The following is a 103148-nucleotide window of genomic DNA, read 5'->3' as shown; positions in this document are numbered from 1 at the left end:
GGAAAGACCTCCGCGGGTGGAATCCACCCGCGGAGGTCTTTCCGCGTACCGGGGGTTTTCGCGATCGCCGGGAACCGCTTACCGGGCCGGCCCCGCGCCCTCTCGGTGAACTCCGGTGTCGTGGATGGTGAGGGATGTCCTGGGTAGGGGCTGAAAGATACCCCCGCATAGATATGAGCAGGTGGGGGATCGACATCGCCCTGGAGGTGGTCCCATGAAGGAGCAGCCAGGTACGCACGACCATCCGAAGAGCGCGCTGAACCTGCGGCTCGTTCTGGCGATCTTCGGCCTGGTGGTCTGCACGGTTCTGGCGGTGTTCGCGGCTCAGGGCGGATTCACCCTGCTCACCGTGGCCCTCGCCGTCCTGGCGGCCGTCGCGGCGGTGGACATCGTGGTGGTCGGGATCAGGATCGCCCGCAGGCGCCGACGCGGTGAGCGGCACACCCTGTTCGAATGAACCGTCCCCTCCGGCCTTCCCGGCCGGGCTCCCGTCTTCCTGGCGGGGTCCGTGGCGGAGGACGGATCCCCGAAGACGACGGAAGCCCGGCCGGGGCCGGGCTTAGCGGGGGACGGCGCTCTCAACCCGGTCCCTGGCCGGGTTGAGCAGCCGTCGCGCTGATCTCACATCCATCTGTCTATGGCCTGTTGGGATAGTCGGGCCTGTTGGGGTAGTCCGGCCGATTGGGCATGTCCGTTCGACCGGGCATGTCCGTCCTGTGGGAGCTGTCTCCTCGGTGGGACATGCTTCCCTTGTGTGACATTCCGGCCATCTTCTTGGTGCCCATCGCCACCGCTCCCAGACCGAGCAGGAGGATGACGATGCCGGTGACGACGTTGTTCCAGATGCTGCCCCTCGTCGCCGAGCCGGTGATCCAGGGAGCGATGATGGTCCAGATTCCGATCACCGGGGCGACCCAGCTGACCCCGTAGGTCCGGCCGTAGGCGGACGCGAAGGCCAGAGCCAGCGCGGCGACCGCGATACCGGTGACGAGGTTGCTCACCGAGAGCCTGGACAGGCCGTTGAAGCCGACCACCCAGGGTGAGATCGCCAGATACAGGCCCGCCAGAAGGCCCAGTCCTTCGATGGCCTGGGCCACCGAGCTGGAGCCCGCTCGTTCGTACCTCTCCCGCATCTCGATGAGATCGGGGTGATGTTCCAGGCTTGCGGGTCTCGTCATGACCCATGCCCCCTTCCGGTTTCACGCGAAATACGATCCGCTGTGAAAGCGAACTCTTACCGATATACCCGACATAAGCTCCAAACAGCCCAAAGGGCTACAAATCTAGATAATGAAATCCTTAGGCTAGGGAGATCCGACATAGCCCTCAGGTGCCCTGTCCAGGGCTTACACCACGATGTGTGTACGGATACGGGGAGCAGGGACATGGGCGATCGGAGGCCCATCCCGGGCGGGCTCCGGTCCTGCGCCAGAAGATGTGACGACCACGGCCGGTGGACTGCCCGTCGTCTCAGAGTCGCTGCGCCTGGCGCCTGCTGCGGGTGGCGGACACACACGTTAGGCGACACGGATATCGTCGCGGTGCGGGATCTCCACAAGCGGCTACGGATGTTTCGCCCCCCATCGACGTCCACGGCCGAGGCGCCACCACGTGACCAGATTCAACTTCCGCGCCAGAACCGTGAGTTCCCCCGTATCCCCATCGGCCGTCACGGACTCGACCCGCTCACCGCGGTGCGCTCGCTTCGTGCCGCGCTGGAGAGGCTCCGCGCGCTGCGGCCCGGTTTCCACCGGGCCAACGTGACGGCCCACCTGGAGCGGGGAGCGTTCTTCCCCGAGTCGTCCCCCGAGTCGAGCCCGCCGCCCGAGGACCTGCTCATCCATGACGAGGAAGCCGAGCCGCCCGCCGGTGCGGTCAGCCGCAGTCGCAGTTGCAGCACTCACAGCAGTCGCAGCACCCGGAACAGCCGTTGCAACACTGCCCGCAGGCGTCGCAGCCGGTGGGGTCGCAGCGCTCGCCGCACGACCGGTAGCGGTCCTCGTCCCACGGCGGCCGGTACAGTCCGCAGGTGCAGCAGGCCGCCGACATGCACAGCAGCGACAGCAGCCCGCCGGGATCCGGATTCAGTCGTGGGTCACGAGAGGGGGCCTCGGGGCTCTCCCGCTCGGCCTCGGTGAAGATCCGATCGACGGCACGGCCGGTTTCGGTGACCAGCAGGGCGTTGACCAGGCGTCGTCGTTCCAGGTCCAGTTCGGCCGTCGCGAGGCGCAGTCCGTGCGCGGCGTCGTCGCAGTGCCGCCGCGCGGTGGCGAGGTCGGTGCCCGAGGCCGTCAGCGGGTTGTAGGCTCCGCGCTCGTGGTCGCGGGCGAGGTCCTCGACGGCGTCCAGCAGGTGTGCCAGGCGGCCGAAGTAGCGTCCGGCCTCCTCCAGGGTCTCCCGGTTGTGCGGCTTGCCGGCCAGTACGGCGGTGTGCCCGAAGGCGGCGGCGACCGCGGCCTCGGTGGGGGCGGTGAGCTGGAGCAGGCTCGGGTCCGGCAGGCGTTCCAGCCGGGTCTGCTCCTCGACCGCGGCGAGGAGCGGGGCGGGATCGAATCCGAGGGCGGCGGCCGTACCCGATCCGGCGGCCGACCAGCGGGCGGCCACCCGCCCGGCGCCGGCCGCCACCAACCGGCGGGCGTAGACGCCGTCGCCGTCCTCGACGTGGTCCTTGACCTTCCCCGCGGCCAGGATCAGCGAGACCGCGGCGGCGAGCCGTACCCCCTCGGCCTGGGCGACGTCGGCGCCCTTGAACCCGCGCAGCGCGCAGGCGGCCGCACGCCGGTACGGGGAGGGGGCCGCTGCCTGTGCCTCGGTGAGCACGGACACCAGCAGGCCGTCGTAGTTGGTCACCAGCCGGGAGGCGTGCCCGTGCTCATCCCGCAGGGCCAGGCAGAGCCCGCACAGGTGCGCCATCCACTCCTTGAACAGCCCACCGCACATCCCGTGCCTGCATGGGCGAACGATCCCAAACATATGCCCCTCTTCCGCCTGCGACCGATGCCCAGCCTGACGGCCCCCACTTGTCGCACACTTGCGGATGGCGGGTCAGCCTGTCAGAGCGCCCATGCCGCTCCGGGATCTTGGACTCATTGTCGGGGCCGCGAAACGTACATTATCGGTCTGATGTTTCCGGTAAGCCGTTTTATCGGGCACCGCCGATCCCGGCGAGCAGGTTCCGGACGAGGGCCTCGGCGAACTCGTCGGTGAGAGGCTGGTCGGGGATGAGGAGACGGTGGTAGCAGGCGCCCCAGAGCTGGTCGACGACCACCTCGGGGTCGACGTCCTCGCGTAGCTGCCCGCGCCGCTTGGCGCGCTCCAGCGCCTCGACGGCGAGTGCTCTGCGCGGTGCCGAGTAGCGTTCGCGGAGCAGCGCCGACAGCTCGGGGTCGGTCTGGGCGTGGCCGACGAGCTCGGGCATCACGCGCCCGGCCTGGGTGTCGCGCATCAGGTGGACGAAGGCCCGCAACTGCGCGGTGAGGTCGGCGGCGATGTCCCCGGTGTCGGGGAAGGCCAGGGTGGGGCCGACGGCGGCGAAGTAGCCGTCCAGCGCGAGCGCCCCCTTGGACGGCCACCACTTGTAGAGCGTCACCCTGCTCGCGCCCGCCAGCGCCGCGACCCGTTCGATGGTGAAGGCGGCCATCCCCTCGGTGAGCAGGAGTTCGCCGGCCGCCCGCAGGATCTCACGGCGCACCTCGGCGGCCGGGCGGCGTCCGCGTCCGCGACGCTCGGGTGCGGGGGATTGCTGCGTCACCGTCCACCTCCGTGGAATATATGGACATTGTGTTTACATTCGTATATATACATAGTGTACATAAGTTCTTGGAGGAGTGACCGATCATGAGCAGCACAACAGCTCGCGTCGCCGTCGTCACCGGAGGCTCACGCGGCATCGGGCGCCAGGTCGTGGGCAGGCTCGCCGCCGACGGATACGCGGTCGTGGTCAACTACGCGAGCAACGACACCGAGGGCAAAGCCGTCGTCGCGGAGATCGCCGACGAGGGCGGCCGGGCGATCGCGGTCCGAGCCGACGTCGGTGACGAGCGGGCGGTCGCGGAGCTCTTCGACACGGCCGAGCGGACCTTCGGCGGCGTCGACGTCGTCGTGCACGCCGCCGGGATCATGAACCCGCCCACCCCGGTCGCCGAACTCGACCTGGACGTGCTGGACCGCGTGCTCCGCGTCAACGTACGCGGCACCTTCGCCGTGGCCCAGCAGGCCGCCAGGAGGCTGCGCGAGGGCGGCGCGCTGATCACCTTCTCCACCTCGGTGATCGGACTGGCCGCTCCCGGTTACGGCGCCTACGCCGCATCCAAGGGCGCCGTCGAGGGGCTGACCCTCATCCTCGCCCGCGAGCTGCGCGGCAGGGACGTCACGGTCAACACCGTCGCCCCCGGGCCCACCGCCACCGATCTCTTCCTGGAGGGCAAGGACGAGGAGACCGTCGCCAGGCTGGCCGCCCAGCCGCCGCTGGAACGGCTGGGCCTGCCCGCGGACATCGCCGAGGCGGTGGCCTTCCTCGCCGGCCCCGCCCGCTGGGTCAACGGCCAGGTGCTGCGGGTCAACGGCGGACTCGTCTGAGCCGAGACCGGCCAGGAAGGGGACCTGCCGCCTGTCGTACATCGATCCGGGGCGGAGACGACACCGCTCATCGCCGTGGTGGTCGTCGGCCGTGCCGGCTCACGGGGGCGCGCACGCGAGGCCGATGACGTCGGTGTTCCTCGCCCCCCGTTCGAAGGCCAGGGAGTATCCGCACGCCCCGAGCGCGTTCTTCATCAGCCGTTCGGCCTCGGCGTGGGCGTCGTGAAACGGCCGCAGGCCGATGAGCGCCACCCCGGTCGTACGCCGTAGCCGGTGCGCGGCGCCGAGCAACTCGGCGGCGCGGTCGTGACGGCCGGTGGCGGCGACGGTCCAGGCGAGTGTCTCAAGGCCCCACACCGGTCCCCAGCGGTCGTCGATGTCGTACTGGCGGCGCAGCGAGTCGCGGAACAGGGTGGCGGCCCGTACCGGGTCGCCGTGGCGCGACTCGGCGAGACCGAGGCCCCACAGCGCCCAGGAGTGGGCCCAGGTCCCGCCGAGGGCCTCGGCGTCGGCGAGGTAGGTCTCGGCGGCGGTGACGGCGAGCTCCCGGTCTCCGAGGAAGGCGCAGGCCATCGCCCAGAGCATGGTGGCCATGTGGGCGTCACCGATCGCGCCGTCGGCGAGGAACCGGTCTCTCGCCTGCGCCAGCAGCGGGATGGAGCGAGGGCTGCCGTGGACGAGCATCGCGTGGGCGCCCTCGACGCAGGTGACGGCGGCGGGGACGTCGGTGTCGGGGAGCTGTGCGGCGAGGCGGCGGCAGCGGGCCATGAAGGCGTCGGCACCCTGCCTGTCGCCCTGGCAGAGGGCGATCCAGGCGACCATGGCCACCGCGCCGACCTGGAGGGGATCCGGCCGGCGGGGGGAGAGCGCGAGCCCGCGCTCCAGCCAGTGACGGCCCTCGCCGATGGTGCTGTCGAAGAACCAGAACCGGGTCCTGGTGAGATTGACGGTGATCTCCAGACCGCTCCGCGCCTCGCCGGGCTCGGTGAGGCAGAAGTCCAGCGCCGCCCGCAGGTTGGGGAGCTCCTGCCGCAGTCGTGACAGCCATCCGACCTCGTGAGGGCCGCACCAGTCGGCCGCGGCCCGTGCGGCGGTGCTCCGAAAGTGGTCACGGTGACGCCGCCGCATCACGGTCTCCTGGCCGAGGTCGATCAGGCGCCGTCTGCCGTACCGGCGGATGGTCTCCAGCAGGCTGTAGCGCGTCCTGCCGTCCTGGCCGTTCACGACGAGGATCGACTTGTTCGCCAGGCCCGTGAGGAGGTCGAGGACGTCGTGGCGGTCGATGCCCGTCCCCGAGCACACCACCTCGGCCGCCTCCAGGTCGAACTCACCGGCGAAGACCGACAACCGGGCCCACAGCAGCCGTTCGTGTTCGGTGCACAGGTCGTGGCTCCAGTCGACGACGCCGCCCAGGGTCCGGTGGTGGCGTGGGGAGTTCTCGGCGTCGGTGTCGGCGAGCAGCCGGAAGCGGTCGTCCAGCCGGTCGAGTATCTCCTGGACGGAGAGCGTTCCCAGCCGGACCGCGGCCAGCTCGATCGCGAGTGGCACGCCGTCCAGCCGTCCGCACAGCTGCGCGACGACGTCGCGGTTGTGCCGCGTGATCTGGAAGTCCGGTGCCGAGGCCGCGGCGCGGTCGGCGAGCAGTCTCACCGCCTCGTAGTGGGTCAGCGCCGGCTCGGCGTCCGCGTCCGCCGATGTCGTGGGCGGTACGGAGAGGGGCGGCACCGGCAGGACGTGCTCGCCCTGGACGCCGAGCCGCTGCCGGCTGGTGGCGAGCACCCGCAGACCGGGCGCCGAGCGCAGGAGCGCGGTCACCAGCGTCGCGGCGGCGTTCACCAGGTGCTCGCAGTTGTCCAGCACCAGCAGTGTCCTGCTGTCGCTCAGGTGCTCGACGAGGATGTCCAGGCAGGGGCGCGCGGAGTGGTCGCGGATTCCGAGAGCCTGGGCCACGGTCCGGTCGAGCAGAGCGGGGTCGGTCAGCGGGGCGAGGTCGGCGAGCCACGCTCCGCCCGGGAAGGTGGGCGACACCTGCGCGGCCAGTCGCAGCGCCAGCCGGGTCTTGCCGACTCCGCCCACCCCGGTCAGCGTGACCAGGCGGCTGGTCTCCAGCAGCCGCGCGGCGTCGTCGAGCTGCCGCTGTCTGCCCACGAACGTGGTCATCTCGCCGGGGAGGTTGCCGGAAGATCTCCTGGCGGTGAGCGCGGGATCGTCGTCGAGAATCCGCTGGTGCAGTTTCCGCACCTCAGTGCCGGGGTCGACGCCGAGCTCCTCGGCGAGGACCTCGCTGAGGGATTGGTAGCAGCTCAGCGCCTCGGCCTGGCGTCCCGACCTGCACAGCGCGAGCATCCGCTGCGCCCAGAACCGCTCTCTGAGCGGATACGCGGCGGTCAGCCGGCGCAACTCGGCGAGCACCTCCTCGTGGCGGCCCAGTGCGAGGTCGGCCTCGATGCGGGACTGAAGCGCGTCCAGCCCGCGCTCGGCCAGCACGGGCACGACCTCCCGCCGCAGGGTCTCGGACGGCACGTCCTGCAGTGGCTCCCCGCGCCACAACCCCAGGGCCTCGGCCAGCAGCGCGGCGGCCCGCTCCGTCGCGTCCGCGGCGAAGGCGGCCCTGGCACGGAGGGTGAGGGCCTCGAAGCGGTGCAGGTCGAGCCGGTCGTCGGCCACCCTGAGCAGATAACCTCGCGGGCAGGTGAGCAGCGGACCCTCGTCCCCGGCGCACCCCAGCAGGCGCCTGATCCGCAACACGTAGTTCTGCAGGGTGTTTCTCGCCCCTCCGGGCGGGTCGTCTCCCCACAGATGGTTCGTCAACGTCTCGACGGAGACCGTCTTGTTGGCGTCGAGCAACAGCGAGACGAGCAACGTCCGGAGCTTGGCCGCCCGGATCGGCACCGGGACGCCGTCCCGCAGCACCTCGAACGGCCCCAGAATCCTGAACTCGAGATCCGAGCCTCTCGTTTCCATTACTCAATGTAATCATAAAATCGCCGTTCGTGATCAGGGGTGTACGTCAAATGCGCCTTGAATGCGCGGCAATCGCTTGGCGTGACAGGCTCCCGCGAAGGTCAACTGTGACTCTGGGTAATCGCGAAGTGACCGTCGAGTGAGTGGCCCGCGGAACGGTGTGTGACGGCGGGGCGACATGTCCCGCTGATCCTCACGCGACAGGAAGGGCATCTCATGTTCAAGCGCGTAACCGGGATCGTGGCGGCGGTGATCGCGGCGGCGGTGATGGTCACCGCCGCTCCCGCTCCCGCCGGCGCGACCTCGTTCTCCCGGGAGCTCGCGGCCGCGGCGCGGGCCGCGGGCGTCTCGGAGGCGACGGCCCGCTCCATGGCGATGTCGCTGGTGAGCAGCGACCCGCAGGACGAGTACCGCTTCCCCGACGAGGAGTTCCAGGACGCCCCCCGCTCCTGGAGCGCGATCGTGGCGTTCGTCAAGAGGTTCTGGCGCCAGATCGTCGACGCGGCGAAGGCCGCCGGCGAGTGGGTGTGGTGGAAGGCGGGCAGGTGCGCCACCGGTGCCGTGAGCGAGGTCTGGAACAGGTTCGGCACGGACCTGACCGACCCGCAGGCGGTGCTGGCCGTGGCCGTCTACGGATGCCTGAAGGGTCTGCGCGGCTGATCGTCCCGTCCCGTGGGCGGCGTCCCCGATCACCGGATCGGGGGTGCCGCCCCTGAGGTCGGGAAGTGGTGGGCGGCCTGCCGGGCCGGGTCTCGCTCGCTTGTCGGATGGTCCGGGGCTCGCCGTGCGCCCTGTGATGTCCCGGGGGCGCCCGGTTCCTGATCTCCCCGGAGGTGGTCGATTCACCGATATCTAGCTCGATAGATGTCGAAATTATCCTGATCAAGACAGGGTGCTCATCCATAGACATTTCGTACTTCCGACCCATAACATCAAGCCTTCTTGGGGCAGTCTTTACTGTCCCTTGAACTTTGGTCGGGGTTTTTTCCCGCCCCGAACTGATCGTTCTGGAAGGTTTTTGATGTCTGTACCACCTCTGGCGACGGGCCCTGGGGCGCCGGCCAACCTCCGCAGTTCGAGATCGACGCGTCGTGGCGCGGCGGCGCTGGGTCTCGCCGTCGCCATGACCCTGGCCGGGGTCGCGGCGCCCTCGGCCTCCGTCGGCGCGGCCGCCGACCCCTCCGTCGGACCGGTCTTCGTGGACGGCATGGCCCAGCCGGTGTTCTCGTCGAACCGCAACGACTGGATCCGCGAGGAGATGTGGGTCGAGACCTCGATCGACAGTGACGGCGACGGGCGGAACGACCGGGTACACGCCGAGGTCACCCGGCTGCGGGAGACGGAGACCGCCGGTCTGAAATCACCCGTCGTGTACGAGGTGAGCCCCTACTACGCGGGCGGCAACGCGGTCGCGAACCACAACGTCGACCACGAGCTCCACGAGGCGCTCCGCCCGGGCAAGGGCTGGATGAACCGCGGTGGTCCGACGAAGGACCCGGCGGCCGACGAGCGGCTCGCCGCCGCCGGCGTGGCCGAGGCGGCCAGGGGTGACGAGGCCGTCACCGGCACCGGGCCGCAGCCCGTCATCAGCACCAGCCACGAGGCCAACTGGCTGCCCCGCGGCTTCGCGGTGGTACACGCCGAGTCGCTGGGCAGCGGTAAGTCCGACGGCTGCCCCACCACCGGCGGACGCAACGAGACCATCGGCGCGAAAGCTGTCGTCGACTGGCTGAACGGCCGCGCGAAGGCGTACGACGCCGCGGGCAGGGAGGTCCATGCCACCTGGACGACCGGCAAGGTCGGCATGATCGGCACCTCGTACAACGGCACCCTGCCCAACGCGGTCGCGAGCACCGGCGTCGAGGGACTTGAGGCCATCGTGCCGATCTCGGCGATCTCCAGCTGGTACGACTACTACCGCGCGAACGGCGCCGTCGTCGCGCCGGGCGGCTACCAGGGCGAGGACGCCGACGTGCTCGCGGAGTACGTCTACACCCGCGCGGACAGGCAGGTCTGCCGAAGCGTCATCGAAGATCTCGCCAAGGAGCAGGACCGGGTCACCGGCGACTACAGCGCCTTCTGGGACGAGCGCAACTACCTGAACGACGTCGACAAGGTCCGCGCCGCGACGCTGGTCGCGCACGGGCTCAACGACTGGAACGTGAAGACCAAGCACGCCGCGCAGTGGTACGAGGCGCTCAAGGCGCGCGGAGTGCCGCACAAGATCTATCTGCACCAGGGCGGACACGGTGGCTCCCCGAGCGTCAACGTGCTCAACCGCTGGTTCACCCGCTACCTGTGGGGCCAGCAGAACGGCGTGGAGAACGACCAGCGGGCGCTGATCCAGCGCGAGAACAGGACGCTGGTGGAATACCCCGAGTGGCCGGAGCCGACCTCGGCGGACACCGAGCTCAACCTGGCGCCCAGCACGGACGGCACCGCCGGTGTCCTCACCGCCGACAAGACCCGCCAGGGCAAGCCGGTGACCGAGACGATCGTCGACGACGCCTCGAAGCGGGCGCTCGCCCTCGCCGACGCGGTGACGTCCCCCAACCGCCTGGCCTACAAGTCGGGGGCGCTGACCGACGCGGTCCGGCTCAGCGGCACGCCGCAGGTGTCCCTGCGGATGTCCTTCGGCCAGCCGGCCGCCAACGTCACGGCGCTGCTCGTCGACTACGACCAGAACGGCAAGGCGAAGATCATCACTCGCGGCTGGACGGACCCGCAGAACCGTAAGTCGATCTCGAAGACCGAGCCGGTCAAGCCGGGCAGCCCGTACCGCCTCGACTTCGACATGCAGCCGCACGACTACGTGTTCGCGGCGGGGCACCGCATCGGTGTCGTACTGCTGTCGAGCGACTACGAGTACACCATCCGGCCCACCCCCGGGGCGAAGCTGCACCTCGACACGACGAAGAGCACGGTCACGCTGCCGCTCGTCGGCGGGGCGACCGCGTTCACCGCGGCGAACGGCTGATCCGTCGCTCCCGTCGACAGGGCGGCCCCGCCCTGTCGACGGGAGCATGCCTCATGAGGTGGCGGGCCCCGGGCGTTCGGGGGCGGGCCGGCGGATGGGGGTGAAGAGCGCGACCGTCGCGAGCAGGAGGCAGGCGGTGCCCGCGAGCAGGCAGATCGCGGTGACGCCGTAGCCGCCCGCGCCCCAGGTCAGGACGGCCGCGCCCACCGGGCCCAGGGAGAAGTGGATCGTCCAGAACGCCGAGGTGACGCGGCCCAGCAGATGGTCGGGGGTCACCTGCTGGCGCAGGGACATCGAGCAGATCCCGGCCACGCTGACGCCGCAGAGATAGACGGCCATCAGGGCGGCGATCACCGGGACGCGGCCCGAGAGTCCGACGCCCGCCATCGCGAGCCCGCTCGTCGCGAGGGCGCCGATCCAGGTCACGCCGAAACCGAGCCTGCGGCGGACGGGCGCCACGAGCACGGCCCCGGCGATCGTGCCCACCGCGGCGACCGCGAGGACCGTGCCGACGGTGCCGTCGGAGCGGCCCAGGTCGTGCTTCAGGTAGTAGATCAGCACGTCGGTCATGCCGAGCGTGAAGAAGATGAAGAAGGAGAGCAGGATCGTCAGGGAGCGCAGCACCGGGTGCCGCCAGAGGAACCGGGCACCGGCCAGCATCTCCTGCCAGGGCCGCTGGCGCGGCGGCGCCGTCGCACCGGCCTCGGGCCGCCTGAACCGGACGAAGTACAGCCCCGCCGCCGACAGCGCGAAGCTCGCCGCGTTGATGGCGATCGCCGCGGTCGGGCCGAACTGCCCGGAGACCACTCCGGCGAGCAGCGGGCCGCCGACACCGGCCGCCGCCGCGGTCGCGTAGAGCCGCCCGTTCGCCTCGGTGATGCGGTCGCCCTCGACCAGGTTGCGCACCGCGGTCACGTAGGTGACCTGGAAGACCATCCCGATCGCCTCGCTGAGCGGCAGCACCACGTACAGCAGCCAGACCTGCGGGCCGAACGCCCAGACGAGCGGGATGAGCCCGTACAGCGCCAGGCGTGCGAGATCGCAGCAGATGAGCAGGGTGCGCCGGTCGAGCCGGTCGGCCAGGATGCCGGCGAAGATCCCGGCGAAGACCGACGCGGCGCCGGCCACACCGGTCAGCAGGCCCATCTGCGCGACCGACCCGGTCACGTTCAGCACCAGCAGCGGAATGGCGATGTAGGCGAACGAGTCCCCGGCGACGGAGAGCGTCTGGGAGCCCCAGAAGACGTTGAAGTTGCGGTCGCGCCACAGCGGGCGCCCGCCCCCGCCCTCCAGCCCTCCTGCCTGTGCCACGGGGTGACTATCGCGCATCCCGGGCGGGCTTTCCAATGATTAAAAGGGTGTATTAGGGGATTCGTCCAGCGCGAAGGAGAGGTAGCGGTCGGCGGAGCGGCGGACGGCCTCGGCGCCGTCGGCGCGTACGATCCGCTTCCACCAGCCGCCGTAGACGCGGTCGAAGGCGTACGGCTCCAGCAACGACAGGGCGCGGCGGACGGTCGCGGGGCGCTCGGGGATCAGGTTGGGATAGCTGTACATGAAACTGACCCAGCGGCGGTCCTGGACGACCTGGAGGATGTCGCCGGAGAACAGCGAGCCCCGGCCGTCCTCGGCGTCGCGCCAGTGCATGACCTGGCCGCCGTCGAAGTGCACGCCCGCGTTGACCAGCGTCACCCCTTCGAGGATCTCGTGGGTGTCGCCCTCCCAGAAGAGCACCGACTCGTCGGGGCGGGCCACCCAGTCGCGGTCGGCCGCGTGGATGTGGATCGGCGCGTCGAAGGCGTGCGCCCACTCGACCATCGAGCCGTAGAAGTGCGGGTGGCTGATCGCGATGGCGTCGATCCCGCCGAGCTCGCCGACCTGCCTGATCAGCTCGTCGTCGAGGTGGGTGACCATGTCCCACAGCACGTTGCCCGTGGGGGTGCGGACCAGCAGGGCGCGCTGCCCGATGGCGGTGGCGGGATCGGTGCCGATGCCGACGACCCCGGTGCCCTCCTCGGCGAGGTGCGCCCTGTGCCCGCTGTCGCGCAACTCGTTGAGGGAGGTCCAGCGCTGGCCCTCCCAGCCGACGTACTGCCGCTCGTCCTCGCAGATCGGGCAGTCGTCCCGCGTCTCGGCGTACTGGACCCCGCAGGTGACGCAGATGGGCAGATCGTTCACGATGTCCTCCGCCGACCGGCTGTTCGGGAGTGGTACGACCCGGCTGTTCGGGAATGGTACGGCGTCCTCCTGTGACAGCCGCCGTCGTTACGCCGCTCCGTGTGTCGCGGGGGAGGGGGTCGCGTTGTCCGGCTGCCTTGAGCCGCACGACACCGTTCAGGTCCGGGAGTTTCGCGCCTACCTGGACGGCGAGCTCGTCTCCTGAGGAGGTGTCCTGCGGTCCGGCGCGCATCGTTCCCGCAGGAAGGTCCGAGGGCGCCGGGAGCCGGACCGTCGGCCGTCGGACGAGGTCAGCGCTGGTAGACCTGTTCGCCGTCGAGGAAGGTCATCGCGACTTTGGTGCGCCAGATGTCGGACTCCGGTTCGGTGAACGGGTCGCGGTCAAGGACGACGAGGTCGGCGCGGTTGCCGGGGACGATGGTGCCGGCGTCGTCGTCGCGGTTGATCCTGGCCGAGCCCGCGGTGTAGGCGGTGAGCGCGGTGGCGAGGGTGAGTCTCTGGCCGGGCAGGAACGGGGTCTGCGCCGTCGGGTAGCCCGCGTGCAGCGAACCGCCGGGCTCTGTGCGGTTGACGGCCACGTGCATGCCCTGGATCGGGTCGGCCTCGGAGACCGGCCAGTCGCTGCCCGCGCAGAACAGGGTGCCGTGGCGCAGCAGGTCGGCGAACGGGTACTGCCAGCTGGAGCGCTCCTCGCCGAGGAAGGGGAGGGTGAGCTCGTCCATCTGGGCGTGGTGGGTGGCCCAGAGCGGCTGCAGGTTGGCGGTCACGCCGAGCTTGGCGAAGCGCGGCACGTCGGACGGCTCGACGATCTGCAGGTGCGCGATGTGGTGCCGGTTGGCCGGGTCGGTCCCCTCGAAGCTGTCCAGCGCCTCGCGGACGGCCCGCTCGCCGATGGCGTGGAAGTGCACCTGGAAGCCGTGCCGGTCCAGCTCGGCGACGCACTCCTTCAGCAGCACGGGGTCCACGTACGACAGGCCGGTGCCGCCGCAGCGGCAGTAGGGCTCGATCACCGCCGCGGTGAAGTTCTCGGCGATGCCGTCCTGCATGATCTTCACCGAGGTCGCGCGGAACCGCTCCAGTCCCTCGGCGGAGCGGCGCCGCTCCAGCAGCTCGGGGATCTGCTCGGCGCCGCGTGCCCGGTCCCACCACAGCGCGCCCACGACGCGGGCGCGCAGCGCGCCGGAGGCCGCCGCCGAGACGTACGTGGGCAGCTGGTCGTCGTAGCCCGCGTAGGAGCCGACGATGGCGTCCTGCCAGCCGGTGATACCGAGGGAGAACAGGTGGTCCTGGGCCGCGAGCAGCGCCTGGTGCATGTCCTGGGCGCTGGGACGGGGGGTGAGCAGGCCGACCAGGTCCATCGCGCCCTCGTGCAGCACGCCGCTCGGCGTGCCGTCGGCGTCGCGCTCGATCCTGCCGTCGGCGGGGTCGGGGGTGTCGCGGGTGATCCCGGCCAGCTCCAGGGCCCGGCTGTTCACCCAGGCGGCGTGGTGGTCGCGCTGGATCAGGTAGACCGGGCGGTCGACGACGTCGAGCTGGGAGCGGTGCGGCAGGCCGCCGGGGAATGCCGACATGTCCCAGCCGCCGCCGTCGATCCACTCGTGGCCGGGGTGGGAGTCGGCGTAGGCGGTGATCAGCTCCAGATACTCCGGCAGGCCGTAGACCCCGGACAGGTCGCACCTGGCCCGCTCCAGGCCCGCCTGGACCGGGTGGATGTGCGCGTCGGTGAACGCCGGGGTGAGCAGGCGGCCGTCCAGGTCGACCACCTCGTGGCCGGGGGCGGCGAGGCCCGCGACGTCGGCCTGCGTGCCGACGGCGGCGATCCGGCCGTCACGGACCAGCACCGCTTCGGCGAAGGCGTCCGCCGCGAGGAAGGCCCGGCCGCCCCGGAAGAGCAGGTCGCTCACTTTCGTACCATCCTTTTGCCGATGTCCCGAAGGCCGCTGAGGCCACGGAATGCCGCTTGATCACCACATTGCACGCTCGACCGGCCGAGGTCCAGCATGAGTTTTCTCCCGGCGTCGGCCGAGGTACGGAGACGTCGGCCCACACTCACCGACGGCCGCCGCCCCCTCCACCGCCCGTCGCTGCCCGTTCACCGACGTCCGCCGACACTCATCGACGTACGCCGACGTTCGGTGTTCGAGGGGCGGTGTCGTCCGGGGCCGCCCGAGGAGCGTCCGCCCCGCGTTCAGCGTCCGGTGATGGAGTCGGCGACGCGGGCCAGCACCGAGGTGCGGCCGAGTCCGGCCTTCTCCCTGGCGTCGGCCCGGCGGTAGAGGTCGTACATGGTGTGCACGCCGATCCACCGCAGCGGTTCCACCTCCCAGCCGCGCACCTTGCGGTCCACCCAGGGCAGGGAGGTCAGGTCGGTGTCCTCGCGCAGGACGAGGTCGCGCAGGGTACGGCCGGCGAGGTTGGTCGTGGTCACCCCGTGGCCGGTGTAGCCGCCCGCCCAGCCGATGCCGGTGGTGTGGTCGACGTGTACGGTGGCGCACCAGTCGCGGGGCACGCCGAGCACGCCGGACCAGGCGTGCGCGACGCGGGAGGCCCTGACCGCGGGGAACATCCCGGTGAGCAGCTCCCAGAGCGCCTCGATCGTCCACTCGTGGGTGCGGCCCCGGTCGTCCACGCGGGATCCGTACAGGTAGGGCTTGCCGCGCCCGCCGAACGCGATCCGGCCGTCGGCGGTGCGCTGGGCGTACATGTAGTAGTGCGCCATGTCGCCGAGCAGTTCGTTGCCCTCCCAGCCGATCTCGTCCCACAGCGTGCCCAGCGGCTCGGTGACGATCATGGAGCTGTTCATCGGCAGCCACGTCCGGTGATACTGCCTCAGCTCGGCGGTGAAGCCCTCGGTGGCGCGGATGACGTATTCGGCGCGGACCGTCCCCTGCGGCGTGCGGGCCTCGCGAGGGGCGATCTCGGTGACCGGGGTGCGCTCGAAGATCTCCACCCCGAGCCTCCTCACGGTCTCGGCCAGACCTCTGGCCAGCTTGGCGGGCTGGATCCTGGCGCAGTGCGGGCTCCAGATCGCACTGACCGCGCCGTTCACCCGCAGGCGCCCTTCCCGCTCGGCGGGGTCGAGCAGCCGCACGTCCTCCTCGGTCCAGCCCCAGTGGCGCTCGTGGGCGAGCAGCCGGTGCAGCCGCCGGTCCTGGGCGGCGTTGGTGGCGACCGTGGTGACACCGCCCTTGACGATCTCGGCGTCGATGTTCTCGTCCTTGGCGACGGCGACGACCTCGTCGATCGTGTCGAACATCACCCGCTGCAGCCGCCTGGCCGCGTCCGCGCCGTGCGTCTTGGCGTAGCGCTCGGGGGTGCCCGCCAGCTCGCCGACCAGCCAGCCGCCGTTGCGTCCGGAGGCGCCGTATCCGGCGAACTCCTTCTCCAGCACGACGATCCGCAGACCGGGGCTCGCCTTCTTCAGGTAGTAGGCGGTCCACAGGCCCGTGTATCCGGCGCCGACGATGGCGACGTCGGCGTCGAGGTCTCCGGTGAGAGGGGCGCCGGGGGAGGGGATGCCGAGGGAGCGATACCAGAAGGAGACGTCTCCGTTGACGAAGTCCCCGGCCAGGGGAACGCGCGTGCTCATGGCCTCACATTCTGCTGTATCCGTCTATCTTGGTGCACCTGTCAACGGAAACCGTTGCAGAAACGCCGTCCGGCCGCGTAATGAGTGATCTTCTCAGACGTAACGATGGGCTCACTCATGTGTAGCAGTCCCGTAACAGCTCCGGGACAGGCTATGCCCTGACGGAAGGGGCATTCTGATGGGGTTTCTGAGGATTCGTACGACCGTTGACGAGAGGCCGGGACGGCTGGCCTCGCTGACCGCCGCGCTCGCCGCCAAGGGCGGCAACATTCTGGGCCTGAGCGTGCAGACCGACGTGGACGGCACGGTCGACGAGTTCGTCACGGACATCCCCGCCGGAGCCGAGGCGGTACGCGAGGCGCTGGAGGCCGCCGGGGGACGGCAGGTCCAGGTCGTCGCCGCCACCGCCCACGAGCTGACCGACGAGCCCACCCGCGTCCTGCTGCTCGCCTCCCGGCTGCGCATGACGCCCTGGCGCCTGCCGGAGCTGCTGGGAGAGCTGCTGCGCGCCGACGACTCCCGCTGGGTCTACGGTGCGGAGATGAGTGATCTTCCGGACCCGACCCTGCTGACCGTGCCCGTGGCTCCGCGCCGCGCGATCAGGGTCCGCAGGGCCGAGCTGCCCTTCACGCTGACCGAGGCCGCCCGTGCGGCCTCCTTCGTCCGCCTGGCGCAGCCACCCGTGGAGGAGTCCGGGGCCGACCGCGACATCACGCTCTCCGACGGCGTCGAGGTCAACGTCCGCCCGCTCACCCGCCTCTACCGCGAGGCCGTACGCGACCTGCACGACCGCTGCTCGCCCGAGGCCCGCAGGTTCCGCTACTTCACCTCGGCGCCGGTACTGCCGCCGAAGGTCTTCGAGCGGCTCTGCGACCGGGCCCGGGGGCAGTCGGTCGTCGCCGGACACGACGGCCAGGTCGTCGGTCTCGCCAACCTGATGTTCACCTCCGACCCGGGCACCGCCGAGATGGCGTTCCTGATCGAGGACCGCTGGCAGGGCAGGGGGCTGGGAACGGCCCTGGCGGGAATGCTCGTCCGCCAGGCCCGCGACCTGGGCTTCGCCGAGGTCAGGGCGACGCTGCTGTCCGACAACATCCGCATGCGCAGGCTCCTGATCTCGCTCGGCGCGACCTTGAGCTACACCGAGGACCCCGGCGTGGTGGAAGCCAGGCTGGCCGTGGGCGTGATGGCGACGGCATCCCCGAGCTGAGCCCCATCACGCGACCTTCCCGTTTCGAGATCGCTCAGGGATCCCGAAGCGGGGAGGTCGCACCTTTCGGTTTCTCCGTGGAGCCACAGTCCTCCTCGGGAGAGGTCGGGGTGCGCGGCCTCGACCTCTCCCGGGGAAAGATGACATTTTAGTGTCAGCTTCGCGGTAAATGCCTTTCGCGGCCGGGGGCGGCGTGCGTAGGGTCCCCGCATGACGATCAACGCCTTCATCGAGGCTCTCCCCAAGGTCGAGCTCCACGTCCACCTGGTCGGCTCCGCCTCCGTCCCCACCGTGCTCGAACTCGCCCGCCGTCACCCCGGCGGCGGCGTCCCCACGGACGAGGAGGAGTTGCGCGCCTTCTACAGGTTCACCGACTTCCCGCACTTCGCCCGCATCTACCAGGCGATCAACGCCCTCGTCCGCGAGCCGGAGGACGTGGCCACCCTGGTGCTCGGCCTCGCCTCCGACCTCGCGGGGCAGAACGGCCGCTATGTCGAGCTGACCGTCACGCCGTACGCGCACCACGTCGTGGGCATGCCGATGCGGGAGGTCACCGAAGCGCTCGACCTCGCCGCCCGCCGCTCCCACGAGGAGCACGGGGTGCGGATGGCGTACGTGTTCGACATCCCCGGCGAGTACGGCGCCGAGGCGGCCCGCGTCACCCTGGACCACGCGCTTGGTGAACCTCCCCAGGCGCTGGTAGGTTTCGGGCTGGCCGGCATCGAACAGGACCGCCCGAAGTATCGGGACGCCTTCGCCGACGCCTTCCGCGCCGCCACCGCCGCGGGGCTGCGCAGCCTGCCGCACGCGGGCGAGATGAGCGGCCCGGAGACCATCTGGGAGGCCCTCGACCTCCTGGGCGCCGAGCGGATCGGCCACGGCATCGCCTGCATGGACGATCCCCGCCTCGTCGCCCACCTGCGCGAGACCCGGATCCCCCTGGAGGTCTGCCCCACCTCCAACGTCTGCACCGGCCAGGTCGCCCGCATCGAGGAGCACCCGCTGCCCCGCATGATCGAGGAGGGCCTGTTCGTCACCCTCAACAGCGACGACCCGCCCATGTTCGCCACCACGCTGAGCCGCGAGTATCGCGTCGCCGCCGACCACCTCGGCCTGGACCGCGCCACCCTCGCCACCCTGGCCCGCAACGCGGTCGAGGCCTCGTCCATGGATCCGGCGGGCAAGAAGGAGATCCTCGCCGAGATCGACACCGTCGCCGCTCGGCACTCCGAGACGGCACCCTGACGGCCGTCTCGAAGATCGTGGTCGTCAGGTCATGCCGATTCGCGACAGACGCGCTGCTCAGGGGGAGGAGGGGATCTTGGAGGCGGCGGCTCTGTCCAGCAGGAAGAGGGTGTTCCGGCTGCCTCGGGCGCCGGCCGCGGGGACCTGCATCGTCCCCGAGTCCGACAGCGCGAGTCGTACCGCTTCGGCCTTCTCCTCGCCGGCGGCGATCACCCACACCTCGCGGGCGCCCTGGATCACCGGCAGCGTGAGCGAGATACGGGTGGGCGGGGGCTTGGGGGAGTCGTGCACCGCCACCACGGGTCGGGTGTCGTGCAGGGCGGGCAGGCCGGGGAAGAGCGAGGCGACGTGGCCGTCGGGGCCCATGCCCAGCATCATGAGGTCGAAGGACGGGGCCTGGCCGTGGTCCTCGGGACGGGCGGCCTTGCGAAGCTCCTCGGCGTAGGCCTCGGCCGACTCCTCGGCGGTCATGCCCGAGTCGGGGCCGCGCATCACGTGGACCCGCGCGGGGTCGAGGTCAAGCTGGTCGAGCAGGGCCTCGCGGGCGCCGGTCTCGTTGCGCTCGGGGTCGCCGTCCGGCAGGAAACGCTCGTCACCCCACCAGATGTCCACCTTGCGCCAGTCGACGGCGTCCCTGGCGGGGGAGGCGGCGATCTCGGCGAGGGTGGCGATGCCGACACTCCCGCCGGTCAGGACCAGGTGGGCCGAGCCCTTGGCCGACTGGGCGTCGACGAGTCGGACGATCACCCGGGCGGCGACGGCCTTGGCGAGCACGTCGGCGTCGCGGTGGGTGATCACAGTGGGAACGCTCACGGGGCTTCTCTTTCGAAAGGAGGCGCCCCGCGGCGATCGCCGCGGGGCGCTCACGGCTCAGGACTTGTGGGTCCGGGCGAGTCGCTGGATCGCCGACGCGTAGATCTCGTCGGGGTCCAGCCGCCGCAGCTCCTCGGCGAGCAGCTCCGACGTCGGGCGCCGGGCCAGGGCGACCCTGCGGTCAGGCTGGCCGGGACGCGACAGCGTGCCCAGCCGGCCGTCGGGGCGGGTGATGGTGATGTCGCCGTCCGCCGCGATCAGCTTGACCATGGTCAGGCCGGGCCCGCTGGAGTCGGAGACCTTCACCGGGGCGTCGAGACGCTCGCCGAGCCAGGCCGCGAGCAGCAGGGCGCTGGCATGGCCGGGTACGGCCTCGATGGCGCCCCGCTTGACCTTGCCCACCGGCTGGTCGAACGCGGCGGCCAGCAGGCTCCGCCACGTCGTCAGCCGGGTCCAGGCAAGGTCGGTGTCGCCGGGCACGTAACCGCGGGCCCGGCCGACGATCGCCTTGACCGGGTCGGCCGCCGACCGCGCGTCGACGATGCGACGCTGGGCCAGCATGCCGATCGGGTCCTTGGACGGCACCTCGGGGCCGTCGGTGGGCCACCAGGCCACCACCGGGGTGTCGGTGAGCAGCAGCGGGCTGACGACCGAGTCGGCGTGCCTGGTCAGCTCCCCGTACAGGCGCAGCAGGATCACCTCGCCCGGGGTCGACTCACCGAACCGGATCTCGGCGTCGAGCCGGTTCGGCTCCTCGGAGTCGCGGGGAATGACGACCAGGATCCGGGAGGGGTGCTCCCTGGCGGCCTCGGTCGCGGCCCGGACCGCGTCGTACTGGTCGCTCTCGCCGCAGACCACCACGAGGGTCAGCACCATGCCGACCGCCGGGGTGCCCATCTGGTGGCGCAGGTGGGTGAGCTGCGAGGAGATCTTCGAGGCGGTCGTGCCGCTGAGCATGAAGCTGGTCATCTACAGCCGCCTCCAGACGCGCCCGTCGCGGGCCATCATCTCGTCGGCCGAGGCCGGCCCCCAGGTGCCCGAGGGATACTCCTCCGGCGGGCCCTGGGAGCTCCAGAAGTCCTCGATCGGGTCGAGGATCTTCCATGACAGCTCGACCTCGCGCTGGTGCGGGAAGAGCGGCGGGTCACCGATCAGCACGTCCAGCAGCAGCCGTTCGTAGGCCTCGGGGGAGGACTCCATGAACGACTCGCCGTAGGCGAAGTCCATCGAGACGTCCCGCACCTCCATCGCGGTGCCCGGCACCTTGGAGCCGAATCGCACCGTGATGCCCTCGTCCGGCTGAACCCGGATGACCAGTGCGTTCTGCCCCAGGATCTCGGTGTCGTCCTTGCTGAACGGCAGGTGCGGCGCCCGCTGGAACACCACGGCCACCTCGGTGACCCGGCGGCCGAGCCGCTTGCCGGTGCGCAGGTAGAACGGCACCCCGGCCCAGCGCCGGTTGGCGATCTCCAGCTTGATGGCCGCGTAGGTCTCGGTGATCGAGTCGGGCGGGATGCCCTCCTCCTGGGTGTAGCCGATCACCGGCTCGCCGCCCTGCCAGCCGGGCCCGTAGCGGCCGCGCGCGGTGGCCTGGGACAGGTCGGACGGCAGCCGCACCGCCTTGAGGACCTTCTCCTTCTCCCTGCGCAGCGAGTCGGCCCCGAACGACGTCGGATCCTCCATGCCGACCAGGGCGAGCAGCTGCAGCAGGTGGTTCTGGATCACGTCGCGGGCCGCGCCGATGCCGTCGTAGTAACCCGCCCGGCCTCCGATGCCGATGTCCTCGGCCATCGTGATCTGCACGTGGTCGACGTAACCGCGGTTCCAGATCGGCTCGAACAGGTTGTTGGCGAACCGCAGCGCCAGGATGTTCTGGACGGTCTCCTTGCCCAGGTAGTGGTCGATGCGGAACACCGAGCTCTCCGGGAAGACCGCGCTGGTGATCGCGTTGAGCTCCTGGGCGCTCCGCAGGTCGTGCCCGAAGGGCTTCTCGATCACCACCCGGCGCCAGGATCCGGGAGGGCCGTCGGCGAGGCCGGTCCGCTTCAGCTGCTGGACCACGACCGGGAAGAACTTCGGCGGCACCGAGAGGTAGAAGCCGTAGTTGCCGCCGGTGCCCCGGGTCTGGTCGATCTCCTTGAGCATCATCGCCAGCGTGTCGAACGCACCGTCGTCGGTGAACTCGCCACGGCAGAAGAAGATGCCCTCCGACAGCTGCTTCCAGACCTCCTCGCGAAACGGCGTCCGCGCGTGCTCCTTGACCGCGTCGTGGGTCAGCTGCGCGAAGTCCTGGTCCTTCCAGTCGCGGCGGGCGAAGCCGACCAGGGAGAAGCCAGGGGGCAGCAGCCCGCGGTTGGCGAGGTCGTAGATCGCCGGCAGCAGCTTCTTGCGCGCCAGGTCGCCGGTCACACCGAACAGCACCAGCACGCACGGCCCGGCCACGCGCGGCAGGCGCTTGTCGCTGGGGTCGCGCAGCGGGTTGGCCTCGATCATGGCCTCGGTGACACCGGCGGTCGCGACGTCGGTGGCCGTGATGGTCGTGGGCGTGTCGTCCCCCTGCGCGTCCGTCGCGGGGACGACCGTGTCGGCGGCCGACGCCGGGGCGCCGGCCGCGTCGCCCGCCCGGGAGCTCCCCTTGCTCATGCGAACCTCCGGCGATCCATCAGACCTCCCGCGAGGCGGCGAGCAGGCGCGCGACTCCGGCGGCGCGGTCGGTCAGGTGCAGCCGTACGGCGGGACGCCCGCGGCTGGCCAGCGCGCCCAGGTCGCCCAGGGCCTGGGCGAGCTGGAGCCGGCCCAGGGTGTAGGGCTTGCCGGGAACCTCGACGTCCTCCTCGACCGCGCCGGTGATCTGCAGGAACACCCCGTTCTGCGGGCCGCCCTTGTGGTACTGGCCGGTGGAGTGCAGGAAGCGGGGCCCCCAGCCGAAGGTGACCGGGCGGTCGGTGCGGACGGCGAGCAGTCCGCGCAGCGTCGCCGGGTCGGCGCCGCTCCACACGTCCGTCATCTCCTCGAACGAGGCGCCCTCGGCGTAGGGGGCGTCGAAGGCCGCCTCACGGTCGAGGTAGGCCATCACCGCGAGGTAGCCGCGCTCGGGGATCGCCTCCAGCAGCCGGGTGAACACGTCCGACAGGTCCTTGACGTCCTCGGAGCCGGGGAACTCGCCGTACACCTCCACCGGGCCGTCGACCAGGATCGGGGTGCCGACCGGCAGCTCGGCCTGGTCAAGCAGCTTGGCGGTGTTCTCCTTGGACTCGGCCACGTTCGGCTGGTTGAACGGGTCGATGCCGAGGACGCGGCCCGCGACGGCCGTGGCGTACTCCCAGACGAGGAACTGCGCGCCCAGCGGGCCGGCGACGGTCACGACGCCGTCGGTGTCGATCCCGGCGAGCAGTTCGTCGTCGGCGTCACCGGGGTCGGCGCCCACGACGGGCAGGATGCCCTTGCCGGACTTGCCGGTGGACTCGGCGACCAGCTGCTCGATCCAGTCGGGCAGTCCGTTGATCTCCGACAGGCTGTCCTCGATCACGAGCTTGTCGCGCCCGGCCGCGGCCGCGGCGCCCAGGGCCGCGCCGAGGTCGAGGCCGGGGTTGCCCTCGGTCCGCGACAGCAGCGGCGCCACCTCGGCCGCGTCGTCGAGCAACCGCTCGACGTCGGCGCCCGCCAGCGCGCTGGGCACCAGGCCGAACGCGGTCAGGGCGCTGTAGCGGCCGCCCACGTTCGGGTCGGCGAGGATCACCTGGTAGCCCGCCTCGCGGGCGCTCGCCTCCAGGGGCGAGCCGGGGTCGGTGACGACGACGATCCGCTTCGCCGGGTCGATCCCGGCGTCGCGGAAGGCCTTCTCGTAGATCCGCCGGTGGCTGTCGGTCTCGACCGTGCCGCCGCTCTTGCTCGCGACGACCAGGATCGTGCTCTCCAGCCGGTCCTCGAGCGCCCGGCGCACCTGGCCGGGGTCGGTGGTGTCGAGAACGGTGAGGGGCACGTCGGCGGAGGTGGTGATGACCTCGGGCGCGAGGGAGGAGCCGCCCATGCCGGCCAGGACCACGTGGTCCAGGCCCTCGGCGCGGGCCCGCTCCACCAGCGCGCCGATCTCGGGAAGCAGCTGCCTGCTCGTCAGCGGGAGGTTGAGCCAGCCGAGCCGGATCGCCGCCTCGGCCTCGGCCTCGGGACCCCACAGGGTGGGGTCGCCGGAGGCGAGGGCCTGGGGGACCCCCTCGGCGGCGAGCTGTCCTGCCGTCTCCGCGGCCTGCTCGGTGAAGTCGTCCTCGCTGAACGTCACGGACACTGACATATGGTCCTCACGCCTTCTTCAGCTCGGAGGAGACGGTCTCCAGCAGCTCTTTCCAGGAGGCCTCGAACTTGCTCAGGCCGTCCTCCTCCAGGAAGCGCACGACATCGTCGTAGTCGATGCCGGCGTCCTTGAGCGCCGCCATGGTGTTCCAGGAGTCCTCGTAGGAGGAGCGGACCGTGTCGCCGGTGATGTTGCCGTGGTCGCCCGTGGCGTCCAGGGTCTTCTCCGGCATCGTGTTGACCGTGCCGGAGGTGACCAGCTCGTCGACGTAGAGGGTGTCGGGGTAGTCGGGGTTCTTCGTCCCGGTGGAGGCCCACAGCGGACGCTGGGCCCGCGCACCGGCCGCGGCGAGCGCCTGCCAGCGCGAGGACGCGACGACCTCCTCGAAGGCGGCGAAGGCGAGGCGGGCGTTGGCGACCGCGGCCTTGCCCTTCAGCGCGAGCGCCTCGGGGGTGCCGATCTTGTCCAGGCGCTTGTCGATCTCGCCGTCCACGCGACTGACGAAGAACGAGGCGACCGACTCGATGGCCGACAGGTCCAGGCCGGCCTCCTTGGCCTTCTCCAGACCGGTCAGCCAGGCGTCCATCACGGCGCGGTAGCGCTCAAGGGAGAAGATCAGCGTGACGTTGACGCTGATGCCCTCGGAGATCGCCTGCGTGATGGCGGGCAGACCCTCGACGGTGGCGGGGATCTTGATGAACAGGTTGGGCCGGTCGACCATCCACCACAGCGCGCGCGCCTCGGCGACGGTCTTGTCGGTCTCCCTGGACAGGCGGGGGTCGACCTCGATCGACACCCGGCCGTCCACCTGGCCGGTGGCGTCGTAGACCGGCCGCAGAACGTCGGCGGCCCAGCGGATGTCGTAGGTGGTGATCGCCCGCACGGCCTCCTCCACGTCGACGCCGCGGATCTTCAGGTCGTGCAGCTGGCCGTCGTAGGCGTCGCCCTTGCTCAGCGCCGACGCGAAGATCGTCGGGTTGGAGGTGACACCGACCACGTGCTTGTCGTTGATCAGGGACTGCAGGTTGCCCGTGCGCAGGCGCTCGCGGCTGATGTCGTCCAGCCAGATGGAGACACCCTGCTCGGAGAGCTTCTTCAGGATCTCACTCATGATCAGTTTCCCGTCGTCTCGCCCTTGTCGGCTCCGGTCTTGGCGAGGCTCGCCTTGGCGGCGGCGGCCACGCGCTCGGCGGTCAGGCCGAACTGCTCGTAGAGGGTCTTGTAGGGGGCCGAGGCACCGAAGTGCTCCAGGCTCACCACCGCGCCCTCGTCTCCCACGAACTCCCGCCAGCCCAGCGCGATTCCCGCCTCGACCGCCACGCGCGCGCGCACCGCCGTGGGCAGCACCGTCTGCCGGTAGGCCGCGTCCTGGGCCTGGAACCACTCCACGCACGGCATCGACACGACCCGGGTGGCGATGCCCTCCGCCTCGAGGAGCTCGCGGGCCTCGACGGCGAGCTCGACCTCGGAGCCGGTACCGATCAGGATCACCGAGGGCTGCCCGTTGGAGGCGTCCCGCAGGACGTAGCCGCCGCGGGCGACCTTGTCCGCGTCGCGGGTGCCCTCGTAGACCGGAAGGTTCTGGCGGGTGAGCGCGAGCGCGGCCGGGCGGTCGTTGTGCTCCAGCACGACCTGCCAGGCGGCGGCCGTCTCGTTGGCGTCGGCCGGGCGGACCACGTCGAGACCGGGGATGGCGCGCAGCGCCCACAGGTGCTCGACGGGCTGGTGCGTCGGGCCGTCCTCGCCCAGGCCGATGGAGTCGTGCGTCCACACGTAGGTGACCGGCAGCTTCATCAGCGCGGCCAGCCGCACGGCCGGGCGCATGTAGTCGCTGAACACCAGGAACGTGCCACCGTAGGGGCGGGTGCCGCCGTGCAGCGCGATGCCGTTGAGAATCGCGCCCATGCCGTGCTCGCGGATGCCGAAGTGCAGCGTGCGGCCGTAGGGGCCGCCGGGGAAGTCCTTGGTCTGGAACTCCTCGGGGATGAAGGACGGCTCGCCCTTCATCGTGGTGTTGTTGGACTCGGCGAGGTCGGCCGAGCCGCCCCACAGCTCGGGCAGCACCGGCGCGAGGGCGCTGAGCACCTCACCGGAGGCCTTGCGGGTGGCGACGGAGGAGCCGATCTCGAAGGTCGGCAGCGCCCCGGTCCAGTCGGCGGGAAGCCGTCGCGCGGAGATGCGGTCGAACTCGGCGGCGCGCTCGGGGTTGGCCTCGCGCCAGCTCTGGTAGAGCTTGTCCCACTCCGCCCGCGCGGCCCGGCCGCGCTCGACGACCTCGCGGGCGTGCTCCAGGACCTCGGAGGGGACGTCGAAGCTCTTCTCGACGTCGAAGCCCATGACCTTCTTGGTGGCGGCGACCTCGTCGGCGCCCAGCGCCGAGCCGTGGATCTTGCCGGTGTTCTGCTTGTTGGGCGCGGGCCAGCCGATGATCGTGCGCAGCCGGATGAACGACGGCCTGCCGGTCTCGGCGCGGGCGGCCTCCAGGGCCTCGTACAGCGCTTGGACGTCCTCGACGTACTCGCCCGTCCGCGTCCAGTCGACCGTCTGGGTGTGCCACCCGTACGCCTCGTAGCGCGCGACGATGTCCTCGCTCAGCGCGATCTGGGTGTCGTCCTCGATCGAGATGTGGTTGCTGTCGAAGACGACGGTGAGGTTGCCCAGCCTCTGGTGGGCGGCGAGTGCGCTCACCTCGTGGCTGACGCCCTCCTCGATGTCACCCTCGGAGGCGATGCACCAGATGTTGTGGTCGAACGGGCTCGCGCCCGGAGCGGCGTCCGGGTCGAACAGGCCGCGCTCGCGGCGGGCGGCCATCGCCATGCCGACCGCGTTGCCCAGGCCCTGGCCGAGCGGGCCCGTGGTGGTCTCGACGCCGACGGTGTGGCCGTGCTCGGGGTGGCCGGGCGTGAGGCTCTCCCACTGGCGGAGCCCCTTGATGTCGTCCAGGCTCAGGCCGTAGCCGGAGAGGAAGAGCTGGATGTAGAGGGTCAGGCTGCTGTGACCAGCCGAAAGGACGAAGCGGTCACGGCCCGCCCACGAGGGGTCTGACGGGTCATGTCGCATCACCTGCTGGAACAGCAGGTAAGCGGCCGGCGCCAGGCTCATCGCGGTGCCGGGGTGACCCGATCCCGCCTTCTCTACCGCGTCCATGGCCAGGGTGCGTACGACGTCGACCGCGCGGCGGTCCAGGTCGCTCCATTCGAGGGCTGGCACGAGTTCAGTGCTCAAGTGCTCGATCTCCGGATCTAATCGTGTGATGGTGGCGCCGGTCTGGTATTTCCCGCCCACACCGGACCCTAACGGGTTCGACCTGGCTACCGGGGCGTAGGTCGGCCCGAGGCGGGTCCGGGGGTCGGCAGGCGGCGCGCCTCCCCCGCGGGGAGTCCCCTCGCGCCGCTTCCGCACCCCGTGCCGGGACCGGCCTCCCCTGCAACTACAGTGAGTCCTCAGGGCCGGCTGGTGCCCGCATTCACGGATCCGCTCTAATCAGAGGTTACGCGTTGACCCCGCACGTGCTGGAAGCACCTTAGATGGTGCTCACCGACAAGCAATCGACGGCCCCGCCCGAGGCGGGCACGGCCACCGAGGCCGCGCCGCGCTCCTTCGGCGACGTCGTGAAGGCCTACGTCGCCCTCACGAAGCCGCGGATCATCGAGCTGCTGCTGATCACGACGCTGCCGGTGATGTTCCTGGCCGCCAAGGGGCTGCCGCCGCTGTGGATCGCGGTCAACACCCTGGTGTTCGGCACCCTGTCGGCCGGCAGCGCGAACGCGCTGAACTGCTACATCGACCGCGACATCGACGCCGCCATGCGCCGCACCCGGCGCCGCCCGCTCGCCCGCGACCTGGTGCCGCCGACGAACGCGCTGATCTTCGGGCTCATCCTCGGCGTGGTGTCCACCGTTGGGCTCGGCCTGGCGGTGAACTGGCTCGCCGCCGGCCTGTCGCTGGCCGCGAACCTGTTCTACGTGCTCGTCTACTCGATGATCCTCAAGCGCCGGACCTCGCAGAACGTGGTGTGGGGAGGCCTCGCCGGCTGCATGCCCGTGCTGATCGGCTGGGCGGGTGTCACCGGCCGCCTCGACTGGGCCCCCGTGGTGCTCTTCGGCGTGGTGTTCTTCTGGACGCCGCCGCACACCTGGACCCTCGCGATGCGCTACCGGGAGGACTACGCGGCGGCGAAGGTGCCCATGCTCCCCGTGGTCGCCACCGAGCGCCGCGTGGTGCTGGAGAGCATCGTCTACACCTGGGCCACGGTGTTGTGCTCGCTGCTGCTGTGGCCGGTGGCCGGGACCACCCTTCTCTACCCCGCGGTGGCCGTCGTCCTCGGCGCCGCCTGCCTGTGGGAGGTCCACCGCCTCCTGGCCCGGGTCAACGCGGGCAAGACCGGTGTCGACCTGCGCCCGATGCGCTTCTTCCACTGGTCCAACGCCTATCTGGCGCTGCTCTTCCTGGCCGTCGCCATCGACTCGATGCTCGTCTGAGACCCGGATCGTCTCGCGCGGTCTCCTCGGACGGTGCCCGTTTCCGTGCCCCGGCGACGGGGGAGACGTCTCCCGGGGGAAGATGTTCTCTTGACCGGCCTGGGGTGGGCCTGACCGTGGGGAGGGTGTTTCGTGGTCTTCGGTAAATCCCGGGAGCCTGATTCCGGTTCCGGCCGCGAGCGCGGCTCATCGCCCGGCACGGTCCACGGATTCGAGGTTCCCGTCCGGCCTCGTCCGTTTCTTGGCGGGGGGCGGCCGAGGGGTGGCGGGGCGAGGTGTGGCAACCTTCGGCCGATAATCTCCCGATTCGAGTCGTGGGGTGGACACCAAGGGTTACGGTGGCCACATGGCCGGCCGTGACCCCCGCTGGGTGCTCAGGGACCGTCCGTCGGTCGGACTGATCGTCGGGCTCGTCCTCACCGGGGTGTGCGCCCTGGTGTCGTTCTCCTTCGACGTGCTGAACGGCGATCCGGTCTACTTCTTCATCGCCCTGTGCCTCGCGCTGGCGCCCGTCCCGGTGCTGCTGGCCGCGGTGCTGGCGCTCGACCGCATCGAGCCCGAGCCGCGCGGCAACCTGATCTTCGCGTTCGCCTGGGGCGCGGGGGTCGCGGTCCTGGTCGCCGGAGTGATCAACTCCTTCAACCTCGTCTACATCGAGAACACCGTCCAGCTGGGCTACGACTACGCGCGCAACATCGCCGCCACCTTCGGCGCGCCCGTGGTCGAGGAGACGATGAAGGGCCTGGTCCTGCTGGGCCTGCTCAGGTTCAGGCGCGCCGAGCTGGACGGGCCCACCGACGGCATCATCTACGCCAGCATGGTCGGCCTCGGCTTCGCCATGAGCGAGAACGTCAGCTACTACGTGGCCGCGCTCAACGAGCTGGGCGCACAGGGCCTGGCGGTGACCGTGGTGCTGCGCGGCGTCCTCTCGCCGTTCGCCCACCCGCTGTTCACCTCCATGATCGGTGTCGCGGTGGCCTACGCGGCGCAGCGCCGGGGGCCCGGGCGGCTCTTCGTCATCGCGGCCGGGTGGGTCGGCGCGATGCTGCTGCACGGCATCTGGAACGGCTTCGTCTCCTACGCCGGCCTCGGCGGCCTGGCCGTCGCCTACCTGCTGCTGATGGTCGTGCTGTTCGTGCTGATCTGGATCATCTTCCGCGACCGCAAGCGCATCATCGGGCTCATCCAGACCTACCTGCCCGCCTACTGGGCGACGGGGCTGGTGTCCGCGGGCGACGTGGTGATGCTCTCCTCCCTGCAGGGGCGCCGCCACGCCCGGCAGTGGGCCAAGCAGCACGGGGGCAGGACGGCTCTGCGGGCGATGAGCGACTACCAGCTCGCGGCCACCGAGCTCGGTCTGCTCCACGAGCGGGCCAGGGGCCACGTGATCGACGAGCCCACCTTCAACGAGGAGCAGCGGGCGCTGCTGGAGTGCATGGCCGGTGCCCGCGCCCAGTTTTCCGGGCCGCCCGTCACGGGGAACGCTCCGGCCGGCCACGCCTCCGGCCCGTCCTACCCGCAGGACGGCCCTCCTCATCCGCAGGGTGGCCTCCCCGGTCATCCTCAGGGGGGTCCCGGTCGCCCGCCGCCGGGCGGGCCGTTCCACTAGTTCCACCGGGCTGGTTCCACCGGGCGTGTTCGCACCCGCGACATCCGTCCTGTCGTCGCGGGTCGGTGGCCGCGTCCGATCCGGTGTGGAGGATCACCTTTCCCGCACCGGATCGGAGCGCGGGGCCGGGCCTCGGACCGGCTCGGACGCGGGCGCGCGTCACGGTCGGCTCATGCGCGGGGAGATGGGGGACGCGGCCCTCGTCCGCGGGGGCGCGTCACGTCCGCGTCACGTCCGCGTCACAGGGCCTCAGACGCGGACGGCGTCGAGCTCGCCGGTGACCGCCTCCGAGGCGTCCCGCGGCCCGGGTGAGCCGGTCGCGAAGACCACCCGCAGCGTGCAGACCCAGACCAGGGTCGCGCCGAGCACGTGCAGGTTGACCAGGGCCGCGGGCACGCCCAGGAAGTACTGGACGTATCCGATGACGCCCTGCGCGGCCTCCACGCCCAGCAGCGTCCACGCGGCCCGCCGGGCGTACCCGGGCGCGTCGGTGATGTGCAGCGCGAACGCCAGCGCGAAGGTGAGGCCGATCACCACGTAGGCGACGTCGGCGTGGATCCTCGCCACGGTCTCGATGTCGAAGCCGAACCTGGAGGCCATCTCGTCGCCCGAGTGCGGCCCGGTGCCGGTCACCACCACGCCCACCACAAGCAGGGTGAACACGGCGGCGACGAGCCCGAAGACGAGCGTGCGGACATGGCGGTGGATCCGCTGCCGGGGTGGGGAGCCGTCGCCCGGGCTCTCGCTGCGGCCGGTGCGGGCGTACAGCGCGTACGCCGCGGCGATCATGCCGACGGAGGCGAGGAAGTGCACGCTCACGGTGACCGGGTTGAGCGCGCTGCGCACGACCAGGCCGCCCCAGAGTCCCTGGAAGGCCACGCCGATCGGCTGCAGCCAGGCCAGCCTCACCAGGTCGGGGCGGCGGGCCGGTAGCCGCAGGGCGGCGATCAGGCAGGCCACGCCGACCGCGAGCACCAGGAAGGTGAGCAGCCGGTTGCCGAACTCGATCGCCATGTTCAGCGGTGAGATCTCGTCGTGGGCCACCGGGATGAAGCTCTCCGGCGTGCACCGTGGCCAGGTGGGACAGCCCAGGCCGGATCCGCTGACCCGCACCGCGGCGCCCGTCACCGTGATCCCGACGTTGACGACGACCGCCGCCAGCGCCCAGCGGCGCAGGGTGAGGAAGGTCGGCGGCCCCACGATTCGCGCCGATCCGGCGGCATACCGGCGAGCCTGGTCAAGGAGGTGGTTCACGGCTCACATGCTAGGCGGCGAGGGGGGTGGTCCCACCGTGGCCCCCGGCGGACCCCGGGTGGCGGCCACCGGGCGCGAGGCGCGTACCACGGGACGGCGTGCCGTACGCCCCTGAGGGTAGAGGTGGGCTTGAGCCGAAGTTTTGCGCGTGATGTCCGTTTAGGTGTATTGATCCGTTTAAAGGTATGTGACATAGTACTGACGGGCCCGAGGTGCGGGAACGAGGTGAGAGATGCCGGACGTCGTGGTCGTCGGTGCCGGGGTCGTGGGGGCCGCCTGCGCCTACTACGCCGCCCGCGCGGGCCTGGACGTCGTGGTCGTCGACCGGGGGGCGGTGGCGGGCGGTACGACCGGTGCGGGCGAGGGCAACATCCTGGTCTCCGACAAGGAGCCGGGACCCGAACTCGACCTGGCACTGCTCTCCAACCGGCTCTGGCGTGACCTGGCGGGGGCCGCGCCAGAGGGCGGGGCCCGAAACGGCGCGTCGGGGGACGAGCGCGTCGACGCCGGACCGGGCGGTGCGGGAGCGGGCGTCGTGGACCGGCCCGTCACGGGCGGCGGGTTCGAGTTCGAGGCCAAGGGCGGCCTGGTGGTGGCCGAGACGGACGAGATCCTGGCGGCGCTCACCGACCTGGCCGGAAAACAGGGGGTCGAGCACGTCGCCGTCGCCGCGGGGGAACTCGGCGACTACGAGCCCCACCTGGCGAAAGGGCTCGCCGGTGGCGTGTTCTACCCGCAGGACGCCCAGGTCCAGCCCATGCTGGCGGCGGCCTCCCTCATCCGGAGAGGCGCGGAACGGTTCGGCCGCGGCGCCCTGATGCTGCGCACAGGCGTCACGGTGACGGGCTTCGTCACGGGCGGCGACCGGATCGCCGGGGTCACCACCGACCACGGTGACATCCTCGCCGGAGCCGTCGTCAACGCCGCGGGCACCTGGGGCGGCGAACTCGCCGCGCTCGCCGGCGCGCACGTCCCGATCCTGCCCAGGCGCGGCTTCGTCCTGGTCACCGAGCCGCTCGCCGGGCCGTTGATCAGGCACAAGGTCTACACCGCCGCCTACGTCACCGCGGTGGCCAGCGACTCGGAGGGGCTCCAGACGTCCGCCGTCGTGGAGAGCACCCCGGCGGGGCCCGTGCTCATCGGCGCCAGCCGCGAGCGGGTCGGCTTCGACCGCACGATGTCGGTCCCGGTGCTCGAACGTCTCGCCCGTCAGGCCGTGGAGCTGTTCCCCGCCCTGGCGGCATACCGGGTGATCCGCGCCTACTGCGGTTTCCGCCCCTACTGCCCGGACCATCTCCCGGTGATCGGGGAGGATCCCCGAGTTCGGGGGCTCTACCACGCCTGCGGTCACGAGGGGGCGGGCATCGGCCTGGCCCCGGCCACCGGCCACCTGATCGCCCAGCTCCTGATCGGCCTCGGCCCCGACCTGGACCTCACCCCCTTCCGCCCCGACCGCTTCACCCGGGAGGCGTCTTGACCTGCTCCCCGAGCCTGGACCGGAACCCGAGCCGAGGTCCGGAGCCGGAGCGGAGCCCGAACCCGAACCGGAGCCACCACCGGGATCCCTCCCACGGAGGTGCCCGATGAGGGATCCGTACCGTCTGGTGGGGGCGCGGCCCGAGCCGGAGTTCGAGATCAGCGTGGACGGGGTTCCCGTCCCGGTGATCCCCGGCCAGAGCCTCGGCGCCGCCATGCACGGCGCGGGCATCCGCTCCTGGCGCACCACCAGGTTCGCCGGGCGAGCGCGCGGGCTGTTCTGCGGCATCGGGGTCTGTTTCGACTGCCTGGTCACGGTGAACGGAACCCCCTCCCTGCGCGCCTGCCTGACCGAGGCGCTCCCGGGAGACCGGGTGACCACCGGCGGTCCTCCATCGCCGTCCCAGGGCGCGCAGGAGGCCCCGCGAGACCCCGGGCAAGAAGCCGGAGCCGGACCGGGGGAGCGGGCGTACACTCCGGATGCGGACGTCTCCCATGATTCCGGCACCTCCGGCACAGAGGAGGACGTCCCGGGCGCGCACCCTCCTCGTGCTCCCGGCGTCTCCGACACGCGGAGGGAGGGATGAGCGGCCGATGACGCGGATTCACGATCTCGCCGTGATCGGTGCCGGTCCCGCCGGGGTCGCGGGCGCGCTCACCGCGGCCCTCTCAGGGCTGGACGTCGTACTGGTCGACGGGGCCGCCAGGCCGGGCGGCCAGTACTTCCGGCACCCCGCCGAGGGCTTCCGCGCCGAGCGGCCCGGCGCGCTGCACCGCGGGCTCGACAGGTTCACCCGCCAGTGGGAGACGCTTCGCGAGCGCGCCGAGGTGCTCCTGCGCCACCGGGTCTGGGCGGTCGAGCGCGCGGACGGCGCGATCACCGTACGGTGCCTGGAGGGAGACCGCGAGGAGCGGCCCCGCACGGTGACCGCGCGAGGGTTGCTGATCGCCACCGGCGCGTACGACCGGCCGCTGCCGTTCCCCGGCTGGGACCTGCCGGGGGTGCTCACCGCGGGCGGCGCGCAGGCACTGCTCAAGGGCGACCTGGTCGGTGCGGGAAGCAGGGTCGTGGTCGCCGGTACCGGCCCGTTCCTGTTGCCCGTCGCCGCGGGCCTGGCGGACGCCGGGGCGCGGGTGCTCGGCGTCCACGAGGCGAACGGCGGGTTCGGGCTCGCCAGGCACCCGCTGCTCGCCGCGGGCCGGGTGGGGGAGGCCCTCGGGTACGGGGCGCGCCTGGCCCGCCACCGGATCCCGTACCGCCGCCGCGAGGCGGTGGTCGCCGCGCACGGCGACACCGCGCTGACCCACGTCACGGTGGCGAGCCTGGACGGCGACTGGCGGCCGACGGCGACGAGGACCGTCGAGTGCGACACCCTCGCCTGCGGCTACGGATTCGTCCCCCAGCTCGACCTGCCGGTCCAGCTGGACTGCGCCACCCGCCGCGACCCCGACGGCAGCCCGGTCGTCGCGGTGGACGCGGGCATGCGCACCAGCGTGCCCGGCGTCTACGCGGCGGGGGAGTCCACCGGTGTCGGCGGGGCCGTGCTCGCCGAGGTGGAGGGACGCGTCGCGGGCCGGTCCGCCGCCGCCGACCTGGGCCGCCCGGTTCCTCCGGATCCGGCCCTGACCCGGCGCGCGGCCAGGCTCTCCGCCTTCGCGCACGCCCTGCAGGAGGCCTACCCGGTACGGGCCGGCTGGCAGGACTGGCTCCGCGACGACACCCTCGTGTGCCGCTGCGAGGAGGTGCCCCTGTCGGCCGTACGCCGGGCACAGGCCATGGGGGCCGCCGACGCGCGCTCCGTCAAGCTTCTCGCGCGCCCGGGGATGGGGTGGTGCCAGGGCAGGATGTGCGGCTACGCGGTCGCGTGCCTCGCCGGGGAGGACCCCGCGCCGCCCCGGCGCCCGATCGCCCAGCCCGTCAGGCTCGGCGACCTCGCCGCGGCGACGTCCGCCTCCCCCGGCCGAGGGGAGGCCCTGCCGGCTCCGGAGGAGGCGGAGAGCTTGGCGGAGACGGGCGCACCGGAGGTTCTCCCGCGTCCGGCACATGCGGAACCTCCGCCGGCCCCGGCGGCGGATCGGCCCGAACCCCCTCGGAAGGACGAACGATGACGACCCCCGCGAAGCCCTGGCACGGTGTGACGGTGGCCACCGCGCTGCCCCTGGGCGAGGACCTCTCCGTCGATCTGGACGGCTACGCCGAGCACTGCCGGTGGCTGGTCGCCTCCGGGTGCGACGGCGTCGTGCCGAACGGATCGCTGGGCGAGTACCAGACGCTCACCTCCCGGGAGCGGGCGTCGGTCGTGGAGACCGCGGTCGCCGCCGTGGGCGGCGACCGCGTCATGCCGGGTGTCGCGGCCTACGGCGCCCTGGAGGCCCGCCGCTGGGCCGAGCAGGCGGGTGAGGCCGGGTGCCGCGCGGTGATGCTGCTCCCGCCGAACGCCTACCGCGCCGACGACAGGACCGTGGTGGAGCACTACCGCGAGGTGGCCGCGGCCGGTCTGCCGGTGGTGGCCTACAACAACCCCTTCGACACCAGGGTGGACCTCACCCCCCGGTTGCTGGCCACCCTGCACGCCGAGGGCCTGATCGTCGGGGTGAAGGAGTTCAGTGGTGACGTCCGGCGGATCTACGAGATCGCCGAGCTCGCCCCCGGGCTGGACGTGCTGGCCGGGGCCGACGACGTACTGCTGGAGCTGGTCACCGCCGGGGCGGTCGGCTGGGTGGCCGGATTCCCCAACGCGCTGCCCGAGTCGACCGTCGCCCTGTACCGGGCGGCGGCCGCGGGGGACACGGCCACCGCGCTTCCGCTCTACCGCGCGCTGCACCCGCTGCTTCGCTGGGACTCCAGACCGGTGTTCGTCCAGGCGATCAAGCTCTCCATGGACCTGGCCGGCCGCCGCGGTGGCCCGTGCCGCCCGCCCAGGCTCGCCCTGGTGCCCGAACAGGAGGCCGCCGTACGCGCCGCGACGGAGAAGGCCCTCGCCGAGGGACTGCGTTAGTGGGCCGTCCCCGAACGTCGCCCCGGTATCGCCGCCCGGTGACCGGCTCCCGCCGGATCTGCCCTCCCCCGGCAAGGTCGTGTGACGGTCCGGTGGGGCGCCCCCACATCCCTTCCCGTGAGGAGCGTCGATGAGAACGAAGAGGATCTTCCACGCGGTGGACTCCCACACCGAGGGCATGCCCACCCGAGTGATCACCGGGGGAGTGGGGGTCATCCCCGGCTCGACCATGGCCGAGCGGCGCGAGCACTTCCTCGCCGAGATGGACCACGTCCGCACCCTGCTCATGTACGAGCCGCGCGGTCACTCGGCGATGAGCGGGGCCATCCTGCAACCGCCCACCCGGCCGGACGCCGACTTCGGCGTGCTCTACATCGAGGTCTCCGGTTGCCTGCCCATGTGCGGGCACGGCACCATCGGCGTCGCCACCGTCCTGGTCGAGACCGGGATGGTCGAGGTCGCCGAGCCGGTCACCGTCATCCGGCTGGACACCCCGGCGGGGCTGGTCGTCGCCGAGGTCAGGGTCGAGGATGGCGCCGCCACGGAGGTGACCATCACCAACGTGCCCTCCTTCAGCGCCGGGCTGGACCGCGCGGTCAAGGTGCCCGGCCTCGGGGAGGTCGTCTACGACCTGGCCTACGGCGGCAACTACTACGCGATCCTGCCCATCGAGTCGGTGGGCCTGCCGTTCGACCGCGCACACAGGCAGCGGATCCTCGACGCGGGCCTGGCGATCATGGAGGCGATCAACGAGCGGGACGAGCCCGTCCATCCGCTGGACCCCGGCATCCGCGGCTGCCACCACGTGCAGTTCGTCGCGCCAGGTTCCGACGCCGGGCACTCGCGGCACGCGATGGCGATCCACCCCGGCTGGTTCGACCGCTCGCCGTGCGGCACCGGTACCAGCGCCCGGATGGCCCAGCTGCACGCCAGGGGCGAGCTTCCTCTGGAGACCGGCTTCGTGAACGAGTCGTTCATCGGCACCCGCTTCGTCGGGCGGCTCGTGGCCCGGACGGAGGTGGGGGGCCTGCCCGCGGTGGTTCCCACGATCACCGGGCGTGCGTGGGTCACCGGCACCGCCCAGTACTTCCTCGACCCCCGCGACCCGTTCCCCGGAGGTTTCCTCCTCTGACGACTTCGACCCGGGCAGGGATCCGGTTCGCCGTCCGACGGTGGGAATGCCGGCGAACGCCTCCCGGGGGGATCCGGACCACCGCCTGACCGGCCGCAGTGTCTTCGCCCGGATCCGCCGATCCCGCCGGTCGGAGGCCACTTCGCGCGAGGAGCCCACGATCGGCGTCCCGAGAGCACCGGGTTTCACCGAGAGGGGGCACAGGACCGATCCATGCCATCTGAACTGCGAATACGTCTCCGCTTCCGATGCTCCCCGCGCCGGGTCCCGCATCGCGGGGAAACGGCGTCCCAACGTTAACGGTCTTGTTTCGGCCCTTGACGTGTCCCTGCATTACACATGCAATATCACACATCACTAGATGTGAGGAGCCGCACATGCGTGCCACCCCCCTGAAGTGCTTCACGTCGCTGGCCGTCCTCGGTCTCCTGGTCACCGGATGCGGCCAGGGGCTGCTCGGTGACGGAGGCGCGGGTCAGGCGACCGCGGAGAAGGACGAGCCGATCGTCCTCGGCATGCTGATCCCGCAGTCGGGCAGCGAGGCCGCGATCGGCCCCTACATGAGCAACGCGGCGCAGCTCGCGATCGACGAGATCAACGCCAAGGGCGGTGTGCTCGGCCGACGGCTGGAGCTGAAGACCGCCGACGACGCCTGCGACGCCCAGTCCGCGGCGGCGGGCGCGAACAAGCTGGTCACCGAGGGGATCGACGTCTCGGTGGGCGGCTACTGCTCCGGTGCGACGCTCCCCACCCTGCCGATCTTCGGCAAGGCGGGGATCCCGATGATCATCCCGGCCGCCAACTCCCAGGAGCTGGTCGACCAGAAGCTCAAGCACGTCTTCCTGATCAACGGCACGGGCTCCCAGCAGGCCGCGGCCGCGGAGAAGTGGATCACCAAGCAGGGTTCCAAGAGCGTCGCGCTCATGCACGACAACACCAGTTACTCCAAGGACATCGCGCTGCGCACCCAGGCACTCCTGGAGGCCCCCGGCGGAGCCGAGGCCGTGATCACCGAGGCGGTCACCCCGAAGGAGAGCGACTACAGCGCCAACATCACCAACGTGCTGGCCAAGAAGCCCGACTTCGTCTACTGGACCGGCTACTTCCAGGAGGGCGGCCTGATCGCGCGTCAGCTCCGGCAGGCCGGATACGAGGACTCCATCATGGTGGGCGACGGCTCGGTCTCCCCCAAGCTGGTCGAGATCGCCGGAGACGAGGCCGCCGAGGGCCTGTACGCGACGATGACCCAGACGCCCGACACCCTCCAGGGCGCCGAGGGCTGGATCGAGGCGTACCAGAAGAAGTACTCCTCCGAGCCGGGCCCGTACTCCAACCAGGCCTACGACGCGGTGCGGCTCGCCGCCGAGGCGGTCACCAAGGCGGGCGCCACCGACGGCGACAAGGTCATCGCGGCGCTTGAGGCGATCGACGGCTTCTCGATGTTCTCCGGGCCGCTGAAGTTCACCCCCGAGCACACCCTGGCGAACGGCGGCTTCCAGATCCTCGTCGTCAAGGACGACAAGTTCGCCCTGCAGGACGCCCTTAAATGACGCAGCTCGTCTGGAACGGGCTGTTCGTCGGCTCGTTCTACGCCCTGGTCGCCCTGGGGTACAGCATGGTCTACGGGATCATCAAGCTGCTCAACTTCGCCCACGGCGACCTGTACATGCTCGGCGCGTTCGCCGGTTTCGCCATCCTCGGCGCGGTCGGCGGCGTGTCCTCCTCGATGGCACTGCCGCTGCTGCTCGCGGTGCTCCTGGCGACCATGGTCGCCACCGGCCTGGCCGGGGTGGCCCTGGAGCGGATCGCCTACCGCCCGCTCCGCCGCGCCCCGAGGCTGTCCCTGTTGATCACCGCGGTCGGGGCCTCCTTCGCGCTGGAGTACGGGATGCGCGCGGTGGCCGGGGCCGACCCGCGGGTCTACCCGGTGCGGCTGGGCGGCACCTCGCTGGAGATCCTCGGGGCCCGGCTCACCGTGCAGCAGATCGTCCTGATCGGCGTGGCGGTGCTCCTCATGGCCGGGCTCAACCTGCTGGTCACCCGCACCCGCGAGGGCAGGGCGATGCGGGCCATCGCGCTGGACCCGCGCACCAGCGCGCTGATGGGCATCGACGTCAACGCGGTGATCTCCCGCACCTTCTTCATCGGCTCGGCGCTCGCGGGGGCCGCGGGCGTGATGGCCGGTGCCTACTACGGCAAGATCGATTTCATGATGGGCTTCCTGATCGGGCTCAAGGCCTTCACGGCGGCCGTCATCGGGGGCATCGGCAACATCCCGGGCACGATGCTCGGCGGTCTGCTGCTCGGCCTGCTGGAGTCGTTCGGCACGTTCTGGCTGGGTGGTGAGTGGCGTGACGTGTTCGCCTTCGGGGTGCTGATCCTGTTCCTGACGGTGCGGCCCACCGGCCTGCTCGGCGAGCGCGTCACGGAGCGCGTATGAACGGGACCACCGGTCCCACCGGACCTGCTGAACCCACCGGGCCTGCTGGGACTGCCGGGCCCGCGGGAGCCACGACGACCAAGGTCCGCCGCCTCGGCACCGACTCACCGCCCAGCAGGGCGTCGAAGCTGATGCAGAACCGGTGGGCCGGGCTCGCCGGGCTGCTGATCGCGCTGCTGGCGCCCTTCGTCAACGCCACGCCGTACGCGCTGTCGGTCATGACCAGCGCGGCCATCGCCGTGATGCTCGCCGCCGGGCTGAACATCGTGGTCGGCTACTGCGGCCTGCTCGACCTGGGGTACGTCGCCTTCTTCGCGGTCGGCGCCTACACCAGCGGCGTGCTGGCCACCCGCTTCGACCTGCCACTGCCGGCCACGATCCCCGCGGTGCTCGTGGCCACGGTCATCGCGGGGATCGTGATCGGCGCCCCCACCCTGCGCCTGCGCAGCGACTATCTGGCCATCGTCACCCTCGGCTTCGGTGAGATCATCCGGATCACCGCCAACAACCTGGACGTCACCGGTGGCCCCTCGGGGATCTACGGCATCCCGCATCTGGTCGAGAGCCCGGTGCTCTTCTACTACCTCACCGTGGTCGTCGTCTCGCTCGCCGTCCTCGGCGCGGCGCGGCTGGGCCGCTCCCGCCTGGGCAGGGCCTGGCGTTTCGTCCGGGAGGACGAGGACGCCGCCGAGGCGATGGGCGTGCACACCTACCGGGTCAAGCTCGCCGCCTACATCGCGGGCGCGGTCTGGGGCGGCATGGCCGGGGTGCTGTTCGCCGCGCAGCTGTCGGCCGTCTCACCGGGCAGCTTCACCTTCCTGTCGTCGGCGCTGGTGCTCATGGCCGTGGTCCTGGGCGGCATGGGATCGACGCCCGGCGTCGTCGTCGGGGCCGTGGTGATCAGCATCCTGCCGGAGATCCTGCGCGACCTCGCCGACTACCGGTTCTTCCTGTTCGGCGTGCTGCTCATCGCCTTCATGATCCTGCGGCCGCAGGGGATCTGGCCGGCCCGTTCCAAGGAGGTCCCGTGAGCCTGCTGAGCGTGACCGACCTGCGCCTGACCTTCGGCGGGCTGGTGGCGATCGACGGCCTGTCGTTCTCGGTGCGCGAGGCGGAGATCGTCTCCGTGATCGGGCCCAACGGGGCGGGCAAGACGTCGGCGTTCAACTGCGTCACCGGCTTCTACCGGCCGACCTCGGGCCGGATCACCCTGCGCGGCAGGGACCTGCCGGGGCTGCGGCCCTCGGCGATCGCGGGTCTGGGCGTCGCGCGGACCTTCCAGAACCTGCGGCTGTTCGGCGAGCTGTCGGTCCTGGACAACGTACGCGCGGGATCGCACCTGTGGCTGCGTCAGAGCGTCCTGGACGCCCTGCTGCACACCCCGCGCTACCGGCGCTCCGAGCGCGAGTGTACCGAGCAGGCCCATCACTGGCTGGACTTCGTCGGCCTGCGCGGCGACAGGTACGGACAGGCGAGGAACCTTCCCTACGGGGAGCAGCGCCGCACCGAGATCGCCCGTGCCCTCGCCCGGCGCCCCGACCTGCTGCTGCTCGACGAGCCCGCGGCCGGGCTCAACCACGGCGAGAAGGCCGAGATGCTCGACCTGATCCGGCGCATCCAGGCGCTGGGGGTGGCGATCGTGCTCATCGAACACGACATGGGCCTGGTCATGGAGGTCTCGGAACGCGTGGTCGTGCTCAACTTCGGCAGGGAGATCGCCGACGGCCGTCCCGAGGACGTCCGGCGAGATCCGGCCGTCATCGAGGCATACCTCGGTGGCGACACCTCCGCGAACGACGGGACCGGCGAAGCCACGACCATGGAGAAGGACGGCGCGGTCGAAGAGGGCACGGACAAGGACAGCGCGAAGGACAACGAGAAGGACAGCGCGACGGGTGACGCGGCCGGGGGAGGCGCCGATGCTTGACATCGACGGGCTGGACGTCCACTACGGCGGCGTACACGCCCTGCGCGGACTGTCCCTCGGCGTCGCCGAAGGCGAGATCGTCGCGCTGCTGGGCAACAACGGCGCGGGCAAGACCACCACGCTCTGCGCGGTCTCGGGACTGCTGCGGCCCAGTGGCGGCAGGGTGCTCTTCGAAGGGAAGGAGATCACCGGGCGGAAACCGCACAGGATCACCGCGCGCGGCCTGGTGCACGTGCCGGAGGGCCGCAGGATCTTCAGCACGCTCAGCGTCCACGAGAACCTCCAGCTGGGCGGCTACCTGGTCCGCGACCAGGCGGAGATCCGCGCGCGGATCGACCGCGTCTACGAACTGCTGCCGCGCCTGGCCGAGCGGCGCGCACAGCAGGGCGGCACGCTGTCGGGCGGTGAGCAGCAGATGCTCGCGATCGGCAGGGCGCTCGTCACGGGCCCTCGGCTGCTGCTGCTCGACGAGCCCTCCATGGGGCTGGCGCCCCTGGTGGTCGCCTCGATCATGGAGCTCATCGCGGGCGTCAACGCCCAGGGCACCTCGGTGCTGCTCGTCGAGCAGAACGCCGTCGCCGCCCTCGGGATCGCCCACCGCGGCTACGTGATCGAGAGCGGGAGGTGCGTCCTGGAAGGGCCCGCCGCCGAGCTGCGCCGGGACCCCCGGGTGGTCGAGGCATACCTCGGCGGAACCGGGGGGAGCGAACGCGGGTGACCGGCGGATCCGCCGTCGGCGCCGTACCCCGCGGATCGGCCCCCGGGTGTTCGGAGGCAGGCGGACGGCCTGGGAGGATGGGAGGGTGGCGGGTTCCGCCGATCAGGCGTGGACGTGAGCGACGCGAGAGGCTCCGGTATGGCTCCTAGGGCGGACGGCCGGCTCGACCTGCCGCTCGTGAGCGAGCGGCAGAGCCTGCGGGAGCAGGTGGCCCACGCGCTCAGGGCGGCCCTGATCACCGGCGAGATGAGGCCGGGCATGGTCTACTCGGCCCCGGTGCTCGCCGCCCAGTTCGGCGTCTCGGCGACCCCGGTGCGCGAGGCCATGCTCGACCTGGCCAAGGAGGGCCTGGTCGAGGCGGTACGCAACAAGGGCTTCCGGGTCACGGAGCTGTCCGACAGGGATCTGGACGAGCTGACCGAGATCCGCAGGCTCATCGAGGTGCCCACGGTGGTCCAACTGGCCGACGCCGGGCGCGCACCGAGCTTCGAGACACTGCGCCCGCTCGCCCAGGCGATCGTCGACGCCGCCGAGCGTGGCGACCTGCTCGCGTACGTCGACGCCGACATCCGCTTCCACCTGGACCTGCTCGCCCTGGCGGGCAACTCCCGCCTCGTGGAGGTGGTGCGCGACCTGCGCAACCGGGCCCGTCTGTACGGCCTGTCCTCCCTGCACCGGCAAGGTGCCCTCGCCGACTCCGCCCGAGAGCACCTCACGCTGCTCGCGCTGCTGTCGGAGGGGGACGCGAGCGGTGCCGAGCGGCTGATGCGCGACCACATCCGGCACGTCCGCGGCATCTGGGCGAGCCGGCCCGAGCAGCCCGAGAATTGACATCCTCTCCCTCGTGAACGTCGTGAACGCGGGGGTCCGCGGTCGCCCGTGAGGGGGCCCGCCTCATTCCGGTGGCCCGCCCGAGAGGATTCTCGTCGAGGCATCGCACCGGCTCCACCGGCGTCTCACCTCTGCGCCGGGGCCATGGTCCGGAGAAGCGTCGGGGCGGGTCGGAAGGGCCGTGGGGGCGCCGTCACCGAATCGGTGGCGTGGGACCCGAGAGTTCAGCCGGTGCTGCGGGTGGCGCCGACGCTGGCGATGACCACGCAGCCGATGGCGGCCCACTCGCGCATCTGGAGCACCTCGCCCAGGAGCAGCAGCCCGGCCAGCGCGGCCATCGCGGGCTCCAGGCTCATCAGGATGCCGAAGACCCGTTTGGGCATCCTGCGCAGCGCTTCCAGCTCGATCGAGTAGGGGATGACCGACGACAGCAGTCCCACCCCGAGCCCGATCAGCAGCAGCTCGGGCTGGAGCAGGTCGGCGCCACCCGAGGCGATCCCGACGGGGGCGACCAGCAGGCAGGAGACGATCATCGCCAGGGCGAGGCCGCTCGTTCCGGGGAAGCGCCGGCCGACCGAGGCCGACAACAGGATGTAGCCGGCCCAGCAGACCGCCGCCACCAGGGCGAAGGCGATCCCGGCCCAGCTGATCCTGGAGGCGGTCCCGCCCCACGGGGCGAGCAGCACCACGCCCGACCCGGCGAGCACCACCCAGAACAGGTCGAGGCGGCGGCGCGAGGCCGCCACCGCGACGCCGAGCGGGCCGAGGAACTCGATCGCCACCGCGATGCCCATCGGCAGCCGGGCCAGCGCCTCGTAGAACGACAGGTTCATCACGCCCAGCGTCACGCCGAACGCCACCCCGGCGCCGATGTCCGCCCTGGACAGGCCGCGCAACCGGGGTCTGACGACCGCGCCCAGGATCAGGGCACCCGTCGCGATCCGCAGGAACACCACGGCGCTCGGCGGCAGCTGGGAGAACAGGTCCTTGGCCAGGCCCGCGCCCACCTGCACCGACATGATGGCCAGCAGCACCAGACCGGACGGCGGGATGGCGTCGGAGGCCGCTCTCAGCAGCGTTCCGGGCCTGGGCAGCCTCGGCTTGTACGGCTCGGCGGGCCCGTGCAGGGCATCGGCGGTCACGACTCTCCTTGGTCATGCGCAAAACGACATATGACACCTTACTTGTCGAGGTCGTCGTTTTCACGGCTGTCCGTGATGTGAGACGGCACCTGATCGGTGGCGGGCCGGGGCGTGCGACGACCCCGTGGGGGGCTTCCGGCGGTTCGCCCTCCGCCGGAAGGACGCTCCCATGGTTCGTCAGGCGACGAGCCGGACCTCACCGGGAGGCGTTCACCTCCATCCTCACTGTCAGGGAAGGGGGGTCTCGCCGGTCGTGCGGCGTCCGGCGTCCGGCGTGCGGGTGTAGAGCGCGACGGTCATGCCGGGTACCCGACCCGTCCGCCAGGACCTGGCCCGGACGAATCCCTCCTTGACCAGGGTGATCACCCGGCCGACGCGCGAGGCCGCCTCCGCCCCGCCCCGCCAGATCACCCAGACCCGCTCGCGCCCGGCCACGGCGGTGGCCACGTCGGAGCGCTCCGGGTAACCGAAGGAGTGGGACAGGGGCGCGGGCCCGGCGAGCAGCACGTCGTCGGGCAGCCCTTTACCGCCGTGCCGCGTCCGGTCGTAGTAGCGAAAGCCCTCGCGCAGGGAGGAACGTCCGTAGAGGAGGGCGTCCCCCGGCCGGCCCTCGCTCGCGAGGATCCGTACCGCCCGGGGGAAGTTCTCGTGGTGCCCGTCCTCCCCTCGCAGGTCCAGCTGGCCGGGGAGCCCGGCCGCCAGGACGCCCGCCAGCGCGATCCCGGTGACCAGGTGAGGCAGCGCGGCGAGGGTGAGCCCGGCCAGCAGCGCGTACGCGGGCACCGTCGCGAACAGGTAGCGGTCGACGTAGACCGGCGAGACCAGGTGGGAGAGGGTGAACAGCAGCAGGGGCGGCAGAGTCGCCCAGGAGCCGAGCAGGACGATCCAGAGCCGGTCGGCGCCGTGTCTCCGGCCCAGGAACGGAGCGGCGGCGGCGACGGCGAGCACCACGCACCCGGCCAGGGCGGTGCCCCCGGCCATCTTGGGCAGGGCGAGGAACACGTCGGGTCCCGGCAGGGTGATCCAGCTGATCGCGTGCCGCTCGGCGAAGCCGACCGCCGTCCAGACGGCCCCAGGGACGCAGCCCACGGCCATGCAGGCGAGCACCCTGGGCAGGACGCCCCGCCCGTACGACCCGACCGCGAGCAGGTGGGCGGCGAGGACGAGCAACGCGAACACCTGCGTGCAGCCCAGCAGCGCGACGGCGGCCGCGTATCTCCACCAGGCGCCGCGCCGTCCCGGCTCCTCGATCGCCCGGTACAGCGTCCAGGTGGCCAGGACCGCCGCGGCGGCGGCGAACGCGTAGGAGCGGATGTTCTGCCCGTGGTAGGAGACCGAGGGCAGGAAGACGTAGACGGCGGCGGCGGCCAGTCCGGCGGGCTGCGAGCTCAGCCGGCGGCCCAGGTCGGCGATGAGCGCGGTGGCCGCGCCGGTCGCGAGCGCCGAGGGCAGGCGCATCCACCACTCGGCCTGCCCGAACTCCAGCCACAGGTGCATGAAGGCGTAGTAGGGCAGGAAGTGCCCGTCGATGTGCTGGGCCAGCTCCCAGAGTCCCGCGGCGCCGCGGCGGGCCGCGCTGAGAGTGGCGAGTTCGTCCCCCGACTGGGAGACCGTGGACGAGCCTGCGACGGAGACAAGCGTGGCAACGATCCCCATGGCCAGAGCTGGCCAGATTCGCCCCGTATGTCGTGTCGCCGGACGGGATGAAGATCGCGTTCCGGTAATGATCACCTGGAGGATGGTAGATCTTGGAGATCATTCTGGTTGATCTTTTGCGGTGATAGGTGGAGAAATTCCCGATTTAGGCGATCTCTGGTAACCGGTTTCCGGGCGGGTCACTCCCAGCGGAACGTCCGGGAGGTGAGGAAGAGCGACACAGCCGCCCACGCCGCGAGGATCGCCACGGCGGCGAGCGGTGCTCCCGTGCCGTCGCTCAGGACCGCGCGGAGCCCTCCGGTCAGCGCCGAGATCGGCAGCAGCTCCAGCACCGGCCGCACCGCCTCGGGAAACCTCGCCAGCGGGAAGGCGACCCCGCCGCAGGCGAGCAGGAGCAGGTAGACGAGGTTCGCCGCGGCGAGCGTGGCCTCGGCGCGCAGCGTCCCCGCCATCAGCAGGCCGAGCCCGCTGAACGCGGCGGTGCCCAGCACGATGAGCGCCAGGACCGCGAGCGGCGAGCCCGTGGGGTGCCAGCCCAGGGCGAGCGCCACCGCGCAGATGACCGTCACCTGGACGACCTCCACCGCGATCACCGCGAGCGTCTTGGACAGCATCAGCCCGGTCCGCGACAGCGGGGTCGCGCCCAGCCGCTTCAGCACGCCGTAGCGGCGCTCGAAGCCCGTCGCGATGGCCTGCCCGGTGAAGGCGGTGGACATCACGGCGAGCGCGAGCACGCCGGGGGTCATGAAGCCGATCCGGGAACCGCCGCCCACGTCGATGATCGGGGCGGAGGAGAGGCCGACGAGCAGCAGCACCGGGATGATCATCGTGAGCAGCAGCTGCTCGCCGTTGCGGAGCATCGCCCGGATCTCCGCTCCAGCCTGGGCCGCCACCATCCGGCCCAGCGGCGCGGCTCCGGGGGCCGGCGTGAGGTCCAGGGTCGTCATCATTGGGCTCTCCTGCGGTCTGGGTTTCGAGGGCGTCACCGGAGCTCACGCCCGGTCAGTTCCAGGAAGACGTCCTCCAGGGTGCGCCGCTCGATGCTGAGGTCGTCGGCGGTCACGCCCTCGGCGGCGCACCAGGTCGTCACCGTGGCCAGGAGACCGGGTACGACCTGCCCCTCGATGATGTAGTGCCCGGCCGGCGACTCCTTGGCCGTGCTGCCGGCGGGCAGGGCGGCGAGCAACTCGTCCAGGCAGAGGCCGGGGCGGGCGCGGAAGCGCAGCTGCCGCTCGGCGCCGGTGAGGGAGGAGGGCGTGCCCTCGGCGACGACCCTGCCGCGGTCGATGATCACGATCTGGTCGGAGAGTCTCTCCGCCTCGTCCATGTGGTGGGTGGTGAGCACCACCGAGACCCCGCTGGAACGCAGGTCCTTCACCAGCTCCCAGCAGGCGTGCCTGGCCTGCGGGTCCAGGCCCGCGGTCGGCTCGTCGAGGAAGACCAGCTCCGGGCGGCCGATGACCGCTCCGGCCAGCGACAGGCGCTGCTGCTGGCCGCCCGACAGCCTGCGGTACGGGGTGCGGGCGTGCTCGCTCAGCCCCAGCCGTTCCAGCAGCGCCGCGGGGTCGAGCGGGTGGGCGTGGAAGCGGGCCATCAGCCGCAGCCACTGCCCGCAGCGGGACGCGGGGGGAACGCCGCCCGCCTGGAGCATCACCCCGACCCTGGCCCGCAGTTCCGGCCTCGACGGGTCGAGCCCGAGCACTCGCACGGTGCCCCCGTCGGCCCGGCGGAACCCTTCGCAGATCTCCAGGGTGGAGGTCTTGCCGGCCCCGTTGGGGCCCAGCACCGCGGTGACCGCGCCGCGGGCGGCGTTGAAGGTCAGGCCGTCGATCGCGGTCGTCCCGCCGTATCTTTTGACCAGGTCGACGATCTCGACGGCTGGGGAGTCCATGGCCACGAGTTTAGGGACCGTGCCCGCCGGTCACGCTGCCGGACCACGCGTCCGCGGCCGCCGGGAACCCGTTTCCCGCGCGGCGCCCGGCCGCCCTCCGTTCACACCTAAAGGTTTTTTCGAGGAAATTTCCGAAAAGCAGGAATTCGGATGACCGGTTGTTGGTTGGGACGCTTCGGCCCCTGTGGGCCGTCATCGCCCGTCAGTGGGGGCGTGGCCTGCGAAAAAGGGGATACGGGTATGACCGCGGCCGCCGTCGAGCCGGAGGTGGCGCCGATCGTACGGCGCAGGGGACTGCTGCTCGCCATCCTGGGAGCGCTGTCGGCGGTCGGCCCTCTCGCGATCGACATGTATCTTCCCGCCTTTCCCTCCATCGCCGCCGACCTGGGCAGCGGGCAGGCGCAGGTGCAGCTCACCCTCACCGCCTGCCTCATCGGATTCTCGGTCGGGCAGGTCGTCGCGGGCCCGATCAGCGACACGCGCGGACGCCGGGGCCCGCTCCTGATCGGCATCGCCGCCTACGCCGCGGCCTCCCTGCTGTGCGCCTTCTCGCCCTCGGTGTACGGGCTGGTCGGCTTCCGCCTGCTCCAGGGCGTCGCGGGCGGCGCCGCGCTGGTGATCGTCCGCGCGATCGTCCGCGACCTGTACGAGGGGGCGGCCATCGCCCGCATCTTCGCCACCCTCATGCTCGTGACCGGCCTCGCCCCGATCCTCGCCCCGATCGCGGGCGCGCAACTGCTCGCCCACACCTCCTGGCGGGGGGTGTTCGTCGCGTTGAGCGTCGCGGGCCTGCTGATGCTGGTCTTCGCGCTGTCCGGGGTACGCGAGACGCTTCCCGCCGAGCGGCGTGAGAGGGGCGGGCTCAGGCACACCCTCACCACCTTCTGGCACCTGCTCCGCGACCGCCCCTTCATGGCCGCGACCCTCGCCGGAGGGCTGAACTTCGCGGCCATGTTCGCCTACATCTCCGGGTCGCCCTTCGTGCTACAGGACGTCTACGGCACCTCGGCGCAGACCTTCTCGCTGGTGTTCGGGCTGAACGCGCTGGGCCTGACCATCGCCGCCCAGGTCGGCGGGCGCCTCGCCGGGCGCCTGGACCCGGCCCGGCTCATCCTCGCCGGGCTGTTCCTGGGCGTGGCCGGAGCCGCCGGGGTGCTCGCCGCGGCCCTGTTCCACCTGCCGCTGCCGGTGCTGGTCACCGCGCTGTTCACGATGATGTGCGGGGCGGGCCTCGTCCTGCCGGGCAGCGGCGCGCTCGCCCTGGCCGGTCAGCCCGCGCGGATCGCCGGGAGCGCGGCCGCGCTGACGGGCGTGCTGCAGTTCGCGCTCGGCGCCGTCGCCGCACCGCTGGTGGGGCTGGGCGGGGAGGGATCCGCGCTGCCGATGGCCGTCGTGCTGGCCGGTTTCACCCTCGCCGCGCTCGCCGCCTTCGCCGGGCTGCGTGGGACCGCGCGGAGCGTTTCCCCAGCTTAGGTAAGCCTTACCTGCGTGATGAACCACATTCCGGACGACCGTACATCGGGTTTGTAACTCGGGAAGCAATTACGGCACACTGATGTTGTGAAATACGTGACCGGGATGCAGGACACCGAGGGAGCCGCCATCGCGCGGCCCTCCGGCGTGTCCGCCGAGCGCAGCACGCGAGCGCGTGTCGCCCGGCTCATCCTGGAACACGGGCCCATCACCGCCGCCGCCCTCGGCGAGCGGCTCGGCCTCACCCCCGCCGCCGTCCGCAGGCATCTCGACGCCCTGCTGGCCGAGGGGATGGCCGAGGCCCGCACCGCGAGGCCGCGAGGCCAGCGCGGGCGCGGGCGACCGGCGAAGTTGTTCGCGATAACCGACGCAGGCCGCAGCGCCTTCGAGCACGCCTACGACGGCCTCGCCGGGAGCGCGCTGCGCTTCCTGGCCGAGCGCGTGGGTCCCGAGGCCGTGGCCGAGTTCGCCCACTCCCAGGTGGCCGGCCTGGTCGACCGCCTGAGACCGAGGATGAGCGAGGTCCCCGCCGACCAGCGGGTCCGTGTCCTCGCCGAGGCGCTGTCGGCCGACGGCTACGCCGCCTCGGCGAGCAAGGCGAGCCTCGGCGGCGAGCAGCTGTGCCAGCACCACTGCCCGGTCGCGCACGTGGCCGCGGAGTTCCCGCAGCTGTGCGAGGCCGAGACGGAGGCGTTCGCGCGCATCCTCGGCACCCCCGTGCAGCGGCTCGCGACCATCGCCCACGGCGACGGCGTGTGCACCACGCACGTCAGCCCCCACAGAACACCGGGGCCGGGCGCAGGAGACTCCCCGGCACCCGATCCGGCGCGATCGCCGGCAATCCACGAAACGATCGACACATCGAGCAAGGAGACCGGAAGGTGACTGTCACCGACCGCCCGGAGCTGGAAGGCCTCGGGAATTACAAGTTCGGCTGGGCCGACTCGGACGCCGCAGGAGCGACGGCCCGGCGTGGCCTGTCCGAAGAGGTCGTCCGCAACATCTCCGCGCTGAAGAGCGAGCCGGAGTGGATGCTGGACCTTCGTCTGAAGGGGCTGCGCCTTTTCGGCAAGAAGCCCATGCCCAACTGGGGTTCCGACCTCAGCGGCATCGACTTCGACAACATCAAGTACTTCGTGCGCTCGACGGAGAAGCAGGCCGCCTCCTGGGAGGACCTGCCGGAGGACATCAAGAGCACCTACGACAAGCTCGGCATCCCCGAGGCGGAGAAGCAGCGCCTGGTCGCCGGCGTCGCCGCCCAGTACGAGTCCGAGGTGGTCTACCACAAGATCCGTGAGGACCTTGAGGAGAAGGGTGTCATCTTCGTCGACACCGACACCGCCCTCAAGGAGCACGAGGAGATCTTCAAGGAGTACTTCGGGACCGTGATCCCCGTCGGCGACAACAAGTTCGCCGCGCTGAACACGGCCACCTGGAGCGGCGGCAGCTTCATCTACGTGCCGCCGAACGTCAACGTGGAGATCCCGCTCCAGGCCTACTTCCGGATCAACACCGAGAACATGGGCCAGTTCGAGCGGACCCTGATCATCGTGGACGAGAACTCCTACGTCCACTACGTCGAGGGCTGCACCGCGCCGATCTACTCCTCCGACTCGCTCCACAGCGCCGTCGTGGAGATCATCGTGAAGAAGGGCGCGCGCTGCCGTTACACGACCATCCAGAACTGGTCGAACAACGTCTACAACCTCGTCACCAAGCGCGCCGTGGCGTACGAGGGCGCGACCATGGAGTGGGTCGACGGCAACATCGGCTCCAAGGTCACCATGAAGTACCCGGCCGTCTACCTCATGGGTGAGCACGCCAAGGGCGAGACCCTCAGCGTCGCCTTCGCCGGTGAGGGCCAGCACCAGGACGCCGGGGCCAAGATGGTGCACCTCGCGCCGAACACCAGCTCCTCGGTGATCTCCAAGTCCGTCGCCCGCGGCGGCGGCCGCACCTCCTACCGCGGCCTGGTCCAGATCGAGGAGGGCGCTCACGGCAGCGCCAGCACCGTCAAGTGCGACGCGCTCCTCGTCGACCAGATCAGCCGCTCCGACACCTACCCCTACGTGGACGTGCGCGAGGACGACGTCTCCATGGGGCACGAGGCCACCGTCTCCAAGGTCTCCGACGACCAGCTCTTCTACCTGATGAGCCGCGGTCTGGGCGAGGACGAGGCGATGGCGATGATCGTCCGGGGCTTCGTGGAGCCGATCGCCCGCGAGCTCCCGATGGAGTACGCCCTGGAGCTGAACCGCCTGATCGAGCTGCAGATGGAAGGGGCCGTCGGCTGATGGGTCTCGACACAGGAAAGCCCCTGTCGACCCTCCACGAGAAGGCCTCGTACGACGTGGCCGACTTCGAGGTACCGACCGGCAGGGAGGAGGAGTGGCGCTTCACCCCGCTCTCCCGGCTCAAGGGTCTGCACGAGGGCGCCGCGGCCTCGGCGAACGTGGTCGTGCACGTCGACGCCGCCCCCGAGGTCACCGTGGAGACCGTCGGCCGCGACGACGAGCGGGTCGGTAAGGCCTACGTGCCCGCCGACCGGGTGAGCGCCCAGGCCTACTCCTCCTTCGAGAAGGCCACCGTGCTCACGGTCTCGCGCGAGGCGGTCGCCTCCAAGCCGACCGTGATCACCTTCCTCGGCTCCGGCGAGGGCACCGCGTACGGCCACACGGTCGTGCGGCTGGAGCCGATGGCCGAGGCCGTGGTCGTGCTCGACCACCAGGGCAGTGCCGTCTACGCCGACAACGTCGAGTTCGTCGTGGGCGAGGGCGCCACGCTCAAGGTCGTCAGCCTGCAGGACTGGGCCGACGACGCCGTGCACGTCTCCCACCACCACGCCCTGCTGGCCAAGGACGCGACCTTCCGCGGCTTCGTGGTCACCCTCGGCGGCGACCTGGTCAGGCTGTCACCGTCGGTCGCCTACTCCGGCCCCGGCGGCGACGCCGAGCTGAACGGCCTCTACTTCGTCGACGCCGGCCAGCACCTGGAGCACCGCCTGCTCGTCGACCACTCCAAGCCCGGCTGCCGCAGCAACGTCGACTACCGCGGCGCGCTGCAGGGCACCGACGCCCACGCGGTCTGGATCGGCGACGTCATCATCCGGGTCGAGGCCGAGGGCACCGACACCTACGAGCTCAACCGCAACCTGCTGCTCACCGACGGCGCCCGCGCCGACTCGGTGCCCAACCTGGAGATCCTCACCGGAGAGGTCGCCGGGGCCGGCCACGCCAGCGCCTCGGGCCGCCTCGACGACGAGCACATCTTCTACCTCCAGGCCCGCGGCATCCCCTACGAGGACGCGCGCCGGCTCGTCATCAGGGGATTCTTCGCGCAGCTGCTGGAGAAGATCGAGGTCCCCGAGCTTCGCGAGCGGGTGCTCGCCCGGGTCGAGGCGGAGCTTGAGAAGTGACGTTCGAAAAGGTCTGCAAGCTCGCGGACATCCCCGACGAGGGTGTCATCGGCCTTGAGGTCGACGGCACCCCCGTCGCCCTGGTCCGCCAGGGCGAGGAGGTCCACGCGCTGCACGACGTGTGCTCCCACGCCGAGGTGAAACTCAGCGAGGGGGAGGTCTACGACGGCACCCTGGAGTGCTGGCTGCACGGCTCGTGCTTCGACCTGCGCTCGGGCAAGCCCACCGGCCCGCCCGCCAACAAGCCCGTTCCCGTATACCGAGTGAAGATCGACGGCGATGACGTCCTCGTCTCGCTCTCGAAGGAGTCATAAAGTGTCTGACACGAGCCGAGTCCCCTCGGGGTCCACCCTGGAGATCCGCGACCTGCACGTCACCGTCGCCGACAAGGAGATCCTGCGCGGCGTGAACCTGACCGTGCGGGCCGGCGAGACCCACGCCATCATGGGTCCCAACGGCTCGGGCAAGTCCACGCTCGCGTACGCGATCGCGGGCCACCCCAAGTACACCATCACGAGCGGCCAGGTCCTGCTCGACGGGGTCGACCTGCTGGAGCTCACGGTCGACGAGCGCGCCCGCGCCGGCCTGTTCCTCGCGATGCAGTATCCGGTCGAGGTCCCCGGCGTCAGCGTTTCCAACTTCCTGCGCACCGCCGTCACGTCCGTCCGCGGCGAGGCTCCCAAGCTCCGCGAGTTCGCCAAGGACCTCAAGTCCGGCATGGACGCCCTGTCCATCGACGCGGCCTTCGCCCAGCGCAACGTGAACGAGGGCTTCTCCGGCGGTGAGAAGAAGCGCCACGAGATCCTTCAGCTGGAGCTGCTCAAGCCGAAGATCGCCGTCCTGGACGAGACCGACTCGGGCCTCGACGTCGACGCGCTGCGCGTGGTCTCCGAAGGCATCAACCGCTTCCGCTCCGGCGAGACCGGTGTGCTGCTCATCACCCACTACACCCGCATCCTGCGCTATGTGAAGCCGGACTTCGTCCACGTCTTCTCCGCCGGGCGGATCGTGGAGCAGGGCGGCCCCGAGCTCGCGGAGAAGCTCGAGGCGGAGGGCTACGAGGCCTACACGAAGGCGTCCGCCTGATGGACACCGGCCTTGACGTGGAGAGGATCAGGAAGGATTTCCCCGTCCTCTCCCGTGAGCTTCCCGGCGGCAGGCCGCTGATCTACCTCGACTCGGGAAACTCCGCGCAGAAGCCGACCCAGGTGGTCGAGGCGATGCGCGAGCACATGGCGATGCACTACAGCAACGTCGGCCGGGCCATGCACGTGCTGGGCGCGGAGTCCACCGAGGCGTACGAGAACGCCCGCGACAAGGTCGCCGCCTTCATCGGCGCGCCCGACCGCGACGAGATCGTCTTCACCAAGAACGCCTCCGAGGCGATCAACCTGGTGGCGTACGCCTTCGGCAACCCCGTCGGCGAGGACCCCCGCTTCCGGCTCGGCCCCGGCGACGAGATCGTCGTCTCGGAGATGGAGCACCACTCCAACATCGTGCCGTGGCAGATGCTCGCGCAGCGCACCGGCGCGACCCTGCGGTGGTTCTCCGTCACCGACTCGGGCCGCCTTGACCTGTCCAACCTCGACGAGCTCGTCACCGAGCGCACGAAGATCGTCTCGATCGTGCACCAGTCGAACGTGCTGGGCACGGTGAACCCGGTCGCCCCGGTGCTCGCCAGGGTCCGCGAGGTCGGCGCGTTGATGATGCTCGACGCCTCCCAGTCGGTGCCCCACCAGCAGGTGGACGTGGCCGCGCTGGGCGTCGACTTCCTCGCCTTCACCGGTCACAAGGTCGTCGGCCCCTCGGGGATCGGCGTGCTGTGGGCCCGTGGCGAGTTGCTCGAGGCGATGCCCCCGTTCATGGGCGGCGGCGAGATGATCGAGGCGGTCTGGATGGACCGCTCGACCTACGCGCCCGCGCCGCACAAGTTCGAGGCGGGCACCCCGCCGATCGTCGAGGCCGTCGGCCTCGGCGCCGCGGTCGACTACCTGTCGGAGATCGGGATGGACGCCGTCGTGCGCCACGAGCGCGAGCTCACCGCGTACGCGCTCGGCGCGCTGGGGGAGATCCCCGGGTTGCGGGTGGTCGGCCCGCTGGACCTCGCCGACCGGGGCGGTACGGTCTCCTTCACCCTGGAGGGGATTCACCCGCACGACGTCGGGCAGATCCTGGATGACAACTTCGGGGTGGCCGTGCGCGTGGGACACCACTGCGCACGCCCGCTCCACCTCAGGTTCGGGATTCCCGCGACCACGCGGGCGTCCTTCTACCTCTACAACACACCGGCCGAGATCGACGCACTGGTCCGCGGCCTCCACCACGTGCGGAAGGTGTTCGCCTAGCCATGCCCGAGCAGTCGAGACGGCGTACGGGCGGACGGCGGGCGGCGGACGCCCGCCGCACGGCGTCCGGCGACGCACGAGCGCACGGCGCAGCGAACGAGAAGGTGAGCACGACCCTATGATCGCCGAGTCCATGTACCAGGAGTTGATCCTGGAGCACTACAAGCACCCGCAGGGGAGGGGGCTCCGCGATCCGTACGACGCCGAGGTCCACCACGTGAACCCGACGTGCGGTGACGAGATCACCATGCGCGTGAAGCTGGGCGACGGCGGCAAGGTCGAGGACGTCTCCTACGACGGGCAGGGCTGTTCCATCAGCCAGGCCGCGGCCTCCGTGCTGCACGAGCTGGCCACCGGCTCGACCGTCGACGAGACCCTCGGTGTCGTGGAGGAGTTCACCCGGCTCATGCAGGGCAGGGGAAAGATCGAGGCGGACGAGGACGTGCTGGGCGACGCCGTCGCCTTCGCCGGGGTCGCCAAGTTCCCCGCCCGGGTGAAGTGCGCGCTACTGGCGTGGATGGCCTACAAGGACGCGGTCGTGAGGAGCACCAAATGAGCAAGGCTGTAGAGACCCCCACCACGGCGTACGACGGTGACGCCACCCATGACGAGGTCATGGAGGCGCTCAAGGACGTCGTGGACCCCGAGCTCGGCATCAACGTCGTCGACCTGGGCCTGATCTACGGGCTCCACCTGGACGCCGCCGAGGGGGCCGGTGAGGGCGCCGAGGGCGGCGAGGGGGCCGCCCTGCCGGTCGCCACCATCGACATGACGCTGACCAGCGCGGCCTGCCCGCTGACCGACGTCATCGAGGACCAGGCGCACTCGGCCCTGGAGGGCATGGTCTCCGACGTCAAGATCAACTGGGTGTGGCTCCCGCCGTGGGGCCCGGACAAGATCAGCGACGAGGGTCGCGAGCAGCTCCGGATGCTGGGTTTCAACGTCTGAGCGGCACTTCGCGGCACGGCTCGCACCCCCTCGGTTCGGGCTGTGGCCAATTGTGTGAGAGGATTTCCGAGGCCGGGAAGAAAAACCCGGCCTCGGAGTGTTGACTCCAACCGACGGACAAGCGGCCGGCCCATGCCGGACGCCCCGACCGAACCCGGCACTGCGAACGCCGGGTATGCTTGATCGTGGTTTGACTGCGTGCGGGTAAGCTAGACCCGCCCCGTGCGGTGCGCCTCGACTTGCACCGCACTACCGCCCTTCATGTGGGTGTTGATCCAGCGCGGCCTCAGGCCGTGCGTTCCAGGCTCGTCCTTTCGCAGAAGTGACGTGCCCCGTTCTTCTATCGAAAGGCACGAGTCTTCGTGACCATGCTTGACGCTGTTCTGCCCGAAATCACCGACATCACCGAGATTTCCCAGGCCCCCGCAGGTCCGTCCGAGTTCACCCTCCTCGGTCTGCCGAAGCCGCTGGTGACCGGTCTCTCCCGTGCGGGCATCGACAGTCCCTTCCCCATCCAGCGGGCCACGATCCCCGACATTCTCGCCGGTCACGACGTTCTCGGCCGTGGCCAGACCGGCTCCGGCAAGACGCTCGCCTTCGGTCTGCCCATGATGTCCCGCATCGCCGGCGCCAAGGCCCGTCCGGGCCACCCCCTCGCCGTCGTCCTGGTGCCGACCCGCGAGCTCGCCATGCAGGTGACCGACGCCCTCGAGCCGCTCGGCCGCGGCCTGTCGCTGCGGATGAAGACCGTTGTCGGCGGCATGTCCATGGGCCGCCAGATCGAGGCACTGCGCCGCGGCGTCGAGGTCGTCGTCGCCACGCCGGGCCGGCTCACCGACCTCATGCAGCAGGGTGAGTGCATGCTGGACGAGGTCCAGGTGACGATCCTCGACGAGGCCGACCACATGTGCGACCTCGGTTTCTTCCCGGTCGTCAGCGCGATCCTGCAGCAGACCCCGGCAGACAGCCAGCGCCTGCTGTTCTCGGCCACCCTCGACGGCGACGTCGACAAGCTGGTCCGCCGCTTCCTCACCAACCCGGTGACCCACTCCATGGCTCCGGCCGCCTCCTCGGTCGACACCATGGAGCACCACGTGCTGGAGGTGCACCGCGACGACAAGTTCCCGGTGACCGCCGAGATCGCGAACCGCGAGGGCCGGACCATCATCTTCGTGCGCACCCAGCACGGGGTCGACCGGCTGTGCAAGCAGCTCGCCCAGGTCGGCATCCGTGCCGGCGGCCTGCACGGCGGCAAGCGCCAGAACCAGCGCACCCGCATCCTGGCCGAGTTCAAGGAAGGCGCGATCAACGTCCTGGTCTGCACGGACGTCGCGGCCCGAGGCATCCACGTCGACAACATCAGCCTCGTGCTGCACGTCGACCCGCCCCAGGACCACAAGAGCTACCTGCACCGCGGTGGCCGTACCGCCCGCGCCGGGGAGAAGGGCACCGTCATGACGCTGGTGCTCCCCAACGAGCGCCGCTCCACCGACGCGATGACCCGCCGCGCGGGCATCAAGCCGTTCCGTCTCAAGGCGACCCCGGGCCACCCGCGCCTGGAGGAGGTCGCCGGCGCGCGGATGCCCAGCGGCGAGCCGATCCCGGTCTGGGAGCCTTCGGCGCCGGCCGCCAAGCAGCGTCAGGGGCGCGGTGGTTTCGGTGGCAACGGTGGTGGGCGTGGCCCGCGCCGCTTCCGCTCCGACCGTCCCGCCCACGGTGGCGAGGGCCAGTCGTCCCGTGAGCGTTCCTTCGGTGACGACAACCGTGGTGCCTCCGGCGGCGGCCAGTACCGTTCCGAGCGCCCCGCCGGTGGCGGCTACCGTTCCGAGCGTCCCTCGGGCGGCGGTTTCCGCTCCGAGCGTCCCGCCGGTGGCTACCGCGGTGGCGAGCGGCGCGAGCCGTTCCGCGCCGACCGTCCGGCTTCGGCCGGCGGTCACCGCTCCGAGCGTCCGGCCGGCGAGCGCGAGTCGTTCCGCGGCGAGCGCCAGGGCGGCTTCCGCGGCGGGGAGTTCCGCGCCGACGGTCGCGGCTCCTCCGCACGCGGCCGCTACGGGCGCTGATCACCAAGTAGCACCTGAGGGTTCAAGCGCGAGCCCCTGAAGGGCCGGTACGACATCCGTCGTACCGGCCCTTTCCCTGTCACCGGGCGGGGGCGGCCGCCGGATCCTGTGCGGGAAGGGCGACGGGCGTGTCTTCGCGGCGAGCACGGGCTTCGAACGCGCCGAGGTATGTCGAGGTATGTCGAGGTATGGAGCATCCGGCGCCGCTCGTCATCCTGACCAGGCGCTGAGAAGAGCTCGCGGCCCCGACGCGGAGGTCGCTCAGCGGACCTCGGAGGGTGGGGGAGCGGTGCTGGCCCTGGGGGTGAGGCGGGCGGTCTCGTCCTCGTACGGGCCCGCCTCCTCCCCGGCCTCCCCGGTGACGAGGGCGAGGAGCCTGCGGGCGGCGTGGGCGCCGTAGGCGGAGATGTCCCGGCTCAGGGCGGTGAGCGGCGGGCGGACGACGCGGGAGAGGGGGGAGTCGTCCCAGGCGACGATGGACAGGTCGTCCGGCACATCCAGGCGCAGGTCCTGGGCGGCCGACAGCCCGGCGACGGCCATGATGTCGTTGTCGTAGACGATCGCGGTGGGCCGGTCGGCGGAGCTGAGCAGTCGCCGGGTGGCGCGGGCCCCCTCCTCGCCGGTGTAGTCGGTGTGCACGGTCACGTGCTCGGCGACGCCTTCGCAGGCCTGGGCGAAGGCACGGTCGCGTAGCACGGTGTGGAGCAGGCGTGGCAGCCCGGCGACCCTCGCGATCCTGCGGTGGCCGAGCGCGACGAGATATCCCACCGTCTCGTGAACGGCGCCGTCGTCGTCGGACCAGACGGAGACCAGCGACCCGGCCCCCGACGGATGACCGACCACCACGGAGGGCAGGTCCAGCGCCTCGAACTCGGGGACGCGCGGGTCGTCCACGTGCAGGTCGACCAGGATGGCGCCGTCGATGCGGCCTTCCGCCCACCAGCGCCGGTAGATCGAGACCTCCTGCCTGTGGTCGGTGACCACCTGCAGCGTGAGCGCGTAGGAACGGGCCGACAGTTCGCTCTCGATGCCGCTGATCAGCTCCATGAAGAAGGGCTCCATGCCGAGGGTGCGGGCCGGGCGGCACAGGGCGAGGCCCACGGTGTGGGCCCGCGCACCGTTCAGGGCGCGGGCCGCGCTGTTGGGACGCCAGCCGATCTCCTCGGCGATCGCCAGGATCCTGGCGCGGGTGCTCTCCGAGACGCCGGGCTGCCCGTTGAGGGCGTACGAGACGGCGCCCTTGGAGACCCCGGCCTGTCTGGCGACATCCGTGATCGTCGGTCTTCTCATGTCACTCTCCCCGATCGGGGTGATTGTAACTGAACCGGTCCAGCCGCCTATTGACAGTGCCGACACATTGACTTTACGGTCACGTTACTTATCCGGTTCACCAGCGCATGCGGTCGCGTCTAGATCGATTGGGAGCGCTCCCATGCTGGAGAGGAGACTGTCGATGCGGATTCGACGAAGGTTCGCGATCCTCGGATTGGCGGCCTGTATGGTCGCGACCGGGTGCACCGGAGGATCCACGACGCCGTCCGCCCCGAGTGCGGCGCCGCAGGGTTCCGGCGCCGCGGCCCCGTCCGGCGGTGCGGGTGGTGCGGGCGACGCGAACGCCGCGTTCCCCCGCAACGAGACCCTGTACACCAGTGGCACCCAGTGGGGTCCCCCCGCGAACTGGAACCCGTTGCGGACCTGGGACTCGGCGGTCGGCACCAAGGGGCTCATCTACGAGACCCTGTTCCTGTACGACCCCCAGACGGACGAGTTCACCCCCTGGCTGGCCGAGAGCGGCACCTGGACGGACGACAAGACCTACGACCTCAAGATCAGGCAGGGGGTCACCTGGGCCGACGGCAAGCCGTTCACCGCCGACGACGTGGTCTTCACGGTCGAGCTCGGCAAGATGAAGACCATCCCCTACGCCAACCTGTGGGACTGGCTGGAGAAGGTCGAGGCGGTCGACCAGAGCACGGTCAGGTTCACCTTCTCCAAGGCCAACTACCAGCAGTGGGCCAACTGGGTCTACGGCAACGCGATCGTCCCCAAGCACATCTGGGAGGGCCGCTCCGAGGAGGAGGTGCTGAACGGCGTCAACGAGAAGCCGGTCGGCACCGGGCCGTACGCCTACCACAGCCACGACCAGGACCGGATGGCCCTGGTCAAGCGGGACGGCTGGTGGGCCACCGCCGCGCTGGGCAAGGACGTCAAGCCCAAGTACGTCGTCGACATCGTCAACTCCAGCAACGAGGTCGCGATGGGCCTGCTGCTGCAGAAGGGCCTGGACCTCAGCAACAACTTCCTGCCCGGGGTGGCCAACCTGGTCAAGGGCAACTTCGGTATCAAGACCTACTATCCCGAACCGCCCTACATGCTCTCGGCCAACACCGCCTTCCTGGTGCCCAACACCAAGAAGAAGCCGTTGGACGATCCCGCCTTCCGCAAGGCGATCGCCAACTCCGTCGACACCAAGAAGATCGTCGAGGGTGTCTACGGCAACCTGGTCAAGGCGGCCGGCCCCACCGGGCTGCTGCCCCAGTGGGACAAGTACGTCGACCAGGCCGTGGTGAGCGAGAAGGGCTTCTCCTTCGACACCAAGAAGGCGAAGAAGCTGCTGGCCGACGCCGGATACAAGGACGGCGACGGCGACGGGTTCGTGGAGAACAAGGACGGCTCCAAGGTCTCGCTGAAGGTCATCGTCCCGGCGGGGTGGACCGACTGGATGGAGGCGAGCCGGGTGATCGCCGAGGGCGCCAAGGCGGCCGGGATCGACCTCACCCCCGAGTTCCCCGACTACAACGCGCTCGTCGACCAGCGCGCGTCCGGCAAGTTCGACCTGCTGCTCAACAACGAGCGGCAGCTGTCCAACACCCCCTGGATGTACTACGACTACATGTTCCGGCTGCCGATCAACAAGCAGCAGAACACCGTCAACTTCGGCCGCTACGAGAACAAGAAGGTCTGGGACCTGGTCCAGGATCTCGACGGCAAGAAGGCCGACGACCTCGAGGGCATGAAGCAGGTCGCCTCGGAGATCCAGAAGATCCAGCTGGACGATCTGCCGGTGATCCCGCTCTGGTACAACGGCCTGTGGGCGCAGACCAGCAACGCGGTCTGGACCAACTGGCCCTCCTCCGACGCCGCGACGCCCAAGAGCCCGCCGACCATGTGGCGCAACTGGCTTGAGCTGGGCGGGGTGCTCACCCTGACCGAGCTGAAGCCCGCCGGAGGCTGATCCCCGCGATCCTCACCCCCCTTCCCGCGCCGCCCGCCCGGCCCTCGCCCCACCCGGGGCGGGACGACCGGCCGGCCAGGTTCCGTGGCCGCGCGGGGAGGGGCCCATCTCGCCGATTCTGGAGGATCGCGTGCGACGCTATTTCGGCCGGAAGCTGCTCGTGTACGGGCTCACCTTCCTCGTGGCCGTCACGATCAACTGGATGATCCCGCGCTTCATGCCTGGCGACCCGGTCCAGAGCATGCTGGCCAGGGCGAACGTGTCACAGCCCGCCGCCGTGGAGGCGATGCGGGCCCACTACTCGAACCTGTTCGGGCTCGACCTGCCGCTCTGGGAGCAGTACGCCAACTTCTGGGCGGCGCTCTTCCGGGGCGACCTGGGGACCAGCATCTGGCTGTTCCCCACCCCGGTGACCGACGTCATCGTGCGGGCGGTGCCGTACACGCTGGCGTTGCTCATCCCCTCCATCCTGCTCAGCTGGTGGGCGGGCAACAGGTTCGGCGCCTTCGCGGCCAGACGCAAGTGGCTGGACAACACGGCCCTGCCGATCGGGTACGTGCTCACCGCCACGCCCTACATGTGGCTCGCCATCCTGATGGCCTGGGGACTGGGCATCGTGGCCGGGATCTTCCCCGTCTCCGGCGGTTACAGCTTCTCCATGCGGCCCAACTGGTCGTGGGAGTTTCTCGGGAGCCTGGCGCTGCACTGGTTCCTGCCGTTCGTCTCGCTCTTCCTCGTCGCGTTCGGCGGCTGGGCGATCGGGATGCGCAACATGATCATCTATGAGCTGGAGGCCGACTACTCCACCTACCTGTCCTCGCTCGGGGCCTCCCAGCGGCTCATCCGGCGCTACGCGTTCAGGAACGCGGTCCTGCCGCAGATCACCGGCCTGGCGCTGCAACTCGGCGTGCTCGTGGCCGGGGCACTCGTCACCGAGATCGTCTTCTCCTATCCGGGACTGGGGCACCTCATCCTCAAGGCGATCCAGAACCAGGACTTCTTCCTGCTGCAGGGGACCTTCCTGTTCATCGTCGTGGGAGTGCTGATCGCCAACTTCATCATCGACATCGTCTACGTCCTGGTCGACCCGCGTACCAGGACCGGGATGGGAGGGGAGGCCGCGTGACCGCCGTGCCCGCGGACCCGCGCCAGGAGGGGAAGGCCGTCGTGACGGCCGTGCCCGCCAGGCGCCGCGAGGGTCTGTACTTCGCGATGCGCAACGGAAAACTGCTGGCGGGGCTCGCCGTGCTGGTCCCGCTGCTCGTCCTCGCCGTGGCCGCCCCCGTGATCGTCGGGGGCGACCCCAACGCCTACGTCGCCGCCCCCGCCTCGCCGCCCTCGGCCGAGCACTGGTTCGGCACCACCATGTTCGGCCAGGACATCTTCGCCCAGTTCGTCTACGGACTCAGCCTCACCTTCCAGGTGGGGGTGCTCGGCGGCGGGCTGGCCGCGATCATCGGCATGGCGGTCGGTTTCACCGCCGGATACCGGGGCGGGCTGGTCGACGAGGTGCTGAACATGATCACCAACATCGTCCTGGTCCTGCCCGCGCTGGCGGTGCTGCTGATCGTCAACGCCTACCTCGGTGTACGCAGCGTCGGCGTGCAGGCGCTCTTCATCGGGCTCACCTCCTGGCCCTGGGCGGCGAGGGCGATCAGGGCCCAGACCTTCTCGCTGCGCTCGCGCGACTTCGTGGACCTGGCCAGGCTCAGCGGCGTGCGCACCTGGAAGATCATCGCCAGGGAGATCGCCCCCAACATGAGCTCCTACCTCTTCATGACCTTCATCCTGCTGTTCGGCGGGTCGATCCTGATCGCCGCCTCGCTCGACTTCATCGGGCTCGGCCCGAGCGAGGGCGTCTCGCTCGGCCTGATGCTCAACAACGCGGCTCGCTGGAGCGCCCTTCACCTGGGCATGTGGTGGTGGTTCATCCCGCCGGGGGCCGGGATCACCGCCATCGTCGGAGCCCTCTACGTGATGAACGTCGGCCTCGACGAGGTGTTCAACCCGAAACTGCGGGAGCTGTAGATGACTCTGCGTGTGAACGACCTGCGGGTCCACTACAGGACCCTGCGCGGCGAGGTGAAGGCGCTCGACGGCGTCAGCTTCGACGTCGGCGACGGCGAGATCCTCGGCCTGGCGGGCGAGTCCGGCTGCGGCAAGACGACCCTCGGCAAGAGCCTCATCAGGATGGACGGGCGGATGCGGCTGGCCGGGGGCGGGGTCGAGCTGGACGGCGAGGAGCTGCCGATCGGCGACGACCGCCGGATGAACCCCTTCCGCTTCAGCCGGGTCTCCCTCATCCCGCAGTACTCCATGAGCGCGCTGAACCCCACCAGGAAGATCGGCCGGATGGTCACCGAGCTGCTCGCCTCCCGGGGCGAGCGCCTCGACGTCGCCGAGCTGGAGCGACGCCTGGACCTGGTCGAACTGCCCCGCGACGTCCTGGATCGCTACCCGATCGAGCTGTCGGGCGGGATGAAGCAGCGGATGGTGATGGTCGTCTCCACCCTGCTCGACCCGTCCCTGCTCATCGCCGACGAGATCACCTCCGCGCTCGACGTGTCGACCCAGAAGGCCGTGGCCAGGACCCTGGTGGAGTTCAGGGACCGGGGCTTCGTGCGCAGCATGATCTTCATCACCCACGACATCTCGCTCACCTACCAGATCGCCGACACGATCATGGTCATGTACGCGGGAAGGCTGGCCGAGAAGGCGCCGGCGGGCGTGATCGTCGGTGAGCCGCGCCATCCGTACACCCGGATGCTGATCTCCTCGCTGCCCGAGGTCGGCGTCCGCCACGCCGAGCGCAGACTGTCGGGCATCCCCGGCAGGCCGCCCTCACTGCTCGACCCGCCCTCGGGCTGCCGCTTCAGGGACCGCTGCCCGCTCGCCTTCGAGCGATGCGCGCAGGACCCACCGCCGGTCGAGGTCACCCCCGGCCATCACGTCGCCTGCTGGAAGGCCTGACCCGAAGGATTCGGACGATGTTGAGCCTCGAAGGGGTCACCAAGACCTACCGGGTGGGTGCCTTCGGCACCGCGACCCTCACCGCCGTGGACGACGTGAGCCTCGACCTGGCACCGGGGGAGGTGGTCTCCCTCATCGGTGAGAGCGGAAGCGGCAAGACGACCCTCGGCAAGACCGTACTCGGGCTGGTCCGCCCCACGAAGGGCCGGATCACCCTCGACGGCGAGCCGGCCAGGCCGGGCAAGGCCTACTACCGGCACGTGCAGGGGGTGTTCCAGGATCCGTTCAGCTGCTACAACCCGGTCTTCAAGGCCGACCGGGTGCTCCAGATGATCAGGAACGAGTACTTCCCCGGCGTCGCCGACTCCGAGTGGGCCGGCAGGATCGACACCTCACTCAAGGACGTCGGCCTCGACCCCGGGCAGATCCTGGGCCGCTACCCGCACCAGCTCAGCGGTGGCCAGCTGCAGCGCCTGCTGATCGCCAGAGCGCTCCTGCTCGACCTCAGATACCTCGTCGCCGACGAGATCACCAGCATGCTCGACGCCTCCACCAGGATCGACGTCCTCAACCTGCTCGCCGACCTGAAGTCGCGCGGCCTCGGGGTGCTGTTCGTCACCCACGACCTGTCGCTGGGCAACTACATCAGCGAACGGGCCGTGGTCCTGTACCGGGGACAGGTGGTCGAGTCCGGTCCCACCGACCTGGTGTTCGGCAACCCCCTCCACCCGTACACGATCAAATTGCTGTCGTCGGTGCCGAGACTCACCGCCCGGTGGGACGGCGAACCCGCCACCGCCCCCGCGGGGGACACAGGAGAGGGACCCTCCACGCTGGTGGAGGCCGAACCCGGTCACCTCGTCCGGCGGGGCGAGGGCACATCCACGGCATCCGCGGGAGCGTGAGTTGAGGGAACTACACGACGGCTGGACCCTTCACCAGGTGGGCGGGGACCTCTCGGGCGTCCCGGCCACGGTGCCGGGGTGCGTGCACACCGATCTGCTGGCGGCCGGGCTCGCCGAGGACCCGTACCTGGACGACAACGAGAGCCGGCTGACCTGGATAGGCCGCTCGGCCTGGGACTACGAGACGGTCTTCGCCTGGCACGCAGACCGGCACGACCGCACCGACCTGGTCTGCGAGGGCCTCGACACCGTCGCCGCGATCGAGCTGAACGGCGTGGAGGTCGCCCGCGTCGCCAACCAGCACCGCTCCTACCGCTTCGCGGTGCGGGAGCTCCTGCGCGAGGGCGAGAACTCGCTGCGGGTGCGCTTCGACTCGCCGGTGGAGTACGCCGAGGCGCGCAGGGCCGAGCTGGGCGACCGGCCGGGCGCCTACGAGGCGCCCTACCAGTTCATCCGCAAGATGGCCTGCAACTTCGGCTGGGACTGGGGACCGGCCGTCGTCACCTCCGGCATCTGGCGCCCCATCGGCCTGGAAAGCTGGAGCGTGGCCAGGCTCGCGTCGGTGCGCCCGCTGGTGAGCGGGGACGGGCGGGTCGAGGTGCACGTCACGGTCGAGCGCGCCGACCGTGACATGCACCTCACGCTGACCGCGGAGGTGGCCGGGATCCTGGTGGAGACGACGCTGGCCCCCGGCGAGTGCGAGGCCGTGCTGGCGCTGCGGGTGCCCGGCCCCCGGCTGTGGTGGCCGCGCGGTTACGGCGGTCAGGACCGCTACGAGCTGGCCGTACGCCTGTCCGAGCGGACCGGCGAGGCGCTGGGGGAGCCGTGGACGCGGCGGATCGGCTTTCGCGACGTCCGTCTCGACCGCACCGACGAGGCCTTCACCGTGGTCGTGAACGGCGTGCCGGTCTTCGTGCGCGGCGCCAACTGGATCCCCGACGACTGCTTCCCCGCCAGGGTGACCCGTGAGCGGCTGGCCGAGCGCTTCGGCCAGGCCGCCGACGCGAACGTCAACCTGCTGCGCGTCTGGGGCGGCGGCCTGTACGAGAGCGAGGACTTCTACGACCTGGCCGACGAGCTCGGCATGCTGGTGTGGCAGGACTTCCCGTTCGCCTGCGCGGCCTATCCGGAGGAGGAGCCGTTCGCCGCGGAGGTGGAGGCCGAGGCGCGCGAGAACGTCACCCGGCTGTCCTGGCGTCCCTCGCTGGTGCTGTGGTGCGGCAACAACGAGAACATCGAGGGCCACGCCGACTGGGGCTGGCAGGACGGCCTGGAAGGACGCACCTGGGGAGCGGGCTTCTACTACGAGCTGCTGCCCGCCCTGGTGGCCGAGCTGGATCCCACCCGTCCCTACTGGCCGGGCAGCCCCTATTCGGGGAGCCCCGACCTGGCGCCCAACGACCCCTCGCGCGGCACCACGCACATCTGGGACGTGTGGAACCGTGAGGACTACACCCGCTACGGCGCCTACCGCCCCCGTTTCGTCGCCGAGTTCGGCTTCCAGGGCCCGCCCGCCCACAGCACCCTGCGCGACGCCGTCGGCGGCGAACTCACCCCCGACGCGCCCCTGGTCCTGCACCACCAGAAGGCGCACGAGGGCAACGCCAAGCTGCTGCGCGGTCTCGGCGAGCATCTGCCCGCCCCGCGGACCTACGACGACTGGCACTACCTGACCCAGCTCAACCAGGCCAGGGCCATCACCTTCGGCATCGAGCGTTTCCGCTCCCTGGCGCCCTACTGCGCGGGCACGATCGTCTGGCAGCTCAACGACTGCTGGCCGGTCGTCTCCTGGTCGGCCGTCGACGGGCGCGGACGGCGCAAGCCGTTGTGGTACGCGCTGCGCCGCGTCTACGCCGACCGCCTGCTCACCGTCCAGGACGGCGCGGTGGCCGTGGTCAACGACGGTCCGCAGCCCTGGACGGGTGAGCTGCAGCTTCGGCGACTCGCCCTGGACGGGGAGCCGCTGGCCAAGGAGAGCGTCCAGGTCGAGGTGGCGCCCCGCTCGGTGGCGAGGATCCCCCTCCCGGACCCGGTGGCCGTCCCTCGCGACCCGTCGGCCGAGCTGCTGTCCGTACGGCTGGACGGGCACCGCGCGATCCGCTTCTTCGCCGAGGATCCGCGGGTCGCCTTCCCCACGGCCGTCTACGACACGGAGGTGACCCCCCACGAGGGCGGCGGCCTGGACGTCACCGTCACCGCCCGCACCCTCCTGCGCGACCTCGCCCTCTTCCCCGACCGCCTCGATCCGGCCTCCTCGGTCGACGACATGCTGATCACCCTGCTGCCCGGCGAGAGCGTCACCCTGCACGTCACCGGCTCGCCCGACCCCGCCGCCCTCGTCACCCGCCCGGTGCTGCGCTGCGTCAACGACTGAGCGCGGGCGGCGCGTGTCCCAGAGAGTGGACCTGCGCGCGGCGGGGCCGGTGGCCCGTTAGGCTTGACGGGCACATCCGACGATTCCGAGAGAGATCGTCAACGACCTTGGCCTGAGAGCCGGGGCTTGAGGTGCGGTTCCGCGCGCCTGAAGCCCCATGTTGACCAGCCCTAGCCATCACGAACTGGAGGTGTGATCCAGATGGCTACGTTGAACACACGTCAGCAGACCGACTCCGGAGTGCTTCCTCAGCTCCGGACCCTCGAATCCGCGTCAGCAGACACCCCCCGAGGTGGGGACGAAACGGGACGTGGACGCCGTAAGGCAACGGGTGTTCAACCTGGGCGAGGGGAGACCGGTCCGGCCGCACCGCCGCGCCGGCGTCACCCCGAGGACGCTTCGGCGCCCGAGGGAGCCAACCGTGAGGTTGATCCGGCCGTGTTCGTCCTGGACAGGTACGGCCACCCGCTGGATCCCTGCCATCCCGCCCGTGCCCGTCGCCTGCTGGCGGCCGGGCGGGCGGTGGTGGCACGCCACACCCCGTTCGTCATCCGCATCAAGGACCGGTCGATCGCCGACTCCACCGTGGCAGGTGTGCGAGTGGGCATCGACCCCGGCTCCAAGCACACCGGCCTGGCCGTGTTCACCGACCACGACGGCAATCGGACCGGTAGGTATACGATCCAGCTCGACCACCGAGGCGCGGCGATCCGTGACAAGCTCGCCGTCCGCTCGCGGTATCGACGCCGACGCCGCGGTAAAAACCTGCGGTATCGCGCACCCCGTTTCTCCAACCGCACCAAACCGAAGGGGTGGCTCGCACCGTCGCTTCGCCACCGCCTTGACACCACCTTGTCGTGGGTGGCACGGCTCACCCGGTGGACGCCGGTCACCGCCATATACGTGGAGCGGGTCGCGTTCGACACCCATGCCCTTAGCGCGGGCAAACCCCTGAAAGGGGTGGAATACCAGCAAGGCACCCTCGCCGGATACGAGGTCCGCGAATACCTACTGGCCAAATGGGGTCGGGTATGCGCCTACTGCGGCAAGCAGGACGTGCCGCTCAACCTCGACCATATCCACCCGCGCTCCCGGGGCGGCTCGGACCGGATCAGCAACCTCACCCTGGCGTGCATCGACTGTAACCAGGCCAAGAACGCCACCCCGGTGCAGGAGTTCCTGAAAGGCAGGCCCGCCCTCCTGGCGAAGATCCTTAAGCAGGTGAAGGCTCCGCTGTGCGACGCGGCTGCTGTCAACACCACGCGATGGGCGCTATGGCGAGCACTGTTGGCGACCACTTTGCTGGTGGCCGCTTCCTCCGGAGGTCACACGAAGTGGAACCGCTCTCGCACCGGCGCACCGAAGTCGCACACTCTTGACGCGTTGCACGTCGGCCCTCTGGGGGGTGTCACCGCCTGGCCCTCGATGGTCTTGGTGGTCAAGGCGACCGGCCGCGGCACCTACGCCCGTACCCGCACCGACCGTTACGGCTTCCCCCGGCTGAGGCTGCCCCGGACCAAGCAGGTCAAGGGGTTCGCCACCGGCGACCTGGTCCGCGCCGTCGTACCGAGCGGCAAGAAGACCGGTGTCCACCGCGGCCGGGTCGCGGTCCGCAGTACCGGTAGTTTCAACATCACCACCCGGCACGGCATGGTGCAGGGCATTCACCATCGCCACGTCCGGCTGCTCCAACGAGCAGACGGCTATGGCTACACCACCCACCCAGAAGCGCGGCACCGTGCCGCGTTTCCTCCCGGCCCTGAAGGGCCGGGTCTCCACGCTGGAGATAATTGATGAAGACCTTCGAAGAGCTGTACGCCGAGCTGTCCGACAAGGCGCGCACCCGGCCCGAGGGTTCGGGCACCGTGGCCGCGCTGGACGCCGGGGTCCATGCCATCGGAAAGAAGGTCGTGGAGGAGGCCGCCGAGAGCTGGATGGCGGCCGAGCACGAGTCGAACGAGCGGACGGCCGAGGAGATCTCCCAGCTCCTCTACCACGTGCAGGTCCTCATGATCGCCAAGGGGATCGGGCTGGACGAGGTCTACAAGCATCTGTGAGCCGGTGCGCCCGGCTCCCGGTCTCGTAGGCAGTCTCGTCCACACGTAAGGAAATCCCGCCATGCTGCGTCTCGCCGTACCCAACAAGGGCGCCCTCACCGAGGGTGCCCAGACGATTCTCAAGGAAGCCGGATACCGCGTCCGCAAGGACAGCAAGGAGCTCGTGGTCGTCGATCCCGAGAACTCCTGCGAGCTGTTCTTCCTGCGGCCCAAGGACATCGCCGTCTACGTCGGCGAGGGCACCCTGGACGCCGGGATCACCGGCCGCGACATGCTGCACGACTCCGGGGCGCGGGTCGAGGAGATCATCCCGCTCGGCTTCGGCCGTTCCACCTTCCGCTTCGCCGCCAACCCCGGTGAGTTCGACGCCGTCGCCGATCTCAAGGGCAGGCGCATCGCCACCGCCTACGCGGGCCTGCTGGAGGCGTACCTCGCCGAGCAGGGCGTCGAGGCCCGGGTGATCAAGCTGGACGGCGCGGTCGAGACCGCGATCCGGCTGGGCGTGGCCGACGCGGTGGCCGACGTCGTGGAGACGGGCACCACGCTGCGCAACATCGGCCTGGAGGTGTTCGGCGAGCCGATCGCCCGCTCCGAGGGCGTGCTGATCAAGGGGGTCGGCACCGAGGAGAGCGCGGGCCTGCGGCAGCTGATTCGTCGCCTGCAGGGCGTGCTGGTGGCGCGCGACTACGTGATGATGGACTACGACATCCGCGCCGAGCGGATCGAGGAGGCCATCGCCCTCACCCCGGGCATGGAGGGGCCGACGGTCTCCCCGCTGCACCGGGAGGGCTGGGTCGCGGTCCGGGCCATGGTCCCCCGCAAGGGACACCAGCAGATCATGGACCAGCTCTGGGAGATGGGCGCCAAGGCCATCCTGGTGACCGCCATCTTCGCCTGCCGTCTCTGACCCGTCGTCCGTGATCTTCCGCGCCACCGGTACGCCCACCCGGTGGCGGTGCCGGCGTACCTGACAAATGTCATCCCCAAACCAGGAGGAGCGGCACTGAGGGTTCCCGCCGGACGCTCCTAACGTTGAGGGCATGGACGCCATCGCCCTCACAGACGTGAGCAAGAGCTACGGCGACGTGCTCGCCGTAGCGGGCCTGAACCTCTCCGTCGAGGTGGGCCAGACCGTCGCCCTGCTCGGCCCCAACGGGGCCGGCAAGTCGACCTCGATCAACATGATGCTGGGTCTGACCCGCCCGAGCGGCGGCCGGGTCGAGATCCTGGGAGGCTCCCCCGAGGCGGCCGTCGCCCGGGGGGAGATCGGGGCCATGCCGCAGAGCGGCGAGCTCATCGGTGAGCTCACGGTCAGGGAACTCGTCGACTTCGTCCGGCGGCTCTACCCAGAGCCGCTCGCTCTCGACGAGATCCTGCGGGTGGCCGACCTCACCGAACTGGCGCGCCGGCGCGCAGGCGCGCTGTCCGGCGGGCAGGCCCAGCGGGTCAGGTTCGCCCTGGCCATCGCGGGCGCGCCCAAACTGCTGGTGCTGGACGAGCCCACCGCGGCCATGGACGTGGAGTCACGGCTGCGTTTCTGGAAGAGCATGCGCGACTACGCCGCCGAGGGCCGGACGATCCTGTTCGCCACCCACTACCTGGAGGAGGCCGAGGAGAACTCCGACCGGGTCATCGTGATCACCCGGGGCCGGGTGGTGGCCGACGGCACCGCCGCCCAGATCACGTCGGGGATCGGCGAGCACGTCGTCCGCTTCACCCTGGGCGGGCAGCCGGTCGCGGGGCTGGACGGCCTGCCGGGTGTCCTCGCCGCGGAGATCTCCCAGGGGGTCGCCACGATGCGCACCGCCGACCCCGACGCCACCGTGGCGGCCCTGTACCGGAGCACCTCGCTGGAGATCCGCGACCTCAGGATCATCGGCGCCGACCTCGAAGACGCCTTCCTCGCCCTCACCCGGGAGCCCTGATGCCGAACTACGTCAAGATCGAGGTTCTGCGGATGTTGCGCAACAGGCGTTACATCATCTTCGTGGTGGGATTCCCCACGGTGTTCTACCTGATCTTCTCCGGCATCTGGGGTGCCGAGCCGGATTCCGGCGGGGTGAGCGCCGCGGTCGTCCTCATGGTCTCCATGGCCGCGTACGGGGCGATCGCGGCCAGCCTGATGAGCACCGCCGTGCCGTGGGCGCAGGAGCGGCAGTCCGGCTGGCTCCGCCAGCTTCGGGTCACCCCGCTGCCCGGCTGGGCGATCATCGTCACCAAGCTGGTCGCCGCGCTGCTGCTGGTGTTGCCGTCCATGGCGCTGGTCTGCCTGGCGGCGATCCTCACCCAGGGCGTCCGGCTGCCGGTGGGGGAGTGGCTCACGCTGGTCCCGGCTCTGTGGATCGGTGCCCTGCCGTTCGCCGCGCTCGGCCTGCTCATCGGTTCGCTGCTGCCCGCGGACGCCGCGCAGTCGGCCGCGATGATCAGCGCGTTCGGGCTGGCGATCCTGGGTGGGCTGTGGTTCCCTGTGGAGATCATGCCCGAGGCCATGAGAAGCGTCGTGCACGCGATGCCCTCCTTCTCCTACGTCGACATCGGCCACCACCTCGTCGCCGGCGACGCGGCGCCGCCGTCCGAGATGGTGATCGTCGCGCTCTGGGCCGCGGCGCTCGGCACCGCCGCGGTGCTCGCCTACCGCAGGGCACTCGTCCGGGCATGATCCGCGTCTCCGCGCTCACCTTCGGCGGGACGGGCGAGCGCCCGTCCCGCCTCCGGCGTCTGCTGGGGATCTCCGTCGGCCTGGTCTACCTGTGCTTTCCCGTCCTGGAGATCGTCACCGGCGAGCTGTCGGGAGCCGGTGCCGTCTGGGGCGGTGCCGGTCTGGCCGCCTTCGTCGCCCTCTACATCGCCACGGTGCTGAGCCCGAGGAACTTCGGGGACCCCACTCGCCTGACGTACTGGCTGCTGGGGGTGACCACGCTGCTGGGGGTCGGCCTGGCGGTGGCCTTCGGCGGCGGTTGGCTGACCCTGCCGATCTACATGGCCGTGGTCTACGGCATGGCGCTGCGTCCGAGGCTCTCGGTGATCGGTGTCCTCGCGATGGGCCTCGCCGTCGCGCTGATCGGCCTGCTTGAGGAGAACGACCCCGGTGCGACCCTGGTGCTCGTCTTCCAGGTCATCACACTCGGCGTCCTGTTCATGGGGGTGCGCAACACCCGGATGCTGGTGGTGAGGCTCCGCCAGGCACAGGAGGAGGTGGCGCGGCTCGCCGCGAGCGAGGAGCGGCTGCGCATCGCCAGGGACCTGCACGACCTGCTCGGCCACAGCCTGTCACTGATCGTGCTCAAGAGCGAGCTGGCCGGACGGCTGGCGGAGAGCGGCTCGGAGCGGGCCGTGGCCGAGATCCGCGACATCGAGTCGGTGGCCAGGCAGGCGCTGGTCGAGGTGCGCGACACCGTCACCGGCTACCGCCAGCGCGGCCTCTCCGGCGAGTTGGACGGGGCCCGCGCCGCCCTGGAGGCGGCGGGGACGAGGCTCACGATCCGGCTCGCGGGCCCCCCACTGCCGGAGGAACTGGACGAGCTGCTGGGCTGGGCGGTGCGGGAGGGCGTCACCAACGTCATCCGGCACGCGCGGGCGACCCGGTGCGAGATCGAGGTGACGATGGATGAGAGGGCCGCGACCCTGAAGATCGCGGACGACGGGCGCGGCACGGCCACGGACGGGCAGGGCAGCGGGCTGACCGGGCTCACCGAGAGGGTACGGGCGGCCGGTGGCACGGTGTCCGCCGGGCCGCGGCCGAGCGGTTTCGTCCTTCTGGTCACGGTGCCGCACACCGGCATCCTTAACCCGCCGGCGAAGGAGGGGAGTCGGTGATCAGGGTGCTGCTGGTGGAGGACCAGGCGATGGTGCGGGGCGCCCTGGCCTCGCTCCTCGGCCTGGAGCCCGACATCGAGGTGGTGGGGGAGGCCGCCGACGCCGTCGAGGCGCTCGCCGTGGCCCTGCGGATCCGGCCGGACGTCGCGCTGCTCGACGTCGAGATGCCCGGCGACGACGGCATCGTCGCCGCCGCACGGATCCGCGAGGCGCTGCCCGGCTGCCGGGTCATGATCCTGACGACCTTCGGCCGCCCCGGCTACCTGCGCAGGGCGATGGAGGCCGGCGCGACGGCCTTCCTGGTCAAGGACAGTCCGGCCCGTGAACTCGCCGCCGCCGTCCGGCGGGTGCACGGCGGCGAGCGCGTCATCGACCCGGGCCTGGCCGCCGCCGCGCTCAGCGCAGGCCCCAACCCGCTGTCGCCCCGCGAGCGTGACGTCCTGGTCGCGGCCTCGGGCGGAGCCGGTATCGCCGACATCGCCGCACGGTTGCACCTGTCGGAGGGCACGGTCCGCAACTACCTCTCCTCGGCCATCCGCAAGACGCACGCCCGCAACCGCATCGAGGCGGTCGAGCGGGCCCGCACCCAGGGCTGGCTCTGAGCGGGGTTCACGAGGAGAGCGCCGCGGCCTCCTCGGCCTCGATCCGCTCGTTCCACTCGCGCTTGGAGGAGCGCCACGCCTCGTCGTCACGGCCCAGGCGCCAGTAGCCCGAGATGGAGAGTCTCGCCAGCGGGATACCGCGCTCGGTGCGCAGGTGGCGTCTGAGATCGCGGACGAAGCCCGCCTCTCCGTGGACGAAGGCGTGCACGTCTCCTTCGGGGAAGTCGAGTTCGCGGACGGCCTTGACCAGCCTCTCGCCGTACTGGGCGGGACCCCGGTGCAGCCAGACGATCTTCACGTCACCGGGGGAGTCGATCCTCTGCTCCTCCTCGGGGCCGGCGACCTCGATGAAGGCCCAGGCGCGGGCGCCGGCGGGGAGGTTCTCCAGGGAGACGGCGATGGCGGGCAGCGCGCTCTCGTCCCCCGCGAACAGGTGCCAGTCCGCCTCGGGGTCGGGCGCGTACGCGCCGCCGGGGCCGAAGAAGTGGACCTCCTCACCGGGCCGGACCCGGTCGGCCCACGGTCCGGCCAGGCCGGCGTCGCCGTGGTGGACGAAGTCGAGTGTGAGCTCGCCCGCCTCGGCGTCCCAGCGGCGCACGGTGTAGGTGCGGGTGGTGGGCCACTGCTCGCGGGGCAGGGCGCGCATCGCCTCCATGTCGAACGGCCGGGGGTAGCTCACCCCGGCCGGGGCGAACAACAGCTTGACGTAGTGGTCGGTGTAGCCGTCCGTGCGGAACCCGGAGAGTCCTTCGCCGCCGACCACGACCCGGATCATGTGGGGAGTGAGCCGCTCGACCCGCCGGACCAGGCCGCTCGTCACCTTCCGGTTGCGGCGCTCGGCTTTCTCGTCTGCCATATGTCACTCCGTGAGGGTCTAAGTTAGGTGAACCTAACTCGTACCATATGTCACCGGAGCGTGGCGACGGCCCTCACCGCCTGGTCGACCTGTTCGGGGGTGGTGACGATCCCGGTCCCGAAGCGCAGGTAGACGTCCCGGTACGGGGTGGCGCTGGTGATGATCCGGTGGTCCCTGCGGAGCCTGCCCACCGCGGCGGGGGCGTCCACGCCGTCGATCGCGCAGCAGATCAGGCCGGCCGACAACTCGGGGGAGACCGGGGTGATCAGCCGTACGTTGGGCAGGGCCGCGAGCCCCGCTTTGAGCTGGGTGGCCTGCTCGGCGATCCTGGCCGCCACCCGTTCCTTGCCGATGGCCCGATGGAAGGCGAACGCCTCGTTCAGCGCCCAGCGGTGCTCGAAGCTGTGGTAGCCGCCGGGGGTGTGCAGGAGCCCGCCCGGGCCGTACGGTTCGTCGCCCGTCCCCGGGTCGACGGTCACGTTGGAGAAGCTCGCGACCACCGGCAGCAGCGCGCCCCAGGCCTGCCCCTTTCCCCACAGGACGCCGGTGCCCCGGGGGCCGAACAGCCACTTGTGGGTGCCGCCGGCCAAGAAGTCGCAGCCCAGCTCCTCCACCCCGTCGGCCGTCGCGCCCAGGCCGTGCACCCCGTCCACGCACAACAGCGCCCGGTCCTCGACGTCCCTGGGGCGGTTGGCCTCGGCGACCATGTCGGCGATCGCCCTGACCGGCATCCGCACCCCGGTGCCCGAGTGCACCCAGGTGATCGCCACCACCCGGGTCCTCGGTGTGAGCGCGGCCTTCAGCCGGGAGACGATCTCGTCGGCGGAGGCCTTGGCCGGGTCGTCGTACAGGCGGACCCTGCCGACCTTGGCGCCGGTCCTCGCGGCGAGCAGCCGCAGGCTCTCGTGGGTGGCGAAGAAGTCGTGTTCGGTGGTGAGCACGTCCTGGCCGGGGAGCAGGCGCATGCCGCTGTAGAGCAGGCCCAGGCCCATCGTGGTGCTGTCGGTGAGGGCGACGTCGGGTGCGTCGGCGCCCAGGTAGGCCGCGGCGGCCTCGCGCACCACCCGCTCCCTGTTCTCACCGTGCAGGTAGGCGTCGGTGTCGGTGTCGAGGCCGCGCCGGTGCTCCTCGATCGCCCGCCGCACCTGGGCGGGGTGGGCGGCGAGGACGTAGGCGGCGAACTGGGCGTAGGAGGGGTCGAGCGGGAACTGGGCCCGCACCGACTCCCAGCTGGCGGGGTCGAACGACGGAGGCCGTGACGCGGTGGGGGCGGCGGGTTCTTCGCCCGGGGTGCAGCCGGACAGCGCGGCCCCGGCTCCGGCCAGGAGTCCCGCGCCGAGCAGCCCTCGCCGCCCGACCCGAGGTCCGCGCTCGCCCATCTGGCACCCCTCGCCGTCGTCCCGCCCTGTGCCCCTTCCTATCGTGATCATGCCCGCCTGCCAAGAGGGCGCGACGGATATTAAGATCTACAATGTAAAGGCGTCGGGCCGGGTCGAGAGGGATCGCACCGCCCGCGGACGCGACCTCCTCAGCTCTGCATGGCCGCGACCTGGCGGATCAGGTCGGAGACCCGGACGACGCCCATGCAGCGCCCCACCTCGTCGGTGACGACCAGGTCGTCGTAGACGCGCTCGGCGTCGCGGCCGGCGACCTGCATGGCCGCTATGGCGGGGGTGGTCCTGGGGACCGTGCGGGCGGGGTCGGCCAGTCGTCCGGCGGCCTTCCTGCCGTGCAGGGCGTGGCCGAAGCGCCCGGCGATCGACAGCAGGAAGCGACTGCGGTCGAGGCTGCCCTTCGGGCGCTGGTACTCGTCGACGAGGATCACGCTGGTGATGGACGGCTCGCTGCCGAAGGCGTCGATCACGGCCTCGGCGGTGGCGTCGTAGGGGAGGGTCACCGCGGGCAGCAGGAACTCGTGGACCCGGGGCCCGAGGACCAGCCGGGAGGACTCCTGCTCGACGACCGGGAGCGGTACGTGCACCCGCCCCGACGGGCCGGGGACCAGCAGAGGGCCCTGGGCCAGCCGCACCCCCCAGCCGCGGATCGCGGAGAGCTGCGCCTCGTCCCTCACCCCCGGGGCCAGCACGTGCGCCCCCGTCCCCCGCGCGAGCCTCGCCAGGCCTTCGCCGATCGCTGCGCGACGCGGGTCGTGGGGAACCTGGGCGATCAGGTCCGGTGAGATCACCGCCAGGTAGGGCGCCGCGTCGGCGACCAGGTCCAGCGGGACGTGCCCGGTGCCCAGGTCGCCGACCGCGATGAGGTAGCCGATGGCGCGCAGGCCGTCCAGCCCGGTGAGCAGGGAGCGGCGCTCGAACTGGGCGAAGTCGCCTCGTACGGTGAGGATCACCTCGCGGGGCCGCCGGCCTGAGGCGCGCAGGGCCTCGTGGAGCGGCGCGAGCGCGGCCGAGCCGCCGATCACCGCGGCCGCCGGCAGGGTGAGCACCAGGGGGAGCAGGATCTCGCTCGCGGCGACCTCGCGCACCGTCTGGACGGTCGAGGAGATGTTTCCGCGGCTTCCGCCGTCGGCCTGGAAGGCGATGACGCCTCCGGTGTCGAGATCGACGACAGGCGTGACACCCGTGCCTGCCGCGGAGGACTGCGGGACGGCTCGCGCTCTGGTGGTCACGTTCCGAGCATGGGGCATCCTTTGACGGTGCATAAGTAACGCACTGTGATGTTCACCGACTTTTCGCCGTTCGTTGGACTTGACCGGGGGGATCGTGTGTCCGGCGAGGTCGGCCGGTAGTGTCGCGTTCCATGACGTCGCGACCGGCCAAGGGGGGAGGCCGCTGGGTCTCCGTGGCGCCCGAACGCCTGAACCGCTGGATCGACGGCTTCGTCGACCGGCACGGTCCGCCGAGCGTGACGGCCTCGGCCTCCGTCGTACGCCTCGACGGCGCGGACGGCGCGGTCGCCGAGTGCCAGGTGCCGTTCCCTCCGCTCACCGGTGCCGGGGGTGGTCCGATCGCGCGCCTGGTCACCCACGTGCGCACCGAGCGCAGGATCGGTGTGTTGCTCGTACGGCTGGGCGGCCACGCGGCGGGCATCTTCCAGGGCGAGGAGCTGCTCTCCTCCAAGGTCGGCTCACGGCAGGTCCACGGGCGCAGCGCGGCGGGCGGCTGGTCACAGCGGCGCTTCGCCCGGCGCAGGGAGAAGCAGGTGGACCAGGCGCACGAGGCGGCGGCGGAGGTGGCGCTGCGCGTCCTCGGCCCGCACGTGGGTGAGCTGGAGGCCGTCGTACTGGGCGGGGACCGGCGCGCGATGGACGCGTTGCGGCCCGACCGCAGGCTCGCCCCGGTCTTCGCGCTGGAGACCGAGCCCTTTCTGACGGTCCCCGATCCTCGGCTGGTGATCCTCAAGGACACCCCCGCCCAGTTCCGCGCGGTACGCATCAGGGTGAGCGACCCCCTCTGACCGGGCGGATGTGGCCGGGCGTGCCGCGAGGCGGGTGCGGTGAGCGGATCCCGCGTGAGCGGGCGTCGCGTGAGGGGACACCACGGGGGCCGTGAGGCGGGTGTGGTGACAGGGAGCAGGCGTGAGTGAGGGCGGGACCGGCTCTCGCGCGAGCCGGTCCCGCTTGAGCTGGGCTCACATAATCGTGGAGAAGCCGGCCGGTGCCGCGCCGTACACTGATCGGTATGCGCACTCCCGATTGACCGTCGTCCCCATGAAGGCGAGACGGCCGAGCCGAGAGCCGGGAGACACAGGGCGCGGCGGGTTCGGCCACAGTGATGTGAGCCTGTGTATTTCCTGCTGGGAGTGTTCTCCAACCATGATCGTAGCTTCTGACATCGAACTGCGGGCCGGGGCCCGGTTGCTCATCGAGGGCGCGTCCTTCCGGGTGAACCCCGGTGACAAGATCGGGCTCGTCGGCCGGAACGGGGCGGGGAAGACCACGCTGACCCGGGTCCTCGCCGGAGAGGGGTCGCCCGCCTCGGGCACGGTCGCCATCAGCGGCGAGGTCGGCTACCTGCCGCAGGACCCTCGCACGGGTGATCTGCACATCCTCGCCCGCGACCGCATCCTGTCGGCGCGGGGGCTCGATCAGGTGCTGCGTGAGCTGCGTGAGGCCGAGCTCGGCATGTCCTCGGCCGACGACCGCACGCGGGACCGCGCGGTCCGCGCCTATGGGCGCCTGGAGGACCGGCTGCACGTCCTGGGTGGATACGCCGCGGAGTCGGAGGCCGCCTCCATCGCCTCCAGTCTGGGGTTGCCCGACCGGGTGCTCGGCCAGCCGCTGGAGACCCTCTCCGGGGGGCAGCGCAGGCGGGTGGAACTGGCCAGGATCCTCTTCAGCGGGGCGGAGACTCTCCTGCTTGACGAGCCGACAAACCACCTAGATGCGGACTCAATCGGGTGGCTTCGTGATTTTTTACGATCTCACCAGGGCGGCTTGATCATTATCAGCCACGACGTCTCGCTTCTTGAAGCGACGGTAAACCGCGTCCTGCACCTCGACGCCAACCGCGCGGTGATCGACACCTACAACGTCGGCTGGAAGGCCTATCTGGCCCAGCGCGAGACCGACGAGAAGCGCAGGAGGCGTGAGCGGGCCAACGCCGAGAAGCAGGCCTCGGCCCTGATGTCGCAGGCCGACAAGATGCGGGCCAAGGCCACCAAGGCGAAGGCCGCGCAGGACATGCAGCGCCGTGCCGAGCGGCTTTTGTCGGGCCTGGAGGTGGAGCGGCGCGGCGACAAGGTCGCCAAGCTGCGCTTCCCCCAGCCGGCCCCGTGCGGGCGCACCCCGATCATGGCGGAGGGGCTGTCGAAGTCGTACGGCTCCCTGGAGGTCTTCACCGACGTCGACGCGGCCGTCGACAGGGGGAGCAGGGTCGTCATCCTGGGCCTGAACGGCGCGGGCAAGACCACTCTCCTGCGGATTCTCGGCGGCATCGAGGAGCCCGACACCGGTGCGGTCAAGCCGGGACACGGGCTCAAGCTGGGTTACTACGCGCAGGAGCACGAGACGATCGACCCCGAGCGCACCGTGCTGGAGAACATGCGCTCGGCCGGGGGAGAGCTTCCCGACGTGGAACTGCGCAAGGTTCTGGGCTCGTTCCTGTTCACCGGGGACGACGTGGACAAGCCCGCGAGGGTGCTGTCGGGCGGGGAGAAGACGCGGCTGGCGCTGGCCACGCTGGTGTTGTCCGCGGCGAACGTCCTCCTCCTCGACGAGCCCACGAACAACCTCGATCCGGCGAGCAGAGAGCAGGTTCTTTCGGCGCTAACGTCCTATTCTGGGGCAATTGTGCTTGTCACGCATGATGAGGGTGCTGTAGAGGCTCTACGACCCGATAGGGTGATCTTGCTGCCTGACGGAGTTGAAGACGCGTGGAGCGACGAATTTTCCGATCTTGTGGCACTTGCCTGATCTTAATTTGAGCGGGTACGGATCTTTTCCCGTGGAGTAGGTAGCCGATCTCGCTGAAATGACTGATCATGGCGTGTGTAACGCTGCGGAAGTCTGGCACTACAGGAGGTACTCGTGGCCGAGACTCTCAAGAAGGGCACCCGGGTTACCGGGGCCGACCGTGAAAAACTGGCCTCCGATCTCAAGAAGCGCTACAGCGCGGGTGAGAGCATCCGCGCCCTGGCCGCTTCGACCGGTAGGTCGTACGGGTTCATCCACCGCATCCTGAGCGAGTCCGGTGTGACTCTGCGCGGGCGCGGTGGCGCCACCCGAGGCAAGTCCAAGCGCTGACCCCGCCTCGGAACGCGCGACCGCAGCCGCCGTCCCCCACGCTGACGCCGCCCCCGCCCGATCCTGTAGAACCTCATTCTGGGGAATCGATAGGCTCGGGCGAGGCGGATACCGAAGGTGGGAGAACAGGCGATGGCGGAAGCGATGTTCGGGGGGAGTGCGGAGGAGATCTCTCTCGAGGAGGTCGGTCTGCGCTGCGAGGTGGACGGCGAGATCGCGACGATCACGCTGGACCGTCCTGAGAAGCGAAACGCTCAGACGTTCGCTACCTGGTCGGCTCTGGCTCATATCGGTGACGGCCTGCCGCAGCAGGTGAGGGTCGTCGTGATCAGAGGTGAGGGGCCGTCCTTCTCCGCGGGGATCGATCTGAGGATGTTCACACCGGAGGGAGTTCCTGGGCAGGGGTCGTTCGCGTCCTCCGCGACACTCGACGAGGCTTCTTTCGCCGAGCGGGTGGCGTTGGCCCAACGGGGTTTCCTCTGGCTGAGGCGTCCCGACATCGTCTCCGTGGCGGCCGTTCACGGCCACGCGATCGGTGCGGGATTCCAGCTCGCGCTCGCCTGTGACCTGCGGGTCCTGGCGGACGACGCCAAACTGTGCATGAAGGAGCCCGCCCTCGGGCTGGTTCCCGACCTGACCGGCACCAAGCCGCTGGTCGACCTGGTGGGCCTGTCCAGGGCCATCGAGATCTGTCTGACCGCCCGCGTCGTGGGGGCGCGGGAGGCGGCCAGGATCGGCTTGGCGGAGCTGGTCGTCGCGCCCGACGAGCTGACACAGGCCGTGCGCGACCTGACCGACGCGCTGCTGGCGACCGACCGCGACGCCGCGACGGCGACCAAGCGGCTGCTTCAGGGGGCTTCGGGGCGCACGCTGGCCGAACAGAGCGCGGCCGAGGCGCGCGAGCAGGCCAAGCGCGTCAAGGCGCTCTTCGGGTAGGCCGTCCCGCCCAGGGGGGCCGCGGGCGTCCATCCCACGACGGTTCCCCGTCAGACCGGCGGTGCCCGTCTCGGGCCGAGGGCGCCCACCTCGGACTGTCGGTGCCCGTACCAAGCCGACGGTGCTCGTCCTGGGGGCCGCGACGCCTGTCCCGAACCCGTGGCACCCGTCTTCGACTCGCCGCGCCCGTTCCACGCCGGAGCGCCCGTTCCACGTCGGGGCGCCCGCCGAAGGACGACGGTGTTCGCCCCGAGCTGACAGGGGAATGATCGCGCTTCTCCCGGTGCTCGCATCGGCAGAGGAGGCCGTATGGCGATGATGGGTGGGGGACTCGGTCCCCAGGCGATGTTCTCGTTCCGGCGTGACAGGTCGGTGACCAAGCAGCGTCTGGCGCCGGGCACGGTCAGACGCATCGCCCGCTACGCGCGCCCCTTCTCGCGGCACATCTCCGCCTTCCTCGCGCTGGTCGTGGTCGGCTCGGTGATCGTGATCGCCAACCCGCTGCTGATGAAGGCGATCATCGACGACGGCATCATCCCCAAGCGCGAGGGGGTGGTGATCGCCCTCGCAGTGGTCATCGCGGGCCTGGCGGTCGCCGACGGCGCGCTCACCCTGGCCCAGCGCTGGTTCTCCGCGCGAATCGGCGAGGGCCTCATCTACAACCTGCGCACCGAGGTCTTCGACCACGTCCAGCGCATGCCCGTGGCCTTCTTCACCCGCACCCAGACCGGTGCCCTCGTCTCCCGGCTCAACACCGACGTCATCGGCGCCCAGCGCGCGCTGACCAGCACCCTGTCGTCGGTGGTGTCCAACGTGGTCATGCTGGTGCTGGTCCTCGGCGCGATGCTGGTGCTCTCCTGGCAGATCACCCTCGTCGCCCTCGTGCTGTTACCGATCTTCATCTTTCCCGCGAAGTGGGTCGGCAGGAAGATGTCCGGGCTCACCCGCGAGCAGATGGAGCTCGACGCGGAGATGAGCACCATGATGACCGAACGGTTCAACGTCGCCGGGGCCATGGTCGCCAAGCTGTACGGCCGCCCGGCCGACGAGGCCGCCGCCTTCGCGGGCAGGGCGGGGCGGGTGCGTGACGTCGGCGTCACCGTCGGCATGTACGGGACGGTCTTCCGCGTCGCGCTCGGCCTGGTCGCGGCGCTGGCCACCGCCCTGGTCTACGGCGTGGGAGGCGTGCTGGCCGTCTCCGACGTCTTCGAGATCGGCGCCCTGGTGGCGCTCGCCGCCCTCCTGATGCGCCTGTACGGCCCCCTGACGAGCCTGTCGAACGTGCACGTGGACGTGATGACCGCGCTGGTGAGCTTCGACCGGGTCTTCGAGGTCCTCGACCTGAAGCCGATGATCGCCGAGAGCCCCGACGCCCGGCCCGTTCCCGCCGGCCCGGCCTCCGTGGAGTTCGACGGCGTCCGGTTCGGATACCCGTCGGCCTCGGAGGTGTCGCTCGCCTCGCTGGAGGCGGTGGCCCGCCCCGACACCGGGCCGGGCCAGGAGGTGCTGCGCGGAGTCACCTTCACCGCCCACCCCGGCGAGATGGTCGCCCTGGTCGGCCCCTCGGGCGCGGGAAAGACCACCATCACGGGTCTGGTCTCGCGCCTCTACGACGTCGGCGAGGGCGCGGTCCGTGTCAACGGCCTGGACGTGCGCGACGCCACCCTGGCCTCTCTGCACGACACCGTGGGGGTCGTCACGCAGGACGCCCACCTGTTCCACGACACCATCGGGGCCAATCTCCGCTACGCCAGGCCGGAGGCGACCGACGAGGAGATCTGGGACGCCCTGCGCGCCGCCCAGATCTCCGACCTGGTCCTCGACCTCCCCGACGGCCTGGAGACCGTGGTCGGCGACCGTGGTCATCGGCTGTCCGGCGGCGAGAAGCAGCGGCTGGCCCTGGCGAGGCTGCTGCTCAAGGCGCCCAGCGTGGTCGTCCTCGACGAGGCCACCGCGCACCTCGACTCCGAGTCCGAGGCCGCGGTCCAGCAGGCGTTGAAGATCGCGCTGGCCGGGCGCACCTCGCTGGTCATCGCCCACCGCCTGTCCACGATCCGCGAGGCGGACCAGATCCTGGTGGTCCAGGACGGTCAGGTGGTCGAGCGGGGCCGCCATGAGGAGCTTCTGGCCATGGGGGCGGTCTACGCCGAGCTCTACCGGACCCAGTTCAGCCACACCTCCTGATGCCCGGCGCCGCGTCGCCGAGTGGATCTTCCGGTACGGATGGTGTTAGATCATAAGAACGTGGACGACCGGTTGAAACGCGATGACCTGACCGACGACGAGTGGGCACGGCTGGCGCCGTTGCTGCCCGCTCACGCCCGGCGGGGAAACCGGTGGGCCGATCACCGCACGATCATCGACGGGGTGTTCTTCCGTAGCAGGACCGGCTGCCCCTGGCGCAAGCTGCCGGAGGCCTACGGCAACTGGAAGACCGTCTACAACCGGCACCGCCGGTGGTCGGTGGACGGCACCTGGGAGACGATCCTGGACACGCTGCGGACCGGCGAGGGTGCCCCGACCTCCGGCACCTGTTCCACGGCCGTCGCGGTCCCCGTGCGCCGGCCGGGGGACATCCGGCCCGGCGCGACGTTCGAGATCCCGAACTGGTGACCGCGCCCCGAAGCCCGTGGTAACCGGCCGGACGGCGGCGACGGCAGGGTGCGGCCGTGCCCGGCTGGCGGCGGGAGATGTTCGCCGCCGGAGCGCGCACGACGGCTCCGGCTCGCCCGGCGAGCCGGAGGCGTCCTCGGCCGGCGCCGACGTCAGGATGACGCGTAGCCCAGGCGGGTGAGCTCCTCGCGGGCGACCTTGGACACCAGTTCGGCGTCCTGGCCGCGCAGGCGGGTGCGCCAGACACCGACCTTCGGCACGCTCCTGCCCAGCAGGGCGATCTTCGGGACCCGCGTCTCCAGGAAGTGGCAGAGCCCGTCGAGGGACTCGGCGGGGGAGGAGACCAGATCCTCGTAGCGCAGGGTGAGGATCTGCTCCCGGGGCAGCTCCTGGTGGAGCGAGGCCGACAGCCGCACCGCGCTGCGCCAGCGCAGCGCGCACTTGCCCGCCGTGGGCATCGCCTTCCAGCGCTCGCGGTGCTCGCCGGAGTTGACGCCGAGGAAGGGGTTGGGAAACTCCGTCTCGTCGCTGAGCAGAGCCGGCTTGAACCACCTCAGGGACTCGGGGTCGGCCAGCATGTCGGCGGCCACGTCGCGGCCGTCCCTGATGAGCTGGACGAAGCGGGCGTCGGGGAAGGCCTGCAACAGCACCGAGGCACTGTAGAGCAGGTCGGGGCTCGCGTCTCCGAAGCGGACCACGGAACCCGGGGCCGCGCAGGGGCCCGCCCCGGTCACGCCGCCCGCCTCCCGGCAGGTGGGCGGGCACTCCCCGCAGGCGCCGGGGACGATCTGCCAGGACTCGGCCAGGGCGTCGCGGAGCACGCGGGTCGCGCCCATGCCCCGTCCCGCGATCGAGGGCCGCCGGGCGAAGGCGTAGACGACGTGCGCCACCGCCGCCCGCCCCATGGTGACGTGGAACCCGGGGGAGCGTTTCAGGGCGCGGGCCAGCAGATCCGCGCCGGAGTGCGGGGCGGCGAGCACGAATACCGGCCTGCGGACCTTGATGCCGTTGACCACCAGGATGTGGGGCGGAGGTCGCATATGAAAGCCCAGTGTGGCACCGTTTGCGGAGTGAACGAACCGGCCGCCGGGATACCGGTCCCGCCTCCGCCTCGTCCCGGCGACACGGTGGCGGTGGTGGCCCCGTCCGGACCTCCCGATTCCGAGCGGCTGGCGCGCGGCGTTCGCGTCCTGGAAGGGCTCGGGCTGAAGGTCGTCATCGGCGCCCACACCCTCGACAGGGACCGCTACCTGGCGGGCTCCGACGCCGCCCGCGCCTCCGATCTGCTGGACGCCTGGTGCGATCCCGCGGTGAGCGCGGTGTTCTGCGCCCGCGGCGGTTACGGCGCGACCCGTCTCCTCGGTCACCTCGACTGGGACGCCATGCGGGCCGCCGGTCCCAAGGCGCTCGTCGGCTCCAGCGACATCACCGCCCTGCACAGCGCGTTCGCCGTGGAACTGGGCCTCGCCTCCTGGTTCGGGCCGATGCCGGCCTGCTCCACGATCAGCGACCCCGAGGGGCCCGAGCCGCGCACCTTCGAGAACTTCACGGCCGCGCTCGCCGGAGCCCCGCCGACGATCACCGGCGACCGGGTGATCGTTCCCGGCGACGTCACGGCGCCGGTCACCGGCGGCAACCTCAGCCTGCTGGCCGCGCTCTGCGGCACTCCGTACGCGCTGTCGGCGCGAGGCCGGATCGTCCTGCTGGAGGATGTCGCCGAGGCGCCGTACCGGATCGACAGGATGCTCGTCCAGCTGCTGCAGACCGGGGCACTCGACGGGGCCGCCGGGTTCGTCCTGGGGTCCTGGGTCGGCTGCGGCGACCCCTACCCGGTGCTGGAGGAGCTGCTCGCACCGCTCGGGGTGCCCGTTGTCGCAGGGCTTCCGATAGGGCATGGGGAGCCACAGTTCTCTGTATTGCTCGGGGCACTTGGTGCTATTGATGCAAAATCGTGCTCTCTGGCCTACTCAACAGGGGGCGTCGGCAAGGCACTCTAGGTGCGAACCTAGGAGGAAACCGGCAGAGGGGGCGCACGCGTGAGATTGTTCCGGCGGCACCGTGACCGGCGGACCGAGACGCCGAGGCGTCCGGTCGAAGAGGTCGATCTCGACTCCCTGCTCGCCCTGGTCGCGGACAATCTCGGCTACGCCTGCTCCTTCGACCCCGGCGGCGGGACCCTCACGCTCACCGGCCCGCGCCGGGTCGTGGTGCGCCTGGCCGGGCTGCGCGCCGAGGCTCTCAGGCGCTCCCGCGAGGACTGGCCGGTGATCGTCTCCGCGTACCTGTCGCACACCCTGGCCACGGTGGACGAGCCGTTCGACGCCTGCGACCTGGAGCAGGTACGCCCGCTGCTGCGCACCCGCATCCAGCTCGACGACGACCTGGATCCGGCCCGCGTGGTCGGGCGCCACCTCACCGCCGACCTGGTCGAGGTGCTCACCGTCGGTGACGGCGACGCCGGGCGCCCGGTCCGCCCCGAGGAGGTCGGCTGCTGGCCGATCACCGCGGCCCAGGCCCTCGACCTGGCCCTGGAGAACGCGCGCGGGGACGAGCGGCTCTCGGTCACCGAGGGTGATCTCGGCGGGGTGGCCGTGCGCAGGCTCACCGGTCCCACCGAGGGCGCCGCCGCCCACCTTCGTAGGCTGGGCGACTACCTGCCGGTTCCCTCCGACGGGGTCCTCGTCGCCCTGCCCGACCCGGCGACGCTCATCGTCCACCCGGTCGAGGGCATCGGCGTGGTCCGCGCGATCGAGCGGCTTCGGCTGTTCGCCCAGCGGGAGTTCGACATGCGCGCCGGGGCGCTCAGCCCTCAGGTCTACTGGTGGCACGCCGGCCGTCTCTCCCTGATCAGAGCCGACCTGGTCAGTCAGGACGGGCAGACCCGGCTGGTGGTCGCGCCCCCGCCGGACTTCGCCCGCGTCATCGCCGCCCTGGCCGTCCGCCCCGACGGCGGCATCGGCGGCTGATCCCCGCGAAGACGGTCACCCGCGCCCGGCCCTTCGCGTTCCGGGGCCCTCTCGCGCCGCGGCGAACCGTGCGGGAGACTCGCGCCGCGGCGGACCGTGCGGGAGACGGAACCGGCGCGGTCGCGAGAGGATGGGGACGCGACCGCCCCGCCTTTCCGGTCCCCGAACGTTTCCTTTCGTGCTCCGACCGTCGTCGCCGGATGCGGAATGATGGGTTCTGGATCTACGAACGCCGTCGGAACGCCGGTGTCGGGACGCGGAGACCCCGGGGTTGTCCGGTCCGCGCGGCGTGAACCCCCTCGCGCCGCTTGACCGCGACGTGAGGGGAGAGTCTCCGGTCGATCCGGCCGGGGAGGAGTTCAAAAGGAGTGGACATGGCGCAGTGGTGCCTCGGTGTCGATCTGGGGACGAGTTTCTCCGCCGGGGTGATAGCGGCGGAAGGACGCTTCGACGTCCTGGAAGTCGAGGGAGAGCGGCGCATTCCCTCCGCGGTCATGCTGGACGAGCGGGGGGCGCTCGTGGCGGGCAGGGTCGCCCAGCGGGGCATCGCGACCAATCCCGAGCGTGTCGAGCGCAACCCGAAGCGCTATGTCGGCCGGAAGCGGATGTTGCTCGGAGGCGTCCCGGTGGACGTGGCCGACGCCCTCGCGGCGCTGCTCGAACCGTTCGTCAGTGAGGGGCGTCGGCGGTTCGACGGCGCCGACCCCGACTGCATCGCGCTCACCCACCCGGTGGCCTGGGGCGCCGACCGCAAGGCGGTGCTGCTGGCGGCGGCGAGGAAGGTCGTGAGCGGGGTGCGGATCGCGCTCATCGACGAGCCCGTGGCCTCGGCCCGATACTTCGCGTCCGCGGGGCGGGCGGTCGGCGGGTCGCGGCTCGCCGTCTACGACCTGGGCGGCGGCACGTTCGACGCGGCCGTCCTCACCGTGGACGGCGGTGACTTCGCGGTCGTCGGCGAGCCGGGGGGCAGTGACGAGATCGGCGGCGAGGGTTTCGACGAGCAGGTCTTCGCGTTCCTCGGAGCCCAGATCGAGCGGATCGACGCCGACTGGTGGCAGCAGGTGACGACCAACCCCGAGCGTCGCTACGTCAGCTACGCCGCCGACCTGCTCAAGATGGCGAGGGAGGCGAAGGAGACGCTGTCGAAGTTCGACACCTCCTCCCACTACGTGGTGGGCATCAACGAGGACGTGCACATCACCAGGGCCGACCTGGAGGATCTCATCGGCGAGGACATCCGCAGGACGGTGGACGTCCTCGACGAGACGATCCGCGGCGCCGGGGTCGAGATGGACGAGCTGGCCGCGGTGTTCATGACCGGCGGGCCCAGCAGGATGCCGCTGGTCCAGAAGGCCGTGCGTGAGCGCTTCGGCGAGCGGGTCAGGACCTACGACGACCCGAAGATCGTGGTCGCGTACGGCGCCGCGCAGCTGGCCTGGAAGCTCAAGGTCGAACACCGCGAGCCGGGCAAGGGCTCCGCTCCCGCCACCGGCGGCCATCCGGTCTCGCCCGCCACCGGCGGTCATCCGGTCCCTTCCGGTGCCGGGCGGCTATCCGGCGCGGGGCAGCGGTCCTTCCCCGGCCAGGTGGCGGATTCCCCGGTCCTCGCGGGTGGCGCCGCCCTCGGGGCCGGGGGCGATCTGCCTGGGACGTCGGTCGCCGCCCCGGCCGCGGCGCAGCGGGCCTTCACCGGCCCGGCGAGCGGTGCCACCGGGGACCACCGGGTGCTCGCCGGCCCCGGGGGCAGCGCCACCGGCGGCCACCGGGCCGTCACCGGCTCGGCCGCGGGCACGGGGGGCACGCTGGGCGGGCCCACCGTCCAGGGGATCGAGAAGGTCATGGACGCCGTGCTCGAGGCGCGGGCGGAGGCGGGCCGGGTCTTCGTCCACCAGGCGTTCGAGAGCGGCCACCTGCTGCGCAGGCTCGACGGTGCCGGGGGCCGCCACGACAGGGAGTTCCGCTTCGGCAGGCTCGTGGAGTGGGCCGCGTCCGGTGAAGGTGTCGTGGCCGTGGAACAGGTGGGGCCCGCGCAGGTGCTGGTCCGCACCCTCACCCCCGACCTGGCCGTTCGCGCCACCCACCCGGCACAGATGTGGGACGACCCGACCGTGATCGTTCACGGCCGTACGGCGTGGGTCTTCTTCAACTCCCGGCAGCCCGTCCCGGTCGACGCCACGATGGGTCTGCCCTGGGGGGAGACCGGCAGCCTGGCCGTGATCGAGCTCGACCTGGGCGGGACCTTCGCGTTCCAGGCCCCCCAGCCGCGCGAGCTGGGCCCGTACGCCCAGTGGTTCCTCAACGAGGACAACAGGCTGCGCCGGCTGCTCGACCAGGAGGCACCCAGCGGCAGCGAGCCGTCGCCCTCGGTGGGCGCGCCGGGCTGCACCGTGGTGCTCGGGCAGTTCAGCAGCAACAAGCCGATGTTCCAGAACAGGCACCAGGACTTCAGGCCGTGGCAGGTGCTGTGCCTGGTCGACCCCGGCGGTGTCGTGCGCCCGACGGTGCGCGAGCCGGGGCGGAGCTGGCTGCATCAAGTGGTCCTGCACCGGGGCAGGTGGTTCACCTCCGGCTCGGCGGGGCTGGAGGCCGACACCGCCGACGGCAGGACCAGGCTGATCATGCCGCGGCCCCGGGGTGGCGCGCTGCGCTGGTTCCCGGCGGGCGATCAGATCTACGCGGTCGGCACCGACCAGGTGAGCCCCGCGAGGGGATGGTCGGTCGGGATCTTCGACCAGCGCTCCCAGACGCTGGAGTTCCTGATGGGCAAGCAGTCGGCGACCCTGGCCGGCCACCTCACCTCGCGGCATCGCTGGGAGCGCCCCAGGTTCGTCGCCGACGGCGACTCGATGTGGATGACCATGCTGGACGCGGGGCGCAGCAGGCTGCTGCACATCACCCCGGCGGGGGCGCGGGAGGTGCACCGCACGCCGGGGGTGTTCGAGCCGGTCGCCCGGGTTCCCACCGGCCTGCTCTGCCTGCACCGCCCCGCCGACGCGACCGGCGCCACCCGCGACCAGCCCGCCACCCTGGTGCACCTGCCGCTCTGATCGTTCGCGGCCCCCGGCCGGACGGGACGAAGACCGCCGCGGCGGCGTCGCCCGTCGTTCCGGCGGCCACCGGAACGACGGACGGACGGCGGGACGATCCCCGGCCGCGATCACGCGACCGGGAGATGCCCGGTCAGGTCGCGGCGGGCACCGGCCGTTCCGCGCCCAGGGCGGCCACCGCGGTGGCCAGTTCCTTGCGGAGCTCCTCGCCACGCTTGGTGAGGGTGTCGATCGCGGCGATGCGATCCTCGCCCGACTTGCGAGCCTTGAGGCGCTCGGCGGCCGAGCGGGCGGAGGCGGACTTCAGCTCGGCCCGCCTGGTCTCCAGCTCCCTGCGGCGCCGTGCCAGGCTCTCGTCCGCGGTCTGCTCGACGCCCACCCGCCAGGTCGCCACCATCCGCTCCAGGTCGAGCGTCATCTCCCTGGCGACCACCGAGAACTGGTCGCGCAGCGCTCCCCTGATCGCCGCCTGGCTGCGCTGCACCTTCTCCATCGAGCGCCGCCCCATGAAGATGGCAGCCCCGATGGCCGGGGCGACGAGGATGAAGCCCACCGGGCCGAGCAGGGCTGTGGCGAATCCGCCCAGGGACAACCCGATCGAGGCCGAGGGCAGCACGTCGCGGACCAGATCCACGCTGCCGGGGTCGTCCGCGGCGAGATCGCCCCTGACCTGGACCTGCGACAGGCTGGGCATCGCGCGCCTGTCGGTGGCCAGGTCGACCGGGTCGAGGCCGAGATCGCGGGCGAAGGCGTCCAGCGTGGTCCTGGACAGCTTCTCCACGTCGTAGACGATCTGCGACCACGCCGCCTCCAGCGAGCGCTGCACGCTTTCCGGTAGTTCCGCCATGTACTGGTCGATCTGGGCCTGCTTTTTCAGCGTGGCGATCGTGTTCTCGTACGGCTGGCGGATCTCGGACACCCGCGCCGCCACGATGCCCGCCACCTCGCGCCCGAGGAAGGTGTTGGCCACCGCGCCCGCCCTGCGGCGCCCCGCCAGTTCGGCGAGCTCCGCCAGGCCGGCGTCCACCTCGGCGAGCCGGGCCGTGACGTCGCCCTCGTCGTCGGAGCCCGCGGCGACGTCGTCCTTCGCGCCGGTCGCGAGCGAGGCCAGCACCGACAGCGCGGCGGCGACCACCGTGGCGCCCCGCGCGGAGTCCCTGCCCTCGGCGAAGCCGCGCAGGTACCGCTCCAGCACGTCCATGCCACTGCGCGCCCGCAGCGTGTCGGCGCGCTCGGTGCGTCCCTCACGCCGCTTGGCCTCCGCGGCCTCGGCGAGCTTGGCGCTCACCGGGATCCACGGCGCCTCCAGGAGCGGGGCGAGCGTCGCCGCCCTGCGGGGGTCCGCCGCGATCGCCTCGGTGACGAAGGTCGCGAGGCGGGTCTTGTTCTCCTCCTGCAGAGCGCGCCAGTTGGCCGAGTCCTCCACCTTCGTCAGGACGAACGCGATCGCCTGGACCCGTTCGGCGGCCTCGGCGAGGAACTCCAGCTCGTGCCTGAGCACCGGCTGGTCCTGCGCGCTGAGCGTGAACAACAGCGCGTCGGCCCGTTGCAGCATGGCCACCGTCACCTGCCGGTGGCCCACCGTCAGGCTGTCCACGCCGGGGGTGTCGAGCAGCCGCAGACCGTCGAGCAGCGGGTTGTCGAGGGTGATGTCGACACTGACGACGTCGCGACGCTTGCCCGCGTCGCCGCGCATCGAGGCGTAGTCGGGGATCGACTCGATGGTGATCGGCATCTCGACCGGCCCCGCGTCGGTGCCGCGGTGCACGACGGCGGCGAGCCGGGGGCCACGCCGCAGCGACAGGAAGCAGTTGGTGGCGACGTCGGCGTCGACGGGCAGCAGGTCGGGGTGGGACACCAGCGTGTTGAGCAGCCGGCTCTTGCCGCGCTTCTGTGCCCCGGCGACCACGATGTCGGTGCACTCGTCCTTCCATCGGCCCGCGCACGCGGCCAGCACCTCCGCGAGGTCCTTCCTGCCGCACTGCCCGGCCAGCGCGTGGACCTCGTTGGCGTAGCGCAGCAACCTGGCCACGGGGCCTGCCGGGTCGGGGGTCGTCATGGTCGTGCTCTCCTGTCGGGGATGGTCGGGTGTCGCGGGGGATGGGCCGGGGCCGTACTCAGGAACCGTCGCCGTAGTGCGACCAGATGGTCTCGTACGCCTCGCACAGCGTCTCGGCCGCCCGCCGCTGCCGCAGGGAGAGCGGCCGGTGGGTGAGGGTGCGGAACCGGGCACTGAGGGCGGCGGCGTACCCCGCGACCTCGGCGCGCGGTGCCCCGGGCGGCGCCCCGAGCTGGGTGGCCAGCTCGGATCCGGAAAGGAGGAGTTCCAGGGCCCGCCGGTCGTCGGCGGGGACCATCGGGGAGGCCCGCAGCGCCTCGATCGCGGCGGGGTCCACCCGGACCACCGGGAGCGGTTCGCCGCCCCCGGCACTCGCGGAGGACGCCCGCCCGTCCCGCGCGGCCCCGTTCGACGCCTCCTCCAGAGCCGCCTCCTGTAGAGCCACCTCGTCCAGCGCCGCCGAGACGAGATCCTCCAGGACGGTCAGCACGTCCCTGGCTCGGTGCCCGCCGGTCCTGCCCTCGCTCATCATGGCGAGGGTGCGCCAGCGCATCGCCGCCGCCGTGGCCGCGGCGGCGATCTCCGCGGCCGGGGCTCCCGCGGGCAGGCCCAGCTGTTCGGCGGGGTCGTCGTGGCGGGCGAGGCGCAGGAGCTCGGCGGTCATCTCCTCGTTCAGCACGAGCGCGCCGCGGCCGAGCGCCTCGGCGGCGGTGAAGATCCGCAGGCCGCCCAGGGAGGTCGCGATCGGCCGGTTCTCGTCGAGCTGGGCCGCCAGCGCGTCCAGGGTGGCGCGGTCGGCCCCCATCGCGGGTGTGCGGGCGATCGCGCGAAGCCGGGTGAGCGCGTCGAGTGCCTTCAGCTGGTCGGCGCGGCGGGCGAAGTGGGCGATGCCCGCGGCCACCGAGCCGGTCGCGGCCCGGCCGGCGGAGGAGTAGCCCGAGCGCTCCAGCAGGTGGGCGGAGAGCGCCTCGGGGGCGGCGGACCCGGTCGCGCGCACCGCGTCCACCGCGCTGGTGATGCCGTAGCGGTGCAGCCGCTCCACCAGCCGGTGCCGTACCTCGGCCGGTACGGGCAGTTCGGGCGCCGAGCGGAAGTCGTCCAGGTCCAGGAGGTAGTCCTCCAGGTCGTCCTCGTCGAGCCCGGCCAGCGCCGTGAGGGCCTCGGTCTCCTCGGCACCGAGCGGGCGGGCCCGCGCGGTCTCGGCGAGCAGGCCGATCACCGGGACCACGTCGAAGACGGAGGTGCGCAGGTCCGCGTACCCCTTGGCGGCCAGCCGCCTCGCGGTCGGCCACGGGTCGTCCTCGTCGCCGCGCCGGTCGATCTGGCCGAGCACGGCGAGGGTGTTGACACAACTCATTCCGCAGGCGTCGGTGAGCCCGCGGAACTCGGCGAGGGTGGTGTCGTCGAACTTCTGGACGTAACGCAGCACGTAGATCATCGCCTGCGCGCGGTCGTCCTCGTCTCCCGAGCCGAACAGCATGCTTCTGGCCGCCCGTTCGTTGGCGGCCGTCACCGTGTTCATACCGGGGGTGTCGACGATGGTGATCGTGCGCAGCGACGGCAGGTTCAGGGTGACCCGCAGGCGTCGGATCCCGGCCACGTCGACGCCGAACTCGGAGGGGAGCCGGTGCCCCGGCAGCAGCCGGGAGTGGGCCACTCCGCCGTCGGTGAGTTCGATCGTGATGTGCCCGTCGTCCTCGCCGTACTCGTACTGGGTGACCACGAAGGTGCACTCACCGGCGTCCACCGGGGCGACGGGCAGCCCGAGCAGCGCGTTCACCAGCGTCGACTTGCCGCTGCTCACCGCGCCCGCCACCGCGACCCGCAGCGGCGCGTCGAGGCCGGCGCGCACCTGCCCCACCCGCTCGCGCAGCTCGGCGCCGGAAAGCCTGGCCGAGGTGGTGTCGCACAGGCGGCGCAGCAGGTCCGCCGGTCCGGTGTTCACACCTCACCGTCCCGGCCGCCCGGCGTGTTCCCGCTCTCGGCGGGTGTCGCCCGGACCGGGAACGGGGGAGGGAACGCGGGTCGCGTCCTCATCGCAAGCCTTCCTCGTCGGCCCGCCCGTGTGACCCGGATCCGGGTCCCCTCTCGGTGAGATCACACGGGCTCGTGCCGTTCTCTTTCGGTCAGACGGTCGGGAAGGGGCCCACGGTCTCGGTGTAGTCGGCGACCCCGTCGCCGTCCAGGTCGACGCGGGTCTCGTCGATGTAGCCGTCACCGTCGTGGTCGAGGTAGACGACATCGGTGACGCCGTCACCGTCGATGTCGTAGCGCTCCTCGTCGGCGAGACCGTCACCGTCGACGTCGATCAGCTGGGCGTCGGTGCTCCCGTCGCCGTCGTAGTCGACCAGATCGGTGGTGGTCACGTCGAAATCGCTCATTGGTTCGTTCCTTTCCGGTGGTGTTACATCGGGTGAGAGTCACGATCGCACCGGATTGTTGCAGCCCGATCCCAGATTTCTTAGCAAATTTCCGAAAAGTCGGCTGTCCGTCACGACTTATTCGGAACAAAAGGGATGAATTGGGATGAAAGGGCTTGAGGGGTGTCGGCTCAGCTGAGCGCGCGGGCCGCGTGGATCAGCGGAACATGGCTGAACGCCTGCGGGAAGTTGCCGACCATCCGGCCGTATCGGGGGTCGTACTCCTCGGCGAGCAGGCCGACGTCGTTGCGCAGTGCCAGCAGGCGTTCGAACAACTCGACGGCCTCGTCCTTGCGGCCGATCATCGCCAGGGCCTCGGCCAGCCAGAAGCTGCACGCCAGGAACGCGCCCTCACCGCCGGGCAGGCCGTCCACGTCGTTGTCGGGGGAGACCGGGTAGCGCAGCACGAAGCCGTCGACCATCAGCTCGCGCTGGATCGCCTCCACCGTCCCGACCACGCGGGGGTCCTCAGGGGGCAGGAAGCCGACGATCGGGATGAGCAGCAGGGCCGCGTCCAGCTCCTGCGAGCCGTACGACTGGGTGAAGGTGCGGCGCACCGGATCGAAGCCCTTGTCGCAGATCTCGGCGTGGATGCGGTCGCGCAGTTCCTTCCAGCGCGCCAGCGGGGCGGACTTGCCGAAGGACTCCACCTGCTTGATCGCCCTGTCGACGGCGACCCAGCACATGACCTTGGAGTGGACGAAGTGCCTGCGCGGGCCGCGGACCTCCCACAGCCCCTCGTCCGCGTCCTCCCAGTGCTTCTCGACGTAGGCGATCAGCTCGTACTGGAGGGTCCACGCCCGATGATCCGCCTCAAGGCCCGAGATGCGGGACAGGTGCAGGGAGTTCATCACCTCGCCGTAGACGTCCAGCTGGAGCTGGTCGACCGCGCCGTTGCCGATCCTGACCGGCCGGGAGTTCTCGTAGCCGGGCAGCCAGTCGAGCTCCTGCTCCGTCAGCCTGCGCTCCCCCGCGACGCCGTACATGATCTGCAGGTCCTGGGCGCGGCCCGCGATGGCCCGCAGCAACCAGGACCGCCACGCGCCCGCCTCCTCCAGGTATCCGGCGCCGATCAGGGCGTCCAGGGTCATGGTGGCGTCGCGCAGCCAGCAGTAGCGGTAGTCCCAGTTGCGTACGCCGCCGAGGTCCTCGGGCAGCGAGGTGGTCGGGGCGGCGACGATGCCGCCGGTGGGGGCGTACGTGAGCGCCTTGAGCGTGATGAGCGAGCGGACCACGGCCTCGCGCCACGGCCCCTGGTAGGTGCACCCCTCGACCCACTCGGCCCACAGCGAATCGGTCTCGGCCAGTTGCTCGTACGGGTCGATCTCGACGGGCCTGGGCTCGTGCGAGGGGTGCCAGGTGAAGACGAACGCCATGCTGTCGCCCTCGGAGACCTCGAACTTCGCCCGGTGGGCGTAGTCGCCGCCCTCCAGCGGGACGGGGGAGTGCAGCCACACGGAGTCGGGTCCGCCGATGGCCTGCAGGAGGCCGTCGCTGCGGCGCACCCAGGGCACGATGCGGCCGTAGTCGAAGCGGACGCGGATCTCGGTGGCCATCCGCACCGTCCCGGACACGCCCTCCACGATCCTCACCAGGTCGGGGTTGGTGTGCCGGGTGGGCATGAAATCGGTCACCCTGACCGTGCCGTCCGGGGTGTCCCACTCGCTCTCCAGGATGAGGGACTCGCCCCGGTAGCGGCGCCGGGTCGCGCGCGGCCGCTCGGCGTGCGCGGGACCGATCCACCACTGGCCGTTCTCCCTGTCGCCGAGCAGCGCCCCGAAGCAGGAGGGCGAGTCGAAGCGCGGCAGGCACAGCCAGTCGATGGAGCCGTTCCGGCCGACCAGGGCCGCCGACTGCATGTCGCCGATGAGAGCGTAGTCCTCAATCCACATGCCTCGACGCTAATGCCTCCGCGCGGTCCGTGGCGGCCTCCGGAGAAACCGGGCGCCAGGCCGCGTCCTGGGCATGAAGAACTGGGTCAGCGGCCCGATGGCGAGGGCGAAGACCAGCGTGCCCACCCCCACGGTCCCGCCGAGCAGCCAGCCCGCCACCAGCACGGTGACCTCGATGACGGTGCGCGCCAGGCGGATGGACAGGCCGAGGCGGTTCAGTCCGGTCATCAGGCCGTCGCGTGGCCCGGGGCCGAGCCCGGCGCCGATGTAGAGGCCGGTCGCCGCGCCGGTGGCCACGACGGCGAGCAGGAGGTAGGTCCAGCGCACGGCGAGCGCGTCCGGGGTCGGTAGCAGCCACATGGCCGCGTCGGCGAACAGCCCGAGGAAGACGACGTTGCTGAGGGTGCCCACGCCCGGTCTCTGCCGCAGCGGGATCCACAGCAGCATGACCAGGGCGCCCACGATGATGATCCAGGTGCCGATCGAGAAGCCCATGTGGATGGAGAGCCCCTGGTGGAAGACGTCCCAGGGGCTGCCGCCCAGCCGCGACTCGATCTGCAGGCCGACACCGACGCCGTAGAGGGCGAGGCCCGTGTACAGGCGGGTGAGCCGGTTGGGAAGGGAGGCGACGGTGGACAGGGAGAGTTCGCTCATGATGGCGTTAATCGTCCAGTCCACGTGGCTGGATTGAAAGGGCCAATTTCGAGAAGTGGTTTTATGATGGCCGCCATGGACCGGTATCTCAGCGGTACCCAGCTCGCCCGCCTCCTCGCGATCGACCCCGCGGCCAGGCCGTACTACCGGGTCCTGGCCAGGACCGTGCGGTCGCTGGTCCTCGACGGGCGACTGCCCGTGCGGGTGCGCATGCCCGCCGAGCGGCACCTCGCCGAGGCCCTGGGCGTCAGCCGCACCACCGTGACCTCGGCCTACGACCTGCTCCGCGAGCAGGGATACCTGGAGAGCAGGCAGGGGGCGGGGAGCTGGACCGCGCTGCCCGACGCGGGTTCGCTGGGCGCCGACAACCCGTGGATCGCCGCCGTGGACGACGGGCTGCTGCCGCTGCACGCCGCGGCCCCGAGCGCGATCTCGTCGCTGCCCGACGCGATCGCCGCCGCCGCCGGCCAGTATCCCCGCTACACGCTCGGCATGGGCTACGACCCGGTCGGGATCGCTCCGCTGCGCCAGGCGATCGCGGCCCGCTACACCGCGCGGGGGGTGGCCACCCGGCCCGAGCAGATCCTCGTCACCACCGGCGCCCAGCAGGCCATCCACCTGGTGACCGCGATGCTGCTCTCGCCGGGAGACCCGGTGTTGCTGGAGTCGCCCACCTACCCGCACGTCATCGGCCTGGCCAGGATGCGCGGCGCCAGGATCGTCCCGGTCGGCGTGCCGGACGAGGGCTGGCGTGACCTGGACCTGCTGACCTGCGCGATGCGCCAGTCGGCCGCCCGCCTCGTGTACGTCATCCCCGACTTCCAGAACCCGACCGGGCATCTGATGGACGACACCGCGCGGGCGGCCCTGGCCGCCGCGGCGAGGCGGTACGGCACCACCCTGGTGGTCGACGAGAGCTGGGGCGAGCTCGCGATCGACGAGGGGCCCAAGGTCACGCCGCTGGCCGCTTTCGACACCGACGGCAGAGTGATCACCATCGGCTCGGCGTCCAAGCTGTGGTGGGGCGGGTTGCGCATCGGCTGGATCCGCACCACCGCCGCCACGGTCCGTCACCTGGCGATGCTCCGCGCCTCCGTGGACATCGCGAGCCCTCTCTTCGAGCAACTGGTGGTGGCCGGATTGTTCGAGGACATCGAGGAGGCCAGGACCGAGCGGGCCCGTCTCCTCGGCGCCTCCAGGGACGTCCTGGCGGCGGAGCTGGCGGCGCACATGCCCGACTGGAGCTTCACGTTGCCCGCGGGTGGCGGCTCCATCTGGGTGCGGCTCTCCGGCCCCACGGCCACCGCGCTCGCCGACGCGGCCGCCTGCCAGGGGGTTCGTCTCGCCCCCGGCCGGTGGTTCGGCGTGGACGGCACCCTGGAGGGGAGACTCCGCCTCCCCTTCACCCACCCACCTCAGGTCCTCGTCGAGGCGGTGCGGCGCATCGCCGAGGCCAGGATCAGGGGCGCGTACGGCACCCGGCCCGCCGAGCCTCTCACTCCCGCTCTGTGAACGGGCCCTGTGAACGGCCCTGTGAATCCCCGCGAGGCGGCGAGTGGGCCGGCGGGGCACTCTGCGGCAGGGCGGGGCGCGCGGCTCACTCCGAGGTGACGCCCCTGGCCAGCGGGGCCCGCAGTTTCAGCCGCATGGCCGCGATCCGCAGCCCGAAGGCGAGGAGCGCGGCGGACAGCGTGGCCGGCCAGCCGTGCAGGGCGAGGGTGTAGAGCGACGCCATCAGTGCCGACCCGAGCATGGCGGGCACCGCGTACAACTGGCGGTCGTACAGCAGGGTGGGGATCTGCCCGGCGAGGATGTCGCGCAGGATGCCGCCGCCGACCGCGGTGGTGACCCCGAGCAGGACGGCGTGCAGCGGGGTGAGGCCGAAGTACATCGCCTTCTCGGTGCCGACCGCGCAGAACAGGCCGAGTCCCGCGGCGTCGAAGACGTTCACCGCGGGCATCACCCGCTCGACGTGCGGATGCCAGAAGAACACGATCACCGTGGCCACCAGGGGGACGACCACGTAGCCGACACTGGAGAAGGCCGCGGGCCGTACGTTCAGGATCAGGTCGCGCAGGATCCCGCCGCCCAGCGCGGTGATCTCGGCCAGCACGGCCATGCCCACCACGTCGAGCCGCCTGCGTACACCGACGAGGGCGCCCGAGAGGGCGAAGACGAAGATCCCGACGAGATCGAGCACCATATTCACAGATAAATCATCCCATGACCGGACATATGGGCTTTCCGTGGGATCGAAGGGGCCATCAGCGTGGCGGAGCCGTGCTCGGCGTCCGATGCTCGCGCATCATCGCATGCAGCCTGCCGGCGAACGCGAACAGCGCCAGCGACGCCACGATGGAGATCGTGGCGAGGGTGAGGAAGTACGCGGGCTCCGACATGTGGTTCCTCAGCCGCCCCGTCTGCCCGCCCACCGCGTCGCCCACCGAGAAGGAGAGGAACCACAGCCCGAGCATCTGGCTCTTGAACGCCTCGGGGGCGAGCTTGGTGGTGACCGAGAGCCCGACCGGGCTCAGCGCCAGTTCCCCGAAGACCTGGACGAGGTAGACCAGCACCAGCCACCACACCGAGATCCTCCCGGTCTGGGCCAGCATGGCGGCGAGAGCCATGATCATGAAGCTGAGGCCGTTGATGAGAAGTCCCAGGGAGAACTTGTGGGGAGCGGTCACCCGGTCTCCCAGCCGGACCCAGAGCGCCGCGAAGACCGGCACGAAGATCATGATGAACAACGGGTTGAACGCCTGGGTGGTCGCCGGGGTGATCGACAGGCCGAAGAGCGACAGGTCCGTGTTGTTCTGGGCGAAGAACAGCAGCACGGACGGGGCCAGATCGTAGATCATCCAGAAGACGGCGGCGGCGGCGAAGAGCCAGACGTAGGCCTTCATCCGGGAGCGCTCGTCGTCGGTCAGGTTGTGGCTGCCCAGCAGGATGTAGCCGAAGTAGAGGACCGGCACGGCCACGATGAGCAGCGTCATCACCAGGGCGAAGGTGTCGAGGCTGAAGGTGCCCGAGGCCACCCACGCGGCCAGGGCGCCCCCTGCCACGAGGGCGGCCACGACGAGGGCGAGGGCGAAGTGCCGGCGCTCGCGCGAGGTCAGCCGGTGGCCGGGCCGCTCGCCCACGCCCATGAGGTGGCGCGCGCCCAGCACGTACTGGGTCAGGCCCAGGGCCATCCCGACCGCCGCCGCGCCGAAACCCAGATGCCAGCGGTCGCCCGTGGCGAGCCGGCCGACGACGATGGGGGCGACGAAGGCGCCGATGTTGATGCCGAGGTAGAAGATCGAGAAGCCCGCGTCCCTGCGCGCGTCGTCGTTCGGGGGGTAGAGCTTGCCGACCATCGTGGAGATGTTGGGCTTCAGCAACCCCGTCCCGGCGATGATGAGGAGCAGGCCGAGCGCGACGAAGACGCCACCGCTGACCGGGACGGCCATGCTGATGTGGCCGAACATGATGACGACGCCGCCCCACAGCACCGCCCTGCGGGCGCCGAGTATCCGGTCGGCGATCCACCCCCCGGGCAGGGCGACGAGATAGATGAGGGCGCCGTAGATGCCGATGATCGCCTGGGCGGTCTGCTGGGTCAGCCCGAGGCCGCCCGTGGCGGGGGAGGCGGCCATGAAGGTGGCGAGGATGGCCCGCAGGCCGTACCAGCTGAAGCGCTCCCACATCTCGGTGCCGAACAGCGTGGCGAGGCCGCGCGGGTGCCCGAAGAAGGTCTTCTCGCGAACTCGTCTCCCCGATGGCATGCGTCCCCCCGAACGTCATCGCGTGATCAGAGGCTAACTCTACGTACATCCCCTGTCCGTGCGGGAAAGGCGGCGGTGCGACGGGGCGTTTCTTCTTTCTCGCAGGGGTTGTCCGAGGGGAACGGCGTGTGGTGCGATGCATGCCACTCGTGCAAGTGAACACTTTCAGGAGGCACGTCATGGCCGGTGTCCTTGAGGAGCGTGCGGCGATCGAGCGGGAGATCGCGGGCCGTACGGTCTGCGATCAGTTGAAGGAGGCGGCCGAGAGCAACCCCGACGCGCCGGCGTACTCCGACCCGGTGGAGGGGGGCTGGTCCACCCTGACATACTCCCAGGCCAGGCAGCGGGTCCTGGAGATCGCGGCCGGTTTCGCCGCCCTCGGGCTGGAGCCCGGCGAGGCGGTCGCGCTCATGATGGTCAACCGCAGCGAGCACGTGCTGGCGGACCTGGGCGCGGTGCACGCCGGTGGGGTGTCCTGCTCGGTCTACTCGACCTTCGCCCCGGAGCAGGTGGCCTTCGTGGCCGGTGACGTCGGGGCGAGGATCGCGGTGCTCGGCGGACCGGCCGACCTGGCCAGGTGGGAGCCGGTCCTGGACGAACTCCCCGGGCTGCGCAAGGTCATCGTGCTGGAGGGCGCCCCGGCCGGCGACCGCTTCCTCTCCTGGGACGACTTCCTCGCCCTCGGCCGCGAGACGCTCGCCGCCGACCCCGAGGCCGTCGACGCCCGCTGGCGGGCGGTGACCGCCGACGACGTTCTCACCGTCCTGTACACCTCGGGCACCACCGGCAACCCCAAGGGCGTGCCGCTCACCCACTCCAACGTGTTCTTCGAGGTCGTGGCCACCACCCGGATGGCCGACCTGCCCAACAACGGCACCCAGATCTCCTACCTCACCTACGCGCACATCGCCGAGCGGGTGCTCAGCCTCTACCTGCCGCTCTTCAAGTTCTCCCACACCCACTTCTGCACCGACCTCACCCAGCTCGGTGCCACCCTCGGCCAGGTCAAGCCGGTGTTGTTCTTCGGCGTGCCACGCGTGTGGGAGAAGATGATGGCCCGCCTGCAGGCACTGCTGGCGACCCAGCCGGAGGAGCAGCAGGAGGGCGTGCGCGGGGCGATGGCCGCCGGGCTCGCCTACGTCGAGGCCAACCAGTACGGGCGCACCCCCTCGCCCGAGGTCCTGGCCGCCTACGAGCAGGCCGACGCCGCCCTGCTCTCGATCATCCGGTCGATGATCGGTTTCGACAACGCGGGCTGGCTCGCCACCGCGGCCGCGCCCATGCCGCTGGAGGTCCAGCGCTTCTTCGCCGGTCTCGGCCTGCGGATCCTGGACGTGTACGGCATGACCGAGACGACCGGCGCGTTCACCGCGAACGCCCCCGAGCGCTTCAAGCTCGGCACGGTCGGGCAGGCGGGTCCCGGCGTCGAGGTCAGGATCGCCGAGGACGGTGAGATCATCACCCGCAGCCCGGCCAACACCCGCGGCTACCTCGGGCGCCCCGAGGCCACCGCCGAACTCCTCGACGAGGACGGCTGGCTGCACACCGGAGACGTGGGCTCCATCGACGAGGACGGCTTCGTCAGCATCGTCGACCGCAAGAAGGAGCTCATCATCACCTCCGGGGGTGAGAACATCTCCCCGGCCAACATCGAGAACCACCTCAAGGAGCACCCGCTCATCGGCCAGGCCCTCGCCTACGGCGACGGCAGGCCGTACCCGGTGGCGATCCTCACCCTCGACGGCGAGGTGGCCCCGGGCTGGGCGCAGGCCAACGGCATCTCGTTCACCACCCTGGCCGACCTCGCCGAGCACCCCGACGTCCTCAAGGCCGTCGAGGGCGCGATCGCCGCAGCCAACGAGAAGCTGGCCCGCGTCCAGCAGGTCAAGCGCTGGCGCCTGCTGCCGGTGGAGTGGACGGCCGAGAGCGCGGAGCTCACCCCGAGCCTGAAGCTCAAGCGCCGCGTCATCCACTCCAGGTACGCGGAGATCATCGACGGCATGTACGAGAGCTGATCGCGGGTCGTCCACGAGCCGCCCGGCGCCCGCCGTCGCCGGGCGCCGGGCACCCTCCCTCCCGGGCGCGGGGCCCTGCAGGAAAACGGTCACGGCGGCCGGTCCCCGCTTTGCCCAACGGGGCGTGTGTCCTCTACCTGTTTGTTACCGGCGGCCTCCTAGCGTCCTGATCATGACGATGAGAGTTCTTCTCGCCTCCCTGGCGGCCGGAGCAGCGACCCTGCCGGTACCGGCAGGAGCCCCGGCCGTCGAGGACCTGACGATCCGCTCGGTGACCCTGCGCCCCGCGACCCCGGTGGTCGGGCCCGCCGACTCCGTGCGCATGGTGATAGAGGTGGTGGCCCGGGGGGTCACCGGCCCCGAGGGGGTGAGGATCAAGGTCGAGCCCGGCGCGCCTCCCGCCTCGGCGCACACCTCCTTCCCCGTCACCGCGTCCCGCCCGGGGACGCCCGCGCGGCCGGGGCCCGGCCGGGGCCCTGCCCTCGCGCCCGGTCCGGTGCCCGGCCCGGCCTCCTCCGCCCGCCTCGCCCCCGGCGCGGCCGGGGCGACGAGCCAAGAGGGCGGCTCCCGCCCGGGAACGGGCTGGGAGACCTGGCGGTTCGCCCCGGAGAGGAGCCTGAACCGCTG

At 71.0% G+C, this 103148-nt stretch carries 86 protein-coding genes (1 of these 86 running past the window's edge); 55 read left to right on the top strand and 31 right to left on the bottom strand.

Annotated elements, in window-relative coordinates:
• The first annotated feature begins 214 nt into the window (after positions 1-214).
• The gene (locus tag ABT352_RS27280) at positions 215-457 is read left to right on the top strand and encodes a DUF6343 family protein (protein ID WP_350947781.1); all 243 of its coding nucleotides are present in this window, start codon (positions 215-217) and stop codon (positions 455-457) included.
• Between the two features lie 178 nt (positions 458-635).
• On the opposite strand, the gene ABT352_RS27275 is transcribed toward ABT352_RS27280, so the two are convergent.
• The 3 genes from ABT352_RS27275 to ABT352_RS27265 form a co-directional block, all read right to left on the bottom strand.
• Complete coding sequence (locus ABT352_RS27275) at positions 636-1178, bottom strand: SPW repeat protein (RefSeq protein WP_350947780.1); 543 nt, start codon at positions 1176-1178, stop codon at positions 636-638.
• A gap of 697 nt (positions 1179-1875) precedes the next feature.
• Positions 1876-2913, bottom strand: coding sequence for a DUF5685 family protein (locus tag ABT352_RS27270; protein WP_502992895.1), 1038 nt, complete (start codon positions 2911-2913; stop codon positions 1876-1878).
• A 229-nt stretch (positions 2914-3142) separates the two neighbouring features.
• On the bottom strand, positions 3143-3751 hold the full coding sequence (locus tag ABT352_RS27265; RefSeq protein WP_350947778.1) for a TetR/AcrR family transcriptional regulator: 609 nt from the start codon (positions 3749-3751) through the stop codon (positions 3143-3145).
• A gap of 86 nt (positions 3752-3837) precedes the next feature.
• Between ABT352_RS27265 and ABT352_RS27260 the strand changes: the two genes are divergently transcribed.
• Positions 3838-4578, top strand: coding sequence for an SDR family oxidoreductase (locus ABT352_RS27260; protein WP_350947777.1), 741 nt, complete (start codon positions 3838-3840; stop codon positions 4576-4578).
• 99 nt (positions 4579-4677) lie between these two features.
• Here the strand turns inward: ABT352_RS27260 and ABT352_RS27255 are convergent, their stop codons facing one another.
• Positions 4678-7542, bottom strand: coding sequence for an AfsR/SARP family transcriptional regulator (locus ABT352_RS27255; RefSeq protein WP_350947776.1), 2865 nt, complete (start codon positions 7540-7542; stop codon positions 4678-4680).
• 216 nt (positions 7543-7758) lie between these two features.
• On the opposite strand from ABT352_RS27255, the gene ABT352_RS27250 reads away from it, so the two are divergent.
• Together ABT352_RS27250 and ABT352_RS27245 are read left to right on the top strand one after the other, a co-directional pair.
• Positions 7759-8202 carry a hypothetical protein gene (locus ABT352_RS27250; protein ID WP_350947775.1) on the top strand — a complete coding sequence of 148 codons (444 nt, stop codon included), beginning with the start codon at positions 7759-7761 and terminating at the stop codon, positions 8200-8202.
• Between the two features lie 361 nt (positions 8203-8563).
• On the top strand, positions 8564-10519 hold the full coding sequence (locus ABT352_RS27245) for a Xaa-Pro dipeptidyl-peptidase (protein ID WP_350947774.1): 1956 nt from the start codon (positions 8564-8566) through the stop codon (positions 10517-10519).
• 51 nt (positions 10520-10570) lie between these two features.
• Here ABT352_RS27245 and ABT352_RS27240 read toward each other — a convergent pair whose 3' ends face one another.
• Positions 10571-11830 carry an MFS transporter gene (locus ABT352_RS27240; RefSeq protein WP_350947773.1) on the bottom strand — a complete coding sequence of 420 codons (1260 nt, stop codon included), beginning with the start codon at positions 11828-11830 and terminating at the stop codon, positions 10571-10573.
• A 39-nt stretch (positions 11831-11869) separates the two neighbouring features.
• A complete protein-coding gene (locus ABT352_RS27235) occupies positions 11870-12694 on the bottom strand; it encodes an MBL fold metallo-hydrolase (protein ID WP_350947772.1) in 825 nt (274 codons plus the stop codon).
• Between ABT352_RS27235 and ABT352_RS27230 the strand changes: the two genes are divergently transcribed.
• On the top strand, positions 12678-12899 hold the full coding sequence (locus ABT352_RS27230; RefSeq protein WP_350947771.1) for a hypothetical protein: 222 nt from the start codon (positions 12678-12680) through the stop codon (positions 12897-12899). The two genes, ABT352_RS27235 and ABT352_RS27230, sit on opposite strands and share 17 nt — an antisense overlap.
• Positions 12900-12984: 85 nt before the next feature.
• Here ABT352_RS27230 and ABT352_RS27225 read toward each other — a convergent pair whose 3' ends face one another.
• Together ABT352_RS27225 and ABT352_RS27220 are read right to left on the bottom strand one after the other, a co-directional pair.
• Positions 12985-14598 (bottom strand): amidohydrolase, encoded by a 1614-nt coding sequence (locus ABT352_RS27225; RefSeq protein WP_350947770.1) that lies wholly within the window; start codon positions 14596-14598, stop codon positions 12985-12987.
• Between the two features lie 284 nt (positions 14599-14882).
• Positions 14883-16283 (bottom strand): NAD(P)/FAD-dependent oxidoreductase, encoded by a 1401-nt coding sequence (locus ABT352_RS27220; RefSeq protein WP_350947769.1) that lies wholly within the window; start codon positions 16281-16283, stop codon positions 14883-14885.
• Between the two features lie 178 nt (positions 16284-16461).
• Between ABT352_RS27220 and ABT352_RS27215 the strand changes: the two genes are divergently transcribed.
• On the top strand, positions 16462-17493 hold the full coding sequence (locus tag ABT352_RS27215; protein ID WP_350947768.1) for a GNAT family N-acetyltransferase: 1032 nt from the start codon (positions 16462-16464) through the stop codon (positions 17491-17493).
• A 210-nt stretch (positions 17494-17703) separates the two neighbouring features.
• Positions 17704-18738 (top strand): adenosine deaminase, encoded by a 1035-nt coding sequence (add, locus tag ABT352_RS27210; RefSeq protein WP_350947767.1) that lies wholly within the window; start codon positions 17704-17706, stop codon positions 18736-18738.
• A 57-nt stretch (positions 18739-18795) separates the two neighbouring features.
• On the opposite strand, the gene pgl is transcribed toward add, so the two are convergent.
• The 6 genes from pgl to tkt all read right to left on the bottom strand — a co-directional run bounded on the left by pgl (position 18796) and on the right by tkt (position 27067).
• Positions 18796-19551 carry a 6-phosphogluconolactonase gene (pgl, locus tag ABT352_RS27205; protein ID WP_350947766.1) on the bottom strand — a complete coding sequence of 252 codons (756 nt, stop codon included), beginning with the start codon at positions 19549-19551 and terminating at the stop codon, positions 18796-18798.
• Between the two features lie 57 nt (positions 19552-19608).
• Positions 19609-20520, bottom strand: coding sequence for a glucose-6-phosphate dehydrogenase assembly protein OpcA (locus ABT352_RS27200; protein WP_350947765.1), 912 nt, complete (start codon positions 20518-20520; stop codon positions 19609-19611).
• Complete coding sequence (gene zwf / locus ABT352_RS27195) at positions 20521-22044, bottom strand: glucose-6-phosphate dehydrogenase (protein ID WP_350947820.1); 1524 nt, start codon at positions 22042-22044, stop codon at positions 20521-20523.
• 169 nt (positions 22045-22213) lie between these two features.
• The gene (locus ABT352_RS27190) at positions 22214-23842 is read right to left on the bottom strand and encodes a phosphoglucose isomerase-related protein (RefSeq protein WP_350947764.1); all 1629 of its coding nucleotides are present in this window, start codon (positions 23840-23842) and stop codon (positions 22214-22216) included.
• A gap of 7 nt (positions 23843-23849) precedes the next feature.
• Positions 23850-24953, bottom strand: a complete 1104-nt coding sequence (gene tal / locus ABT352_RS27185; protein WP_350947763.1) for a transaldolase — start codon at positions 24951-24953, stop codon at positions 23850-23852.
• A gap of 2 nt (positions 24954-24955) precedes the next feature.
• Positions 24956-27067: a transketolase gene (gene tkt / locus ABT352_RS27180; protein ID WP_350947762.1), complete on the bottom strand. Its 2112-nt coding sequence runs from the start codon at positions 27065-27067 to the stop codon at positions 24956-24958.
• 302 nt (positions 27068-27369) lie between these two features.
• On the opposite strand from tkt, the gene ABT352_RS27175 reads away from it, so the two are divergent.
• The gene (locus tag ABT352_RS27175) at positions 27370-28323 is read left to right on the top strand and encodes a heme o synthase (protein ID WP_350947761.1); all 954 of its coding nucleotides are present in this window, start codon (positions 27370-27372) and stop codon (positions 28321-28323) included.
• Between the two features lie 346 nt (positions 28324-28669).
• Positions 28670-29932 (top strand): PrsW family intramembrane metalloprotease, encoded by a 1263-nt coding sequence (locus ABT352_RS27170; RefSeq protein ID WP_350947760.1) that lies wholly within the window; start codon positions 28670-28672, stop codon positions 29930-29932.
• Positions 29933-30181: 249 nt separating this feature from the next.
• On the opposite strand, the gene ABT352_RS27165 is transcribed toward ABT352_RS27170, so the two are convergent.
• The gene (locus ABT352_RS27165) at positions 30182-31186 is read right to left on the bottom strand and encodes a COX15/CtaA family protein (protein WP_350947759.1); all 1005 of its coding nucleotides are present in this window, start codon (positions 31184-31186) and stop codon (positions 30182-30184) included.
• A gap of 232 nt (positions 31187-31418) precedes the next feature.
• Between ABT352_RS27165 and ABT352_RS27160 the strand changes: the two genes are divergently transcribed.
• The 11 genes from ABT352_RS27160 to ABT352_RS27110 all read left to right on the top strand — a co-directional run bounded on the left by ABT352_RS27160 (position 31419) and on the right by ABT352_RS27110 (position 42709).
• Positions 31419-32663, top strand: coding sequence for an NAD(P)/FAD-dependent oxidoreductase (locus ABT352_RS27160; protein ID WP_350947758.1), 1245 nt, complete (start codon positions 31419-31421; stop codon positions 32661-32663).
• Between the two features lie 106 nt (positions 32664-32769).
• Positions 32770-33249, top strand: a complete 480-nt coding sequence (locus ABT352_RS27155; RefSeq protein ID WP_350947757.1) for a (2Fe-2S)-binding protein — start codon at positions 32770-32772, stop codon at positions 33247-33249.
• Positions 33250-33256: 7 nt separating this feature from the next.
• The gene (locus tag ABT352_RS27150) at positions 33257-34771 is read left to right on the top strand and encodes an FAD/NAD(P)-dependent oxidoreductase (protein ID WP_350947756.1); all 1515 of its coding nucleotides are present in this window, start codon (positions 33257-33259) and stop codon (positions 34769-34771) included.
• Entirely contained in the window at positions 34768-35661 is an 894-nt protein-coding gene (locus ABT352_RS27145; protein ID WP_350947755.1) for a dihydrodipicolinate synthase family protein, read from the top strand. The genes ABT352_RS27150 and ABT352_RS27145 overlap by 4 nt, the downstream gene beginning before the upstream one ends.
• Before the next feature lie 130 nt (positions 35662-35791).
• Positions 35792-36793, top strand: a complete 1002-nt coding sequence (locus ABT352_RS27140; protein ID WP_350947754.1) for a proline racemase family protein — start codon at positions 35792-35794, stop codon at positions 36791-36793.
• A gap of 377 nt (positions 36794-37170) precedes the next feature.
• Positions 37171-38343 (top strand): branched-chain amino acid ABC transporter substrate-binding protein, encoded by a 1173-nt coding sequence (locus ABT352_RS27135; protein ID WP_350947753.1) that lies wholly within the window; start codon positions 37171-37173, stop codon positions 38341-38343.
• On the top strand, positions 38340-39233 hold the full coding sequence (locus ABT352_RS27130; protein WP_350947752.1) for a branched-chain amino acid ABC transporter permease: 894 nt from the start codon (positions 38340-38342) through the stop codon (positions 39231-39233). The genes ABT352_RS27135 and ABT352_RS27130 overlap by 4 nt, the downstream gene beginning before the upstream one ends.
• A complete protein-coding gene (locus tag ABT352_RS27125) occupies positions 39230-40264 on the top strand; it encodes a branched-chain amino acid ABC transporter permease (protein ID WP_350947751.1) in 1035 nt (344 codons plus the stop codon). The genes ABT352_RS27130 and ABT352_RS27125 overlap by 4 nt, the downstream gene beginning before the upstream one ends.
• On the top strand, positions 40261-41160 hold the full coding sequence (locus ABT352_RS27120) for an ABC transporter ATP-binding protein (RefSeq protein ID WP_350947750.1): 900 nt from the start codon (positions 40261-40263) through the stop codon (positions 41158-41160). Before ABT352_RS27125 ends, ABT352_RS27120 begins: the two co-directional genes overlap by 4 nt.
• A complete protein-coding gene (locus tag ABT352_RS27115; RefSeq protein ID WP_350947749.1) occupies positions 41153-41878 on the top strand; it encodes an ABC transporter ATP-binding protein in 726 nt (241 codons plus the stop codon). The genes ABT352_RS27120 and ABT352_RS27115 overlap by 8 nt, the downstream gene beginning before the upstream one ends.
• A 138-nt stretch (positions 41879-42016) precedes the next feature.
• A complete protein-coding gene (locus ABT352_RS27110; RefSeq protein ID WP_350947748.1) occupies positions 42017-42709 on the top strand; it encodes a GntR family transcriptional regulator in 693 nt (230 codons plus the stop codon).
• A gap of 224 nt (positions 42710-42933) precedes the next feature.
• Here the strand turns inward: ABT352_RS27110 and ABT352_RS27105 are convergent, their stop codons facing one another.
• From ABT352_RS27105 to ABT352_RS27090, 4 genes are all read right to left on the bottom strand, one after another.
• Entirely contained in the window at positions 42934-43851 is a 918-nt protein-coding gene (locus ABT352_RS27105) for an EamA family transporter (protein ID WP_350947747.1), read from the bottom strand.
• A gap of 228 nt (positions 43852-44079) precedes the next feature.
• Positions 44080-45507, bottom strand: coding sequence for a glycosyltransferase family 39 protein (locus ABT352_RS27100; RefSeq protein ID WP_350947746.1), 1428 nt, complete (start codon positions 45505-45507; stop codon positions 44080-44082).
• A 179-nt stretch (positions 45508-45686) separates the two neighbouring features.
• Positions 45687-46454, bottom strand: a complete 768-nt coding sequence (locus ABT352_RS27095; RefSeq protein ID WP_350947819.1) for an ABC transporter permease — start codon at positions 46452-46454, stop codon at positions 45687-45689.
• Positions 46455-46489: 35 nt separating this feature from the next.
• Positions 46490-47398 carry an ABC transporter ATP-binding protein gene (locus ABT352_RS27090; RefSeq protein WP_350947745.1) on the bottom strand — a complete coding sequence of 303 codons (909 nt, stop codon included), beginning with the start codon at positions 47396-47398 and terminating at the stop codon, positions 46490-46492.
• A gap of 240 nt (positions 47399-47638) precedes the next feature.
• Here ABT352_RS27090 and ABT352_RS27085 point away from each other — a divergent pair, with 240 nt between their 5' ends.
• From ABT352_RS27085 to ABT352_RS27040, 10 genes are all read left to right on the top strand, one after another.
• Positions 47639-48871 (top strand): multidrug effflux MFS transporter, encoded by a 1233-nt coding sequence (locus ABT352_RS27085; RefSeq protein WP_350947744.1) that lies wholly within the window; start codon positions 47639-47641, stop codon positions 48869-48871.
• 105 nt (positions 48872-48976) lie between these two features.
• On the top strand, positions 48977-49756 hold the full coding sequence (locus ABT352_RS27080; RefSeq protein WP_350947818.1) for a helix-turn-helix transcriptional regulator: 780 nt from the start codon (positions 48977-48979) through the stop codon (positions 49754-49756).
• Positions 49753-51165: a Fe-S cluster assembly protein SufB gene (gene sufB, locus ABT352_RS27075; RefSeq protein ID WP_344920891.1), complete on the top strand. Its 1413-nt coding sequence runs from the start codon at positions 49753-49755 to the stop codon at positions 51163-51165. The genes ABT352_RS27080 and sufB overlap by 4 nt, the downstream gene beginning before the upstream one ends.
• Positions 51165-52286, top strand: a complete 1122-nt coding sequence (gene sufD / locus ABT352_RS27070) for a Fe-S cluster assembly protein SufD (protein ID WP_350947743.1) — start codon at positions 51165-51167, stop codon at positions 52284-52286. The genes sufB and sufD overlap by 1 nt, the downstream gene beginning before the upstream one ends.
• Positions 52283-52600, top strand: a complete 318-nt coding sequence (locus ABT352_RS27065) for a Rieske (2Fe-2S) protein (RefSeq protein WP_350947742.1) — start codon at positions 52283-52285, stop codon at positions 52598-52600. Before sufD ends, ABT352_RS27065 begins: the two co-directional genes overlap by 4 nt.
• Before the next feature lies 1 nt (position 52601).
• Complete coding sequence (gene sufC / locus ABT352_RS27060; protein ID WP_440099144.1) at positions 52602-53372, top strand: Fe-S cluster assembly ATPase SufC; 771 nt, start codon at positions 52602-52604, stop codon at positions 53370-53372.
• Positions 53372-54631 carry a cysteine desulfurase gene (locus ABT352_RS27055; RefSeq protein ID WP_350947741.1) on the top strand — a complete coding sequence of 420 codons (1260 nt, stop codon included), beginning with the start codon at positions 53372-53374 and terminating at the stop codon, positions 54629-54631. Before sufC ends, ABT352_RS27055 begins: the two co-directional genes overlap by 1 nt.
• A gap of 118 nt (positions 54632-54749) precedes the next feature.
• Positions 54750-55187, top strand: a complete 438-nt coding sequence (gene sufU / locus ABT352_RS27050) for a Fe-S cluster assembly sulfur transfer protein SufU (RefSeq protein ID WP_350947740.1) — start codon at positions 54750-54752, stop codon at positions 55185-55187.
• Positions 55184-55579 carry a metal-sulfur cluster assembly factor gene (locus ABT352_RS27045; protein ID WP_350947739.1) on the top strand — a complete coding sequence of 132 codons (396 nt, stop codon included), beginning with the start codon at positions 55184-55186 and terminating at the stop codon, positions 55577-55579. The genes sufU and ABT352_RS27045 overlap by 4 nt, the downstream gene beginning before the upstream one ends.
• Positions 55580-55947: 368 nt before the next feature.
• Entirely contained in the window at positions 55948-57639 is a 1692-nt protein-coding gene (locus ABT352_RS27040; protein ID WP_350947738.1) for a DEAD/DEAH box helicase, read from the top strand.
• Positions 57640-57900: 261 nt separating this feature from the next.
• Here the strand turns inward: ABT352_RS27040 and ABT352_RS27035 are convergent, their stop codons facing one another.
• On the bottom strand, positions 57901-58929 hold the full coding sequence (locus ABT352_RS27035) for a LacI family DNA-binding transcriptional regulator (protein ID WP_350947737.1): 1029 nt from the start codon (positions 58927-58929) through the stop codon (positions 57901-57903).
• 163 nt (positions 58930-59092) lie between these two features.
• Between ABT352_RS27035 and ABT352_RS27030 the strand changes: the two genes are divergently transcribed.
• The 13 genes from ABT352_RS27030 (at position 59093) to ABT352_RS26970 (ending at position 73598) form a co-directional block, all read left to right on the top strand.
• Entirely contained in the window at positions 59093-60874 is a 1782-nt protein-coding gene (locus ABT352_RS27030) for an ABC transporter substrate-binding protein (protein ID WP_350947736.1), read from the top strand.
• A gap of 130 nt (positions 60875-61004) precedes the next feature.
• A complete protein-coding gene (locus ABT352_RS27025) occupies positions 61005-62000 on the top strand; it encodes an ABC transporter permease (protein WP_350947735.1) in 996 nt (331 codons plus the stop codon).
• Complete coding sequence (locus ABT352_RS27020; RefSeq protein WP_386207982.1) at positions 61997-62902, top strand: ABC transporter permease; 906 nt, start codon at positions 61997-61999, stop codon at positions 62900-62902. Before ABT352_RS27025 ends, ABT352_RS27020 begins: the two co-directional genes overlap by 4 nt.
• Entirely contained in the window at positions 62903-63844 is a 942-nt protein-coding gene (locus ABT352_RS27015) for an ABC transporter ATP-binding protein (RefSeq protein WP_350947734.1), read from the top strand.
• A gap of 17 nt (positions 63845-63861) precedes the next feature.
• Positions 63862-64749, top strand: a complete 888-nt coding sequence (locus tag ABT352_RS27010; protein ID WP_350947733.1) for an ABC transporter ATP-binding protein — start codon at positions 63862-63864, stop codon at positions 64747-64749.
• A 1-nt stretch (position 64750) separates the two neighbouring features.
• A complete protein-coding gene (locus ABT352_RS27005) occupies positions 64751-67123 on the top strand; it encodes a glycoside hydrolase family 2 protein (RefSeq protein WP_350947732.1) in 2373 nt (790 codons plus the stop codon).
• A gap of 438 nt (positions 67124-67561) precedes the next feature.
• Positions 67562-68917: an RNA-guided endonuclease IscB gene (gene iscB / locus ABT352_RS27000; RefSeq protein ID WP_350947731.1), complete on the top strand. Its 1356-nt coding sequence runs from the start codon at positions 67562-67564 to the stop codon at positions 68915-68917.
• On the top strand, positions 68917-69180 hold the full coding sequence (locus ABT352_RS26995) for a phosphoribosyl-ATP diphosphatase (protein WP_350947730.1): 264 nt from the start codon (positions 68917-68919) through the stop codon (positions 69178-69180). The genes iscB and ABT352_RS26995 overlap by 1 nt, the downstream gene beginning before the upstream one ends.
• A 61-nt stretch (positions 69181-69241) precedes the next feature.
• A complete protein-coding gene (gene hisG / locus ABT352_RS26990; protein WP_350947729.1) occupies positions 69242-70087 on the top strand; it encodes an ATP phosphoribosyltransferase in 846 nt (281 codons plus the stop codon).
• Positions 70088-70220: 133 nt separating this feature from the next.
• A complete protein-coding gene (locus tag ABT352_RS26985) occupies positions 70221-71105 on the top strand; it encodes an ABC transporter ATP-binding protein (protein ID WP_350947728.1) in 885 nt (294 codons plus the stop codon).
• A complete protein-coding gene (locus tag ABT352_RS26980) occupies positions 71105-71839 on the top strand; it encodes an ABC transporter permease (RefSeq protein WP_350947727.1) in 735 nt (244 codons plus the stop codon). Before ABT352_RS26985 ends, ABT352_RS26980 begins: the two co-directional genes overlap by 1 nt.
• The gene (locus tag ABT352_RS26975) at positions 71836-72996 is read left to right on the top strand and encodes a sensor histidine kinase (protein WP_350947726.1); all 1161 of its coding nucleotides are present in this window, start codon (positions 71836-71838) and stop codon (positions 72994-72996) included. Before ABT352_RS26980 ends, ABT352_RS26975 begins: the two co-directional genes overlap by 4 nt.
• Positions 72993-73598, top strand: coding sequence for a response regulator transcription factor (locus tag ABT352_RS26970; RefSeq protein ID WP_350947725.1), 606 nt, complete (start codon positions 72993-72995; stop codon positions 73596-73598). Before ABT352_RS26975 ends, ABT352_RS26970 begins: the two co-directional genes overlap by 4 nt.
• Before the next feature lie 7 nt (positions 73599-73605).
• Here the strand turns inward: ABT352_RS26970 and ABT352_RS26965 are convergent, their stop codons facing one another.
• From ABT352_RS26965 to ABT352_RS26955, 3 genes are all read right to left on the bottom strand, one after another.
• Positions 73606-74454, bottom strand: coding sequence for a siderophore-interacting protein (locus ABT352_RS26965; protein ID WP_350947724.1), 849 nt, complete (start codon positions 74452-74454; stop codon positions 73606-73608).
• 50 nt (positions 74455-74504) lie between these two features.
• Entirely contained in the window at positions 74505-75833 is a 1329-nt protein-coding gene (locus ABT352_RS26960; protein WP_350947723.1) for an aminotransferase class V-fold PLP-dependent enzyme, read from the bottom strand.
• A 149-nt stretch (positions 75834-75982) separates the two neighbouring features.
• The gene (locus ABT352_RS26955; RefSeq protein WP_350947722.1) at positions 75983-77080 is read right to left on the bottom strand and encodes an EAL domain-containing protein; all 1098 of its coding nucleotides are present in this window, start codon (positions 77078-77080) and stop codon (positions 75983-75985) included.
• 131 nt (positions 77081-77211) lie between these two features.
• Between ABT352_RS26955 and ABT352_RS26950 the strand changes: the two genes are divergently transcribed.
• The 6 genes from ABT352_RS26950 (at position 77212) to ABT352_RS26925 (ending at position 83704) form a co-directional block, all read left to right on the top strand.
• Entirely contained in the window at positions 77212-77868 is a 657-nt protein-coding gene (locus ABT352_RS26950) for an acVLRF1 family peptidyl-tRNA hydrolase (RefSeq protein ID WP_350947721.1), read from the top strand.
• A 358-nt stretch (positions 77869-78226) separates the two neighbouring features.
• The gene (locus tag ABT352_RS26945) at positions 78227-79825 is read left to right on the top strand and encodes an ABC-F family ATP-binding cassette domain-containing protein (protein WP_350947720.1); all 1599 of its coding nucleotides are present in this window, start codon (positions 78227-78229) and stop codon (positions 79823-79825) included.
• Between the two features lie 114 nt (positions 79826-79939).
• A complete protein-coding gene (locus ABT352_RS26940) occupies positions 79940-80155 on the top strand; it encodes a helix-turn-helix domain-containing protein (RefSeq protein WP_030904785.1) in 216 nt (71 codons plus the stop codon).
• A gap of 132 nt (positions 80156-80287) precedes the next feature.
• Positions 80288-81091: an enoyl-CoA hydratase/isomerase family protein gene (locus ABT352_RS26935; RefSeq protein ID WP_350947719.1), complete on the top strand. Its 804-nt coding sequence runs from the start codon at positions 80288-80290 to the stop codon at positions 81089-81091.
• 309 nt (positions 81092-81400) lie between these two features.
• Positions 81401-83275: an ABC transporter ATP-binding protein gene (locus ABT352_RS26930; RefSeq protein ID WP_350947718.1), complete on the top strand. Its 1875-nt coding sequence runs from the start codon at positions 81401-81403 to the stop codon at positions 83273-83275.
• A 60-nt stretch (positions 83276-83335) separates the two neighbouring features.
• Complete coding sequence (locus ABT352_RS26925) at positions 83336-83704, top strand: transposase (protein WP_350947717.1); 369 nt, start codon at positions 83336-83338, stop codon at positions 83702-83704.
• Positions 83705-83856: 152 nt separating this feature from the next.
• Here ABT352_RS26925 and ABT352_RS26920 read toward each other — a convergent pair whose 3' ends face one another.
• On the bottom strand, positions 83857-84744 hold the full coding sequence (locus ABT352_RS26920) for a sulfotransferase family protein (protein WP_350947716.1): 888 nt from the start codon (positions 84742-84744) through the stop codon (positions 83857-83859).
• Positions 84745-84774: 30 nt separating this feature from the next.
• Here ABT352_RS26920 and ABT352_RS26915 point away from each other — a divergent pair, with 30 nt between their 5' ends.
• From ABT352_RS26915 to ABT352_RS26905, 3 genes are all read left to right on the top strand, one after another.
• Complete coding sequence (locus ABT352_RS26915; RefSeq protein ID WP_350947715.1) at positions 84775-85701, top strand: S66 peptidase family protein; 927 nt, start codon at positions 84775-84777, stop codon at positions 85699-85701.
• A gap of 39 nt (positions 85702-85740) precedes the next feature.
• Positions 85741-86670, top strand: a complete 930-nt coding sequence (locus tag ABT352_RS26910) for a hypothetical protein (RefSeq protein ID WP_350947714.1) — start codon at positions 85741-85743, stop codon at positions 86668-86670.
• A gap of 374 nt (positions 86671-87044) precedes the next feature.
• The gene (locus tag ABT352_RS26905) at positions 87045-89717 is read left to right on the top strand and encodes an Hsp70 family protein (RefSeq protein WP_350947713.1); all 2673 of its coding nucleotides are present in this window, start codon (positions 87045-87047) and stop codon (positions 89715-89717) included.
• A 133-nt stretch (positions 89718-89850) separates the two neighbouring features.
• Here the strand turns inward: ABT352_RS26905 and ABT352_RS26900 are convergent, their stop codons facing one another.
• From ABT352_RS26900 to yczE, 5 genes are all read right to left on the bottom strand, one after another.
• A complete protein-coding gene (locus ABT352_RS26900) occupies positions 89851-91776 on the bottom strand; it encodes a dynamin family protein (RefSeq protein ID WP_350947712.1) in 1926 nt (641 codons plus the stop codon).
• A gap of 58 nt (positions 91777-91834) precedes the next feature.
• A complete protein-coding gene (locus tag ABT352_RS26895; RefSeq protein WP_350947711.1) occupies positions 91835-93721 on the bottom strand; it encodes a dynamin family protein in 1887 nt (628 codons plus the stop codon).
• A 181-nt stretch (positions 93722-93902) separates the two neighbouring features.
• Positions 93903-94157, bottom strand: coding sequence for a hypothetical protein (locus tag ABT352_RS26890; protein WP_350947710.1), 255 nt, complete (start codon positions 94155-94157; stop codon positions 93903-93905).
• Between the two features lie 170 nt (positions 94158-94327).
• The gene (locus ABT352_RS26885; protein ID WP_350947709.1) at positions 94328-96088 is read right to left on the bottom strand and encodes a glycoside hydrolase family 15 protein; all 1761 of its coding nucleotides are present in this window, start codon (positions 96086-96088) and stop codon (positions 94328-94330) included.
• A 9-nt stretch (positions 96089-96097) separates the two neighbouring features.
• Positions 96098-96742, bottom strand: a complete 645-nt coding sequence (gene yczE / locus ABT352_RS26880) for a membrane protein YczE (RefSeq protein WP_350947815.1) — start codon at positions 96740-96742, stop codon at positions 96098-96100.
• Positions 96743-96817: 75 nt separating this feature from the next.
• On the opposite strand from yczE, the gene yczR reads away from it, so the two are divergent.
• Positions 96818-98254, top strand: coding sequence for a MocR-like transcription factor YczR (gene yczR, locus ABT352_RS26875; RefSeq protein ID WP_350947708.1), 1437 nt, complete (start codon positions 96818-96820; stop codon positions 98252-98254).
• Between the two features lie 85 nt (positions 98255-98339).
• Here the strand turns inward: yczR and ABT352_RS26870 are convergent, their stop codons facing one another.
• Both ABT352_RS26870 and ABT352_RS26865 read right to left on the bottom strand, forming a co-directional pair.
• Entirely contained in the window at positions 98340-98945 is a 606-nt protein-coding gene (locus ABT352_RS26870; RefSeq protein ID WP_350947707.1) for a trimeric intracellular cation channel family protein, read from the bottom strand.
• Positions 98946-99006: 61 nt separating this feature from the next.
• A complete protein-coding gene (locus ABT352_RS26865; protein ID WP_350947706.1) occupies positions 99007-100506 on the bottom strand; it encodes a peptide MFS transporter in 1500 nt (499 codons plus the stop codon).
• Positions 100507-100685: 179 nt separating this feature from the next.
• Between ABT352_RS26865 and ABT352_RS26860 the strand changes: the two genes are divergently transcribed.
• On the top strand, positions 100686-102521 hold the full coding sequence (locus tag ABT352_RS26860; RefSeq protein ID WP_350947705.1) for an AMP-dependent synthetase/ligase: 1836 nt from the start codon (positions 100686-100688) through the stop codon (positions 102519-102521).
• A 172-nt stretch (positions 102522-102693) separates the two neighbouring features.
• Positions 102694-103148: the 5' portion of a hypothetical protein gene (locus ABT352_RS26855; protein WP_350947704.1), read on the top strand. 397 nt of this gene lie beyond the right edge of the window; only the first 455 of its 852 coding nucleotides appear in the window; the start codon lies at positions 102694-102696; its stop codon lies off the right edge, out of view.

The sequence above is a fragment of the Streptosporangium sp. NPDC000563 genome, assembly GCF_040299985.1.
In the GTDB taxonomy this organism is placed as follows: Bacteria; Actinomycetota; Actinomycetes; order Streptosporangiales; family Streptosporangiaceae; genus Streptosporangium.
This window is presented reverse-complemented; position numbering and strand designations above follow the sequence as displayed.

Coding starts and splice junctions, on each gene's coding strand:
- yczE (WP_350947815.1), bottom strand. CDS start 96,742: ATGAGCGAACTCTCCCTGTCCACCGTCGCCTCCCTTCCCAACCGGCTC.
- ABT352_RS27190 (WP_350947764.1), bottom strand. CDS start 23,842: ATGTCAGTGTCCGTGACGTTCAGCGAGGACGACTTCACCGAGCAGGCC.
- ABT352_RS26975 (WP_350947726.1), top strand. CDS start 71,836: ATGATCCGCGTCTCCGCGCTCACCTTCGGCGGGACGGGCGAGCGCCCG.
- ABT352_RS26890 (WP_350947710.1), bottom strand. CDS start 94,157: ATGAGCGATTTCGACGTGACCACCACCGATCTGGTCGACTACGACGGC.
- add (WP_350947767.1), top strand. CDS start 17,704: ATGACGATCAACGCCTTCATCGAGGCTCTCCCCAAGGTCGAGCTCCAC.
- tal (WP_350947763.1), bottom strand. CDS start 24,953: ATGAGTGAGATCCTGAAGAAGCTCTCCGAGCAGGGTGTCTCCATCTGG.
- ABT352_RS27280 (WP_350947781.1), top strand. CDS start 215: ATGAAGGAGCAGCCAGGTACGCACGACCATCCGAAGAGCGCGCTGAAC.
- ABT352_RS27155 (WP_350947757.1), top strand. CDS start 32,770: ATGAGGGATCCGTACCGTCTGGTGGGGGCGCGGCCCGAGCCGGAGTTC.
- ABT352_RS27170 (WP_350947760.1), top strand. CDS start 28,670: ATGGCCGGCCGTGACCCCCGCTGGGTGCTCAGGGACCGTCCGTCGGTC.
- ABT352_RS26985 (WP_350947728.1), top strand. CDS start 70,221: ATGGACGCCATCGCCCTCACAGACGTGAGCAAGAGCTACGGCGACGTG.
- zwf (WP_350947820.1), bottom strand. CDS start 22,044: ATGATCGAGGCCAACCCGCTGCGCGACCCCAGCGACAAGCGCCTGCCG.
- ABT352_RS27010 (WP_350947733.1), top strand. CDS start 63,862: ATGTTGAGCCTCGAAGGGGTCACCAAGACCTACCGGGTGGGTGCCTTC.
- ABT352_RS26920 (WP_350947716.1), bottom strand. CDS start 84,744: ATGCGACCTCCGCCCCACATCCTGGTGGTCAACGGCATCAAGGTCCGC.
- ABT352_RS27255 (WP_350947776.1), bottom strand. CDS start 7,542: ATGGAAACGAGAGGCTCGGATCTCGAGTTCAGGATTCTGGGGCCGTTC.
- ABT352_RS27245 (WP_350947774.1), top strand. CDS start 8,564: ATGTCTGTACCACCTCTGGCGACGGGCCCTGGGGCGCCGGCCAACCTC.
- ABT352_RS26885 (WP_350947709.1), bottom strand. CDS start 96,088: ATGTGGATTGAGGACTACGCTCTCATCGGCGACATGCAGTCGGCGGCC.
- ABT352_RS27160 (WP_350947758.1), top strand. CDS start 31,419: ATGCCGGACGTCGTGGTCGTCGGTGCCGGGGTCGTGGGGGCCGCCTGC.
- ABT352_RS27110 (WP_350947748.1), top strand. CDS start 42,017: ATGGCTCCTAGGGCGGACGGCCGGCTCGACCTGCCGCTCGTGAGCGAG.
- ABT352_RS27125 (WP_350947751.1), top strand. CDS start 39,230: ATGAACGGGACCACCGGTCCCACCGGACCTGCTGAACCCACCGGGCCT.
- ABT352_RS27175 (WP_350947761.1), top strand. CDS start 27,370: ATGGTGCTCACCGACAAGCAATCGACGGCCCCGCCCGAGGCGGGCACG.
- ABT352_RS27045 (WP_350947739.1), top strand. CDS start 55,184: ATGAGCAAGGCTGTAGAGACCCCCACCACGGCGTACGACGGTGACGCC.
- ABT352_RS27200 (WP_350947765.1), bottom strand. CDS start 20,520: ATGACCAGCTTCATGCTCAGCGGCACGACCGCCTCGAAGATCTCCTCG.
- ABT352_RS27135 (WP_350947753.1), top strand. CDS start 37,171: ATGCGTGCCACCCCCCTGAAGTGCTTCACGTCGCTGGCCGTCCTCGGT.
- ABT352_RS26950 (WP_350947721.1), top strand. CDS start 77,212: ATGACGTCGCGACCGGCCAAGGGGGGAGGCCGCTGGGTCTCCGTGGCG.
- ABT352_RS27015 (WP_350947734.1), top strand. CDS start 62,903: ATGACTCTGCGTGTGAACGACCTGCGGGTCCACTACAGGACCCTGCGC.
- ABT352_RS27150 (WP_350947756.1), top strand. CDS start 33,257: ATGACGCGGATTCACGATCTCGCCGTGATCGGTGCCGGTCCCGCCGGG.
- ABT352_RS27230 (WP_350947771.1), top strand. CDS start 12,678: ATGGGCAGATCGTTCACGATGTCCTCCGCCGACCGGCTGTTCGGGAGT.
- ABT352_RS26935 (WP_350947719.1), top strand. CDS start 80,288: ATGGCGGAAGCGATGTTCGGGGGGAGTGCGGAGGAGATCTCTCTCGAG.
- ABT352_RS26995 (WP_350947730.1), top strand. CDS start 68,917: ATGAAGACCTTCGAAGAGCTGTACGCCGAGCTGTCCGACAAGGCGCGC.
- ABT352_RS27260 (WP_350947777.1), top strand. CDS start 3,838: ATGAGCAGCACAACAGCTCGCGTCGCCGTCGTCACCGGAGGCTCACGC.
- ABT352_RS26965 (WP_350947724.1), bottom strand. CDS start 74,454: ATGGCAGACGAGAAAGCCGAGCGCCGCAACCGGAAGGTGACGAGCGGC.
- ABT352_RS27145 (WP_350947755.1), top strand. CDS start 34,768: ATGACGACCCCCGCGAAGCCCTGGCACGGTGTGACGGTGGCCACCGCG.
- ABT352_RS27220 (WP_350947769.1), bottom strand. CDS start 16,283: ATGAGCACGCGCGTTCCCCTGGCCGGGGACTTCGTCAACGGAGACGTC.
- ABT352_RS27055 (WP_350947741.1), top strand. CDS start 53,372: ATGGACACCGGCCTTGACGTGGAGAGGATCAGGAAGGATTTCCCCGTC.
- hisG (WP_350947729.1), top strand. CDS start 69,242: ATGCTGCGTCTCGCCGTACCCAACAAGGGCGCCCTCACCGAGGGTGCC.
- ABT352_RS27250 (WP_350947775.1), top strand. CDS start 7,759: ATGTTCAAGCGCGTAACCGGGATCGTGGCGGCGGTGATCGCGGCGGCG.
- ABT352_RS26960 (WP_350947723.1), bottom strand. CDS start 75,833: ATGGGCGAGCGCGGACCTCGGGTCGGGCGGCGAGGGCTGCTCGGCGCG.
- ABT352_RS27035 (WP_350947737.1), bottom strand. CDS start 58,929: ATGAGAAGACCGACGATCACGGATGTCGCCAGACAGGCCGGGGTCTCC.
- ABT352_RS26930 (WP_350947718.1), top strand. CDS start 81,401: ATGGCGATGATGGGTGGGGGACTCGGTCCCCAGGCGATGTTCTCGTTC.
- ABT352_RS26905 (WP_350947713.1), top strand. CDS start 87,045: ATGGCGCAGTGGTGCCTCGGTGTCGATCTGGGGACGAGTTTCTCCGCC.
- ABT352_RS27215 (WP_350947768.1), top strand. CDS start 16,462: ATGGGGTTTCTGAGGATTCGTACGACCGTTGACGAGAGGCCGGGACGG.
- ABT352_RS27040 (WP_350947738.1), top strand. CDS start 55,948: ATGCTTGACGCTGTTCTGCCCGAAATCACCGACATCACCGAGATTTCC.
- ABT352_RS27080 (WP_350947818.1), top strand. CDS start 48,977: ATGCAGGACACCGAGGGAGCCGCCATCGCGCGGCCCTCCGGCGTGTCC.
- ABT352_RS26865 (WP_350947706.1), bottom strand. CDS start 100,506: ATGCCATCGGGGAGACGAGTTCGCGAGAAGACCTTCTTCGGGCACCCG.
- ABT352_RS26860 (WP_350947705.1), top strand. CDS start 100,686: ATGGCCGGTGTCCTTGAGGAGCGTGCGGCGATCGAGCGGGAGATCGCG.
- ABT352_RS26980 (WP_350947727.1), top strand. CDS start 71,105: ATGCCGAACTACGTCAAGATCGAGGTTCTGCGGATGTTGCGCAACAGG.
- ABT352_RS27090 (WP_350947745.1), bottom strand. CDS start 47,398: ATGGACTCCCCAGCCGTCGAGATCGTCGACCTGGTCAAAAGATACGGC.
- ABT352_RS27100 (WP_350947746.1), bottom strand. CDS start 45,507: ATGGGGATCGTTGCCACGCTTGTCTCCGTCGCAGGCTCGTCCACGGTC.
- sufD (WP_350947743.1), top strand. CDS start 51,165: ATGGGTCTCGACACAGGAAAGCCCCTGTCGACCCTCCACGAGAAGGCC.
- ABT352_RS27275 (WP_350947780.1), bottom strand. CDS start 1,178: ATGACGAGACCCGCAAGCCTGGAACATCACCCCGATCTCATCGAGATG.
- sufU (WP_350947740.1), top strand. CDS start 54,750: ATGATCGCCGAGTCCATGTACCAGGAGTTGATCCTGGAGCACTACAAG.
- ABT352_RS27115 (WP_350947749.1), top strand. CDS start 41,153: ATGCTTGACATCGACGGGCTGGACGTCCACTACGGCGGCGTACACGCC.
- ABT352_RS27085 (WP_350947744.1), top strand. CDS start 47,639: ATGACCGCGGCCGCCGTCGAGCCGGAGGTGGCGCCGATCGTACGGCGC.
- yczR (WP_350947708.1), top strand. CDS start 96,818: ATGGACCGGTATCTCAGCGGTACCCAGCTCGCCCGCCTCCTCGCGATC.
- ABT352_RS27030 (WP_350947736.1), top strand. CDS start 59,093: ATGCGGATTCGACGAAGGTTCGCGATCCTCGGATTGGCGGCCTGTATG.
- ABT352_RS27095 (WP_350947819.1), bottom strand. CDS start 46,454: ATGACGACCCTGGACCTCACGCCGGCCCCCGGAGCCGCGCCGCTGGGC.
- ABT352_RS27140 (WP_350947754.1), top strand. CDS start 35,792: ATGAGAACGAAGAGGATCTTCCACGCGGTGGACTCCCACACCGAGGGC.
- ABT352_RS26945 (WP_350947720.1), top strand. CDS start 78,227: ATGATCGTAGCTTCTGACATCGAACTGCGGGCCGGGGCCCGGTTGCTC.
- ABT352_RS26870 (WP_350947707.1), bottom strand. CDS start 98,945: ATGGTGCTCGATCTCGTCGGGATCTTCGTCTTCGCCCTCTCGGGCGCC.
- ABT352_RS27130 (WP_350947752.1), top strand. CDS start 38,340: ATGACGCAGCTCGTCTGGAACGGGCTGTTCGTCGGCTCGTTCTACGCC.
- ABT352_RS27270 (WP_502992895.1), bottom strand. CDS start 2,913: ATGGCGCACCTGTGCGGGCTCTGCCTGGCCCTGCGGGATGAGCACGGG.
- ABT352_RS26900 (WP_350947712.1), bottom strand. CDS start 91,776: ATGACGACCCCCGACCCGGCAGGCCCCGTGGCCAGGTTGCTGCGCTAC.